Here is a 114440-nt window from a genome sequence, read left to right as displayed (position 1 = left end):
CTTGCCTTTGCGCAGGTGGACGAAGGATTCCATAGCGGCTCCCGGGTCGGCGGAGACAAAAGTAAAAGTGACGTTACTTTTTCTTTCGCCGCGGCACAAGGTCGCGAGCAGACGCAGAATCGCATTCGACACCGCGTGTCGATGCGATTCTGCGTCTGCTCGCCGTCAGAAGCCGCCGGCCACTCGAACGACCGCTCGGCCCGAGAATGTCCCGGCGCGCAACTGGTCGAGCACGCCGAGCACATCCTTGACGTCCACGTCGGTGGTGATCGCCGCGAGATGACGCGGCCGCATCGAATCGCCCAGACGCGCCCACAGCTCTCGCCGCGGCCCGATGGGTAGCTGCACCGAGTCGATGCCGAGCAGCGCGATCCCGCGCAGGATGAATGGCATCACCGTGGTGTGCAGGGCCGCGCCGCCGGTCAGTCCGCTACAGGCCACCGCGCCACGGTACTTCACCGCGCTGAGCACGTCCGCGAGTGTCGCGCCGCCTACACAGTCCACGCCGGCCGCCCAACGGGCCTTGGCCAGCGGGCGGGGCTTGGCGTCCGGGTCTGGTAGTCGACCGATAACCTCTGCTGCGCCAAGCTGTTTCAGCCGTTCGGCCGCCTGGGTCTTACCCGTCGACGCCACCACCTGGTAGCCGGCGGCCGCAAGCAGATCCACACTGATCGAGCCGACGCCGCCGGACGCGCCGGTCACCACGACCGGCCCCGCGTCGGTCGCGACGCCCCAGTCGATCAGTGCCTGCACGCTCATCGCGGCGGTGAACCCGGCCGTGCCGATGGTGGCGGCGTCGTATGGGCTGAGCGCGCCCAGTGGCACCACCTGGTCGGCGGGCAGCCGGGCGTATTCGGCATAGCCGCCGTGGTGACCGGTGCCGATCTGGTACCCGTGGGCCAGAACCGCATCGCCGGGCTTGAAATCCGGTGATTGCGAGTCGACGACTTCGCCGGTGAGGTCGATCCCGGGGACGACGGGGTAGTCGCGGACCACCCCGCCGCCGGGTGTCAGCGCCAACGCGTCCTTGTAGTTGACGCTGGAGTAGAGCACCCGGATTGTCACGTCGCCGGGTGGCAGATCTTCCCCGCGAAGTGTCTCTACGGCGGCGGTGATCCGGTCGCCGTCCTTGCGGGCGATTAGTGCCTGAAACGTCTCCATGGGCTCGACGCTATCGCCTTGCGCGGCGGCGCATCCGGGCGAGGCCGTCGACTATCAGCTCGAGCCCGAGTGCGAACTCTTCGTCCAATGGCACGGGCAGGTGGTCGGCCACCGTGAGTGTCGCTGGGAATGCCCGCGGGTCGAGCGTGTGAAAGTGGCCCGCTAGCTTCGCATCGTCGAATTCGTGACCGGCGAGCTGCAAAGCGAAGCCCAAGACGTAGCGGGCCACGGTCGCATACGCACGAGCCGCGAGTTGCGGTGTGAATCCGTTGTCGAGCAAGACTGCTAACAATCGCTCGCGCTGCGCTATCGCGTTGGGGCCGATCGGCGGCTGCTCGCTCAGCAAGGGCATCACGTTGGGGTGGCGGCGAAACGCCTCGAACATGGCGCGCGCGAACGACGCGCACGCCTGCCGCCACCCCTGTGCGGCAAGCTCGTCGGCGCTGAACTCCACCTCTCCGAAAACGCGGTCCAGGACCTGGGCGATCACTTCGCTCCGGTTGGCGAAATGGCGATAAAGCGTGGCCGTTCCTGACTCCAGCCGCTGCGCCAGCGTTCTCATCGACAACGCGTCGGCGCCTTGCTCATCGACGATCTGTAGCGCCATGTCGATGATCCGGTCGAGTGGGACCGCCGGACGCCCGCGGGAGCGACGAGTATGTGCGGTGGTCACGGGCCCCAGTATTGCCGGTCTTGACAGCCAGCACAATAACGAGAACACTGTATCCATTATCATCTCCGCGAGGCGCGCCGTCGCCACCGGGTCGGGCAATGAGATTCAGGAAGGACGATGCTCGTGCTCTTACCGCTTGCGACGGAGCCGTTTACGGCCCCGACCGATCGCGAGATGCTCCCTTGGGAGCGGCGCGAATTTGTCCGCACACATCGCACGTGCGTGTTCGGCTACCGGCGCAAACACGACGGCCCGGCCATGTCGGTCGTGTACTACATTCCCACCGACGATGACGAGTTGCTGGTGTCCACAATGGCCGGACGCGGCAAGGCTCGGGTAATCGCCCGGGACGGCAAGGTGAGCTTGTGCGTGCTAGACGAACGTTGGCCATTCGCCTATCTGCAGGTTTACGCCGACGCAGTGATCGAGCACGACCACGACCTCGTCGTGGATGTGATGATGGCGGTCGCCGGGCGGATGTCGGGCCAGCCGCTACCTGACGAAGGCCGCCCGGTTGTCGAGGCGATGGCCGAGAAGGAGGACCGCGTGGTCGTTCGCTGCCGGCCCTACGCGACGTTCGCGCAGCCGCCGCGGCACCTGTACCGCAATGATCAGGAAGAGCAGATCACCCACTGGATTTCAGGTGTTGTCCCATGGGACGCGCCGGACCCGGCCTGAGGCGGCTTGCCCGTAGGCTAAATGTGGCTGCCGCGTAAGCCTTATCAGGGCAATACGATGCGCAGCCGCTCCCAGCCGCGGACCGTCGATGTCGGTGCGAGCCGCGCGGTCTCGTAGTCGATGTCCCATTCAGGCCAGCGGTTGAGCAACTCGTCGAGCGCGACGCGGCCTTCCAGGCGTGCCAGGTTGGCGCCGAGGCAGTAGTGCAGACCCTTGCCGAAAGTGAGGTGCGCGCCCTCGTTGCGGTGGATGTTGAACGTATCCGGGTCGCTGAACCGCCGCGGGTCGCGGTTGGCCGCTCCGAACAACAACAGCATCGCGCTGCCCGCGGGCACGGTGGTGCCGTAGCACTCGAAATCCTTTGCCATCCAGCGGGCGACGTGTGGGCCCGTCGGCTCGAACCGCAGCGTCTCGTCGACGGCGCGGTTCAGCAGTGACCGGTCCTCGAACACATCGCGGCGCTGGTCGGGATGTTCGGCGAACACCTTGGCCAGCCAGCCGATGAGCCGCCCGGTCGTCTCGTTGCCGGCGCCGGCGACGACCTGCGTGTAGCGCAGCACCTCGTCGCGGGTCAGTTTGCGTGTCACGCCGTTTTCGTCTTCGAACTCGACGTTGAGCAGCGCGGTCATCAAATCGTCGGAAGGGTTCTTGGCCCGCCAGTCGATGTAGTCGGCATAGATCCGACCGTCGGCGATCGCGTCGGGGTCGGCCACTTTCATCGGTGCGCCGGGCCGGGTGCGCAGGTTGGCGTCGTTTGCGTCACGCACGCTGATCTGGTCGTCTTCCGGGATGCCGAGCAGCATTCCGATCACCCGCATCGGCATCATCGAGGCTAGCTCGGCGATGATGTCGAAGCCGTCCGAGCCGACGAGCGGATCAAGGCAGCGCACGCAGAACCGGCGGATCTGGTCTTCGATCGCGGCCATCCGGCGCGGGGTGAAGACCCGCGACATCAGCCCGCGCAGCATGGTGTGCATGGGCGGGTCTTCGAACATCATGACGCCCGGCGGCATGTCGAAATCCGATTGGATGAGTTCGAGGATGTCGCCGCGGCTGCTGGAGAACGTCTCCCAGTTCGCCAGCGCCCTCTCGACGTCGGCGTGCCGCGAGAGCGCCCAGAAGTCGTAGCGCTCGTTGTAGTAGATCGGTGCTTCCTCGCGCAGCCGGGCATACACCGGGTAGGGATTGGCGACGATGTCGACGTCGTACGGGTCGTAGTAGACGTCGGTGTCGTTGGCGAGTGTCATTGCGCGTTTTCCTGTGTTGCTGGGCTCATTTCACGCAGTTGCCGGCGTCGACGGGCAGGGTGAGGCCGGTGAGGCGGCGGGATTCGCCGGAGGCCGGTCGACGTCGGCGGTCACGGTCGAAGTTCTTGACCATTTCGGCGGTCTCAGCGAGAACCGCGACGATGTCAGCGTGTTCATGCGTCAACCGGACCGCGTGGCTGCGGCCCTGCCCGCGCGCCGTGCCCGTGATTAACGCGACTGCGCCGACCACGCGATCCGGCATCCATTCCTCCTTGTTTGGGCGATCGCCCAATTACTAGGCTGATTCCATGTCTAGCAGCCCAGTCGGCCGCCGGTCAAGCGTTGGAGCTCGCGATTCGGCGACACGGCGCGCGCTGATTCGAGCGACAGCCGAGATCATGATCGAAGACGGTTACGCAGCCGCGACGTCGCGGCGGGTGGCCGCCAAGGCCGGCGTCCGGCCGGCATTGGTCCATTACTACTTCCCCAGCATGGACGACCTGTTCGTGGCGGTCCTGCGGGCCGGAGCGGAGTCAACCCTGCAGCGTCAGCGACAGGCTTTGAGCGGCGACAAGCCGCTGCACGAGCTGTGGCGGCTCAACAGCACGCAGGGCGCCCAACTGATGCTGGAGTTCATGGCGTTGGCGAACCACCGCAAGGAGATTCGCAGTGAGATCGCCGCGTACGCCGAACGCTACGGAGATATGGAGGCTGCCGCGCTGACGAAGGCCATGCGCGTCCATGGCGTCGACATGACGGAGTTCCCGCCGGCGGTGATGTCGATGATCCTGACGAGCCTTGCGCGCATCATGCTGCTCGAGCAAAGCCTCGGCATCGACCGCGGCCACGAGGCAGTTCAAGAGTTTGTGGGGCGCTACCTTGATCGTTTCGAAGTCTCGTCGACCGGCGGTACGTCTGGTTGAAGCAACCGCTCTTCCAGCGGGGGCAATATCCATGACGCGAAGACGCACCTGTCGCCATCACTCGAGTCGAGAACGAAGAGCCGATCGCCCCGCCACGTTCCGACGCAAGCCTGTCGATTCCACCAGGTGTTTCATCCGCCGGTCATCGCTGCACGGATCACCACCAGGTCATGGTCGTTGATCTTGAACACAGCGAAGCGAAACTTTTAGCCCCATCGCGACTTGTCTTCGATGAAGTCGAGTTGGTCGATCAGCGGCCGGATCGGCGTCTCAGTGCACTCCAGGAAGTCGACCTTGCGTCGCCACGGGTGGAAGTCGGGCCTGATCTCCGTCTGGTACGGCTCATCGTCGGCGACTTGCCCGATGGCGGTGAAGGCCTAAAGCGGCTCACCGTCGGGGTATGCAGTTTTCGGCGAGTAGACGATAATCCAGTCACCTCGGGCCATCTTGCGCAGCATGTGCGACTTGCCGTGGTTGGTCTGGGTAAAGCGACCCCCCACCCCCTGCTCGACATGGTCACGGCTGACCGTATTGATCCAATTCGTCATGCCCGCACGCTAAGCCGGGCGCCCGACACATCCGCGTTCTTGGATGTCGGGCTGTGGATACCGGAACGTACTCGCGGTGGCAACAACCGGCGCGCAGGTCACGCCGTGATATCACATACGCCATCAATTGGAAAGGCATCAACCCCCACAAGAGAGCGACTGAAGAGACCGCTGAGCATACTGAGGTCAGTGTTGACGGCCTCGCAGCCACCCACTCGCGCGAACAGCCTTAAAACCCAACCAAATTCGGGGACTCTAGCGTCTGCTCGGCAGCCCCCTACTTGAGTTCCGACGACGACAGGCCCAACAGACGGCGGGCGACCACCAGCTGCTGGATCTGCTGCGTGCCTTCGAAGATGTCCATGATCTTCGAGTCGCGCGCCCACTTCTCGAACAGCGTCTGCTCCGAATATCCTGTGGTGCCAGTCAATTCGACGGCCTTGAGGGTGATGTCGCTGGCCACCCGACCGGCCTTGGCCTTGCTCATCGACGCTTCTTTGGAGTTGGGAATACTGTTGTCGGCCTGCCACGCCGCGCGCAGCGCCAGCAGATAGCTGGCTTCCCAGTCGGCCTCCATCCGCAAAAACTCCGCGGCGGGGGAGCTTTGCGCGTGCCACGGTTTGTCGTAGGAGATCTCAACCCCGGCGTTGGTCAGGATTTTGCGCAGCTCTTCCAGCGCGGCGCGGGCGATCCCGATGGCCATGGCCGCGACGATCGGGCGGGTGTTGTCAAACGTCTCCATCACGCCGCCGAAACCCTTGCTGGTGTCTATCTCTGGGCTGCCCAGCAGGTTTTCTTTGGGGATGCGCACGTTGTCGAAGCGGATGGTGGCGGTATCGGAGCCCTTGATGCCTAGCTTCTTCTCAAGCCGCTCGACAGTGACGCCCGGATGCTCACGCGGCACGATGAACGGCTTGATCGCCGCGCGACCCTTCGACTTGTCCAGGGTGGCCCACACCACGATGTGGGTGGCCCGCGAACCAGCGGTGACGAAAATCTTCTCGCCATTGATCACGTATTCGTCGCCGTCGAGTGTGGCGGTCGTCGACACCGCGGCCGAGTCCGACCCGAAGCCTGGTTCGGTGATGGCCATCGCCGCCCACACCTTGCCCAAGCGTTGCAGCTGCTCGTCGGTGGCCAGACCGGAGATCGTCGCGTTGCCCAGGCCTTGGTAGGGCATCGACAGCATCATCGCGGCATCGCCCCAGCTGGCTTCGATGGTCTGCAGCACCGCAGCCATGTTGGGGCCGTTGCGGTTTTCTTCGTTGCCCTCACTCTCGCGGAATGCCTCGGCGCCGGTGAGGCCCAACGTATTCGATTCGGCCGCACCCATAAACAGGTTGGCTAGGGTGTCGAGCTCGACCGGATAAGCGTGTTCGTTCAGGTCGTATTTGCGCGCGATCGGCCGCATCATCTCGGCAGCACCCTGGTGTGCTTTGTCGATCACCGCGTGCATCTTGCGGGGAAGTTCCAGATTGATTGCCATGATCGGTCTTTCGAGTAACAGACTTAGATAACGACGACGCCCTCGGCGACGCCGATGGCTCTCAGGTCGCGATACCAGCGCTCGACGGGGTGTTCCTTGGTGTAGCCGTGGCCGCCGAGCAGCTGGACACCGTCCAGGCCGATCTGCATGCCCTTGTCGGCGCCGAGCCGCTTGGCCAGCGCCGCTTCGCGCGCGAATGGCAGACCCTGCTCGGCGCGCGCGGCGCCGCGCCAGGTGATCATCCGCAGCCCATCGAGTTCGATGGCGATGTTGGCGCACATGAACGCCACCGACTGCCGGTGGGCGATGGGCTCTCCGAACGCTTCGCGTTCCTTGACATAGGGGACGACGTAGTCGAGCACGGCGTGCGAGGTGCCGACGGCCAGCGCCGCCCACCCCAGTCGGGACAACGCGATCGCCTCGGCGTAGTCGTCGTCGGAGGCCTCATCCTCGCCCAACCGGGCGCTAAGCGGCACCGAAACGTGATCAAGCTCAACCTGACCCAGCGCCGCTGCGCGAATGCCCATGCTCGGGTCGGCCTTCACGGTCAGGCCGCTGCTCGACGACTCGACGATGAACAGTGTCGGTTTGCCGGCCAGTTGCGCGCCGACGATGAACAGCTCGGCATCCGCGGCTGCGGGGACCAAGGACTTGACTCCGTCGAGCCGGTACCCGCTGGGGGTGCGCACCGCGGTGGTTCTCAGACGAGTCGGGTCGAACAGCGGCTGCGGTTCGGCGATCGCGACGCAGGCCTGCGGGACGTTTTCGCCGGCGAATTCCTTGAGGTAGGTGGCCTGCTGATCGGCGCTGCCCCAATGGGTGAGTGCCGAGGCCACGCCACCAGGGGCCAAGATCGGCAGCGCGAGCCCCATGTCGCCGTAGGCCAGTGCCTCGGCCACCAGGACGTTGGTGACGCTGGAGCGATGCGCGGCGATTCCCTCGAAATCTTCGGGAACGTTGATCGCGGTGACACCCAGCTCGGCGGCCTTGGTGATCAGGTCGGGCGGGTACTGGGCCGCCTCGTCGGCCTCCGGCGCTGCCGGCCGCAAGATCTCTTGGGCGAACTGGTCGACGGTTTCGACGATCATCTTCTGGTCGTCGTCGGGTGTTAAGTCGAAGTAGTCGCGGCCGCTTGCCTTGAGCCGGGTCGGCCCGCCGCGAAGGCCTTGGATCCGCTTGAACTGTCGGGTGGTAGCCCCGGCAACCGAAAAGCTTGTCTTGACCCCGTAGCGCAAGGTGCGGTTGAGCGGATCGCGGAGATGGTATTTGTCCAGGAAGTCCTGGCCCACGATCGGGGTGAGCAATCCCAGCGCGATGTCGATGCCGGTGCGCTTGTGCCTGTGCTCTCCGACGGCGGTTTTGCGACCGGCCCGCTTGGCGCGGCCGTTTGCGGAGATGGTGTTGGTCATGACGGCGGCCTCGGTGGTTGGGGCAGTGCGGATGACCCTATCTTACTCCAGAGTAAGATAGGTGGCTCTGTTAACTACTTCACACCCGCGACAGGCTCGCCCGGATGGGCAGCCGCCGCCGGCCCCAGCCTTCGGCCGGCCCGTCGTAGACGCCGGGCAGCCGGTAGCCGCAGGCTTGGCAGCGGCCATCGTCGGTTAGCGCGTAGTGCCGGATCGCGTACCAGTCCCGAACCACGACCGCGGCCCCGCAACCGGGGCAGCACGTGGTCCCGCCCTCCGTGTCGTGCACGTTGCCGGTGTAGACGAACCGCAGCCCTTCGCCGAGTGCGATTCGGCGGGCCCGGGTCAGGGTGGCCGGCGGGGTCGGCGGTGTGTCGGTCATCTTGTAGTCGGGGTGAAACGCGGTGAAATGCAGCGGTACGTCGACGCCAAGGTTTTCCCGGATCCATTCGCATTCGGCGGTGATCTCGGCGTCGCTGTCGTTGCGACCCGGGATGAGCAGCGTGGTGATTTCGAACCACACGTCGGTTTCGTGGCGCAGGTAGACGAGGGTGTCCAGCACGTCCTGCAGGTGCCCGACGCATACTCGGTGGTAGAAGTCCTCGGTGAACGCCTTGAGGTCGACGTTGGCGGCGTCGATGTGCCGGTAGAACTGCGCGCGCGGCGCCGGGCACATGTAACCCGCCGTCACCGAGATCGCCTTGATCCCCCGTTCATGGCAGGCGTCGGCAACATCGGCGGCGTACTCCCAAAAGATCGTCGGGTCGTTGTAGGTGAAAGCAACGCTGCGACAACCTAATTCGTCAGCGACCCGGGCGATGTCGTCGGGAGTGGCTTGGCTTGCGAGGGTATCGACCTCACGGGATTTGGAGATATCCCAGTTCTGGCAGAATTTGCAGGCCAGGTTGCAGCCTGCGGTGCCGAACGACAGCACCGCCGAACCGGGCAGGAAGTGATTCAGCGGTTTCTTCTCCACCGGGTCGACGCAAAACCCGCTGGAGCGCCCGTAGCTCGTCAGTTTGATCTGGTCGTCGATACGAGCGCGGACGAAACACAGCCCGCGCTGGCCCTCGTGCAGCTTGCAGGCGCGGGGGCATACATCGCACTGAATCCGGCCGTCGTCGAGGCGCTGCCAGTACTTCGTGGCGATCGCGAACTGATCACTCATGGCGTGGCCCCCGTCGACCAGGCTACCCGCGCGACAGTGTCGAAAGCACCTGGTCATGCAGTAGGCCGTTGGTAGCGACCGCGCTACCCTCGTGCGGGCCCGCGGTGCCGTCGACACTGGTGAATGTTCCGCCCGCTTCACGCACCAGAATGTCCAACGGCGCCAGGTCCCACACCGACACCTCCGGCTCGGCGGCAATGTCGACGGCGCCCTCGGCGACCAGGCAGTAGGACCAGAAGTCGCCGTAAGCCCGCACCCGCCACACCGCGTCGGTGAGTTTAAGGAAGCGTTCCCGCAGGCCCAGCCGCGCCCACCCGGACAGGCTGGAAAACGACAGGCTGGCCGCGTCCAGTTGCGCCACCGAGGACACCGCCAGCCGACGCGGGGGCGCGCCGTCGACCGCCGCGAACGCGCCGGCGCCCCGCGCGCCCCACCATCGGCGCCGCAGCGCCGGCGCGCTGATCACCCCGACCGTCGGCACCGCGTCGTCGAGTAACGCGATCAAGCTGGCCCACACCGGCACCCCACGCACGAAATTCTTGGTGCCGTCGATCGGGTCGATGATCCATTGCCGGCCGCTGAACGTGTTTGCGCCGCCGTATTCTTCACCTAAAACTCCGTCGCCGGGCCGCTCGCGCCGCAGCAGTTCCCGCAACGCGGATTCGACGGCACGATCGGCGTCGGTCACCGGTGTGAGATCTGGCTTAGTGTCGACCTGCAAGTCCAGCGCGCCGAACCGGGCCAGTGTCACCGCGTCCGCACGGTCGGCCAGCGCCAGTGCGAACTTCAGATCGTCCATGGCAGCAGTCCTACCATGGCGGCATGTGGGAAATTGGTGTGCTGCTCCTGCTGATCGCAACACTGGCGGTGTTGCTGGCGCCGCGGTTTATCCGGCGCGGCCCGGGCCAGGACGCGGTGCACGGCACGCTGCTGGTCACCGGCGTGAGCCCGCGCCCGGACGCCACCGGCCAGCAGTACGTCACCATCACCGGAGTCATCAACGGACCCACGGTCAGCGAACACACGGTCTATCAGCGCATGGCCGTCAACGTCGACGAATGGCCGACGATGGGTGACCTGCTGCCGGTGGTGTACTCGCAGAAGAATCCTGACAACTGGGCTTTCGCTCCGCCTGAGCAACGCCTGGCCTAGCGCGCCGGCGTGCCGGTCGGCCCACGGTGGTCAGCAGGTGGTGCAGCATCGCGATGAACGTGATCACCCACACCGCCAAGGCGAACCAGCTTTCGATGTCGCTGATGCTTCTCACGATCGGTAGATGATCGGCCTGGCCGAGATAGTGGCCGCCCACACCGTACATGCCCAGTGGGAACACCACGCTCCATAGCCCCGCCTCGTAGCGCAGGGGGATGCGGTGGACGATGTGTTTCCAGATGCCGGCGGCAACCAGCGGCGGAATCAACCAGGTGCCGAAGGCCCAGAAGACGACGGATGTTCCGGCGATCAGGCCCCGGGTGGCAGCGACCATGGGCGCGTTGGCCATCTCCACGATGCGGGCGCCGGCCAGCACGGTGATCGCGGTGGCGCCCATCGACACCCAGTACTGCGGGTTGAGGTCCGCGGGGCGCAGGGGATAGAGCAACATGCGGCCGGTGACCAAGACACCGGTGCCGCCGTACAAGAACACCCCGACCGACCAGGAAAACACGGCTAGCAAAGCAAGTTCCCGGCGTTGCTGTCCGAGCGCGGGTTCCAGCGCAGCGGCGAGCACGGCGATGGATTCGCTTGCGACCACGAAGATAAACCAGGTGCCGTTCGCGTCCTGAAGGACGGGCCGGTGACGGTACCGCAGCACCGCCGTCCACGGCACCAGATACCCCAGCACCAGCCAGCTGATCCAGCCGACGGCCAGCAGTGCCAACGCAACCGCGTGGTGGGCGTCGATGGCCAGCCGGGTGCCGAACACGTCAGTGGCGGCGACGAACGTGAACAGCCCGAATGCTCGGCCCGGATTACCGAGGTCCTCACCAAACTCTCTGCGGTAGGCCATGATTCGTACTGCACTCAGCGCTAGCAGCACGACGTAGGCGAAGCAAGTCAGCCACAACAGCCCCACCGACAGGGTGTAGACGCGGTGGTGGTACATCGCGATCGACACGATGCCGGTGGCCATGACCAGTGCGAAATACCCGGGATTGAGGGTCCGTACCGCTTCACGGACTCCGTTAATCTGCTCCACGGTCGGGCCTTGTCTTAGTAGGGGACACCGATTTTGCGCCACCGTCGCCCGCTGGTACCGGGCTCGTGCGGTCGGTCGGCGACCCGGCTGCGGATGACGATGTAGGGCCGCCACAAATACCACAGCGGGTAGCTCCAGGCGTGCACCAGGCGGCTGAACGGCCAGACGATGAAGATTGCCCAGGCCGCGGCCGCGTGCAGTTGGTATAGGAATGGTGCAGCCGTGATTGCCCGCACGTTGGGATGGAACGTGGCCAGGCTGCGGAACCACACGCCGACGGTGTTGCGGTACTCGTAATGTGACGTGTCCTCTATGCCCAGGGTCAGGAAGATGCCAAGGATCACGATGATGCCGAGCAGGATCAACGCCAGATAGTCCACGGCGCTGGTGGTGCCACGCACCCGGGGAATCATCGTGCGCCGGAAGGTCAGCACCGCGGCGCCGATCAAGATGCCGACGGCGGCGGTTGAGCCGGCGACGGCGGAAAAGTCCTGATACCACGTCTCGGGGATGCCGAGCCAATCGGTGACCGATTTCGGCACCAAAATGCCGAGAATGTGCCCGAAGATCGCGGCGAAGGTGGCGTAGTGGAACAGTGGCGAGCCCCATTTGAGCAGTCGCCGTTCCTGCAGTTGGGTCGAGTGGCTGGTCCAGCCGAACTGGTCGTAACGCCAGCGCCAGATGTGGCCGACCACGAAGACGACGATCGCGGTGTAGGGCAGGATCACCCACCACCAGATGTCCCAAGCGCTTAGCGGGATCATGGCGTTTGCTTGGGTCCGTAACCGGCCAAGTAGTCCGGCGGGGCGAACGGCTCTAAACCCACTTCTTCGCTCGGTGGGCCGGATTCCCAGGCGGCGCGCACTTGTTCGAATTCCCTTCTGCCCAGCCGTGGAAAGGTGGCGATCACTGCGGCGACGACGTCGGCGTAGGGTGATTGCGCGGTGACCAGGGCGCGGCGCAGCAACTCTAGATCAGTGCGGTGCCCCGACAGCAGCCGTTTGCCGCGGGGGCACAGCGTGGCGAAGTCCAGCACCATCGGCAGGTAGTCGGGTAATTCGTCCCCGGATGGGACGAACCCGGCGTCACGGTAGGCGGCCTTAAACGTCACCATTGCCATGCCCCGTTTGCGGGTGTCGCCGTAGCGGTAGTACGTCAGGTACAGGCTGCACCTGCGGCGCATGTCGAACGTTTGCACGTAGTGCTGTGCGACGTCGTTGGGCGGGGTGGCGCGAAGCCAGCTTAGGAACCGCCCGAACGATTCGCGCGTCGGCTTGGGGCTGGTTTCGGCGGCGAACTTGTCCAGTGTGTCCAACCCGTCGAAGAGCGCCGTCGTCGGGTATTGCAGCAGTACCGACGCCAGCTTGATCGCCTGGGTATTCATGCGCGCCGCGCTTTCGGAAACATGCCGGGCACCTTGTCCTTGCCGTTCCAGTTGAGTAGGTTGAAAGCGGTTCTGCGACCCCCTGATTCGGGCGGACCGTAGCCACCCATGCCGGGCCCGCCGTCGGTGTCGAGGCTGCAGAACAGCTGCTCGTGTTGGCCCATGAGCCTACCGGCTTCCTCGTTGTGCGCCGGCGGAATAACGTAGCGGTCTTCGTATTTCGCGATCGCCAACAGCCGGTAGAGATCCTCCAGTTCGTCGCCGCTTGCCCCGACCGAAGCCGGAAGGTTCTCGTCGAGGTCGAGGCCCAGCTGCCCGGCACGCTGGATGGCCCGCACCGCAGCCAGTTTGCGTAACACGCGTCGTATCACGTCGGAGTCGCCCGCGGTGAACAGGTTGGCCAGATACTCCATCGGGATGCGCAGCGCGTCGATGGTGGCGAACACGTTGTCCGGGTTGTCGTCGTAGCCGGCGGCGCCAACCACGTCGGCCACCGGTGACAGCGGTGGGATGTACCACACCATCGGCAGCGTCCGATATTCCGGGTGCAGCGGCAGCGCGACTTTATGCCGCACCGCCAACTCGTAGACCGGAGAGCGTTGCGCCGCCTGAATCCAGTCGTGTGGAATGCCTTGTCGCGCAGCCTCACCCGCCACGTATGGGTCATTCGGGTCGAGGAACACACCCAGCTGGGCCTCATAGAGATCCTGGGTGTCGGGCGTGGCCGCGGCGTCAAGCACCCGGTCAGCGTCATAGAGCACCAGCCCCAGGTAGCGCAGCCGGCCCACGCAGGTCTCCGAACAGATCGTCGGCATGGCCTGCTCGATGCGCGGATAACAGAACGTGCACTTCTCCGCCTTGCCGGTCCGGTGATTGAAATACACCTTTTTATACGGGCAGCCTGACACACAGAAGCGCCAGCCGCGGCAGCGGTCCTGGTCGACGAGCACAATCCCGTCCTCGGCGCGCTTGTACATCGCTCCTGACGGGCACGACGCCACACAGGACGGATTGAGGCAGTGCTCACAGATGCGGGGCAGGTAGAACATGAACACCTGCTCGAACTCCATCTTCACCCGATCCTGGAGGCCGGCCAGGTCCGGGTCGTCGACCGCGAGCTCGGGCGCACCGGCCAGGTCGTCATCAAAGTTGCTGCCCCACTTGACCGTCATGTCGCGGCCGGTGAGCGCCGATATCGAATGCGCACTGGGATTCGGTGTGCCCAGCGGCGCGTCGATCACGGTCTGGTAGTCATAGGTCCACGGATCGCCGTAATCATCGATGGTGGGCAGGTCAGGGTTGTAGAAAATCGACAACAGCCGGCGCAGCCGCCCGCCGGCCTTAAGCTGAAGGCGCCCTTTGCGATCCAGCGTCCAGCCGCCGCGCCAGTGCTCTTGATCTTCGTAGCGTTTCGGATAGCCGATACCCGGCTTGGTTTCCACATTGTTGAAGTAGACGTACTCGGTGCCCGGCCGGTTGGTCCACACCTGCTTGCATGTCACTGTGCACGTGTGGCAGCCGATGCACTTATCGAGGTTCATCACCATCGCCACATGGGCCATCACCCTCACCGGTAGGCCACCTCCTGCGCGCGGCGACGGATGACGGTGATCTCGTCACGCTGATTGCCCGTGGTGCCGTAGTAGTTGAAGCCGAACGACATTTGGGCGTAGCCGCCGATCATGTGGGTCGGTTTGATCACCAGCCGGGTCAGCGAATTGTCGCCGCCGCCATGCCAACCCGACACTTCGGACTTCGGTGTCATGAGGTGGCGGTCCATGGCGTGATACATGAACACCGTGCCCCGGGGCATGCGGTGGGTGACCACGGCCCGGCAGGCCACCACGCCGTTGCGGTTGTAGGCCTCGATCCAGTCGTTGTCTTTGACGCCGATCACGGCCGCATCGGCCGGACTCATCCAGATCACCGGCCCACCGCGAAACAGCCGCAGCATGTGCAGATTGTCTTGATACTCCGAGTGAATCGACCACTTGGAGTGCGGGGTGAGGTAGCGCACGGTGATCTCGGGCCGGCCGTCTTCGCTGAGTCCTTGGTGCCCGAAGTGACGCGCATAGTTCAGCGGCGGGCGATATACCGGCAACCATTCACCGTATTCGGCGATCCAGTCGTGGTCGAGGAAGAAATGCATCCGCCCGGTCAGCGTGTGCCAGGGTTTCTTGCGTTCGACGTTGACCACGAACGGTGAGTAGCGCCGCCCACCCGTCTCGCTGCCCGACCATTCCGGCGAGGTGATCACCGAGCGCGGCTGAATCTGAGTGTCCTCGAAGGTGATGTGTTCACCGGCCCGGCCTGCGGCCAAGTCGGCCAACCGCATCCCGGTGCGCTCTTCCAACGCCTGCCAGCCCTGCATCGCGACCGCGCCGTTGGTGGTGCCCGACAGCGCGAGGGTCGCATCGGCCATGTAAACGTCACGTGCCAGCGATGGCCGGCCATTGGCGACCCCGCCGTGGACGATTCCATTCTTGCGGCCAAGGAACTCGACTGCCCGGGCGGGTTTCCAGCTGATGCTTTTCACCGGGGTGCCCATCGTTTCGACGAGTGGGCCCAGCGCAGCCCATTTGTCGGCGACCGCGGCGTAGTCGCGCTCGACGCTCACCAGCTTCGGCATCGTCTTGCCCGGTATCGGGTCGCACTCCCCATACCGCCAATCGCGCACCACCCCGCGGGGTTGGGCCAGCTCATCGGGTGTGTCGTGCATCAGCGGCGCGGCGATCACGTCGGTGCGCGTGCCCAGATGTTTTGCGGCGAGCCGGGAGAAATCGCGGGCAATGGTGGCGAACGCGTCAAAGTCGGTGCGGGCCTCCCACGGGGGTGGGATGGCCGGGTTGAACGAGTGCACGAACGGATGCATGTCGGTGGTGGAGATGTCGTACTTTTCGTACCAGGTCGCCGCCGGCAGCACGATATCGGAATACGTGCAGGTACTGGTCATCCGAAAGTCGATGGCCACGGCCAAATCGAGCTTGCCGCACGGTGCCTCGTCGCGCCAGCGCACCTCGGCCGGGCGCAGCGCCTCGGGCGTTTCGTTTGCCCGCACCGCGTTATGGGTGCCCAGCAGATGGCGCATGAAATACTCCATGCCCTTACCGGACGAGCCCAGCAAATTGGCCCGCCACACCGTCAGTACACGCGGGAAGTTCACTGGATTGTCGGGATCCTCGCCCGCGAAACCCATTCGGCCAGAGCGTAATTCGTCGATGACATAGTCGGCGACGCTCTTGCCGGCCGCGGCCGCGGCATCGGCCAAATCCAGCGGGTTGCGGTCGAACGTCGGAAACGACGGCGCCCAGCCCAGCCGCGCGGACTGGGCCAGCACGTCGGCCATCGCCTTGCCCCGAAACAATCCGCGACCCAGCGGGCTGGCCAGCTCGTCGGCGCCGAACTGCTCGTAGCGCCACTGGTCGGTGTGCAAGTAGAAAAACGAGGTGCCGGTCATCTGCCGCGTCGGGCGCTGCCAGTCTAGTGCGAACGCCACCTGCTGCCACCCGGTCAGCGGACGCACCTTTTCCTGACCGACATAGTGCGCCCAGCCGCCGCCGTTGACCCCCTGGCAGCCGCACAGCATCGTCAGCGTGAAAAAGCTGCGATAGATCTGGTCGGAATGGAACCAATGATTGGTGCCCGCGCCCATCGCGATCATCGACCTGCCTTTGGAGAGCTCTGCATTGCGGGCGAATTCGCGGGCCACCCGGGCAGCCGCTTCGGCCGGCACCGACGTGATCGCCTGCTGCCAGGCAGGCGTGTACGGTTGCGACGCGTCGTCGTAGCCGGTGGGCCATTCGCCGGGCAAGCCGGGGCGCGCCACTGCGTAGTGGGCCATGAGCAAGTCGAACACCGTCGTCACCAGCTTCTGGCCCAGCCTTAGAACCGGCACGCCGCGGCGGATGGCACCGCCGCCCTCGGTCTCACCGATGTCGAAGCGGGGCAGGTCGATGGCGACCGCCCGCTCGTGCCGGCCATACAGGCTCAGCAGCGGGTCGAGGTCGCCGAGATCCAGATTCCACTTGCCCTTGCCCGCATCGCTGTAATGATCGGCGATGGTCCCGTTGGGCACGACCGGCTGCCCGGTCGCCGAGTCCAATAGCACCGTCTGCTGTACCGCGAGCTCACCGTCGTGACCCAGGTCGGCGGCGGTCAAAAACCGGTCCGGAGCATAGGCATCGCCGCGCTCCCGCAGGGTCACCAGGAAAGGCAGGTCGGTGTAGGTCTTCACATACTGCTGGAAATAGGGCACCTGGCGGTCGCGGAAGAACTCCGACAACACCACGTGCCCCATCGCCATCGCCAGCGCCCCGTCGGTGCCCGGCGCGCAGGCCAGCCAGTCGTCGGCGAACTTGGTGTGGTCGGAATAATCCGGGCTGACCACGACCACCTTCTGGCCGCGGTAGCGGGCCTCGACCATGAAATGCGCATCCGGGGTGCGGGTGATCGGCAGGTTGGTGCCCCAGATGATCAGGTAGGCCGCGTTCCACCAGTCACCCGACTCCGGCACGTCGGTCTGATCGCCGTACACCTGCGGAGAAGCCAGCGGCATATCGGCATACCAGTCGTAAAACGACAGGATCGTCCCGCCGATCATCGACAAAAACCGGGTGCCCGCCGCGTACGACACCTGCGACATCGCCGGGATCGGGGAAAATCCCACCACCCGGTCGGGCCCATACGTCTTGATCGTGTGCACATGCGCGGCCGCGATCAGCTCGCTGACCTCATCCCACGTCGAGCGCAAAAACCCACCCTTGCCGCGTGCGCTCTTATACGCGGTCGTTCGCGCAGGATCGGCGGTGATCTCCGCCCACGCCTCCACCGGGTCGTCCAGCCGCGAGCGGGCTTCCCGCCACATCTGCAGCAGCGGCTGGCGGACATACGGGTAACGCACCCGCGACGGCGAATAGGTGTACCAAGAAAACGACGCACCCCGCGGGCAGCCGCGCGGCTCGTACTCGGGGCTATCCGGCCCGACCGAGGGATAATCCGTCTCCTGGGTCTCCCAGGCGATGATGCCTTCTTTGACGAAGACCTTCCACGAACACGAGCCGGTGCAGTTCACACCGTGGGTGGACCGCACCTCCTTGCCATGCCGCCACCGTTCCCGATAAAACTCCTCCGCACCCCGACCCCCCCGGCGATGCACCTCGCGATGATCCGGCGTAGGTGTGCCCGGCGTAAAGAATTGCGCCTTACGCAGCAGCGACTCGACGGGCTCGCCACCCGGGAGCAGCGGCGCCAGGTAAGCCCGCGGTGCGGGACGCGCGGTCGCGCGCTCGACGCGGTCGCCCCCGGTTGACGATCGGGTGCCGGGTTCTGCCGTGCCAACCACTTCGCTCCTCCTGATCCGTTCGCGCGCTTTCGCGCGCGTGCCCTCCTGCGCCGGTCGGAAAACCACCCGTCTTCGGCGGATCAGGTGATGCCTCCTGAGCAGTCCCGAGCTGAACCCCGGGACGGTTCAGGCGTCGCATGCGCCTCTTCGTCCGTCATACCACTGGTTGCGCCAGATGTGGCGGTCGTTGCCGATTGTTTTTGCCCCGGCTCAAGCGCCACGCTGGACGAGCGCCACGCCGACACCGACCTCGCATGCGCTGATCGTTGTGGTTGGATCCCGCGGCAAAGCTGTCGAGCGATAGGGACAACCGATTGGCACAATGAATTCCGCCGTGTGCCTTGCGATTTTATTGACAGCGGGTGATGACACGCCAGCCGGTGACCTCCGTGACGCAATTGCACCGCTCGCACGAACCGGCCTGTTGATCGAGCGGGCACACCCGGCGCCGTGTGGCGTGCGCCGCGATCACCGACCGCCGGGGGCCAGGGTGTGCGGGGCAGGTCGGGCCGATCGGCAAGACCGGACCTCGGCGAAGTCAGCCGTGTGCTACCCGCAACAGCTCCTCCAGCGTCGACAGCTTTACCCGCGGCCGCCCATGCGGCTCGCCGGCGGATCGCTCGAATCGGTCGATGGCCTGCCAGTGCTCGGCGGTGACGAGTTTCGGCTGACGGGAGGCCAGCCATTCGGCGAGCTTGTCGGCGTGGCTGTCCCCGAAATCAGCCAGCCCCGTCTGCCGGGCAGCGGCCAGGTCGGCCAGCAGGGTGTCGACGGTGTCTTGGGAGTCCTTCTTGTTGGTGCCGATCACGCCGGTTGGGCCGCGCTTGATCCACCCGACGACGTATTCGTTGCGGCTGCCCTCCACCCGGCCATTGACATTGGGGATGGTGCCGCTGCGCTCGTCGAACGGCAGTCCTGGCGTGGGTACACCCCGATAGCCCACGGAGCGCACCACCAACTGGGCGGGCAGCTCCTCACGGGCGCCGGTGTCTTTGGCCACCACTCGCCCGCTCTCGTCGGTGACCAGCTCGTTGCGGCCCAGAACGATTCGCTCCACCTTACCGTCGCCTTTGATTTCGATCGGAGATGTCAAGAACCGCAACACAATTCGACGATGCCCGGGACGCAGTGGGCGTGCAGCGTAGTCGCGTAGCACCTTGAGGTTCTGCTTGGCAGTCTTGCCCACCGCCGCCGCGTCCTCGTCGCTGATGCCTTCCAGCTGCGCCGGGTCAACGACAACGTCGACCCCGTCGAGGTCGCCCAGTTCGCGCAACTCCAGCGTGGTGAACGCCGTCTGCAACGGGCCGCGCCGACCGATGATCATCACTTCCTCCACCCCACATGGGCGCAGGGATTCCAGGGCGTGATCGGCGATATCGGTCAGTGCGAGCACGTCGGGATCCGTCACCAAAATGCGGGCGACATCGAGCGCGACGTTGCCGTTGCCGACCACCACAGCCCGACCGCAGGACAGATCAGGCGACCTGTCCTGGAAATGCGGGTGGGCGTTGTACCAGCCCACGAAATCGACGGCGGCGATACTGCCCGGAAGGTCCTCACCCGGGATGTTCAGCGCACGGTCGGATTGCGCGCCGACCGCATAGATCACCGCGTCATAACGCTCGGCCAGCTCGGCGGCCTGAACGTGCTCGCCAACTATGACATTGCCGAAAAAGCGGAACCGGCGGTCTTCGGCGGTCTTTTCGAACTGCTTGCTGATCGACTTGATCTTCGGGTGGTCGGGGGCGACGCCCGAGCGCACCAGCCCCCACGGCGTCGGCAACATTTCCAGCATGTCGACTGCCACCTCGATGTCGTCCGACGAGTCGGCGGCCTTAAGCAGCGATGCCGCGGCAAAGAATCCAGACGGACCGGAGCCGACGATCGCGACGTGGTAGGGGCGCATACACCCCGATGCTAAACGGCTACCGCCACGGAGGCTCCGCTGGTCGCAGCGTGGGATGCGTCGCCGGTAACGTGAGCAGCTGTGGACCCCGACCGTCAAGCCGACATCGCAGCGCTCGACTCCACACTGACCACCGTGGAGCGGGTGCTCGACGTCGACGGTCTGCGCAGCCGCATCGAGAAGCTCGAGCACGAGGCATCCGATCCCAAATTGTGGGAAGACCAGACCCGTGCGCAGCAGGTGACCAGCGAGTTGTCACACGCCCAGGGGGAACTGCGGCGCGTCGAAGAGCTCCGCCGCCGCCTCGACGACCTGCCGGTGCTCTACGAGCTGGCCGAAGAAGAAGGCGGTGCCGACACGCTCGCCGAAGCCGAGGCCGAGCTCAAGGCGCTGCGTGCCGACATCGAGGCGATGGAAGTGCGGACCCTGCTTTCCGGCGAATACGACGAGCGTGAGGCGCTGGTCACCATCCGCTCAGGCGCGGGCGGCGTCGATGCCGCCGACTGGGCCGAGATGCTGATGCGGATGTACATCCGCTGGGCCGAACAGCACAACTACCCGGTCGAGGTGTTCGACACGTCCTATGCCGAGGAGGCCGGGATCAAAAGCGCTACTTTCGCCATCCACGCGCCCTACGCCTACGGGACGTTGTCGGTGGAGCAGGGCACCCACCGGCTGGTTCGGCTGAGCCCGTTCGACAACCAGCACCGCCGGCAGACATCGTTCGCCGAGGTCGAGGTGCTGCCGGTGGTGGAGACCACCGATCACATCGATATCCCGGAAGGCGATATCCGCGTCGACGTCTACCGCTCCAGCGGTCCGGGCGGGCAGTCGGTGAACACCACCGATTCGGCGGTTCGACTTACCCATCTACCCACCGGTATCGTCGTGACCTGCCAGAACGAGAAGTCGCAGTTGCAGAACAAAATGTCGGCTTTGCGAGTGCTTCAGGCAAAGTTGTTGGAGCGCAAGCGCTTAGAGGAACGCGCTGAGCTTGATGCGCTCAAGGGCGACGGCGGCAGCTCCTGGGGGAACCAGATGCGGTCCTACGTTTTGCACCCGTACCAGATGGTCAAGGATCTGCGCACCGACTACGAGGTCAGCAACCCGGCTGCCGTGCTGGACGGGGACATCGACGGATTCCTGGAGGCCGGAATCCGGTGGCGCAACAGACGAGGCGATGACTGATACCACCATCGTGGCGCTAACCGAAACCTACCTGACGCAACCCTGGCACGCCTTGTGGCGCGGTGACATCCGGGACTGGATGCTCGACAAGGGGCTGCGCGTCATCCTGCTGCTGATCGGCGCCGTGCTCGCGGCCCGGTTCGTCAACTGGGCGGCCCGAAAGGTGACCGACCGTCTCGACGTCGGGTTCGCCGAGAGCGACGCGCTGGTGCGTTCGGAAGCGACCAAGCACCGCCAGGCCGTGGCCGCGGTGATTTCCTGGGTGGCGATCGTGCTGATCGCGGTGGCCGTCGCGGTCCAGATCGCCGATATCTTGCAGCTTTCGGTGCGCGGGCTGGTGGCCCCGGCCACCGTGCTCGGCGCCGCGCTAGGTTTCGGCGCCCAGCAACTGGTCAAGGACTTGCTGGCCGGATTTTTCATCATCGCCGAAAAGCAGTACGGCTTTGGCGATCTCGTCGAGCTCACTATTTTGGGCTCATCGACGGACGCCGCGGGCACGGTCGAGAACGTCACGCTGCGGGTGACGAAACTGCGCTCGCCCGACGGCGAGGTTTTCACGGTGCCCAACGGGCAGATCGTCAAGTCGGTGAACCTGTCGAAGGACTGGGCCCGCGCGGTCGTCGATATTCCGGTACCGACCAGCGCCGACCTCGGTCAGGTCAACGAGGTGCTGCGTCAGGAATGTGAGCACGCCCGCGACGACGCCGTGCTGCGGGAGTTGTTGCTGGATGCGCCAACCGTGATGGGTGTGGAAAGCATTGAGGTCGACACCGTCACGCTGCGGTTGGTCGCCCGCACCTTGCCCGGCAAGCAGTTCCAGGCCGGCCGCGAATTGCGGGTGCTGGTGGTGCGAGCGCTTGCGCGGGCCGGGATCGGCGCCGCCAATGACACACCGGCGACGGTGGGCGCGATCGTGCACCCAGCGACCGCTGAAGGTGCCGAGAACAAAACACAAGGGCACGGTCGGTGAAGTTCACACTGCCGAGGAATTGGAACATCGCGCTGAAGGCGCTGAAAAAGGCTGACGGCGCCGATGAAAGACGTTGGCCGACATACCTATTCGGCGGTCATTTGCGCACCTCCACGGCGGCATTGATCGTTGCCTTCTTGGCGGTATGGTGGGTCCACGACACGTATCGGCCGTCGTCGACTGCACCAACACAAGTGCCGGCCACCCAGGTGGTGCCGCCGGGCTACGTGCCCGACCCGAACTACACGTGGGTGCCGCGCAGCAGATTGCAGCAGCCGCCGTCGACGGTCACGGTAACGGTGACTCAAACACCGACGATGACGCCACCGACTACCACCACGCCGACGACCACGTCGCCGACGGGGTCACCGCCGCCTCCGTTCGGCCCACTGCCGCCGTTCGTGTTGCCGCCGCCGTTCGGCCCGCCGCCCCCGCCGCCGGCACCTCCGCCCCCGCCACCGGCGCCGGGCCCGGTGCCCGCCCCGCCGTCGTGATCCGATGGCCTGCCCGGGCGAAACCCGCCGCTACACTGGCGTGCCGTGATGATCACCCTTGACCACGTCAGCAAGCAGTACAAATCGTCGGCGCGCCCCGCGCTGGACAACATCAACATCAAGATCGACAAGGGTGAGTTCGTCTTCCTTATCGGGCCCACCGGCTCAGGCAAGTCGACGGTCATGCGGCTGCTGCTGGCCGAGGAAAAACCGACGACCGGCGACATCCGGGTCTCGAAGTTTCACGTCAACGCGCTGCCGGGCCGCCACATCCCCAGCCTGCGGCAAGTGATCGGCTGCGTGTTTCAGGACTTTCGGCTGCTCCAGCAGAAGACGGTGTTCGAAAACGTCGCGTTCGCGCTGGAGGTCATCGGCAAGCGCCGGGAGGTCATCAACCGCGTAGTGCCCGACGTGCTTGAGATGGTCGGCTTGTCCGGCAAGGCCAACCGGCTGCCCAGCGAGCTGTCCGGCGGCGAGCAGCAGCGGGTCGCGATCGCGCGCGCCTTCGTGAACCGGCCGCTGGTGTTGCTGGCCGACGAGCCCACCGGCAACCTGGACCCGGAAACTAGCAAGGACATCATGGATTTGCTGGAGCGCATCAACCGGACCGGGACCACCGTGCTGATGGCCACCCACGATCATCACATCGTCGACTCGATGCGCCAGCGAGTCGTCGAGTTGTCGCTGGGCAGGTTGGTGCGAGACGAGCAGCGCGGCGTGTACGGGATGGATCGCTAAGTGCGATTCAGCTTTCTGTTCAACGAGGTTGTCACCGGTCTTCGTCGCAACGTGACCATGACGATCGCGATGATTTTAACCACCGCCATCTCCATCGGCCTGTTCGGCGGCGGGCTGCTCGTCGTCCGGTTGGCCGAGCATTCGCGCGCGATCTACCTGGACCGCGTCGAGACGCAGGTCTTCCTCACCAACGACGTCTCCGCGAACGACCCGACGTGCGACACCCAAGCGTGTAAGGCGTTGCGCGAGAAGATCGAAGCGCGTAACGACGTCAAGTCGGTGCGGTTTCTGAACCGCGATGACGCCTACGACGACGCGATCCGCAAGTTCCCGCAATACAAAGACGTCGCCGGCAAGGAGTCGTTCCCGGCATCGTTTATCGTGAAGCTGGAGAATCCGGAGCAGCACAAGGACTTTGACGCTGCCATGCAAGGCCAACCCGGTGTGCTATCGGTGCTCAATCAGAAGGATCTGATCGACCGTCTGTTTGCCGTGCTGGACGGGTTGAGCAGTGCGGCTTTCGCAGTCGCTCTGGTCCAGGCTATCGGGGCGGTCTTGTTGATTGCCAACATGGTTCAAGTCGCAGCGTACACGCGGCGCACCGAAGTCGGCATCATGCGGCTGGTCGGCGCCAGCCGCTGGTACACCCAGTTGCCGTTTCTGCTGGAGGCCATGGTGGCCGCGACCGTCGGCGTGGTGATCGCGGTGATCGGGTTAATTGTTGTGCGCGCGTGGTTTTTGGACAACGCGCTCAGCCAATTCTATCAAGCCAACCTGATAGCTCGGATCGACTACGCCGACATCCTGTATATCTCGCCGGTCCTGTTCTTGGTGGGTGTGGCGATGGCCGGTCTGACCGCCTACGCCACACTGCGGGTGTATGTGCGGCGGTAGCAGTGGCCAAGAAATCGGCAGCGAAGGCGGGCGACGGGCGGCAGGTCGTCGTCACGAATCGCAAAGCGCGGCATGATTTCTCAATCCTCGAGGTTTTCGAGGCCGGGGTTGCGCTGGTCGGTACCGAGGTGAAAAGCCTGCGTGAAGGACACGCGTCCTTGGTCGATGCGTTCGCCACCGTCGACAATGGCGAAGTGTGGCTGCACAACATGCATATCCCGGAGTATCACCACGGCAGCTGGACCAACCACGATCCGCGGCGCAACCGCAAGTTGTTGTTGCATCGCCGCCAGATCGACCACCTGGTGGGCAAGATCAGGGATGGTAACCTCGCGCTGGTGCCGCTGTCGGTGTACTTCTCCCACGGCAAAGTCAAGGTGGAACTCGCACTGGCGCGCGGCAAGAAAGCGCACGACAAACGACAGGACATGGCGCGCCGCGATGCGCAGCGGGAAGTGGTGCGAGAGTTGGGCCGACACGTCAAGGGCATGAGCTGATCGGGGCCGTGTACGCCCAGCTGTCCGCGGTCAGCTTCGGCGTCAGCGACTTTGCCGGCGGCATCGCCTCACGCCGGGTGGCCGCGCTTCGCGTGGTGCTGGTGTCATACCCGATCACCGGACTGCTGCTGGGTGTGGTGGCCGCGATAGTGGGCGGCCCCATCCACCCGGCCGCGGTGCTGTGGGGTGTGCTGGGCGGACTGAGCCAGGGGTTGGCCGCATGGTGGTTCTACGCGGCGCTGGGATCCGGACCGATCTCGGTGGTGTCTCCGCTGGCGGCCGTGCTGGATGCGGCCATACCGGTTGGGATCGGGGTCGCGCTGGGGGAACGGCCCGGCGAATCCGCCTCGGCGGGTGTCGTCCTGGCGATGTTGGCCATCACCTTGGTCAGCCGGGAGGCCACCGACGAGGACACCCGGCCGCATCGGTTCACCACCAAGGTGGCCTGGCTGACGATCGGCTCGGGGATCGCTTTCGGGCTGAACTTCGTGTTCATCCACCAGGCCCCGGCCGAATCCCGGCTGTGGCCGCTGGTGTTTGCCCGAGTGTCGGCGACCCTACTGGTTCTCGTGGTGGCCGCGCTGACCCGGCACCTGCGGCTGCCATCTGGGACACCGATGCGGCTCGCGGTCGCCGCCGCACTGTTGGACACCTGTGCAAATATCACGATGCTGCTGGCCTTGCACGGCTCGCTGCTTTCCCTGGCCAGTGTGCTGATTTCGCTGTACCCCGCGGTGACCGTGGTGTTGGCCATCGTGGTGCTGCGGGAACGGGTAACCCGCTGGCAGGCAGTGGGCATGGTGTTGGCCATGCTGTCGGTGGCGATGATCGCCGCCAGCTGACGGGACCGTGACCGTTTTCCCCGCAGGCCCGGCGTTCGCCCTGGCGGCAGCGATCGGGTTCGGGGCCAGTGACTTCGTCGGTGGCGTCGCATCCCGGCGGGTGGCCGCCCTGCGGGTGGTATTGACGTCCTACCCGGCCGCCATGGTGCTGCTCGGCGCGCTGGCCGCCATCGTCGGCGGGCCGATCCCCGCCGGGGCATTGCTGTGGGGCGCACTGGGCGGACTCAGCCAGGCCTGCGGCGCGTGGTGGCTGTACGCGGCGCTGGGTGCCGGGCCCATCTCGGTGGTTTCCCCGTTGGCCGCCATGCTGACCGCCGGCGTACCGGTTGTGGTCGGCGTCGCCTTGGGGGATCGGCCGGGTGTGCTGCCCGCGGTGGGTATCGGGTTGGCGCTGGTCGCGGTGGTGCTGCTCGGACGCGACAGCGCCGACCGGAACGGCAGGCCGCGCCGGTTTACCGTGACGGTGGCCTGGCTGACCATCGGGGCAGGGGTCGGGTTCGGGTTGAACTTCGTGCTCATCCATCAGGCGCCGGCCGAATCACGGCTCTGGCCGCTGCTCTTCGCGCGGCTGGCGGCAACCGCACTCGTGGTCACCGTGGCGGCGCTAAGCCGAAGTTGCGGCGGTTTGTCGGTCGGATTTACTGATTGAGCTGGTGTTTTGTTGATTTGTCGGGTCGGTTGTTCTGGCTACGCCACTTGGAGGGGGATGGGGGTCTTGATGAGTTCGAAGGCGCGGCGCTGTTCGGGGGTGGATTCGGCCAGGGTGGGCACGGTGGTGTTGGTGCCGTGGTAGCGAATGTCGTTGCGGGTCAGGGTCGCCAGGTGGGTGAGCAGGCCGCGGAAGCTGCGCAGCGCGGTGCCGTCGGGGGCGTGGCGGGTGGCGGCTTTGGTTTGGGCAGCTTGGGAGCGTTGGGCCGGTGCGACGGGGTTGTCGCGTAGGGGTGGGTGTTCGTCGGTGAAGGTCAGCGGCGCCCAGGCCTGGCGCAGGTGCCAGGTCACATAGCAGGCCAGCATGCAGATCAACACGTGGGCTTTGACCCGTTCGGTGAGCCGGTGGCGGATGGGTCGTAGGTCGAGGTCGTCGGTTTTGATGCTGCGGAAGTCGCGTTCGACGTGGGCCAAGTTCTTGTAGCCGACGACCACGCCTGGGGCGTTGAGGTCGGTGGCGGGCACGCTGGTGCGTAGCACGTAGATGCCATCGAGGGCGGTTTCGGTGTCGATGCCGGCCTGGTTGCGGTGGTAGGTGAGGCTGGTGTCGGTGATGGTGCGCTCAAAGTGCTTGCCCATCTTGTATTTATCGATGATTTTGCCGACGGCTTCCCCGATGCGGCCGGCTCCGGTCAGCCGGCCGGCAGCCACCCGTTCGGCGATGGCGCCCAGGTCGATCTCGGTGGCGGCCAGCAGGGCGGCGCGTTTGCGGGCGCGTTGGGCGGCCAGGGCGGGGTTGCGGCAGGCGATGAGCCGTTCGCCGGGATAGTCGGGGTGGGTGATTTCGGCGAGGTCCTGGGTATCGAACAAGCTCATCTGCAGCGGCCCGTCATCGGCGGCCAGCACGGCGATCTGGGGGGCGCGCAGCGCGGTGAGCCATCCGAAACCAGTTGCGGTGTCTGGGTTGTCATTGAGTTCACGGATTGCGTCGATACGCGCGGAGGTGATCATGCCGCGATCACCGACCAGCACCAACCGATCAAGCCCGAATTGGGTGCGCACCACCTCGACGATGTCGGTGAAGGCGACCGGGTCGGCGGTGTTACCGGCAAACACCCGCACCGCCACCGGGCGGCCGGCTGGATCGGTGAGGATGCCGTATTCGATTTGCGGTAGCCCTTTTTTACCGTCCCTCGAATACCCGCGCAAGGCCAGCTCGCAACACCGTCCGGTCATCCAGGCACTGGTCAGATCAAACAACGCCATCCGCGAGGGATTAGCCTGTGGCCCTAAGTGTTTGGCAGCCAGCTTCTTTTCGATCGTGTCTTGCCGGTCGGCCAGCCAGTCCATCGCAGCGTAGATCTCGTCGGTGGATGCGGTGGCCACATCCAGATCGACCCCCACGGTGGAATCGGCCCACGAGGCCAGCGTGGACAGCTTGGAGGCCGGTTGGATCACCCGGGAGATGATCAGCGCGAACACCAGATCCCTCGACCGGCACGCCGGCCCCAACAACGCCGGAAACCCCAACTGGCGGGCCATCGCAGCTACCGCCGCCACATCCCCATGCGGCAGTGACCGGGTGATCGTGAACTCAGACCCGGCCGGCACCAGCACCTGGCCCTTGAGCGTGCCCTCAACCGCGGCGATCACGTCGGCGGGCAGCTTGGACAGGTTCGCCAGCGTCTCGTGGCGGACTTTCTTGCCGTCTCGATAGGTGCGGCGCACCAGGACCGACTCATAGCGGCGAACGTTGCCCGCCTTGTCCACATACTTGCTCGGTGTTCGGGCTACGTGCATCCGCGCTGGCTTCGCCACCACTCAATGGTAATAGATCAACTCAAGCATATTGTGAATCGACACACGATATTCACTGGCTACATTATCAATCCGCAAACCGACAGAATCTGAGCTCAGCCGTAGATTCCGTCTACCTCACTTGCCGCAACTTCGGGCTAAGCCGCAATCTCCAGGTCCCGTCCGGGACACCACTGCGGCTGGCGCTGATCGCGGCGGTGCTGGACGCCAGCGCCAACGTTGCCATGCTGCTCGCGCTGCACACGGCGTTGCTGTCGTTGGCGAGCGTCGTGATTTCGCTGTATCCCGCGGCCACCGTCGTATTGGCCATCACCCTGCTGGGTGAGCGGGTCAGCCGCCCGCAAGCGGTGGGCCTGGTGCTGGCACTGTTGGCGGTGGCGATGATCGCAGCGGGCTGACGCCCGTTTAGCATCGACCCCGTGACCCGTCCTGTGAGCAAGCTAGCCAAGTCTGACGTCCTGGCGGGTCTGTTCGCTGCGTGGGATGGTATCGACCGGCTGCTCGACGGACTGCCGGAATCAGCATGGGAGACGCCGACATCGCTGCCCGGCTGGGATGTGCGCGCCGTGGTGTCGCACCTAATCGGCACCGAATCGATGCTGATGGGTGTGGCCACTCCCGCCGCCGACCTCGACGTCACCGGCCTGGAACACGTCCGCAACGACATCGGCGCGATGAACGAGTGCTGGGTGCGTCACCTCAGCGGTGAATCCGGGGCCACCCTGCGCCAGCGCTTGCTGGCAGTGACCCACGATCGTCGCAGGCTGCTTGGTGAGATGTCCGAGGACGATTGGAACGCGCCGGCCCAGACACCGGCCGGACCGGACAGCTACGGAAGGTTCATGCGGATCCGGACCTTCGACTGCTGGATGCACGAGCACGACATCCGCGACGCGCTCGGTCGGCCGGCTTCCGACGACGATTTATCTGGTCCGGCGGCACGGCTGGCGCTCGACGAGATGGCGGCGAGCATGGGTTACGTCGTCGGCAAACTCGGCAGGGCGCCCGATGGGTCGCGGGTCGCCATTGAGCTGACCGGTCCGCTGGCCCGCACCATCCGCGTCGCAGTCGACGGGCGCGGTCAGTTGGTTGACGACTTCGGCGGGCTGGAGCCGACGGCGACGATCCGCCTCGACGGCCTGCTGTTCACCAGGCTGGCGGGCGGGCGTACAGACAACACTGAGGGCGTCGAGCTCGACGGTGACCGGCAGCTCGCGGCGCGCATTGTCCAGCACCTGGACTACGTGATCTGACGCGCCAACGCCGCCGCCGGGATGATCCTCGGGTGGCTGGTTGTTGCATAAACCGCGTAACATAGGTTGTCCTGCCGAAGGTCGGCGGGGATGCTCGAAGACACGGGGCTGAACGGTTTCGACTTCGCGCATCGAATCAAGGGAAGCGTGCCGGTGCAGGCAAGAGACCACCGCAAGCGTCGTTGCAACTAAATAAGCGCCGATTCACATCAGCGCGACTACGCTCTCGCTGCCTAAGCGACAGCTAGTCCGTCAGACCGGGACCTCCCTCGACCCGGACTCTGGCGTCAGCTAGAGGGATCCACCGATGGGTTCGGTCGCGGAACCCGTCGGGACACCAGACAGCGACTGGGATCGCCGTCCCGGCTAGTTCGCGAGACCGGGAGATCCGAGTAAGGGCACAGCGAACTGCGCACGGAGAAGCCTTGAGGGTATGCCGTAGGACCCGGGTTCGATTCCCGGCAGCTCCACCACAGGGGCCGCCGCGGTGACGGAGGCTCGTCGTACGAGTCAGTTGTCGCCGTCGGCGCACAACAGCGAGTGCGTCACCTGGGTGCCGTCGAACCGGAATTCATGTACTGCGCGCCGCAGAGGCTCGATGGTGGTATCCGGGTGGACGACGACTCCGCCACCGGACGGGATCCCGATGCCGGTGGCCGCGCCCCCCAGCTGATGAATCGCGCGTGACAGCCGCGCCCACTCGGCTCGCTCGTCGTGCGCATCGATGACCACTGGCACGAGATTGAACACATCGAGCAGCTGGATGGCGCCGGATTCCGTTGTCTCGACGATTCCATAGCGGCCGAGCTGGACCGCGCCGGCTGACACACCCACCAAGACCGCGCCTTGGGCGTATCGGTCCAAGATCACGTCCTTCATGCCGGTCTTCTCGAACGTCTTCCAGCCCAGGCGCACATCGCCGCCCGCGAGCACAATCAACTGGGCACGCTCGAGAAAGGCGCGGTCGAGCGGGCCGAACGACGAATGGATCATGCGACGGTCGGCTATGCCGACCGCCTCCACGGCTGCCTCGAAGATCCCGTAAAACTCGGGACGATCGCCATTGGAGGCGCCGATGTAGGCCGCGGTCAGAGGTGTGTCGTCGGCCAAGCCGGTGATGGCCGCCTCCAGCAGCAGGCGGTCCTGCCGTTCCCAGAACAGCAGCTGACTGTCCGCCAGCAGATAGAGCGGTTGGAGTGCCATCAGCGCGTGCTCAGCGTGCTAATCGTTTGCACTTCGGTGGCCCGGTAGGGTCGGCCGTCGGGCTGGAGCAGGTCTTGAAACCACGGTTTCGGAGTTGTTGTGTACGGATGATCCCAAGAGTCCCATGGGAAGTAGGTCTGCGTCTTCCCGGCGACCAAGCCCCAATTGATCGCACCGACGTTGTGCCGCTTCGCAAGTGGCAGCACCCCGTCAACGGTACTGCCGAAAGTCCGCGCAAGGTACTCGGTGCAGAGGATCGGCCGCCCCAACGGGGACAGTTCGGCTATTCGGGCCTCAAAGGCAACTGGTTCGCCATAGCAGTGGAAGGTGACGACGTCCGAATTCTCCAGTTGTATGTTCACGATTTCACTGCGGCGCTGGCGATCTCCCCACTCACCGGTCCACACGCCACTCGTTAAGGGCTGAGCGGGATCAACTGAACGCGCCCAGCCGAACGCCAACGACAACAGGTCGGCGACCCGCTCCTGCTTGTCCTTCCTCTCGACCTTGCGATACACGCGCGCGGGGTTGTCAGGCTCGTTCCACAAATCCCAGCCCAAAACGCGATCATCCGTGCGGAATTGGCTCAACACTCCGGTGACATACTCAAGCAGGGTGCGGCGGTAGTCGAGGTCATCGAGGCGTTCGGCGCCCGGGCTTTGCACCCAACCGGAGTTGTGGACTCCAGGCTTCGGTGGCCGCTGCCGGCCGGGTTTGGGGAACGGATCCCAACAGGAGTCGAACAAGACGAAGAGTGGTTTAATGCGGTGGCGCGCCGCAATGCTGACAAACTGTGCAAGACGGCGTTGGAAGCCTCGCCGGTCTTGGGCCCAGAGCTGATCGTGCAGGAAGACCCGCACAGCGTTGAGCCCGTGCATCTGGGCCCAGCCGAGTTCGGTGTCGATGCGCCGGGGGTCGAAGGTGTCGGCCTGAAACATCTCGAGCTGGTTGACGGCGTTCGACGTGATGTAGTTGGCGCCGACGAGCCAACCTTGCGCCTGATACCAGCGGTTGACGCGGTCGGGCGGCCAGCGGCTTTGCTCTGCTGCGGCACGCGGGACCCGGGTCAGCGCGGGGCCTGCCGCCAGCAGCAGGGATGCCTGGAGCACCATTCGACGCCTCACGAAGCGACGATAGTTCCTCGGTGGCCGGGGAGGCTGGGAAACGTCGGCCCAACGTCTCGTCGGCCCTCGCATCCTCGCATCCCGGGCCGTCGTTTGACGAACCGATTTCCGCGCGAACCCGACGTGAGCCACGACCGCATCGTGTGATCATCGTCGGGGGCGGTGTCGTTGCGCGGCCTGCTGAGCGCCTGTCGTGGCGATGCCGTTACGGTTTAGCCATCCACCAGACAGAACAACAGACCGACGAAACGACAGGTCACTCGATGTCCGAACAGACCGAGACCACCGCGGCCGGTCCCGCCGGCGCTGGCTCGCGCATCGACCCGGTTCTGGCCAGGAGTTGGCTACTCGTCAACGGGGTGCATGACGACCGGTTTGAGGATGCTGCCCGCTCAAGCGCCGACATCGTCGTGCTTGACATCGAGGATGCGGTCGCACCGAAGGACAAGGCCGCCGCCCGCGACAATGTCGTGCGCTGGCTCGGCGCCGGAAACAGCGACTGGGTTCGCGTCAACGGCTTCGGCACCCCGTGGTGGGCGGACGATCTGGCCATGCTTGCCGGCACCTGTGTCGGCGGGGTGATGCTGGCGATGGTCGAATCGGTCGACCACGTCACCGAGACGGCGAAACGATTGCCCGACGTGCCAATTGTGGCGTTGGTCGAGACGGCCAGGGGCCTGGAACGCATCACCGAGATCGCCGCGGCCAAGGGCACTTTCAGGCTCGCCTTCGGTATCGGCGATTTCCGGCGTGACACCGGGTTTGGAGAAGACACCGCCACCCTGGCTTACGCGCGGTCACGCTTCACGATCGCCGCCAAGGCGGCCAACCTGCCCAGCGCGATCGACGGGCCGACCATCGGGTCGAATCCACTGAAGCTCATCGAAGCCACGGCTGTCTCAGCGGAATTCGGAATGACCGGCAAGATCTGCCTTACGCCGGACCAATGTCCAGTGGTGAATGAGGGGCTATCGCCGTCACAGGATGAAATTGCCTGGGCGAAAGAGTTTCTCGCTGAATTCGAACGCGACGGGGGAGAGATCCGCAACGGATCTGACCTTCCACGGTTCGCGAGGGCCACCAAGATTCTCGATCTGGCTCGTGCCTACGGCATCAAGGTTTCTCACTTCGACGACGAACCGGTGCACATGCCCGCACCATCGGACACCTACCACTACTGACCGCTGCTAGCGCCGACGCTACGTGGCCGGGCGTTTCTCGAGGAACGCGCACAACCCTTCTTGAGCGTCGTCGGCGCGGGCGTTCATCGCCATGACGGCCCTTGTGAGGTCGTAGGCCCGGTGTTCGTCGAGGTCGATCTGGGCGTACAACTTCCTTGCCAAGCCCCACGGTCAGCGGGCTCGAAGCCGGAGAATGCCGGGCCCACCGCGGCGATGACGATCACCCGCACGTGGGGGTCCTCGCCAAGCCGCTGCAGCCTGAGGATCAGCTCCTCCATCAGCTCGAGGCTTAGCGCATTGCGTTTCTGCGGCCGGTTCAGCGTGAGGCGCGCCACCGGCCCGTCGGCGCGCAGCAGGACGGGCACGTTGGCTGCGAGCCTGCCCGTTCAGGCGAGCATACGTCCGCTGCGTCAGTTGCGGATCGTCCGCAAAGGCGCCAGCAGCGCAGCGAGCCCGTATTCGAACACGGCGTCATAGTCGGTCGGGGATTGCAGTGCCCTGACGAGCGTTTGGTCGGGCCAGTCGTCGGCCCACAGTGACGGGTCCTCCTCATCATGTTTGGCCCCGCGGACTGCCGAGAACTGCAGCAGCGCCGACGAAATGACGTGTACCTGCACCGCTCGCAGGACGAGTGCGGCTTCGCTGCCCGTGATACCGAGTTCTGCCAGCTGCATTGCCAGCATCTGCTGAATCGGCAGGAACAACCTCGGCGTGCGGTCTCGTTCATGTGCGATGCGCAGAAGATGCTGTCGCTCGATCAACGCCGTGCGCTGCGAGCGGGCAAGTGACGCAATGCGTTCGACGGCAGTGTCGCCTTGCACGGGCAGATTGGCCATCTGACGGAGCAACCGGTCGACGAGACTGTCGAAGAGTTTGTCTTTGCCGCCGACGTGCCAGTAGATCGAGGTGACCGCGACTTTGAGTTCCTGGGCAAGGCGGCGCATGGTGAACGCCTCAACGCCGTCTTGTTCGATCAGCCGGGCCGCGGTGTTCAGGATCAGCTCGGCGCTGACGGCTTCGTCCTTGGCTGTCAAAGCTTCTCATCCCCGATCATGCGCCGGGCAGCTCGAGACTGCGTTCGAAATGCCGACGTAAGGTCTGGTACCCCGGCGTCGCAAGGCGCACTCGCATCCTGCCTTCGCATACGAGTTTTTGCGTGGTCATCGAAGCGCTCCCACCGCCGTCTGTAACGATGTTACATTGCCACCGTAGCGGTTGGCCAAGGACACCCAAGGGAGTGCTCGTGTTCGACGTCAAGATCACTGGCGGCACGGTCGTGGACGGAACCGGCGCCGAGCGGTTCGACGCCGATGTAGCGGTCAAAGACGGCAAGATCGTCGAGGTTCGTCGCCGCGGGCCGGCCGACTCGCCGCTGGCGGGTGAGGCCGCCGAGACGATCGACGCAACGGGCAAGATCGTCGCACCGGGATTCGTCGACATCCACACCCACTACGACGGACAGGTCAGCTGGGACGACCTACTCGAACCGTCCAGCACCCACGGTGTGACCACCGTGGTCGCCGGTAACTGCGGTGTCGGTTTCGCCCCGGTGCGGCCCGGACGTGAGCAGTGGCTCATCGAGCTGATGGAGGGCGTGGAAGACATTCCGGGAACCGCGCTCTCGGAAGGGATCAGCTGGGGGTGGGAGAGCTACCCGGAGTACCTCGACGCGATCGGCCAACGGCGGCTCGCTGTCGACTTCGGAAGCCAGGTCGCGCACGGGCCCATTCGCGCGTACGCGATGGGCGAGCGTGGCGCCCGCAACGAGCCCGCCACCCCGGACGACATCGTGGTGATGAGCCGGCTGGTGCGGGAGGCGGTGGAGGCCGGCGCACTGGGGTTTTCCTCGTCGCGCACGCTGGCGCACCGGGCCATGGACGGCGAACCCGTCCCGGGAACGTTCGCGGCCGAAGACGAGCTGTTCGCCCTGGGACATGCGATGGCCTCCGGTGGAGGGGCGGTCTTCGAGCTGGCGCCGCAAGGGGCCGCGGGCGAAGACATTGTGGCGCCGAAAAAGGAAATCGACTGGATGCGGCGGCTGGGCGCCGAGATCGACTGCGCGTTAAGTTTCGCGCTGATCCAAGTCGACGCCGACCCCGACCTGTGGCGCGAGCAACTCGACATCTCCGCCGCCGCCCACGAGGAAGGCAGTCGGCTGCATCCGCAGATCGCCGCGCGCCCGTTCGGGATGCTGCTCGGCTTCCCCGGCCACCACGCCTTCACCCATCGTCCGACCTATCGGCGGCTGAAGGCCGAGTGCAGCCGCGAAGAACTCGCCGCCCGGCTCGCCGACCCCGCGGTACGGGCGGCCATCCTGAGCGAGGAGGACCTGCCACCCGACCCGAATGTGCTGTTCGACGGCATGTTCGCCTTCGCCCAGCACGCGGTGGACCGGCTCTATCCCCTCGGTGAGCCACCCGACTACGAACCCACGCCCGACCGCACCGTCGCGGCGATCGCCCGGGAACGCGGCGAGGACCCGCTGGCCACGATGTACGACCTGATGCTGGAATCGGATGCCGGCGCGATGCTGCTGCTGCCGATGTACAACTACGCCGACGGAAACCACGACGCCATCCGTGAGATGCTGACCCATCCTGCTGGTGTCCTCGGGCTGTCCGACGGCGGCGCCCACTGCAGCATGATCTGCGACGCGTCCTATCCCACGTTCCTGCTGACCCATTGGGCGCGCGATCGCCGTCGGGGCCATAAGCTGCCGCTGGAATACGTCATCCGCAAGCAGTCTCACGACACCGCGCAGCTGTTCGGGCTCTCCGATCGCGGTGTCATCGAAGTGGGAAAGAAGGCCGACATCAACGTGATCGACACGGATGCGCTGACGCTGCATGCCCCGCGAATGGTCTTCGACCTGCCGGCCGGTGGTCACCGGCTCGTCCAAGGCGCCTCCGGCTACACTGCCACGATCGTCAGTGGCGTCGTGACCCGCCGCGACGGCGTCGACACCGGCGCGCGCCCCGGTCGGTTGGTGCGCGGAACACGTTGAGCACCGGTTTGCACATCACTGGGAGAGCGCGCGGTCGCGCGGCTCACCGACGCTAGCGGCGTTAACCTGGCGCCATGGCCAAGAGCCGAATCCGGGTAGCGCGGGTCTACGACGAGCCGGTCCCCGAGGACGGCCAACGCATCTTGGTCGACCGGGTGTGGCCGCGAGGGTTCCGCAAAGACGACCCGCGGGTGGGCATCTGGCTCAAGGATGTCGCGCCATCGGACGAGCTGCGCCGCTGGTACAGCCACCAGCCGCAGCGTTTCGACGAGTTCGCTTCGCGCTACGAGAAAGAACTGCGGGGCAGCGAGGCGCTCGCGGAATTGCGCAAGCTGACCAATCGCGGGACCGTGACGTTGGTAACCGCAACCCGGGACGTGGAGGGCAGTCAGGCGGCGGTGCTGGCGAAGCTGCTTCGACGCCGTTGACCAGCGTCGGCTTCGGTAGGCTCGCCGGTTGACATGACCGAAACCGAACCGATCCTGCCGCGGGAATTGACCGATGTTCCCGACGAGGTTCGAAACGTACCGCCACCACCGTTGCCGCACGTGCCGGAACCGTATGCACTGCGCCTGGCCGACCCCGACGCCGATGCGGAGATGATCGCCGAGTGGATGAACCGGCCACATTTGGTCGAGGCGTGGGAATACCCGTGGCCGGCCCGCAAATGGCATCGCTACCTCAGCGCCCAGCTTGCGGGCAGCTACTCGCGGCCAATCATCGGCAGTCTGGCTGGACAAGACGCCGCCTATCTCGAATTGTACCGGGCTGCAAAGGATTCCGTAGCTACCCGGTACGAGGCCGACCCGTACGACCTCGGTTTGCACATCGCCATCGCCGATCTGACGATCGTGAACAAGGGTATCGTCCGATACCTGTTGCCGCACTTCATGGCCAGCGCGCTTAGCCTCGAACCCAGGTGTCGTCGGATGGTGTTCGACCCTGATCATCGCAACACGATGGCCCGCCGGGCCTGTGAACGCGGTGGGTGTGTGTTTCTCGGAGAGCACGACATGTCCAATCGCCGCATGGCGCTGTATGTTTTGCCGCGCACCCCTGGTGACGTGCCCAGGCTGCGCGAGCACTAGCCGGTCGGCTTTCTACGGGTTGCTCACGACGAGCAGCGCCGCGCCAGCCTGGCGCCCCGCCGCGGCTGCTGTTCGCCGCGGAACCTCACAGTCCCGGCGCAGGCAGAATTGAAATCATGGTGGCCCATCCGCGTGCCGGCCAGCCGGCCCAACCCGAGGACCTCGTCGACTTGCCGCACCTGGTGACGGCTTACTACACCGTTGAACCGGACCCCGACGACGTTGCTCAACAGGTGGTGTTCGGGACCTCAGGACACCGCGGTTCAGCGCTGGAGGGCGCATTCAACGAGGCTCACATCTTGGCCATCACCCAGGCCATCGTCGAATACCGCGCCGCGCAGGGCACGACCGGGCCGTTGTTTATCGGCCGCGACACGCATGCCCTGTCCGAGCCGGCATGGGTGTCGGCGCTGGAAGTGCTCGCCGCCAACGACGTGGTCGCCATGATCGACTCGGCAGACCGGTACACGCCGACACCGGCGATCAGCCACGCCATCCTCAGCTACAACCGCGGCCGCGCCGACGGGCTGGCCGACGGCATCGTCGTGACACCGTCGCACAACCCTCCGGCCGACGGGGGGTTCAAGTACAACCCGCCCACCGGTGGGCCGGCCGATAGCGATGCGACCAATACAATTGCCAAGCGCGCCAACGAGATTCTGCGCGATGGCCTGGCTGACGTAAAACGGATGACGTTGACGCGCGCGCTGCGCACCGCGTGGCGGCATGACTACCTCGACGCCTATGTCGACGACTTGCCGAACGTGGTCGATATCCGTGCGATCCGCGATGCCGGGGTGCGGATCGGCGCCGACCCGCTCGGCGGAGCCAGTGTGGACTACTGGGCTGTGATCGCCGAGCGGCACAATCTGGATCTGACCGTGGTTAATCCGCTGGTGGATGCGACATTTCGGTTCATGACGTTAGACACCGATGGCAAGATCCGGATGGATTGCAGCTCGGCCGACGCGATGGCCTCCCTGATCGCCAACCGGGACTTGTACCAGGTGGCCATCGGCAACGACGCCGACGCCGACCGACACGGCATCGTCACGCCCGACGCGGGGCTGGTGAACCCGAATCACTATCTGGCCGTTGCCATTGACTACCTCTACAGCCGTCGGCCTTCCTGGTCGGCCGGCCTCGCGGTCGGCAAGACCGTGGTCAGCTCGTCGATCATCGACCGCGTTGTCGCCGGCATGGGCCGCATGCTGGTCGAGGTGCCGGTGGGGTTCAAATGGTTCGTCGCACCGTTGCTTGCGGGTGCCATCGGTTTCGGCGGCGAGGAGTCGGCGGGCGCGTCGTTCTTGCGCCGCGACGGCTCGGTGTGGACCACCGACAAGGACGGCATCGTCATGGCGTTGCTGGCCGCCGAGATGTTGGCCGTCACCGGGTCGACGCCGTCGCAGCGGTACCGCGAGTTGGCCGCCGAATACGGTGAGCCGAGCTATGCCCGCGTCGACGCGCCCGCCGACCGTGAGCAGAAGGCCCGGCTCGCCAGGCTCTCGGCCGAACAGGTCAGTGCCACCGAGCTGGCCGGCGAGCCGATCACCGCGAAGCTGACCGCCGCCCCGGGCAACGGGGCACCGCTGGGCGGGCTGAAGGTGACGACGGCCAACGCCTGGTTTGCCGCACGACCCTCGGGCACCGAGGACGTCTACAAGATCTACGCCGAGTCCTTCCGGGGACCCGAGCATCTGGCCGAGGTCCAACGGGCGGCGCAGGAGGTGGTCGATAAAGTCATTGGCTGACACTCGTGATCAGCGGCTTTGAACGCCAGTTGGCAGTGGTGTAGCTTCGATGGGCACGACTGCACTGGGGCTATGGCGCAGCTGGTAGCGCACCACACTGGCAGTGTGGGGGTCACGGGTTCGAGTCCCGTTAGCTCCACGATTCCACGGGACGCGACCGGTACGCGTGTCAAGGTTCGCTCGGGGTACTCGCCGCCCAATGTTGCCTGCCTGTACGGCGTGGCTTTGCGGGCAACATGGTCGGGTGCGGCATGATGCGGCTCATGCCGCAGATGACCCGCCGTACCGCAGGCGCGACGCCTCCATGCGGTGGCCAAGGGCCAGCCACCCGAACTGTTGCATTCATGCCGCACATGTTGAGCCACTGGCATATTGGGCACAGGCCACCATGCTCACCCCATAATGAGCGCTAGATGACCACAATCAAGGTATTGCTCGCTGCAGCGCTGGGCGCCCTCGCGGCGAGCATGACCCTAGTGGCCAGCACTCCTGCCCACGCCGGGCCTCCGGACTGGTGTACGTCGATAACGGCCCCCGACAACCAACTCACCCCGTGTTACCGCAGCTATACGCTGGGTGAGTCGTGGGCAAGGCAGGCTTTCCTCCACGAAACCACGTCGGTGGGCAAGCGGCCCCAGGATGTCATTGGAACGGCACCGCAGGCCGCCGACTTCTGTCGGGCTGGGTTGCTGCAAGTCCCTTCCGGGCTGCGCCCCGATCAGCGCGCGTTTCTGATGGGCTGCGCTGAGGTGCTCGGCGGGCTCGCAGAATCTCACGGGATCAAATGGTGAAGGCCGAGACCCCACCCGGTCGACTTGAGCTAAAGTGAAAAGAATTGCGGCGCAGCAACTCCGCGTCATGTCGCTGGAGTAACGCACGAACCGTTTGTTGCCGCAAGTGATCCGATTGATCATGATGTGATTGGTTCCGGCGTTGAACGGTTTTCGCCATAACGACACGGTCACGACATGGTTTCGGACTGCGAAAACTTATTGCGCCGCCGCCTACTAATAGCCAGATACTTTACTTCTGCCACAAGAGTTAACTTCTGCCACACTATTCGGCCGAAATCGGCGGAACCGTACTGACGGAACTCGAAGTGGTTAGAGGAAAGGACATCTGCCATGCGCCGACCCACCGCCATCCTCTCAACCGCACGAACCGCGCTGCTGTCAGGTGTCATTTCCACCGTGACACTGGTCGCCGGCAGTAATCCGCGCGTCCATTGCTGACGAAGCAATTCCGCAACGTTGCCGCCCTGCTGCTTTCGACTGTTCTTCTGTATATGGGATCGGGGGAGGCCTGGGCGGACGAGTCGATCGTCATAGACTTCGTGCGGCACGGGCAGTCCGTAGCCAATGCGGACGGCTTGATCGACACAGGGGTGCCCGGAACTCGGCTCACTCAGCTTGGCCAGCAACAGGCCCGCGCCGTCGCCAACGTACTCGCGCGGCAAGGCCCTTTTGCCGGCATCTTTGCATCGGAGTTGATCAGGACGCAGGAGACCGCCGCGCCGTTGACTCAACTCTTGCGGATGAACGCGCAAATATTGCCTGGTCTCAACGAAATCAATGCGGGCATTTACAACCGCTTACCGGAATTCAGCCTCGCGGGGCTTCTGTACATAGTCGGCCCAGTCGCGTGGGCGCTCGGCCTACCCTTCGTGCCGATGCTGGCCCCAGGCTCCACCGACGTTAACGGGGTGGTGTTCAAAAAGCGCTTTACCAACGCACTTCAAACCATATATAGCAATGCCCTGGCTCATCCGGTACGGGCCGCGGACGGCAAGATCACCACCGTAGCATTCTCGAGCGAACTCGATACCGAAGTCGGGACGCTGATGAACGTCAAAAACCCCGATCCACTGCTCATCCTCATCGACCCACTGCCCAACACCGGCATTATCGTGATCGAAGGAAATCCCCGCGAGGACTGGACGCTTATCAGTTGGAACGGGAAACCTGTGGCGCCGACGCCAGCGGGCGCGAGGATAAGTCCCGAGACGACGCGCTTATGCCAAATACTTCTGCCGACCGAGACCGGATCATGTGCGGCCAAACCGACTTCCACGCCAGGTGGTCCGCGCCCACCGACGGGAAAGCGTGTCAGCGATCGGCTGCCTGCGGCGCCGCACGGATGAGAAGCGACATGCGGCCCACCAACCTCGCCTAGTACATCACGTACTCGTGTACGCAACGACACCTGCCGGCTCGATACGCGATTGAGTGGCCCACGATCTGGCTCGTCAAGGAGCGGCGCAGCATGATTTGGACCCGGATCTGGTTGATTCGATTAAGCGTGTCCGCACCTTGCAGAGGCCAATCGGCAGGCGAATAGCGATCCCGTTCTCTTAACGGTCATCGGCTATCACCAATCCAATCAACTCCGATTGAGCTCAAATAGATTTGCGTGCAGACGGATCCTCGCTGAGCTGCCGGGAACAGCTCGGTGGGATCCGAGGTGAACTTAAGATCCACATACTGGGTGACGGTGGTATCGCTCTGCGGAACGCTTGGGGTATGACCTTCTGGAATTGTTGCTGCATAGTCACTTAAGTGAAGTATGACGGCTTCGCGGTCGCAGCTGAGTTCGCCTATCTTCTCACCGACGTCCACTTCGACACCTAGCTTTGTGGGCCCGATGCGATGAGCGGCGTGGGTCTCGGATTCGTTGGGTTTCAACGTTATTGCAGGAAACCCCCACACTCCGGCCAGCGGACCTTCCTCGTCCTCGGGGCGTTTGACAAGAAGTAATTCGTCCCTGTCGTTCTTGATTACCAAAGCAACAGAATGTCTATGCGGCTTCATTGCTCGGATTTTATTGCAGAATCGCAAGTGCGATCACTAGTGAGGGAGATTGGTCCGATGAAGGTGGCGATCCTCGACGACTACCAAAACGTCGCGCTGAGCATGGCCGACTGGTCGGACGTTGCGTCCAGGGCCGAGATCACCGTCTTCGGTGACCATCTCGCCGATACAGACGCCCTCGTCGAACGGTTGGCGCCGTTCGACGTGGTATGCGTCATGCGGGAACGAACGCCGTTGCCCCGCGCAGTCATCGAGCGGTTGCCGCGGCTGAAGATGATCGCCTCGACTGGGCCGTTCAATGCCTCCATTGACGTGGTGGCCGCCGCGGAGCGCGGCATACACGTCAGCACCACTGGCGGCTACATTGAGTCCACGGTCGAACTGACCTGGGCGCTGATCCTGGCCGCCGCTCGGCGGATCGTCGACGAAACACTTTCGGTGCGCGCGGGCGGATGGCAGACCTCGGTTGGCCGCCAGCTCGGCGGCGCGGTGCTCGGCGTGCTCGGATTGGGCAGGGTCGGCACGCGGGTGGCGCGGGTCGGTGCGGCCTTCGGGATGGAGGTCATCGCGTGGAGCACCAACCTGACGCCGAAAGCCGCCGAACAGGCCGGGGTGGCGTACGTGTCCAGGGATGAGCTGTTTAGCCGGAGCGATGTGCTCACCGTCCACGTGGTGCTCAGCGAACGCACCCGCGGTCTGGTGGGCGCCGCAGAGCTGGCATCGATGAAGCCGACCGCGATGCTAGTCAACACGTCGCGGGGGCCGATCGTCGACGAGCAGGCCTTGATCGCCGCGTTGCGGTCGGGCACCATCGCCGCCGCGGGACTCGACGTGTTCGACATCGAGCCGCTGCCGCCCGGGCATCCGCTGCGTTCGCTGGACAACGTCGTCGCCACGCCGCACATCGGCTACGTCGCCGACCGGGTCTATCGCACCTTCTACGGGGAGGCCGCCACCCACATCGCGCGCTGGCTCGCCGAACACACCGAATCGAGCGGCTGAGAGATTTTCCGTCCGCGACCGGCGCGCTTCCAGCCTGCCGAACACCACCATCACGATCGCGGCAAGCGCCCAGCCGAGCAGGATGTCGATGACGTAGTGCTCGGCCGAGTACACCAGGGCAAACGCCATGGTCAGCACGTAGCCGAGCAGCACTGCCCGCCAGGGCAGGCGCACCCGGCGCCACAGAAACATCGCTACCATGGCCGACAGCCCGGCGTGCAGCGACGGAATCGCGGCCACCAGGTTGACACTGGCCTGTCCCGAGTCGATCAGGACCCCGGCCGACTGCAGATGCAGCGTGCCCCAGCCGCGGGTGGAGATGCGCTCCACGAAATTGTGGGCACCGGGCTGGCTGAACTGCATGGCGCCCAATAGCCCGCCGTCGGGAACACCTGCCGGGTGACGGAACATGCAGGCCGGGTACGACGGTCCGTCGGCGACCTCGTTGGGGGTGCAGCGCGCCGCGGCCCACGGAGGTGCTGCCGGCACGACGACATAGATCAGCAGCGCGGCGAACGACAAGGACAGAAATCGCCACGCATACGCTTTCCAGATCTGTCGGTCACGCAGCCACAAGAAGCCGGCGACCGCGTACGGCACGATGAAAAACGACATGTAGACCGTGCTGATGATCACCTCCCACCACGGTGGTTGCGGCATCTTGAGGTGTTCTTGCAGCCAGACGGTGGGCATCACCCCGAAGAACAACCAGCGATCGACCGCGGGCTGAAGCCGCCAGAGCGTGGGCGCCCCGACCAATGTCGCGGCGCCCCGGCTCAGGTCGTATAGCAGCAGCACAAGAGCGAACGGCAGCCAGTCCCGAACCACCATCAGCACCTTGCGGCGGCGGCCGATGCTGGCAGCCATTAATCCGGTGGCGATGTAGAGCAGCAGCAGTTCGCGATTGAACGCCAACCCGGCGGTCAGGGTGCGGTAGCACACCACGAGCGCCCAGACCGCGACGGCGGTACGCCGCAGAAAAGTAAGCGTACGATCTGCCGGTGCCGCACTGCGACGGCGGTCATCCGGTTGGACCCGGCGCAGGTCAGTCCCGGGGTATCGGGCGGCCGTCGGGCGCGGTTGGCGCGCAAATAGCGGGCGTCGTCGATCGGTCGTTAATGACACCAGTCGGACTCCAACCGCCGCCTCGGTAACAACGCCTCGGTTACAAACAGAGACACCGTACACATCTTCTCTGTGACCACCGGGTGAATTGATGCACGACATGCCTCAGCGGCGCTATTAGTACCCGGAGCACCTGGTTCCCAACTAGGCGCACTTCATTGGCGCCAACGCCGCGTTCGGCTAGCCCCGCATCGCTGCAGTTACCCGGTCAGCGCTGGGCGGACGATGTCGGCTTGACGCGATTACCTCCAGCCCCGTGAGCCGCCGCGCCGGCGCGCGTGCTCAGCAGTCGGGCGTGCCATTGTCATTTCACTTCGCGTTCTCCGGGGGTCGCCACCAACCCCGCGGGGAGCGAAGATTCTCGACGGCACCGGACGGTCCTCGGTCAGGGGTTTCCAGTGCCTCGAATTACGTTGATACACACGGCGATTGCAGCCACCAACACAACGACGACGACCGCCGCAAAGACCGATCGGCCGCCTTGGATGAAGGTGTCTTTGATCACCTCGTCGAGTTGGTGGGTGTTTGTGCCGAACCGAACACGGTCTTACCCGTGTGCTTGGCGGCGCAGCGGAAAAGCGTGTTGATGCCGCCGAGCGGATCGGTCACCCCGATCAGCAGAATGCTGCCCCACGCGGCGACGACGGTCAGGCTGCACACCCACACGCCCGGACGCCAGCGTCGGCGCGCCGCCGGTGTGCGACACGATCGACTGCTCGCCGACACCGGCCGCGGCGGGGTGATCTGCTCTGCGGTGATCGACGCGCCGGATAAACCGAGGTGGTTGACATAGGCCGCGGCGGTGGTGGCGGTGCCGCCGGTCTGCGCCACCGGCGCGTTGAGTGTGATATACAGATGCTTGCCCAGGATCGATGCGGTGATCAGCGCCATGACCGCGACAACCGACTCGATGATCATTCCCCCGTAGCCGACCAGCCGCATCCCCGCACGGCGCCTCCGTTGATGACGCTAAAACATTTGGCTGCCGGCGATTTTCGCACCGGCAGGACCGGGAAATGTCACCGCGACCTGGCCAGCGGGTGACGAATCAGTTGTGCCGCTGGTAAATTGCGCGCACCGTCTCGATGGTGTCGGCCTGCGCCGGGGGCTTGTCGTCGCGATACCGCAGCACCCGCGCGAAGCGCAGAGCCAGCCCGCCGGGATAGCGCGGCGAGGCCTGGATGCCGTCGAACGCGACCTCGACGACCTGCTGCGGTCGCAGCGTCACGACGTCACCATCGGTGCGGCCGACGGCCAGCTGCAAAAAACGCTGGGTCTGCCACTCGAGCATGGCGTCGGTCATGCCCTTGAACGTCTTGCCCAGCATCACGTACCCACCGGTGGCGGGGTCACGTGCGCCGAGATGGATGTTGGAGAGCTTGCCGCGGCGCCGTCCCGAACCCCACTCGACCGCCAGCACGACCAAGTCGAGGGTGTGCACCGGTTTGACCTTCAACCAGGTCGCCCCGCGGCGACCCGCTTCGTAGGGCGCACCCGGTGACTTGGCCATCACCCCTTCATGACCGGCGGCCAGCGTCGCGTCCAGGAAGTCAGCCGCGGCGGACGGATCCGACGTGACCAGCCGATCGACCCGGTGCCGCGCCGGCACGATCTCATCGAGGGCGGCGACGCGCTCGCTGGTCGGGGCGTCGAGCAGGTCCACCCCGTCGCAGCGCAACAGGTCGAAGAAGAACACCGACAGGGGCTGTGCGGCGCGGGCCGCCGCGACGTCGACCGAGCGGCCGAACCGGGATGCCGTCACCTGGAACGGCTGGGGCCGGTTGTCGGCGCGCAATGCGATCGCCTCGCCGTCGGCGATGAGCTCGCTGACCGGTAATGCCAGTGCCGCCTCGACCACTTCGGGCAGCCGCGCGGTGACGTCATCGAGGCTTCGGGTGTAGACGACGACGTCGTCGTCGGCCCGATGAATCTGCACCCGTGCGCCGTCTAGTTTCGTCTCGAAAAGTGCTGTACCACCCAGTCTTTCGAGTGCTTCGGTAGTGCCGGCTGCGGTCTGGGCGAGCATCGGGCCGACCGGCCGGCCCACCCGCAGGGTGAACGCTGCCAGCGCAGCGGGTCCACCGGTCAGGCCGGATGCGGCGACAGCGGGCAGTTCCCCGCCCAGCATCGCCGCACGGCGCACCGTGGGCGCGGGGATGCCGGTGGCGGTGGCAACGGCGTCGGCCATGATCCCGGCGAGCGCTCCCTGACGGAGCTCCCCGCTGAGCAGCCGCCGCAGAAACGTCTGCTCGATCGCGGTGGCGGCGCCAAACAGCCGGCCGAGGAGATCTGCGCGCCGTGCCTGCGAACCCTGACCGGAGGTAGCGCCGATTTGCGTTAAGGCGGCGTCGACCTCGCTGACGGTCAAGGTTGGCTGCGTAGCGGGCGGCGGCACCGAGCGCAAAGCGGCCCAGCCGACACCGATTTGGCGTTGCGGCAGCTCGCCGGAGAGCCAGCAGACGATGATCGCGACCAGCCCGGGATCGGGGACGGCGCGGTGCAGCAGGTCGACGATGTGCGCGATCTTGGCGCGACGCGCGGTCGCAGCGGCCACGTCCAGCGACGTGGTCGCCACGTCGATCAGCAACACAGCTCAGCTTTACACGGCTGGCGCCAACTGCTAACCGGCGTCGCGATAGCGTGCTTGTGATCCGGGTGACGACGCGGGCCGAAGGCCCGAGGAGGAGCCGGGCCAACCAAGGGGAGACACGGGCGATCGGACCCGACCAGACCAGGAGGTTTGCATGGAGATCAACGGCAAGAAGGTGGTCGTCATCGGCGGCGCTTCGGGCATGGGGCGTGCCAGCGCCGAGCTGCTGGCCGCGCGCGGCGCCAGCGTGGCGATACTCGACCGCGAGGGTTCCGATGGGAAGGACGTCGCCACGGCCCTCGGCGGCCCGTTTCATGCGGTGGACGTCACCGACTTCGCCGGCACCGAGAAGGCCCTGCAGGCTGCGGTCGACGATCTAGGCGGTCTGCATGTGAGCGTGACGACGGCGGGCGGCGGGATCGCCAAGCGCACGCTGACCAAAGACGGCCCGCACGATCTTGAATCCTTCCGCTCGGTGGTGGACCTGAACCTCATCGCGACCTTCAACATCAGCCGGCTGGCGGCGTGGCACATGAGCAAAAACGAGCCCGAGGACGAGGAACGCGGGGTCATCATCAACACCGCGTCGATCGCGGCGTTCGAGGGACAGATCGGCCAGGTCGCCTACACTGCCGCCAAGGCGGGCATCGCGGGGATGTGCCTGACCATGGCACGCGACCTGGGTTCGCTGGGCATCCGGGTGCTGGCAATTGCGCCGAGCCTGTTCGCGACCGGGCTGACCAAGGGCATTCCGGAGGAGTACGCGACCGCGCTGACTAAGGACGCGGCGTTCCCGAGGCGGCTGGGCCGCCCCGAGGAGTTCGCCAAGCTGGTCGCGGCGATCGTGGACAATCCGATGCTCAACGGGCAGTGTCTGCGGCTGGACGCCGGACAGCGGTTCGCACCCAAGTGATGCCGTAGCCAACCGGCGGCGGGGCCACCGAGGCATTTAAGTACACTCATTTGCACCGCCCGTCCCGTCGAGGAGGAGGGCCCTGATGGGTATCGCATTAACCGACGACCATCGCGAACTCGCCGAGGTGGCCCGCGCGTTCTTGACTTCGCAGAAGGCGCGCTGGGCGGCGCGGGCCCTGCTCGATTCGGCCGACGAGCCCCGGCCGCCGTTTTGGCAGGAGCTCGTCGAACTGGGCTGGCTCGGGCTGCACATCGATGAGCAGCACGGTGGATCCGGCTACGGACTGCCCGAGCTGGTGGTGGTTGTCGAGGAGCTCGGCCGGGCGGTGGCGCCAGGACCGTTTGTGCCGACCGTGATCGCCTCGGCGGTGCTCGCGCACGCGGGCACCGCCGAGCAGAAGTCGCGGCTGCTGCCCGGATTGGTCGATGGAACGCTCGCCGCCGGTGTCGGATTCGGCGGCGGGGTCACCCTCGACGGCGGGGCTGCCCACGGGCAGGCCGGCATTGTGCTGGGGGCGGGTCTGGCTGACGTGCTGTTGATCGCCGCCGGTGACGATGTGCTGTTGGTGGACCGTGGCCGCGACGGCGTGTCGGTGGAGGTTCCCAAAAACACCGATCCCACCCGACGCTCCGGGCGTGTCACGTTGACCAACGTCGCGGTCACCGCCGACGACGTGCTGTTGGGAGCCCGCGATTCTGCCCTGGCCCGCGCGCGCGTGTTGGTGGCCGCGGAGGCGGTCGGCGGGGCGGCGGACTGCGTCGACGCCGCCGTCGACTATGCGAAAGTTCGCCGGCAATTCGGCCGCACCATCGCGACCTTCCAGGCGGTCAAGCATCACTGCGCCAACATGTTGGTGGCCGCGGAGTCGGCGACCGCCGCGGTGTGGGATGCGGCACGCGCCGCCGGCGAGGACGAAGAGCAGTTCCGTCTGATCGCGGCGGTGGCTGCGGCACTGGCGTTTCCGGCCTATGCGCGCAACGCCGAACTCAATATTCAGGTGCATGGCGGGATCGGGTTCACCTGGGAGCACGATGCGCATCTGCATCTTCGCCGGGCGCTGGTGCTAAGGGCGATGTTCGGCGGTGATGGGCCCGCGCGAGATGTGTTCGACCGCACGGCCGCCGGCGTCACCCGCGCCAACAGCCTGGACCTGCCGGCCGAGGCCGAAGAACTGCGCGCGCGGATCCGCGCCGATGCCGCCGAAATCTCCGGCCTGGACGAGAAGGCACAGCTGGCCAAGTTGATCGAGACCGGCTATGTCATGCCGCACTGGCCCAAGCCGTGGGGGCGGGCCGCCGACGCGGTGGAGCAGCTGGTGATCGAGCAGGAGTTCGCCGCCGCCGGCATCAAGCGCCCCGACTACTCGATCACCGGATGGGTGATCCTGACGCTGATCCAGCATGGAACCGATTCGCAGATCGAACGATTCGTGCTTCCCGCGTTGCGGCAAGAGGAGGTCTGGTGCCAGCTGTTCTCAGAGCCCGACGCCGGCTCTGATGCCGCCGGCATCAAGACCCGCGGCACCCGGGTCGAGGGAGGCTGGAGGGTCAACGGGCAGAAAGTGTGGACCAGCGGAGCCCAGTACTGCCGCCGCGGCCTGGCCACGGTGCGCACCGACCCGGACGCACCCAAGCATGCGGGTATCACCGCGATGATCATCGACATGAACGCGCCGGGGGTCGAGGTGCGGCCGCTGCGGCAGATCACCGGTGGCTCGGAATTCAACGAGGTGTTCTTCAACGACGTGTTCGTCCCCGACGAAGACGTCGTCGGGGAGCCCAACGCGGGATGGACCGTGGCACGAGCGACCCTGGGCAACGAACGAGTCAGCATTGGGGGCGGCGGGTCGTTCTACGAGGGCATCGCGTCACAGCTGGTGCAGCTGGCGCAGAAACATGCAGATCGCTTGGCGGGTGCGGCGATTCGCGTCGGCGACTTCCTGGCCGAAGATCACGCGCTGCGGCTGCTGAACCTGCGCCGCGCCGCCCGCAGCGTCGAGGGCGCGGGCCCGGGACCGGAAGGCAACATCACCAAGCTCAAGCTCGCCGAGCACATGGTCGAGGGCGCCGCGATCGCGGCGGCGCTGTTGGGGCCGGAGATCGCGCTCGCCGAGGGTGCGGGGGGGCTGATCGCGCGGATGGTGATGGGCGCGCGCGGCATGACGATCGCCGGCGGGACTTCTGAGGTGACGCGCAACCAGATCGCCGAGCGGATTCTTGGGATGCCGCGCGACCCGCTGCTCAAGTAGGGGCGCGACGCGCGGTGCCGGCGTCGCCGGCCGGGGCGAACACCGGGACGAAGACGGCGTCCGCGCCGGTTCCCTGCTGCTCGAACTGAACCTCGACCGGCATACCGCAGACCACCGAATCCGGTTCGCAGTCAACGATATTAGTGGCAAGCCGCAATCCCGGTTGTTCGGCGAGCTCGACAATGGCGATGACGTACGGTGTCGGCACCGCCGGGTTATAAGGATGGAAGTTAACCGTATACGTCAATACTGTGCCGCGGCCGGACACGGGGCGTGCGAGCAGTGGACCGCCGCACCGGGGGCATTGTGCGCTCGGAGGATGAACCCAGCGCGGGCAACTGTCGCAGTGCTCGATGAGCAATCGGCCCTCGGTGTCGCGCGACCATAAGGCGCGGTCGTCAGGAAGCATGCGGGGTGGACGCGACGATTGCGGCTCGGTCGGCACGGCTAATAGAGTACACTCTATTATTCGTCGGTCTTGTGGGCGGAGCTGATGCGGTACTTCGAAAAGGACGCGATCCTGTCCGGTGTCGGCATCTCGCGGATCGGCCGCCGCACCGGCATTCCCGGGCTCGAGCTGACGCTGGAAGCGGTGCGCGCCGCGATCGCCGACGCTGGCCTGGCGGCAAGCGACGTCGATGGCATCGCTACCCTCGGGGATACCCCGCCCGATGAGGTCAGCACCGAGCTAGGCATCGAACCCCGCGACTGCGGAACCGGTTTCGATACCGGTGGTCTGTTGAGTCCGGTGATGTCGGCGTGCCTGGCGGTCGCGGAGAAGCGGGCGCGTCATGTGTTGGTCTACCGGACGGTCCAGATGATCGGCGGCACCGTGCCGACGTCGCCGTCATCGGCCAACGCGCCGCGTCCAGCCCTGGCGCGGATCGTCGAATCACCCGCCGACGGGGATCGGCCAGCTATCGGTCCGATGGACGACGTGGCTGAACTCGTCGCCGCCCATGCCTATTCCGCGGCGAATTGGTTGGCGTTGAATTGCCGACGCCACATGCAGCTGTATGGAACCACCAAGGAGCAGCTGGGTTGGCTAGCGATCAACAGCCGACGCAATGCCGCGTTGAATCCGCTCGCGGTGTACCGAGAACCGTTGACAATGGCCGATTATCTGGCGGCGCGGCCGGTGTCTTCGCCGTTCGGGCTGCTGGACTGTGATGTACCCGTCGACGGCTCGATCGCGGTCGTGGTGTCGGCGGCACCGTATGCGCGCGATTGCCCGCACCGGCCCGTGGCAGTCGAGGCGATCGGTGGGTCCAACGGTGCCGGTGGGTGGTTTCATCGCGAGGACTACCCGAAGATGGCGTCGGTTGATGCTGCGGCCCAGCTATGGTCGCGAACGGATCTGCGGCCCACTGACGTCGGCATCGCTGAGCTGTACGACGGGTTCACCTTCCTGACGCTGGCGTGGCTGGAAGCGCTTGGCCTCTGCGGCGACGGCGAGGCGGGCCCGTTCGTCGAGGGTGCGACGCGGATCGCCCTTGACGGGATACTGCCACTGAACACCTACGGTGGCCAACTATCTGCCGGGCGGATGCACGGCTACTGGGTGTTGCACGAGGCGTGCCTGCAGTTGCGGGGAGACGCCGGCGAGCGCCAGGTGTCGCCGCGCCCGGAAGTAGCCGCGGTAGCAGTGGGCGGCGGCCCGATCGCCGGTTGCATGCTACTGACATGCTGAATTCCTTTGCGGCAGCAGTCAATGACCACTAGCAGCGGGTCGCCGACTAGGTCGGACGGTGTGTGGAAGGCGCCCGTGGGCAGTTCCGGCCTTGAGCAGCGCCCCGATAAACGGGCCGCACAGATCGCCCGACGCATCGAAGCCGACATTGTTCGCCGAGGCTGGCCGATCGGAGAATCGTTGGGCTCCGAACAGGCTCTACGGCAACGCTATCGGGTGAGCCGCTCAGTCCTGCGGGAAGCCGTTCGCCTGGTCGAGCACCATCGGGTTGCCCACATGCGCCGCGGACCCAATGGCGGTCTGTTCGTCGCCGAGCCTGACCCCGCAGCGGCAACCCGGGCTGTCGTGATCTACCTGGAATATCTGGGTATTACGATCGATCATCTGCTCAATGCACGCCTCTTGCTGGAGCCGTTGGCGGCAGCGCTGGCCGCAGAACGCATCGACGAGGCCGGGATCGACCGTCTCCGTGGGGTGTTGATGGCGGAGAAACAGCGTATCCGCGGTTCAGTGATGGCTCGTGACGAATTCCATGTGGCACTTGCCGAGCAATCGAAAAACCCGGTGCTGCGACTGTTCATCGATATCCTTATGCGGCTGACCGTGCGATTCGCTCAAGATTCCCGCCCGGATACGGCGCGTGACACCGTCGAGGCGGTGAACCGTACGCACGACGACCACTCGGCGATCGTCGCCGCGGCTACGGCCGGTGATTCTGCGCGCGCCAGGACGCTTACCGAGCGCCACGTCCAATCGGTGACTGACTGGCTGCAGCGACATCACGGTTCTGCCCGGGCAATACCGTCGCGACGTCGGCGCCGCGAGACCTCCGAGGCACCGCACGTCAAGCTCGCCGAGCTGTTAGCTGCCACCATCCAAGACGATATCGCCACCAGTGGCTGGCGGCTTGGCTCGGTCGTCGGAACCGAAAACCAGTTGCTGAACCGCTACGGGGTGAGCCGATCGGTGTTTCGAGAAGCGGTGCGGCTGTTGGAATATCACGCCGTCGCTCGTATGCGGCGCGGGCCCGGCGGCGGGCTGGTCGTGGCCAGGCCGCGGGCGCAGGCCAGCATCGACACGATCGCGCTGTATTTGCAGTACCGCAAACCGACCCGCGAAGACTTGCGTCTGGTGCGCGATGCGATCGAGATCGACAATGTCGCGAAAGTGGTTGACCGGCGTGAACACCAAGACGTGCAAGCATTTCTCGACGTGCACCGCCACCCTATCGTCGCGACTTCGGATGACCTCCGCAAAGCCGGGATGGCGGAATTCTTGTTCCATACCGGGCTGGCACAGCTCGCGGGAAATCCTGTATTGGAGTTGTTTCTGCGGATACTGGTGGAGCTGTTTCGCCGGCAGTGGGCGAGTCTGGACCCGCGGCCGGTAAGCCGGGCCGATGTCATCGAGGTGGAGCACGCGCACCTGCGGATCATCCGGGCGATCGATGACGGTGACGATAGTCTGGCCCGCTATCGCACCCGCCGCCACCTGGACGCCGCCGCGTCGTGGTGGCTGTAGCGGGGCTGCTCGCCGTCATACCGGGCTGTCGCCTCGGCCCATCAACTCCAAACCCGCCATCGCCTGCTCGGCGCCGGCCCGATCGGTTTTCTCGACCACGAAACCCATGTGGATGATCACCCAGTCGCCCGGGGCGAACGTGTCGTCGGGCAGCATGCCGACATTGACCTTGCGGGTTTCGCCGGCGACGTCAACCAGCGCGAGCTGTCCGTCGTAGCCGTCGAGCATCCGGACGACTCGGCCGGGGATCCCCAAACACATCGCTGTCAAACCTCCCGCGCGGCCGCTTCAGCCAGCATCGCCACCGCCGACTCGACCGCTGCTATGGCCTCCGGCACCGCTGAACGCACAGGCTCGCTCAAGCCCATCCGGTCGGCGAGCTCGGCGACCTCACACCCCACCACGATAGTCCTCGGCGCCACCCCGCCGAGGGCGCGAAGGCTCGCGAACACCGCCGCAGGGTCCATCGCATGCGCGTCGAGCGCCGGCCCGGACGCCAGCCACCCGTGGTCGGCCTCGAAGACGTGCAGACTCCCCGGGCAACCGCGGTTGGGCAGCGCGTCGACCAGGACCAAGGCGTCCCATCCCTCGAGCAGGTCGTAGGCCAGATGCATGCCTGCAATTCCGTAGTCGCTGACGCGCACCGACTCCGAGGTGAGCCGGTCCGGCAGTTGCCGCAACACCTCGGGGCCAAACCCGTCGTCGCCGAGAAAGATGTTGCCGATGCCGGCCACCAGGATGCGGGGCCTGTTCGCAGCCATCGTCACGCCGAACTGCCCGCAGCGAATCGGCGCAACCACGCGAACCAGGCCGACATGCCGTCGCCGGTGCGGGCGCTGACCGGCAGGATGGTCGCCGTCGGGTTGACCTCGCGGACGTGGGCGGTGTAGCTGTCCACGTCGACATCCAGATACGGAACCAAGTCGATCTTGTTGAGCAGCACCACATCCACCGCGCGGAACATCACCGGGTATTTCAACGGCTTGTCGTCACCCTCGGTGACCGAGTACACCATCGCCTTGGCGTGCTCCCCGACATCGAATTCCGCTGGGCATACCAGATTTCCGACGTTTTCGATGATGACCAGATCCAGCTCGGCGAGATCTAGGCCCTGCAAGGCACGGTTGACCATGGGGGCGTCGAGATGGCATTCGCCGCCGAATCCGTTTCCGGTGTTGAGCAGCGATATCTGGGCACCGCGGCCGCTGAGCTTGGCCGCGTCCAAGTCGGTCGCGATGTCACCTTCGATCACTCCGACGGCGATCTCGCCGGCGAACTCGTCGAGGGTGGCTTTCAGTACGGTCGTCTTGCCGGAGCCCGGCGAACTCATCAGGTTCAGCGCCCGGACGCCGTGTTTGTCGAACGCCGCCCGGTTATAACTGGCGCGGAGGTCATTTTCGGCGAAGATCGATTCCAGCACGTCGATGCGCTGCCGGCCGGTGTCGTAGCCGCTGTGGTCGCCGTGATCGTGGGTGTGCGGGTGGTCGCCGTGCTCATGGGTATGCACGGTGCCGTCGTCGTGCCGGTGAAATCTACCCATGGCGTGCACCTTTCATGAAACGTCCAGCGAGGTCACCAAAAACTCGTCACCGCACAATATTTCGACGTCGGCACTCTGGCAGTTCGGGCACAGCAGCGACCACCGTGAGCTGATTGCGGACTGCCGCCCGCAGGATCGGCACTGCACCTCGGCGGCGACGAACTCCATCTCCAGCTCGGCGTCGGGCATGTCTTCGTAGTCGCGGACAAGCGTCCAGCAAAACGACAACGATTCCGGGACCACCTGGCGAAGTGCTCCGATCTTGACGCGGACGACGTCGACGCGACGGCCGCCGGCATACGGTTTGACCACTCCGGCGATCGCCTGGCACAACGACAGCTCATGCATGGTTGGTCACCACGCCCATGAGCACCGTTGTACACCGCTGAGACGGCCCCGGTGGCAAAACACCCGCGCCGGTGTGGGCAGCCGCGAGCGCGGTGAGAGCAGGGCGGAGCCGACCACGGCCATCGCGCTACCCGCCGCCGTGGACACCTCGTTTGACGATGCCGTGACGGATGACCGAAAAGCACTGGCGCACCACGTCTTCGGAGTGCTGAGCGAGATCGATGTGGAGGCCACGTTGAAAGCCGGACTGGGCCAGCACATGGAGGACCACCTGATCCGAGGTCGATGGCCGACGAGCCGGGAGCCCGGCCCGGGCGCACTCGCCGACGCGGTCACCGGCCTCCTGCAGGAAGCTTTGCCGGAGGTGAGTGGGGCCCACAGGGATGGGGCAGGCAACGTTAAACGAGTTGCACGGCCCCGCCGCCAGCGTCTAGTCTCGCGCACGTGCAGCGTCTTGCCGTAGTAGCCAGCACCCGCAGCGGGTTCTGATCCGGACCGACCCCCGCTGTGGGTCGACAGCTACTACCCGTCGGTCATCCCTGCAGACCAGTGAAGACCGCACATGACCCCTTCATCGCTGAGCCGAAAAACCAGCCGACCCACAACGGCGAGCTCGTGGTTCGCCGACCAGTTCGGTGTCCCGATTCCTCGTGGGCTGCGCGAGCAGGCCGATGCCATGTCGTGGGAGAGCTTCGCGGCCACCTACGGTCCCAACTCCGGCCCGCTGCGGTTGGGCGACTGGGCGTGCCTCGACCGGCAGCGGCCCGCCACCCGCCTGGGCCTGCAGTGCTGCAACTTCCGGGCCGTCATCGCCGTCGGCGACCACATCAGCACGTCAACGGCGACCGCGAGCGGGCCGGTGGCGGCGCTGACCGCGATGCTGTACGAGCGCGGTATCCGCGTCGAGACGCTGAGGTTCCACCAGATACCCTCCCGCGAGCACACCGCGACGTTCATCTGCGGCAGCAACGGCATTCGCTCCGAATGGGCGCTGGGCTGGTCGCAAGAGCCCACGGAGTCCGCGCTGCGGGCAGTCATCGCCTGCGCCAACCGGCTGCTGACCTGTGCCGCGCCGACGTAAAGGCACCCTCAGACCGGTGATTTCGGGTGCCGTGGCGTCCCTGCCCGCCCCGGGAACCTACAGCGGCCGCAGCACGATCGGCATGCCGTCGATCGGGATCGGCATGCCACCGTAGTCGTAGCGCGGCCGGTAGCCGGGACGCGGCAATTCGAGCCGATACCGGCGCAGCAGCCGGTGCATGACGGTCTTGACCTCCAACTGCCCGAACACCATGCCGATGCATTTGTGGGCGCCCCCGCCGAACGGCGCAAACGCGTAACGGTGCTTTTTGTGCTCGGCGCGTGGTTCGGCGAAGCGCTCGGGGTCGAACTTCCGCGGCTCGGTCCACAGCTCGGGCAGCCAGTGGTTCATTCCGGGCCAGATCATCACGTTGGTGCCCGCCGGCACGTAGTAGCCCAGCAGATCGGTGTCGCGCACCGTCTGACGCATGTTGAACGGCAGCGGCGTCACCAGCCGCAGCGACTCGTTCATCACCAGGTCCAGCGACTCGAGTTTTTCCAGCGACTCGATGTCCAGCGGACCGTCGCCCAGCCTGGCCGACTCGTCACGGCAGCGCTCTTGCCACTCCGGGTGGGCGGCCAGGTTGTAGGCCATCGTGGTCGTGGTCGACGTCGAGGTGTCGTGGGCGGCCATCATCAAAAAGATCATGTGGTTGACGATGTCCTCGTCGGTGAAACGATTGCCGTCCTCGTCCTCGGTGTGGCACAGCACGGTGAGCATGTCGGTGCCCTGGGCCGTGCGGCGCTCCGTCACCCGCTCGTAGAAGTAGTCCTCGAGCACCTTGCGGGCGCGCAGGCCGCGCCACCATTTGAACGGCGGCACCGGGTAGCGGACGATCGCGCCGCCGGCGCGGGTGGTGATGGTGAAAGCGTTGTTGACCTTGGTGACCAGGTCGTGGTCGGTGCCGGGCTCGTGGCCCATGAACACCATCGACGCGATGTCGAGGGTGAGCTCTTTCATCGCCGGGTGGAACAGGAACCGGGCGTCGTTGGTGGGCCAGTCGGCCACGATCGCGCTTGCCACCCGGTCGATGTGTTCGACGTAGCCGGCCAGCCGGGTGCGGGTGAACGCCTCCTGCATGATCCGACGGTGATACAGGTGTTCGTCGAAGTCGAGCATCATCAGCCCGCGGTTGAAAAATGGGCCGATCACCGGATGCCAGCCCTTTTGCGAGAACTCTTTGTTCTTATTGGTGAACACCACCTGCGTGGCGTCGGGCCCGAGCGCGGTGACCGACGGAAGGATCGGCGAGTCGACGAACAACACCGGACCACGCGTCTGATACAGAAACAACGGATAGTCCGGTCCCCCGCGGAACAACTCAATGATGTGGCCGAGGATCGGCAGCCCGGAATCGCCGAGAACGGGTTTGAGGCCGCTGCCCGCGGGTGGTTCCGCCAGCACCTTGGTCTTCCATTCATGGGCGAGCAGCCGCTTCTCGATCGCCCCCATGCCCGGAATGTTGTTCAGCGTGGGGGTGAATCGGCGCCGCGCCTGATCGAGCAGGTAGTGCGGGGTGCTGATGGTCGCCATCGACGCTCCTTACCGGTTGTGGCAGCCGTCACTGACAACAATCCTTCGGTCAGAGTTGACGGCTGTCAAGTTTTCTTTTGGCCGCGTGTGGTGCATGGTCGAAGCGTGAGCACTCAGCACGACACCGGGGCAGCAGCCGCTGGGAGTCGTGCTGCGCCGGCCCCGCAACGGCGAGGCGATCGGCAACGACAGGCAATCCTGCAGGCGGTGCGTGAACTGCTGGAGGAGAAGCCGTTCACGGAACTGTCGGTGAGCACCATCAGCGACCGCGCCGGTGTGGCCCGGTCAGGGTTCTACTTCTACTTCGACTCCAAATACGCGGTGCTCGCCCAGATCCTGGCCGAGGCCACCCATGAGCTGGAAGAGCTCACGGAATACTTCGCCCCCCGGCGACCGGACGAGTCGCCGGCGGCGTTCGCCAAACGAATGGTCGGCAGCGCCGCTGTGGTGTACGCCCACAACGACCCGGTGATGTCGGCGTGCAATGCCGCGCGCAACACCGACGCCGAGATCCGCAAAATCCTCGATCAGCAGGTCGACACGGTGATCGAGCAGATCATCCGAATCGTCGACGAGGAGATCAAAGCGGGCACCGCGCGTCCGATCAGCGACGACATCCCGGCATTGGTTCGGACTTTGGCCGTCACCACCGCGCTGATGCTCTCCGGTGATACCACGTTTTTGGGTCCCGACGGGGACGTGCAGCGTGGCATTCGGGTGCTGGAGCAGCTGTGGCTCAACGCGTTGTGGGGTGGGCAGGCATAGCGGCGCCGGTATGGTCACCGCCATGGTGCAGACACAGTTTCGCGGGTATTTCGCGGGTAAGAGGTGCTTTCTCACCGGCGCGGCCAGCGGCATCGGCCGCGCTACCGCGTTGCGGCTCGCCGCTTGCGGTGCCGAACTGTATCTGACCGACCGCAACGCCGAGGGTCTGGCCGACACGGTGGCCGACGCCCGCGCGCTGGGTGCCCGGGTGCCCGAGCACCGGGCGCTGGATGTCGCCGACTATCACCAGGTCGCCACGTTCGCCGCCGACATCCTCACCCGCCACCCGGCGATGGATGTGGTGATGAACATTGCCGGTGTATCGGCGTGGGGAACGGTTGACCAGCTCAGCCACGAGCAGTGGAGCAAGATGGTCGCGATCAACCTGATGGGCCCGATTCACGTGATCGAGTCGTTCATTCCGGCGATGATGGCCGCCGGTCGGGGCGGGCATCTGGTCAACGTGTCCTCGGCGGCCGGGCTGGTTGGTCTGCCCTGGCATGCCGCTTACAGCGCAAGCAAATTCGGATTGCGAGGGCTTTCCGAAGTGCTGCGCTTCGATCTGGCCCGCCACCGCATCGGGGTGTCGGTGGTAGTCCCCGGCGCGGTGAACACCCCGTTGGTCAATACTGTCGAGATCGCCGGCGTCGACCGCGACGATCCGAAGGTCAGACGCTGGGTCGACCGCTTCAGCGGTCATGCTGTCTCACCGGAGACGGCTGCCGAGAAGATCCTGGCCGGGGTGGCCAAGAACCGGTTTTTGATCTACACGTCAGCCGACATTCGCGCGTTGTACGCGTTCAAACGGGTGGCGTGGTGGCCCTACAGCGCGGTCATGCGCCGGGTCAACGTGTTCTTTACCCGGGCGCTGCGGCCGTCGGCACCACCGCGCTGATTCACCCCGGCATTTGCAGTTCCAGGCGCACGCCCAGCAGCCGAACCGGCCGGTCCAGCTCGAACAGGTTGAGCAGCCGCAGCGCGGCCTCGACGATGATGTCGGGATCGGTGGACGGTGCCTCGAGCTTGCGGATTTTGGTGCGGGTATAAAACGTCGAGGTGCGCACCGTGACGGCCACACGGGTCACCGACCGCGACTGCGCCACGACGTCGGCCAGGGCGCGCTGCGCCAATTCGCTCACCGCAGCATCCATTTCGGTTCGATCAGTGAGATCGCGCGGGAACGTGACGACGTGGCTGCGGGACCTCGGAACCCACGGCGTGGCGCTGACGTCGGTGTCGCCGCCACCTTTGGCCAGCAACAGCAGCCATAGCCCGGTTCGCGGGCCGAACGTCGATGTAAGTAGTTCGGCGTCCGTGCGGGCAAGCTCGCCGACAGTTGTAATCCCAAGGCCCGCAAGCTTTTTCGCGGTCTGAGGGCCAACACCCCATAGCGCGTCGACTGGGCGGTCGGCTATGACGGCCATCCAGTTGGCGTCGGTGAGCCGGTAGATGCCGGCGGGTTTCGCGAATCCGGTCGCGACCTTGGCCCGCTGTTTGTTGTCGCTGATTCCGACGGAGCAGGAAAGCCCGGTTTCCGCCGCGACGACGGCGCGGATTTGTTCGGCGACGTTGACCGGATCGGCACTAGCGGGCAGCCCGATGTATGCCTCGTCCCAGCCCCATACTTCGACGGGGTAGCCCAGCTCGCGCAACAGGTTCATCACCTGATCAGAAGCGGCGTCATACGCGGCAGGGTCTGAGGGCAGGAAGGTGGCGTCGGGGCAGCGGCGGGCGGCGGTGCGCAGCGGCATGCCCGCGTGCACCCCGAACTTGCGGGCTTCATAGGAGGCGCAGGTGACGACCTTGCGCGGTTCGTCCGGATCACCGCTGCCGCCGACGATCACCGGCAGTCCGGCCAGCTCGGGATGACGGCGCAGCTCGACCGAGGCCAGAAACTGGTCCAGGTCGACATGCAGCACCCACCCGGTGCTCACCGCCCGCATAGCTTGCGTGCCAAGCTTTCCCACGCGTCACCCAAGGTCTGAAGTGTGTGGCCGCGGTGGTTGAGTTGATGCTCGACGTAGTCCGGGTCGAGCAGCGCCAACAACGCGTCGGTTTGGGCGTCCAGATCGCCGGAGGTCGGGGCGGAGGCCAGCAACATGCGCACATGGGCGTGCAGCACCATGGCCGGGGCGGTGTGGCGGCTTCGTGGATCGCGGTTGGTCGCGCAGAGCAGGGTGCGGTGGGTATGGACGAAGGACAGCCTTTCGCGGCCGAACGCCAGCAGGCGCTCCAGCGGGGGCGCGTCGGGGCCGAGCGGCGGCGGCCCGAACAGAAATGCCTGCTGCAGGCGGCGCTCGTCGTCGTCGAGCAGCGCCATCATGAGACCCGCGCGGCTGCCGAAGCGGCGGAACACCGTGCCCTTGCCCACACCGGCGGCGGTGGCGATCTCGCCCATGGTGACCGCCTCGGCACCGCGTTCGCCGATCAGCCGCCGCGCCGCATCCAGCAGCAGCGCACGATTGCGCGCAGCGTCTCCGCGCTCCTGTTGCGCGCAAACCGCCAGCTCACGGGCATGCTCGATAACGCTCACCCCTGCACTGTAGCGCGACCGAAATAAATCGGACCACGGTCCGGTTAGGTCCCGCGAGGATATAGTCCAACAAGCGGAAGGGAAAGCACATGTCGGATCGCAAGCGGGACGTCAAGGTGCTGACGCTGGTGGGAAGTTTGCGCGCCGCGTCGGTGAACCGCCAGATCGCGGAATTGGCGGCGGCCTTCGCCCCGGAGGGTGTCGCCGTCACCGTGTTCGACCGACTTGGTGACTTGCCGTTCTACAACGAGGACATCGACAACGAGATCGACATGCCCGCTTCGGTGACCGCGCTGCGTACCGCTGCTGCCGACGCCGACGCGGCCCTGGTGGTCACGCCCGAATACAACGGCAGCATCCCCGGCGTGCTAAAGAACGCGATCGACTGGCTGTCGCGACCCTTCGGCAACAGTGCGCTCAAAGACAAGCCGCTGGCGGTGATCGGCGGATCGCTGGGCCGCTATGGCGGGGTGTGGGCGCACGACGAGACGCGCAAGTCGTTCGGCATCGCCGGGCCCCGCGTCATCGAAGCGATCAAGCTCTCGGTGCCGTTGCAGTCGCTGCAGGGCAAGCATCCGCGAGACGACGCCGAACTGGTGTCCAATGTGCGCGATGTGGTGGGCAAGCTCGCCGCCGAAGTGAGCTAGCCCGGCGCGGCGCTGCTTGCCAGCGGGCCTGCGCCGCCGCTCGCCGGCTTTGCTGTGGCGCGCTGATGTCGCCGGCGATGTCAGTGCGTGGTGGTAGGACGATGGTGGTGGCGATGACGCGACGGCGGTGACCGAAATGTGATCTACGACACGCCGACGCCGCACTTTCGACTGTGCTTACGACCTGGGAATTTCACAAATGTTGTTCAGAACATCTTGTATCTCTTCTTATCGCGACCCACTAGGTGTAGTGTTTGAAGCGTCGACAGGCCCAAGGCTCACCAGGTCCGTTCGGCTGGCGAAGTTCTGGGAATCCGGGCTGTGTGCGCTGATCCGCGACAGGGCCGGACACCGGAATTTCAGGGTCTGACGGTCTGTCGAGCAGCAGTGCAGAGGTCGTGCCTGAGATGTTGCCAGTCCGTGCCCAGTCGTTCAGCGAAGGAGCCGAATCGCCGATGAGCATCACCGTGTACACCAAGCCCGCATGTGTGCAGTGCAACGCCACACACAAGGCGCTGGACAAGCAGGGCATTGCCTACGAGACGGTCGACATCACGCTGGACCCGGAGGCGCGGGACTACGTGATGGCGCTGGGCTATCTGCAAGCTCCCGTGGTGGTGGCGGGAGACGAACACTGGTCGGGCTACCGTCCCGACCGCATCAAGGCGCTCGCGGGAGCCGCGCTCACCGCGTAAAGGAGATTGCGGTGTCGTCCAGCTTGGTCTATTTCTCCAGCGTGTCGGAGAACACCCACCGCTTCGTGGAGAAGCTGGGTATTCCGGCCACGCGGATACCGCTGCACCGGCGCATCGAGGTGGATCAACCGTATGTCTTGGTGCTGCCGACCTACGGCGGCGGCCGGGCCACCCCGAACATCAACGACGGCGGCTATGTGCCCAAGCAGGTCATCGCATTCTTGAACAACGAACACAACCGGGCGCTGCTGCGCGGCGTGATCGCCGCGGGCAACACCAACTTCGGTGCGGAGTTCTGCTACGCGGGCGAGGTGGTCTCGCGCAAATGCGGCGTTCCGTACCTCTACCGATTCGAACTGATGGGCACCGACGAGGACGTGCAAGCCGTCCGCGCGGGCCTGGCTGACTTCTGGAAGGACGAGACGTGTCGCCAACTGCCACAGCTGCAGAGCCTGTAACGTCCAGCGGGCACGCGCTGCCCGGGGAAACGGACTACCACGCGCTCAACGCGATGCTGAATCTGTATGACGCGGACGGCAAGATCCAGTTCGACAAGGATATTCAGGCGGCGCACCAGTTTTTCCGGCAGCACGTCAACCAGAACACGGTGTTCTTTCATGACCTGGACGAGAAACTCGACTACCTCGTCCAGCAGGAATACTACGAGCCGGAAGTGCTCGAGAAGTACTCGCGAGCGTTCGTTAAGTCGTTGTTCGACCGTGCATACGCCAAGAAGTTCCGGTTCTCGACGTTTCTTGGCGCGTTCAAGTACTACACCTCCTACACGCTGAAAACCTTCGACGGGAAGCGCTATCTGGAGCGTTTCGAGGACCGGGTGTGCATGGTCGCGCTGACCCTGGCCGCCGGTGACACCGCGCTGGCCGAGAAGCTCGTCGATGAGATCATCGACGGCCGGTTCCAGCCGGCCACGCCGACGTTCCTCAACTCGGGCAAGAAGCAGCGCGGCGAGCCGGTGAGCTGCTTTTTGCTCCGCATCGAAGACAACATGGAATCGATCGGGCGCGCCATCAACTCCGCGCTGCAGCTTTCGAAACGGGGTGGGGGAGTCGCGTTGCTGCTGAGCAACATTCGTGAACACGGGGCGCCGATCAAGAACATCGAGAACCAGAGCTCGGGCGTCATCCCGATCATGAAGCTGCTGGAGGACTCGTTTTCCTACGCCAACCAGCTAGGCGCGCGTCAGGGCGCCGGCGCGGTGTACCTGCACGCCCATCACCCCGACATCTACCGCTTCTTGGACACCAAGCGCGAAAATGCCGACGAGAAAATCCGGATCAAGACGCTGAGCCTCGGCGTGGTGATCCCCGACATCACCTTCGAGTTGGCCAAGCGCAATGACGACATGTACCTGTTCTCGCCGTACGACGTGGAGCGGGTCTATGGGTTGCCGTTCGCCGACATCTCGGTCACAGAGAAGTACTACGAGATGCTCGACAATCCGCGGATCCGCAAGACCAAGATCAAGGCGCGGGAGTTCTTCCAGACGCTCGCTGAGCTGCAGTTCGAATCGGGTTATCCGTACATCATGTTCGAGGACACGGTGAATCGGGCGAACCCTATCGAGGGCAAGATCACCCACTCGAATCTGTGCTCGGAGATCCTGCAGGTGTCCACGCCGTCTGAGTTCAATGCTGACTTGTCGTATGCCAAAGTAGGCAAAGACATTTCATGCAATCTCGGGTCGCTGAACATCGCCAAGACCATGGACTCGCCCGATTTCGCGCAGACCATCGAGGTGGCGATCCGGGCGCTGACTGCGGTATCGGATCAGACGCATATCTGGTCGGTGCCGTCGATCGAGAAGGGCAACAACGAGTCTCACGCGATCGGGCTGGGGCAGATGAACCTGCACGGCTACCTGGCCCGCGAACGGATCTTCTACGGGTCCGAAGAGGGCATCGACTTCACCAATATCTATTTCTATACGGTGCTCTACCACGCGCTGCGCGCCTCGAACAAGATCGCCATCGAACGCGGTACGCATTTCAAGGGATTCGAGCGGTCCAAGTATGCGACCGGGGAGTTCTTCGACAAGTACACCGACCAGGTGTGGGAACCCAAGACGCCCAAGGTACGTCAACTCTTCGCCGACGCCGGCATCCGCATCCCCACCCAGGAGGACTGGCGGCGCCTGAAGCAGTCGGTGCAGGCGCACGGCATCTACAACCAGAACTTGCAGGCGGTGCCGCCGACCGGATCGATCTCCTACATCAACCACTCGACGAGCTCGATCCACCCGATCGTGTCGAAGATCGAGATCCGCAAGGAAGGCAAGATCGGCCGGGTTTACTACCCCGCGCCGTATATGACTAACGACAACCTGGAGTACTACCAGGACGCCTACGAGATCGGCTACGAGAAGATCATCGACACCTACGCCGCGGCCACCCAGCACGTGGACCAGGGGCTTTCGCTGACGCTGTTCTTCAAGGACACCGCGACCACCCGTGACGTCAACAAGGCCCAGATCTACGCCTGGCGCAAGGGCATCAAGACGCTCTACTACATCCGGCTGCGGCAGATGGCCCTGGAAGGCACCGAGGTCGAGGGCTGCGTGTCCTGCATGCTGTGAACGGCTTAGCCGCCGCTCGCCGAGCGTGCATTGAGGGCGCGCCACGGGCTAATTTCTCGCCCTGACTGCACGCTCGGCGCACATCAACGGCGCGTAAATGCCGGTCTGCCCAGGTCAGCGACTGCGACACGGTAAAGTGCGTGACGTGGTGAGAATCCCCCGACCCCACCCCGGCACCAAGCCGGGCGTGAAGGTCGACGCGCGCAGCGAACGCTGGCGCGAACACCGCAAGAAAGTGCGCGGCGAGATCGTCGAAGCGGCCTTTCGGGCCATCGACCGGTTAGGGCCCGACGTGAGCGTCCGCGAGATCGCCGCGGAAGCCGGCACCGCCAAGCCCAAAATCTACCGGCACTTCACCGACAAGTCCGATCTCTTCCAGGCGATCGGCGAGCGCCTTCGCGACATGTTGTGGGCGGCGATTTTCCCGTCGATCGACTTCTCCACCAACTCTGCGCGCGAGGTGATCCGGCGCAGCGTCGAAGAGTACGTCAACCTCGTCGACCAGCATCCCAATGTGTTGCGGTTTTTCATCCAGGGCCGCTTCCCGGAACAGTCCGAGGCGACCATACGCACCCTCAACGAAGGCCGCGAGATCACGTTGGCGATGGCCGAGATGTTCAACAACGAGCTGCGGGAAATGCAGCTCGACCGTGCCGCGATCGAGCTTGCTGCGTTTGCCGCGTTCGGGTCGGCGGAGTCGGCGACCGACTGGTGGCTGGGCCCCAGCCCGGACAGCCCGCGCCGGATGCCTCGCGAGGAGTTCGTCACCCATCTGACGACCATCATGATGGGAGTGATCAACGGCACGGCCGAGGTGCTGGGCATTCAGTACGACCCTGACCTGCCGCTGCACAACGCGGTGCCACGCAGCTCCGCGGCCAGCTAACCGGCGACGTTGACATCGCCGCGGCGATCGACAACACTTATCCGATACCCTTGGTACTGGATACTTGTGCCGCGGGGGCGCCGACGTGCCGGCGGCCAGCGAATCCCGAACAGAAAGACCGATGCGCGATGACTGTTGCCGAGCCGATGCCACAGCCCGCCACGCAGGCGCCGCCGGTGCACACCCGCGCGCTCATCATCGGTACCGGGTTCTCCGGCCTCGGTATGGCCATCGCGCTGCAGAAGCAGGGTGTGGACTTCCTCATCCTGGAGAAAGCTGACGATATCGGCGGCACCTGGCGTGACAACAGCTATCCCGGCTGTGCCTGCGACATTCCGTCGCACTTGTACTCGTTCTCCTTCGAACCAAAGCGTGACTGGAAGCACCTGTTCTCCTACCAGGACGAGATCTGGGACTACCTCAAAGGCGTCACCGACAAATACGGGCTGCGCCGCTACATCGTGTTCAACTCTCTCGCCAACCGCGGGTACTGGGACGAGCAGGAGTACCGCTGGCACGTGTTCACCGACGACGGCCGCGAGTACATCGCGCAGTTCCTGATTTCGGGTGCGGGCGCGCTGCACATCCCATCCATTCCCGACATCGACGGACGTGAGGAATTCGTGGCAGCCGGAGGCGCCGCTTTTCATTCCGCGGAGTGGAATCACGACGTGGACCTCACCGGTAAGCGGGTCGCGGTGATCGGCACGGGCGCCAGCGCCATCCAGATCGTGCCGGAGATCATTGACCGGGTCGGGCAATTGCAGCTCTACCAACGCACCCCGCCCTGGGTGGTGCCGCGCACCAACGAGGAACTGCCGGTGTGGTTACGGCGCGCGTTGACAACCGTTCCCGGTCTGGCGTGGGCGCTGCGGATGACCATCTACTGGGGCCAGGAGGCCTTGGCCTACGGCATGACCAAGCGGCCGAACACCCTCAAAATTATTGAGGCGCTTGCCAAGTGGAACATCCGTCGCGCGGTCAAAGACCGCGAGCTGCGCCGCAAGCTGACCCCGAACTACCGAATCGGCTGCAAGCGGATTTTGAACTCGTCGACCTACTATCCGGCCGTGGCCAACCCGAAAACCGAACTGGTCACCGACCATATCGCGCGGATAACGCCCGGCGGGATCGTCACCACCGACGGCACCCACCGCCCGGTCGACGTGATCGTGTTCGCTACCGGCTTTCACGTCACCGATTCCTACACGTACGTCCAGTTCAAAGGGCTCCAGGGCGAGGACCTGGTCGACCGTTGGAATCGAGAAGGTCTGGCGGCCCACCGCGGAATCACCGTCGCCGACGTGCCCAACCTGTTCTTCCTGCTGGGCCCCAACACTGGATTGGGCCACAATTCGGTGGTGTTCATGATCGAGTCGCAGATCCACTACGTCGCCGAGGCGATCGCGACGTGCGACCGGCTCGGCGCGCAGGCGCTGGCTCCCACCCGCGCCGCACAGGACCGGTTCAACGCTGAACTGCAGCGCAAGCTGGGCCACTCGGTATGGAACACCGGCGGGTGCAGCAGCTGGTACCTCGATGAGCACGGCAACAACCGGGTGCTCTGGGGCGGCTACACCTGGCAGTACTGGATGGGCACCCGCTCGCTCAAGCCCGCCGAGTACCAATTCTTCGGGGCGGGCCAGGCCGTATCGGCCGACCGCGGGCGCTGACGGCACGCCCAAGACACGCCCAGACACAAGGTGTTGTGCTGCGGCGAGTTGTCACCCACCAGGGGTAGTGTTTGACGTTAGGGGACAGCGGAAAAACGTCCTGGTGAAATGGGGTGCTGGTGACCGAGAACGTGAAGCTGATCGACCGGATATCGGCGATCAACTGGAACCGGCTGCAAGACGAAAAGGACGCCGAGGTCTGGGATCGGCTGACCGGAAATTTCTGGCTGCCCGAGAAAGTCCCGGTGTCCAACGACATTCCATCCTGGAACACGCTCACTGCCGGCGAGAAGCAGCTGACCATGCGGGTCTTCACCGGGCTGACGCTGCTCGACACCATCCAGGGCACGGTCGGGGCGGTCAGCCTGATTCCGGACGCGCTGACTCCGCATGAGGAAGCCGTCTACACCAACATCGCGTTCATGGAGTCGGTGCACGCGCGCAGCTACAGCAACATCTTCTCGACGCTGTGCTCGACCGCCGAGATCGATGACGCCTTCCGCTGGTCGGAGGAGAATCCCAACCTGCAGCGCAAGGCCGCGATCGTGATGCAGTACTACCGCGGTGACGAGCCGCTCAAGCGCAAAGTCGCCTCAACACTGCTGGAGAGCTTCCTGTTCTACTCGGGGTTCTACCTGCCGATGTACTGGTCGAGCCGGGCCAAGCTGACCAACACCGCCGACATGATTCGGCTGATCATCCGCGACGAGGCGGTGCACGGCTACTACATCGGCTACAAGTACCAGCGCGGGCTGGCGCTGGTCGATGAGGCCAAGCGCCAAGAGCTCAAGGACTACACCTACGAGTTGCTGTTCGACCTCTACGACAACGAAGTGGAGTACACCCAGGATCTCTACGACGAGGTAGGGCTGACCGAGGACGTGAAGAAGTTCCTGCGCTACAACGCCAACAAGGCGTTGATGAACCTCGGTTACGAGGCGCTGTTCCCGCGCGACGAGACCGACGTCAACCCCGCGATCCTTTCGGCGTTGTCGCCCAACGCCGATGAGAACCACGACTTCTTCTCGGGGTCGGGGTCGAGCTACGTGATCGGCAAGGCCGTCGTCACCGAAGATGAAGACTGGGACTTCTAAGCGTAAGCGATCCAGTCGGAAACGTGCCGTTATGGCTGTGAAGGACGTGTGAACTGCGTCAATTACACAGCGGCACAGTGGCGCTGGTGCGGCCGCTGCCGGAACACTGGTGGTATGGCAAGCGAGTCGTTTCTCAATTCGGTGTTGGAGTGGCTACGGGCCGGCTACCCCGACGGCGTTCCCGGCCCTGATCGCGTGCCGCTGTTGACGTTGTTGCGCAGCACCGACCTGACCGACGACCAGGTTCGCGGCCTGATACAGAAAATCACCACGCCCGGATCGGCGGCGCTTGCCGACGGCACCGGCGAGGCCGACGTGGTCGCGGAATTCGTCGCCGACATGACCCACTACGATGCGGGCCCGGAGAACATCAGGCGCGTCGCCGGCACGCTCGCTGCCGCAGGCTGGCCGCTGCAGGGTATCGACCCCCGCCGTCTCACGGCCGACGACGACGTGGCGGGCCGGGCCGCGGCCGGCTGAGCGGGCAAGCCACCGGCCCGGTCGCCACCCGGCCCGCTGGCGGTGGTGAACGATTGCCGGCGGGTCCGTGTCGGTGCCTGTTACCGGCGATGGCGGCGGTTGGCCATCACAGAGGAGCAGCTGCCGTTGGCGGGGTACCGGTTACGACCATGAAACAGCCCGACGATAGCAGCAGTACAGCCGTCAGCGTTGCAGCCAATGCGACAGCTTTCAGCGCGTTCACAATGCTCGTCATCGGCTTGCCTTCCTTGCTAGTAGTTGTGCATGTGCGTAATAGGGATGCTAGCGCCGTCACCTTTGCGGTGACACTGTTTTTGACATTTGTCTGATTGGAAACGCGGTGCGGTTTCGACACTCCAGCGACCCCCCGGAAGGGCCTCATCCTGGGTCTTGGCCGGAGGCCGACGACACCGAATCTTCGTGCGTTCCCGGTTCGGCAAGGCATAGGTTGCTCTCATGCTTGGCGGACGACGAAGACTCGCCGCGGAGTGCGGGCCGACCTTCACCGGCCGCCGACGTGAGCGCCGTTGGTTGACCTGCTCGTGCGCCGGGTTGGGGCGACGTGCTCCGTAGGTTGTGTCGTCGGCAACTGCCGGACCTCGGGCGAGCGCGCGAGGCCCACGACACGGCGCGCAGATTTATGCAGGAGCGGCATATACACGTTACTGTCGACGTCTCGTGGCATCTGGTCTGGATTTTCGCCTTATTAGAGGGAATCACGGTTCCGTTAGTGCCGCTATTTTCTAAGAATGGGTCGAGCATCGCTTCGACCGGCCACGCTGCGAACGCCGCTTCGTGGTCCGCGTCATTTGCCAAAAACGCTACCCTTGTCGGGATCTACGGGATCGCTATAGGCTTCATCGGGACGGTCGTGATTTGTTTAGTCCTGAATTATATTGCTTTTCGCATAATAAAAGTTGACGTCAACAACGCAGCCATTATGCGGATGCTTCAGCCATTCACCGCAGGGGTGTGGGGAGGCTTATTGCTGGCAGTTATTTTTTTAATACAATTTTGCATTGGTTACTTGCTGGTGCTTTCGCGGGCAGAATACCTCGTGATTTGCGGTTTCGTTTCTGTCGCAGGCGCTTTTATCGTCACAGGCGCAACTTATTTGCTGACAATTAAAGCGGTATCCCGTTTAGGCATCCAATTGGTCACGACCACGCAACGACTATTGTTAGTCAAGTTCCCTCTCTTCTCGTTTGCTATTTTGGCAGGACTCTATGAAGGGTTGGCGGCGCTAATTCTGCAGCGATGGGAATTAGTGCACCAATATCAGGTGTTGATTGCACTGGTCACCGGATCTGCGGGTGGCGCATTTGGTAGCTTGATGGTTGTTACGCTAGCTCACTTGGGTGTGGTCAAAAAGCACCTATGGCTGGAGTTTTCCGTAATGGCACAATAAAGCAACCGGTGGGGGCTTTGATCCACCCGACGGGGTGGGCCCGCACGGGGCAAATTACAGCGTTGAGGTGTCGATGACGAAGCGGTAGCGCACATCGCTAGCGAGTACGCGCTCGTAGGCGTCGTTGACGTAGTCGGCATCGATGACCTCGATTTCGGGCCGCACACCGTGCTCGGCGCAGAAGTTCAGCATCTCCTGCGTTTCCTCGATGCCGCCGATGTTCGACCCGGCGATGCTGCGGCGCATCAGCACCAGAGCAAAGGCCGGTACGGGCATCGGGTGCTCGGGGATGCCCAATTCGACCAGGGTGCCATCGACGTCAAGCAGATTCAGGTACGGGCCGAGATCTAGGTTCGCCGAAACCGTGTTCAGGATCAGGTCGAAGCTACCGCGCAGCTTGCGGAAGGTGTCGCGATCCGAGGTCGCGTAGTAGTGGCCGGCGCCCAAGCGCAGCCCGTCCTCCATCTTCTTCAGCGACTGCGACAGCACCGTCACGTCGGCGCCCATCGCCTTGCCCAGCTTGACGCCCATGTGGCCAAGCCCGCCCAAGCCGATCACCGCAATCCGCTTGCCGGGCCGGGCATTCCAGTGTCGCAGCGGCGAGTACAGCGTGATGCCCGCGCACATCAGCGGTGCGGCCGCATCCAGCGGCAGCGCGTCGGGGATGCGCAAGACATAGTTCTCGTCGACGACGATCGCCTGGCTGTATCCGCCGTAGGTCGGCTGGCCGTCTCGGCCGACGCCGTTGTAGGTCGTTGTCATCCCCGCCTTGCAATACTGCTCCACGCCGGCAAGGCAGCTGCTGCACTCGCGGCAGGAGTCCACAAAGCAACCCACGCCGACGCGGTCGCCGACCTTGTACTTGGTGACATCAGAACCGATGGCGCTCACCACGCCGGCGATTTCATGACCCGGGACGACGGGGTAATTCGGTTGGCCCCATTCGGCTTTGGCGGTGTGGATATCTGAGTGGCAGATGCCGCAGAACTTGATGTCGATCACCGCGTCGTGGGGACCCGGGTCGCGGCGAGTGATGGTGGTTTTCGTCAGCGGTTCGCTGGCCGACGTGGCCGCATACGCAGAAACTGTGCTCATGGCAAACCTCGTGGGTGTATTTAAAGCATCCGGATATTGGGGGAACACCACCAGATTAGCATAGGCACTCTATGTATTTGGGTTGGCGCGGCGAGCATGACGGGAGATAGCGTCGTCGTCAGTTGATCGGGGCGTTGACCCAGCGCAAGTCGTCGACGATGCCGCGGGCCGCGACCACGCCCTGCCCGGTCTGCCATACCTCGTTGTTGACCACGAACACCCGGTTGTCCCGGTTGGCGGACAGCTTGCGCCACGCGTTGCTGTCGAACACGGCCGGGGCGCGGTCTTTGGCGGCCGGCGACGTGAACGACACGTAGACGATGTCGGCGTCGGCCGCCGAAAAATCCGGTGTGCCCGCAAGATCGGTATCGCTGGCGCCGATTTCGACATATGGCTTATCGGTGAATCGCTGCGAGGCCGGCCGGTCGACGCCGACTGCGGTGAGCACGCTGGCCGGGAAGTTGTGGGCGCCGAAAACCCGCACCGTGTTGGTGGTCAGCTGGACGATCGACGCTTGGTAGTGGCTGGCATCATGTGCGGCGCCGGCTTGCGCGGCATCAGCGGTGAAATCGTTGACGATCTTATCCGCGGCGCCGGCGCGCGCCGTGGCGGCGCCCACGCGGCGCAGGTTATCTTCCCAGGCGGCCCCGGGCGCGCCAGTGAAGACGGTCGGCGCAATCGCCGCCAGGGCCGGGTACAAATGGGGCGTTAAGGCTATCGAGCCCAGGATCAGATCCGGTTTGGCCGCCGCGATGGCCGGCACGTCGGGAGCGCTGCGGGTGCCCACACCGGGCAACCGGTGTATGACCGTGCCCAGGTAGGAGGGCTGGCCCGACGAGTCGTCCGGTAACGCGGCGGCCACGATCCGAGACTGCAATCCCAGCGCGCACAAGGCGTCGAGCTGGTCACCGGAGAGCACCACGATACGTTGCGGTTCGGCGCGGACCTCGGCCGCAGCGGGGCTCACGCCGGCGGCGTTGGGTGCCGAGCGGGTCGGCGGACCCGGGTCCACCGGCGCCGGTTGCGGCGCGCACGATTCATCGGGACGACGCTGATTCCCCAGGACGCCGGCACCGGCGATGGTGGTGGTGCTGGTGATCACCGATCGGGTCGGCGACGGGCGCTGGCCGCCGAGCGGCGCGGGTTTGCAACCGGAGCACAGCGTCACGAAAATCGCTGTTGCCACCGCGGCCGGCAGAACGCCGGGTCGCACACGGCTGAACAGCACATGCACGACGGTAACATCCGGCCGCCGTGTGCCGGCCCGGTTGCGCGCGCTGTTACGACGTTATGTAGGACTAAGCTCTTTACCGAACGGATCGGACGCTAGGATTCCACAGAAGATCCAGAGGCATCTGCCTCTGAGGATGTTTGGAGGAGCTCGTGACAGCCGAAGCGCCCCCGCTGGGAGAACTCGAGGCCACTCGCCCGTTCCCGCCCCGCATGGGCCCCAAGGGCAACTTGGTCTACCGGCTAGTGGCGACCACCGATCACAAGATGATCGGGATCATGTATGTCGTCACCTGCTTCGCCTTCTTCTTCGTCGGCGGCATATTGGCGCTGTTGATGCGCGCCGAGCTGGCCGCGCCCGGTCTGCAGTTCCTGTCGAACGAACAGTACAACCAGCTGTTCACCATGCACGGCACGATCATGCTGCTGTTCTACGCGACCCCGATCGTGTTCGGGTTCGCCAACCTGGTACTGCCTCTTCAGATCGGTGCACCCGACGTCGCCTTCCCGCGGCTCAACGCCTTCTCCTACTGGCTGTTCCTGTTCGGCTCCTTAATCGCGATCGCCGGATTCATCACCCCCGGCGGCGCCGCCGACTTCGGTTGGACCGCCTACACGCCGTTGACCGACGCCATCCACTCGCCCGGGGCCGGCCCCGATCTGTGGATTATGGGCCTGATCGTCGCCGGTCTGGGCACCATCTTGGGCGCGGTCAACATGATCACCACCGTCGTGTGCATGCGCGCCCCGGGCATGACGATGTTCCGCATGCCGATCTTCACCTGGAATACCTTGGTGACGTCGATTTTGGTGCTGTTGGCATTCCCGCTGCTGACCGCGGCGTTGTTCGGGCTGGCCGCCGACCGGCACCTGGGCGCCCACATCTACGACCCGGCCAATGGCGGAGTTTTGTTGTGGCAGCACCTGTTCTGGTTCTTCGGCCACCCCGAGGTCTATATCGTCGCGCTGCCGTTCTTCGGCATCGTCACCGAGATTTTCCCGGTGTTCTCCCGCAAACCGATCTTCGGCTACACCACGCTGGTCTACGCGACGTTGGCCATTGCTGCGCTCTCGGTGGCGGTGTGGGCGCACCACATGTTCGCGACCGGCGCGGTGCTGCTGCCGTTTTTCTCGTTCATGACCTATCTGATCGCGGTGCCCACCGGGATCAAGTTCTTCAACTGGATCGGCACCATGTGGAAGGGACAGTTGACGTTTGAGACCCCGATGCTGTTTGCGATCGGCTTTGCGGTCACCTTCTTGCTGGGGGGTCTGACCGGTGTGCTGCTGGCCAGCCCGCCGCTGGACTTCCACGTCACAGACACCTATTTCGTCGTCGCCCACTTCCACTACGTGCTGTTCGGCACGATCGTGTTCTCCACGTTCGCCGGGGTGTACTTCTGGTTTCCGAAGATGACCGGACGTCTGCTCGACGAGCGGCTGGGCAAGCTGCATTTCTGGTTGACGCTGATCGGGTTTCATACCACGTTTTTGGTGCAGCACTGGCTCGGCGATCAGGGCATGCCGCGCCGCTACGCCGACTATCTGCCCAGCGATGGTTTCCAGCCGCTCAACGTCGTGTCCACGATCGGGGCGTTCATCCTGGGTGTGTCGATGCTTCCGTTCGTGTGGAACGTGTTCCGCAGCTGGCGCTATGGCGAACCAGTCACCGTCGACGACCCGTGGGGCTACGGCAACTCGCTGGAGTGGGCCACCACCTGCCCGCCGCCACGGCACAACTTCTACGAGCTGCCCCGGATCCGCTCGGAGCGCCCGGCCTTCGAGCTGCACTACCCGCACATGGTGGAGCGACTGCGTGCCGAAGCCCACATTGGCCGCGGTCATGGCCCGAAAACCGGTGATGTCACCAGAGCCGACGACGTGAGCGTTCGCACGTAATGCGTTGCAGCGGCGGCAATCTGGAGTGAACACACCGCCTAAGGTGTCGGTGCTGATCACCGTCACCGGTGTCGATAAGCCGGGTGTGACCTCCGCACTGTTCGAAGTGCTTTCCGGGCACAAGGTCGAGCTGCTCAACGTCGAACAGGTGGTGATCCGCGGCCGGTTGACGCTCGGCGTGCTGGTGTCTGCAGCGCTGGAAGAGGCCGAGGGCCACGCCCTGCGGGCAGAGCTCGAGGCGGCCATTCACGCCAAGGGTCTGGACGTCACCATCGAGCGCAGCGAGGGGCTGCCGGTCATCCGGGAACCGTCGACGCACACCATCGTCGTGCTCGGCCGACCGATCACCGCCGATGCGTTCGGTGCGGTGGCCCGCGCGGTGGCCGCACTCGGTGTCAACATCGACGTGATCCGGGGCGTCTCGGACTATCCGGTCACCGGCCTGGAGCTGCGTGTCTCGGTGCCACCGGGCGCCGGGGGCCAGCTGCAAGCCGCCCTGACACGGGTCGCCTCCGACCAGGGCATCGACATCGCGGTCGAGGACTACAGCCTGGAGCGCCGGGCAAAAAGACTCATCGTGTTCGACGTCGACTCGACCCTGATCCAGGGTGAGGTCATCGAGATGCTCGCCGCCCGGGCCGGCACCAAGGAGGCGGTCGCGGCGATCACCGAACGAGCGATGCGCGGCGAGCTTGACTTCGCCGCGTCGCTGCAACAGCGGGTCGCCGCGCTGACGGGCTTGCCCGCAGCAGTGCTCGACGAAGTCGCCGGCGAGTTGCAGCTGACGCCCGGCGCGCGGACGACGTTGCGCACGCTGCGCCGGCTGGGTTTTCACATCGGCGTGGTGTCAGGCGGGTTCAGGCAGATCATCGAGCCGCTTGCCCACGAGTTGATGCTCGACTTTGTGGCCGCCAATGAGCTGGAGGTCCTCGACGGCAAACTCACCGGCCGACTCGTCGGTCCGATCATTGATCGGGCCGGAAAAGCCAAGGCGCTACGCGACTTCGCGCACCAAGCGGGGGTGCCGCTGGAGCAGACGGTCGCGGTCGGCGACGGCGCCAACGACATCGACATGCTGGCCGCTGCGGGGCTGGGTGTGGCGTTTAATGCCAAACCAGCGTTGCGCGAGATCGCCGACGCGTCGCTGACCTATCCGTACCTGGACACCGTGCTGTTCATCCTCGGCGTCACGCGCGGAGAGATCGAGGCCGCCGACGCGGTCGACGGTGTGCTGCGACGCGTCGAGATCCCACCGGAATAAGCCGGGCGACCCGCCACCCGGTCGACCGTCGCGGTACGGCACCATTGTCGAGTGCCCGAAACCGCAAGCGACGCAGTCGACCCTGATCTGCTGATCGACTTCAGAAACGTTTCGCTGCGCCGTGATGGGCGAGTTCTGGTGGGTCCGGTGGACTGGACGGTCGAACTTGACGAGCGCTGGGTCATCGTCGGGCCCAACGGGGCCGGCAAGACCTCGCTGCTGCGGATCGCCGCCGCGGCCGAGCACCCGTCGTCGGGGGTGGCCTACGTGCTCGGCGAGCGGCTGGGGCGCGTCGACATGACCGAGCTGCGCTCCCGGGTGGGCTTGAGTTCGTCGGTGTTGGCGCAACGGGTGCCGGGCGACGAAGTGGTGCGCGACCTGGTGATGTCGGCCAGCTATGCGGTGCTGGGCCGGTGGCGTGAGCGTTATGACGACGTCGACTACACCCGGGCGATCGACATGCTGGAGAGCCTGGGCGCTGAGCACCTGGCCGACCGCACGTACGACACGCTCTCCGAGGGTGAGCGTAAACGAGTGCTGATCGCCCGCGCGCTGATGACCGATCCGGAACTGCTGCTGCTTGACGAGCCGGCGGCCGGACTGGACTTGGGGGGCCGAGAAGAACTGATGGCGCGGCTGACGGACCTGGCCGCCGACCCCGACGCGCCGGCCTTGGTGCTGGTGACCCACCACGTCGAGGAGATTCCGCTTGGCTTTAGCCACTGCATGCTGCTGGCGGAAGGCCAAGTCGTGGCCTCGGGCTTGTTGCCCGATGTGCTCACCGCCGAGAATCTGTCCGCGGCGTTCGGCCAGTCGATTGCGGTGGACGTCATCGACGGCCGCTACTTCGCCCGGCGAACCCGTGTCCGTGCCGCCCACCGGAGGCGCTCATGACCTCGTCGACTGGCGAGCCGTTTGTGCCGTTGACACCGCGCCCGGCCGCGACCGTGATGCTGGTTCGCGACACCGCCGATGGCCTTGCCGTGTTTTTGATGCGCCGCCATTCGGCGATGGAGTTCGCCGCCGGGGTGATGGTGTTTCCCGGCGGCGGCGTCGACGACCGCGACCGCAACGCCGACATCGCCTGGACGGGACCTCCGCCGAGTTGGTGGGCCCAGCGGTTTGGCATCCAGGCCGACTTGGCCGAGGCGCTGGTATGCGCCGCCGCCCGGGAGACGTTCGAAGAATCCGGGGTGCTGTTCGCGGGTCCCGCCGACGACCCGCACGGCATCGTCAGCGACGCCGCGCTGTATCGCGAATCGCGCCGCGCGCTGGCCGACCGGACGCTGTCGTTCGCCGACTTTCTGCGGCGGGAAAACCTGGTGTTGCGTGCCGATCTGCTGCGGCCGTGGGCTAACTGGGTGACCCCGGAAGCCGAGCGCACCCGCCGCTACGACACCTACTTCTTCGTCGCAGCGCTGCCCGAGGGTCAGCGCGCCGACGGGGAGAACACCGAATCCGATCAAGCCGGGTGGACCACGCCCGAGGCCGCTATCGAGGACTTCGCGGCCGGGCGCAGCTTCCTGCTGCCACCGACGTGGACCCAGCTCGACGCGCTGGCCGGTCACACCGTTGCCGAAGTCCTGGCGGTTGAACGCCGGATCGTCACGGTGCAAGCGGACCTGGCGAGGAAAGGCGACAACTGGGAAATCGAGTTCTTCGACTCCGACCGCTACAACCAGGCGCGGGGCCGACGGTGGCGGTAAAAGAGTTCGTCAGCATCTACCTCGGCGCCGACCAGCCGGGTGTGGCCACGCTGGTGTTGTCGCGGCCGCCCACCAACGCGGCGACCCGCCAGATGTACCGGGAGATCGCAGCGGCCGCCGCCGAACTGAGCCGCCGCGACGACGTCGCCGCCGTCATCCTGTTCGGCGGCCATGAGATCTTCTCCGCCGGCGACGACATGCCCGCGCTGCGGGCGTTGACCGCGGAGGAGGCAGAGACCTGGGCCCGGGTGCGTCACCAAGCTGTCGAGGCGGTGGCCGCCATCCCCAAGCCCACCGTGGCCGCTATCACCGGTTACGCGCTTGGCGCGGGGCTGACCCTGGCGCTGGCGGCCGACTGGCGGGTCAGCGGCGACAACGCCAAGTTCGGCGCCACCGAAATCCTGACCGGCCTTATTCCCGACGGCGCCGCGATCACGTGGCTGACCCGCACGCTGGGCCCCAGCCGAGCCAAAGACCTGGTGTACAGCGGGCGTTTCTTCGGCGCCGAAGAGGCGCTGAGGCTGGGCCTGATCGACGACATGGTGGCCCCCGACGAGGTGTACGACGCCGCCGCGACATGGGCCGGCCGCTTCGTGGAAGGCCCGGCACATGCCCTGGCCGCCGCGAAGGCCGGCATCGGCGACGTGTTCGACGCGAGCCGCGAGGAACGGCTGGCCGCCCAGAGGCGCCGCTACCTCGAGGTGTTCGCCCGTTCCGCCGGCCGAGACGGTGGCTAGGCTGACGTCTCATGACGAGGAGTTCAAAGGTCGCCGGTGAGCCATCGCCGCAGCCGCACGCCACGGCCGAGCAGGTGGAGGCGGCCCGCCACGACAGCAAGCTCGCCCAAGTGCTCTACCACGACTGGGAGGCGGAGAACTACGACGAGAAGTGGTCGATTTCCTACGACCAGCGCTGCGTCGACTACGCGCGTCACTGCTTCGACGCCGTAGTCCCCGACGAGGAGATCTATGCGCTGCCTTACGACCGGGCCCTTGAATTAGGCTGCGGCACAGGATTTTTCTTGCTTAACCTGATTCAGTCCGGGGTTGCGCGGCGCGGTTCGGTCACCGACCTGTCACCGGGTATGGTCAAGGTCGCCACCCGCAACGGGCGGTCACTGGGACTCGACATCGATGGTCGGGTCGCCGACGCTGAGGGCATTCCCTACGACGACGACACATTCGACTTGGTGGTCGGGCACGCTGTGCTGCACCACATTCCAGAGGTTGAGCTGTCGCTGCGCGAAACCATCCGCGTGCTGCGCCCGGGCGGGCGGTTCGTGTTCGCCGGCGAGCCGACCACCGTCGGCGACCGCTACGCGCGCACCCTTTCCACGCTGACCTGGCGGATCACCACCAATGTCACCAAGTTGCCGGGTCTGGGAAGCTGGCGGCGCCCGCAAGCCGAGCTCGATGAATCGTCACGCGCCGCGGCATTGGAAGCGCTCGTCGACCTGCACACCTTCACGCCGGGCAGGCTCGAGCGAATGGCCGCCAACGCCGGCGCAGTCGACGTGCGAAGCGCCACCGAAGAGTTCAGCGCGGCCATGCTGGGCTGGCCGTTGCGCACGATCGAGGCCGCGGTTCCGCCGGGGCGATTGGGCTGGGGCTGGGCCAAGTTCGCGTTCACCGGTTGGAAGACGCTGAGTTGGGTTGACGCCAACCTATGGCGGCGCGTGGTGCCGAAGGCCTGGTTCTACAACGTCATGCTCACCGGGGTAAAGCCGTCCTGAACGGCGGCTTCACGTTCAGCCGCGACGACGTCAGCTACCTGCGGTCGGAATCGGGCGCCGCGGCCCTGCGTGTGGTCGCCGGATTCGCGTTGACAGACGCCACCCGTGTCGCCGACGTCGCCGCGGTGCGGGCGCGCTTTGGTGAGCGCGCGCCAGCGCTGGTGGAGACGACGCTGCTGCGCCGGCGAGCCGCCGCCAAGCTGGCCGGGCTCGGCGACGTGTCGCACTGGCTGTTCACCGACGAGGCGCTGCAGCAAGCCAGCGCGGGCCCGGTGGCGCGACACCGGGCCGGCCGGCTGGCTGGTCGCGTGGTCCACGATGTGACGTGCTCGATCGGCACTGAGCTGGCCGCGCTGCGCGCGGTTGCCGGCCGGGTGGTGGGCAGTGACATCGACCCGGTGCGGCTGGAGATGGCTCAGCACAATCTGGCGGACACCGTCGACCTGTGCCGCGCCGACGCCCTGCACCCGGTGACCCGTGACACGGCAGTGGTGGCCGACCCGGGCCGGCGGCTCTGTGGCCGTCGGCGTTTGGACCCGCGCGACTACCAGCCCTCACTAGACCAGCTGCTTAACGTCTACCGTGGTCGGGATCTGGTCGTAAAGTGCGCTCCCGGAATCGATTTCGACAGCCTCAGGTTCGACGGCGAGGTTGAGGTGACGTCGTATGGCGGCCGTGTGCGCGAAGCGTGCCTGTGGTCGGCTGGGCTGGCCTGCCCAGGGGTACGCCGCCGGGCCAGCATGCTTGACCGCGGTGAACAGATCACCGACGCCGAACCGGACGACTGCCCGGTGCGGCCCGCGGGGCGATGGATCGTCGACCCCGACGGTGCCGTGGTGCGCGCGGGTCTGGTCCGCCACTACGGTGTGCGGCACGGGCTGTGGCAGCTTGACCCCGACATCGCCTACCTGTCCGGCGACCAGCTGCCGGCGGGGCAGCGCGGCTTCGAGGTTGTTGAGCAGCTGGCGTTCAGCGAGACACGGCTGCGGCAGGCGCTGACGGCCCTGGACTGTGGCCCGTTGGAGATCCTGGTACGCGGTGTCGGCGTGGATCCCGATGCGCTGCGGCGTCGGCTGCGGTTACGTGGTAGTTCGCCGTTGTCGGTGGTGGTGACCCGCATCGGCTCGGGGTCGGCGGGGGCTGCGACGGCGTTCGTGTGCCGTGCCTCGCGGTAGGCGGTCCAGTAGGCTGGGCAGCCAGTTGCATTTCTGGCGTTGTTGATGCCGTTCTATCTGCGGGGATAATTCGACGGATGCGTAATGTGAGCGCGGCCGTAGTGGTGGCCGCCGCCGCGCTGGCCACCGGGTGGGCCGGCACGGCTGGCGCGGTATCTCCCTGCGCCAGCCTGGGCGGAACCGTGGATGGTCAGATGTGCCAGGTGCAGGCCTCGAGCGCCACCTACACGGTGAACATGAGCTTTCCGGTCGATTACCCCGACGAACAGGCGATCACCGATTTCCTCACCCAGAACCGCGACGGGTTCGTCAATGTGGCGCAGACGTCGGCGTCACGCGACGTGCCTTACCAAATGGACGTCACCTCCGAGCAGTACCAGTCCGGTCAACCGCCGCGCACTCGCAGCGTGGTGCTCAAGGTGTTCGAGGACCTCGGCGGGCCGCGTCCGTCGACGTTCTACAAAGCGTTCAACTACGACCTCCCGAGACGCCAGGCGGTGACCTTCGACACCCTGTTTGCGCCCGGGACCAAGCCGCTGGATGCCATTTACCCGATCGTCCAGCGCGATTTGGGCCGCCAAACCGGGCTCGGCGGTGCGGTATTGCCCGGCACGGGTCGCGACGCATCGCACTACCAGAACTTCGCGATCACCGATGACGAGGTGATCTTCTACTTTGCGCCGGGGGAACTGCTGCCGCCCGTTGCCGGCGCCAGCCAAGTCCGGGTGGCGCGTAAGGATATCCCGCCGCTGACAGTCTAGGGTGCGGGATTGTTTCGGGTTATTTCGGCGCGAAGCTGTAGACCTGGCCGGCGCTGGTCGCGGCAACCACGCGCCGATCGTGGCCGACCGACACGCCCACCGGATATCCGGTGGCGTGCGGCAGCGGATAGCTGTTGATTGTGTGGCCGTTGGCCGAATCGAAGACCAGCAACGACAGGCCTGCCGCACCCGGGCCGGGCGCCCCGCTGGCCACCGTGTAGCCGACGCCGTCGCCGGCCAGGCTCGACGACGACAGCGGGTTGATGTCGTCGCGGCGCCACAGGGGCTGGGCGTGGTCGCCGGCGTCCCTGAAGGCGGCCAACCGGGTATCGGGCCCGCCGCCGGAGACGATCAGCCCACCGGGCGATACCGCCGGCGGTGTCTGGGCCAGAAAGTGCAGTGGTACAGACCATTTCGGCTTACCGTCAGCGGCGTTGAGCGCCCACAGGTGCTCGTCGCGGCCGTTGACGTACACGGTCGACCCGTCGGCCGACAACACCGGGCTGGCCAGCACACCGGCACCGACCGCGTCGCTGGCCCATTCGCGGGTCAGCAGCGGATTCTGCCCCCGGTGATATTTCAACGCCACCAGTCCCGCGGCGTTGGCGCCCGGCTGCCACACGCCGATCACCACCATCCCGCTGGACGCCGCGAAGGCCGGTGCCCCCGCGACCGGACAGCCCGGCCGGGCTGGGGCGCAGTCGGACAGTCCGCGCACCGAATCGGTCGGATCCACGCCGTCGACCAGATCCAGCGGGCTGCCCGCCACGGTGCCGCGGTGTGCGTCGAACACGACGACCTGACCCAGATGGGTGACGACGAGAAGTCGACCCTCGTCGAGAATTCTTGGCGTCGAAGGCATCCCGATCACCGGTGCCCGCCAGCGGGTCCATTGCGTTGGCGGGAACGACAGGATCGCTCCGGGCTGTCCGACGTAAACATTGTCGAAGCCGTCAAATAGCGGGCCGGCAAAGCCACCGCCCTGAACCAGCCGGACGCACCAACGTTGTCGGCCGTTGTCGTTGTTCTCCCATTCCATCAGCGAACAGCCGCTTGGGGTTTGCGCATTTAGTACCAGCCAGCCACGGCTGCTGAGCGCCGGTCCCGCCGCCAGGGTGCCCTTGACCGAGCGGGTCCAGCGCAGTGCCAAGTCGGTGGCCCCGGCGGTCGACGTGTAGCTGCTGTTCGACGCGTCGCCGTAGGGCGCTGGCCAGCCCTGGGCCGGCGCCGCGTTCACCCACGAGTCGGTATTGCCGCACCCGGCCAACGTGATCGCCGCTAGCGCTGCCGCGGCCGCCTTGTTGCGCCGAGTGTGCGGGTTATGGCGAAAAATGTCGCTATTTGCCTCCATAGCCCGCACACTCGGCGTACGGCGGCGGGGGAGTCGCCCGAACACGGTGCCGAGAGTAGCGTGCGCCACTTCGCAGGTGCCCGGCTCCTCCTCGGGACACTGTGTGTCCCGCATCGTCGTCGGGCTGCGTCTGATTGCCCGGCTCCTCCTCGGGACACTGTGTGTCCCGCATCGTCGTCGGGCTGCGTCTGATTGCCCGGCTCCTCCTCGGGACACTGTGTGTCCCGCATCGTCGTCGGGCTAGGCTTTCCGGCCATGACGAGCATGTGGGGCGCACCGCTGCATCGCCGTTGGCGCGGATCGAGGTTGCGCGACCCCCGCCAGGCCAAATTCCTGACGCTGGCATCGCTGAAGTGGGTGCTGGCCAATCGGGCCTACACCCCGTGGTATCTGGTGCGGTACTGGCGGTTGCTGAAGTTCAAGCTGGCCAACCCGCACATCATCACCCGCGGCATGGTCTTCCTCGGTAAGGATGTGGAGATTCACTGCACGCCTGAACTGGCGCAACTGGAGATCGGGCGCTGGGTCCACATCGGCGACAAGAACACGATCCGCGCGCACGAGGGCTCGCTGCGATTCGGCGACAAGGTGGTGCTCGGCCGCGACAACGTTATCAACACCTACCTCGACATCGAGCTCGGCGACTCGGTTCTGATGTCCGATTGGTGCTACATCTGTGATTTCGACCACCGGATGGACGACATCAACACGCCGATCAAAGACCAGGGCATCGTCAAAACACCGGTGCGGATCGGGCCGGACACCTGGATCGCAACCAAGGTGACCGTGCTGCGGGGGACCACCATCGGCCGGGGCTGTGTGCTGGGATCGCATGCCGTGGTGAAGGGCAACATCCCGGACTACTCGATCGCCGTCGGGGCGCCTGCCAAGGTGGTCAAAAACCGGCGATTGGCCTGGGAGGCGTCGGCCGCTCAGCGTGCCGAGCTCGCTGCGGCATTGGCCGATATCGAGCGCAAGAAGGCCGCGCGTTAGCGGTCCGGCAGTGCGTGTTCGACGATGGGCAACCGCGGAAGGGGTTGGCGTTCACGGCGTTTGGCGGCCAGGTACACCTGCGTGGTTTGCTGGGCGACGGTGTGCCAATCGAAATCCGAAGTAAGTCGCTGCCGAGCGGCCCGGGCGCGCCGCTGCGCGGCGTCGGGATCGTCGAGCACGGCCCGCACCGCGGCGGCCAGTCTCGCGACGTCGCGCGGTGGGCAGGACAACCCGGTCTGTCCGTCGATCACCGCCTCACCCAGGCCGCCGATGTTGGAGGTGACCAGCGGTGTGCCGGCCGCTGCCGCCTCCAGCGCCGCGAGCCCGAACGGTTCATAGTGGCTGGGCAGCACGGCGGCGTCGGCGCGGTGCAGCGCCGCCAGTAGCTCGTCGTGGTCGAGGTGCCCGACGAAGTTGACCGCCTTGAGCACCCGGTGTTTACGGGCCTGCTCGACTAGCCAATCCTGCTGGGTGCCATCGCCGGCGATGGTCAACGTGGTGCCGGCGTGGCTGCGCCGGATTCGCGGCAATGCTGCGATGAGGTCGTGTACACCTTTCTCGTATTCCAGCCTGCCCACATACAGCAGCTCCGGCGGCCCGGTGCGCGGACGACGTGCCGCGAACGGCCAGCGGTCGGCGTCAATCCCGTTGCGGATCACCGTTATTTCGGCGAGCCCAGGACCGAAGAGCTCGGTGATCTCCTCGCGCATTGACGCCGAACAGGTGATCAGCGAATCGGATTCGCGCACCAGCCAGGATTCGATCGCGTGCACCTGACGGCTGAGCGCACCGGACACCCATCCGGAGTGCCGGCCGGCCTCCGTCGCGTGGATAGTGGAAACCATTGGCACGTCATAGAATTCGGACAGCGCGATAGCCGGGTGGGCGACCAGCCAGTCGTGCGCGTGCACGACGTCGGGGCGCCAGGCCCGGGTGGTGCCCGGCTTCTTCAACGAAAGCCCGGCACGGATCATGGCGTGTCCCATCGCCAGTGTCCAGGCCATCATGTCGGCACCGAAGGTGAATTCGTGCGGATCCTGCGCCGCCGCGACAACGCGCACGCCCTCGCTGATCTCGTCGGACGATGGGTGCGTGGTCGGGTCGGTACCGGTGGGACGGCGGGACAGCACGACGACGTCATGGCCCGCAGCGGCCAGCGCGGTCGACAAGTGGTGGACGTGCTTGCCCAGCCCGCCGACCACCACCGGCGGGTATTCCCAGGACACCATCAGGACTTTCACTCGGCTGCCCGCTCTCTGCGGGAACGGGCGCAAGATGTTGGGTGCGCCCGCTCGCGACGGCAAATGGACGTCATCGTGGCAGCCTTCGTGCATCCAGCGCGCCGAACAGCCCGTCGGCGCGGTTCCAGCCGTCGGCCAGCCGCTGGGCGGTCTCGCGCCGCCCCGACGCCAACGCGCCGGCGATCTCGCGGGTCGCGTGCGCATGCAGGTGGGCCCGGTAGCGCGCATAGTCGGCGGCAGAGTCCTTGCTCACCATGAACGGCCAGTCGCTGGACACCGTGAGCAGTGTCTCCCGCAGGATCTGGTCGGCGATGTGATCGCGCGGCGTCGGGCCGTCCAACGACGCCGTCTGGGCCAATGCCTTATCCACCGTCGTCAGTGCGGTGTCGACCACTTCGGCGTTGAGCTGCACCAGATCGGCCACCTTCTCACCGGCCCAGACTTGCCAGTCTTTGCCCGAACCCCACGAGCTGGGCGGTAATTTGACCGCCGAGCCGACCAACCCGTCGGCGATCGCGTCAGAGAGTGTGCCGACCCGCACCCCTGCTGCGGGCAATGCGCGCAGCACTCGCTGCAGCCATGTCGGTCCCTCATACCACCAGTGGCCGAACAGTTCGGTGTCGAAAGCCGCGACGACGTGCGCCGGGCGGCCGATCCGCTCGGTTTCGCTGAACAGTCGGCGGCAGACAACGTCGACGAAGTCGGCGACGTGGGTATCGACAGTGCGGTCGGCGCGCTCGGGATCGTAGGGCGCCTTGGCGTCCGACGGGACGTTGCGGCCGGTCACCCGGGCGGGCTTGAGCCCGGTGAGGTGGTCGTAGGTGTGAAAGTCGCGATAGGCGGCGTGGCCGGGGTAACCAGACTTCGGCGACCACACCCGGTAGCTGACCCGCAGGTCGCGGCCGAACGCGACCACGCTGGTATCGCCGACCGGGCGGCCCAGGGCGGTATCGCCGTGCAGTGACGGGCCGTCGACCATGAAGTGGCTTACCCCGGCGGCGGCATAGTCGTGTTCCATCCCTGGGGCGTATGCGCATTCGGGCGCCCAGATCCCCGCGGGGGTGTGCGCCAATCGCTGCTGGGCGTCGGCTAATCCTTCCCGCAGCGCGAATTCGCGCAGTCTCGGATGCAGCAGCGGCTGGAAGGGATGTGCGAGCGGGCCGCCGAGCAGTTCGACCGTGCCGGCGTCGATCAGGGCGCGCAGCAGCGGGCTGGCGCCGTGGCGCCACCGGGTGGCGAAGTCGTCGAGGGCCCGATCGGCTTCGGCGCACTCGCGAATCCCTAAGGCGCGTAAGGCTTTCGGTGAACACGCCGTCACCGGTTCTGACTGTGCGCCTGGTCGCAGGCTAGCGGCCTCTGCCGCGCGCAGTCGCCAGTTCGCCAGCCAGTGGTGCATGCCGTCGAGGCAGTACGGATCGTCGAGCTGGGCGGCAACCACCGGCGTTATCCCGAGTGTGACCAGCCGGTGGCGGTCCTCCTCGGCCAGCGCGCGCAATACCCGCAGCACTGGCAGGTAGGCCGCCGCCCATGACTGGTAGAGCCATTCCTCGCCGACCGGCCAGCGGCCGTGGTGGGCCAGCCACGGCAGATGCGTGTGCAGCACCAGGGTGAACAAACCCGGCACCCGGTTGGCGGCGGTCTGGTTCATGGGCGCAACTCCTCAATCCCGGCTACGCCGGCATCATCGTCGCTGACGCGGCTCACGCCCGCACCGCGATCGCGACCAAGTCGAGGCTGTCGTCGATGTCGCGGTCGGTCGCCTCGATGATCTCGAAGTCGGCCGTGGTGACCGCGGCGACATCGGCCAACAGGTCAGCCGGCCAGGGCGCATCGGCCAGCGCCCGGGCAATCTGGGCGTCGATGATCGACCCGCCGTGCCGGACGTCCATTTCCCGCAGCCGCGGCCCATGGAATACGCCGCTGATGTTCACCGCCACGAATCCGTTGTCGACCAGGAGCGTGGTGAGCTCGGCGGCATCGAGTTCGCGGGTGTGAAACGGGTTGAGTGGGCTGTCACGGCCCGGTGAAAAGGTGATCCGGTTGGGGGTAGACACCATCAGCAGTCCCGCCGGGCGCAGCACCCGGGCGCACTCGCGGACAAACCGCGGCTGGTCCCACAGGTGTTCGACCACCTGAAAGCTGACCACCGCGTCCACCGAGTCGTCGGCCAGCGGCAGCTCGGTCAGGTTGGCGTGCAGCGCCTGGACCCGCGGATAGCGGGCACAAACATGGGCCACCGCGGCATGGTCGTAGTCGATGGCGATGACCCGGCGCGCCACGCGGGCGATCAGGTTGGCGCCGTAGCCCTCCCCGCACCCGGCTTCTAGCACGTCGCGGCCAGCACACCGGTGGACCAGCTGCTGGTAGACGACCTCATGGCGGCGGAACCAGTAGTTCTCCTGCTCCAGGCCCGGTACGGTGCGTTCACCGGTCAGCGCCAACGTGGCCGGCGGCGCCGCGCTGACACAGCGAGGATTCTCGATGGCGTTCATTGCAAGGCAGGCTATCCTGAAGCGCCCCGTCGGCCCACCTTGACAAGACGCTGGGCACCGCGCCGTGGGAGGGGAGGAGCCGAACATTCGGCTTAGCACGACCCGCTATGGTGTGAGAGCGAAACCGTACACAAGCTACCAGCCAGTAACACGCGGGTGTGGCCGCGCACCAACGTAACCAAGGTCTTGCCGCCCACGGCTGCAGGACTCCGTCAAGGAGGACGAACCACAGTTATGACGAACATCGTGGTCCTGATCAAGCAGGTCCCAGACACTTGGTCGGAGCGCAGGCTCCGCGACGACGACTTCACCCTGGACCGCGAGTCGGCCGACGCCGTGCTGGACGAAATCAACGAGCGCGCCGTCGAGGAGGCGTTGCTGATCCGGGAGAAAGAAGCCGCCGACGGCATCGAAGGCTCGGTGACGGTGCTGACCGCGGGCCCAGAGCGGGCCACCGAAGCCATCCGCAAGGCGCTGTCGATGGGTGCCGACAAGGCGGTGCACCTGCTCGACGAGGGGATGCATGGTTCGGATGTCATCCAGACGGCGTGGGCATTGGCCCGCGCGTTGGGCACCATCGAGGGCACCGAGCTGGTGATCGCCGGTAACGAGTCCACCGATGGAACCGCTGGCGCAGTGCCGGCAATCATCGCCGAATACCTCGGCTTGCCGCAGTTGACCCACTTGCGCAAGGTGTCGGTCGAAGGAGGCAAGATCATCGGCGAGCGCGAAACCGACGAGGGCGTGTTCACCCTCGAGGCCCCGTTGCCGGCGGTGATCAGCGTGAACGAGAAGATCAATGAGCCCCGCTTCCCGTCCTTCAAGGGCATCATGGCCGCGAAGAAGAAGGAAGTGACCAAGCTGACGCTGGCCGAGATCGGCGTGGAATCCGACGAAGTAGGCCTGGCCAACGCCGGCTCGACGGTTCTGGCGTCAAACCCCAAGCCGCCCAAGACCGCCGGCGAGAAGGTCGCCGACGAGGGTGACGGCGGCACCAAGATTGCCGAGTACCTGGTCGCTCAAAAACTGATCTAAGACCCCTTCGACACTGAAAGACACGCGAAATCCATGGCTGAAGTACTGGTGCTCGCCGAGCACGCTGAAGGTGCGCTGAAAAAGGTCACCGCGGAACTGCTCACCGCCGCTCGTCGGCTGGGCGAACCCGCCGCCGTCGTCGTCGGTACGCCCGGCACGGCCGCGCCGCTGATCGACGGGCTGAAGGCCGCCGGCGCTGAGAAGATCTATGTCGCCGAATCCGACGTCGTCGAGCAGTACCTGATCACCCCGCAGGTCGACGTGCTGGCCAATCTGGCTGAATCGTCTGCTCCGGCAGCGGTGCTGCTGGCGGCCAGCGCCGACGGCAAGGAGATCGCCGGTCGGCTGGCCGCGCGGATCGGCTCGGGTCTGCTGGTCGACGTGGTCGATGTCCAACCCGGCGTCAAGGCACTGCATTCGATCTTTGGTGGCGCATTCACCGTCGAGGCCCAAGCCAGCGGCGACACCCCGGTGATCACCGTGCGAGCCGGGGCGATCGAAGCCGAACCGGCCCAAGGCGCTGGCGAACAGGTCACCGTGGAAGTGCCCGCGCCCGCGGAGAACGCGGCGAAAGTCACCGCCCGCCAACCTGCCGTCGCCGGCGATCGTCCGGAGCTCACCGAGGCTGCCATCGTGGTGTCCGGCGGGCGTGGCGTGGGTAGCGCGGAGAACTTCCGCGTGGTCGAGGAGCTGGCCGACTCGCTCGGGGCGGCGGTCGGCGCGTCCCGCGCCGCGGTCGATTCCGGCTACTACCCTGGCCAGTTTCAAGTGGGCCAGACCGGAAAGACGGTGTCGCCGCAGCTCTACATCGCGTTGGGGATTTCCGGGGCGATTCAGCACCGCGCCGGGATGCAGACCTCCAAGACGATCGTCGCGGTCAACAAGGACGAGGAAGCGCCGATCTTCGAAATCGCCGACTACGGGGTGGTCGGCGACCTGTTCAAGGTGGCCCCGCAGCTGACCGAGGCGATCAAGGCCCGCAAGGGGTAGCTGCCCTTCGTGTGACTAGCCGCTCAAGCCCCCATTTCGTGCCGAAATGAGGGGCTTTTGCGCCTGCTCGGCCCCCTCACACCGGCCGGTATCCTGGGCGAGTCATGGTGTATCTCGATCACGCCGCCACCACCCCGATGTATCCCGCCGCCGTCGAGGCAATGACGGCTGTGCTGGCCACCGTCGGCAATGCTTCGTCGCTGCACACTGCCGGCCGCACGGCACGCCGGCGGATGGAGGAATCGCGCGAGCTGATCGCCGGCAAGCTGGGCGCTCGACCGTCGGAGGTGATCTTCACCGCGGGCGGCACCGAAAGCGACAACCTGGCCGTCAAGGGCATTTACTGGGCTCGCCGCGACGCGCAGCCCCGCCATCGTCGCATCGTCACCACCGCGGTCGAACATCACGCCGTGCTGGACTCGGTGGCCTGGCTCGCCGAACACGAAGGTGCCGAAGTGACTTGGCTGCCGGTTGCCGCCGACGGATCGGTGTCGCCGGCCGCCCTGCGCGACGCTCTCGACGGCTACGACGACGTGGCCCTGGTGTCGGTGATGTGGGCCAACAACGAGGTCGGCACGATCATGCCGATCGCCGAACTGGCTGCCATCGCAGCCGAATTCGACGTGCCCATGCACAGCGATGCCATTCAGGCGGTGGGTCAGCTGCAGGTCGACTTCGCCGCCAGCGGGCTGTCAGCGATGAGTGTGGCCGCACATAAGTTCGGCGGTCCGCCCGGGGTAGGGGCGTTGGTGTTGCGCCGCGACGTCAGCTGCGTACCCCTGTCGCACGGCGGCGGCCAAGAACGTGACATCCGCTCCGGCACACCGGATGTCGCTGGCGCTGTCGCGATGGCGACGGCGGCACAGATCGCGGTCGACGAGCTGGAGGCCAACAGCGCACGGCTTCGCGTGCTGCGAGACCGGCTCATCGACGGCGTCCTCGCCGGGGTCGACGGCGCCCGGCTCAACGGCCCGAGGGAAGCCAGGCTACCTGGTAACGCGCACTTCACGTTTGACGGCTGCGAGGGCGATGCACTGCTGATGTTGTTGGACGCCAACGGAATCGAATGCTCGACTGGCTCCGCATGTACCGCAGGTGTGGCGCAGCCGTCACATGTGCTGCTCGCGATGGGCGCCGACGCGGCCAGTGCACGCGGCTCGCTGCGACTGTCCTTGGGACACACCAGCGTCGACGCCGACGTGGACGCGGCGTTGCGAGTGCTGCCGGGCGCGGTGTCCCGCGCGCGGCAGGCCGCCCTGGCAGCGGCGGGGGTGTCGCGGTGAGAGTCCTCGCCGCGATGAGCGGTGGCGTCGACTCATCGGTGGCCGCTGCCCGGATGGTCGACGCCGGTCACGACGTGGTCGGCGTGCACCTGGCGCTTTCGCAAGCACCCGGCACGCTGCGCACCGGCGCACGCGGCTGTTGCTCCAAGGAAGACGCCGGCGATGCCCGCCGGGTCGCCGACGTGCTCGGAATCCCGTTCTACGTATGGGATTTCGCGGAGAAGTTCAGAGAAGACGTGATCGACGATTTCGTGTCCTCCTACGCCCGCGGGGAAACGCCGAATCCCTGTGTGCGGTGCAACCAGCGGATCAAGTTTTCCGCGCTGTCAGCGCGTGCGCTCGCCTTGGGATTTGACGCCGTGGCCACCGGTCACTACGCGCGGCTGTGCGGAGGGAAGCTGCGCCGCGCGGTCGACCGGGACAAGGACCAGTCCTACGTATTGGCGGTGCTCACCGCCGATCAGCTGCGGCACGCCGCGTTCCCGGTCGGTGACACGCCCAAACCGCAGATCCGCGCCGAGGCTGCCCGCCGTGGCCTGGCGGTCGCGGAAAAGCCGGACAGTCACGACATCTGCTTCATCCCGTCCGGGAACACGCGCACGTTCCTCGGCGAGCGTATCGGTGTGCGCCGCGGAACCGTCGTCGATGCGCAGGGCACCGTGCTGGCCGAGCACGACGGTGTGCACGGCTTCACGATCGGGCAGCGCAAAGGGCTGGGCATCGCCGGTCCCGGCCCCGACGGTCGAGCCCGCTACGTGACCGCGATCGACGCCGACACCGCCACTGTGCGGGTGGGTGGTGCCGGCGACCTCGACGTATGGACGCTGACCGGGCGCGACCCGGTGTTCACCGCCGGCACACCGCCGTCGGAGCCCGTCGAGTGCGTGGTTCAGATTCGTGCGCACGGCGACACTGTTCCTGCCACAGCAGAATTAGACGACGGCACGCTTGTGGTTCGGCTGCATACCCCGCTGCGGGCCGCTGCCCGCGGACAGACGCTGGTCCTGTACCGGCCAGATCCCGATGGTGACGAGGTGATCGGCAGCGCGACGATCGCCGCCACCTCGTAAGCCCTCGCCGAGCGTGAAGCCATTGCGAAACTCTGGCCAGTTTCTCGCAACAGGTTCACATTCGATGCTAACCAGGCACTTTCGCCGTGATGTTAGTCATCACGATGTCGGGCACCGATTCGGGGAAACCGCAATAGGTCACTTCCAGCAAAACCATCGATTTGACCCGGTAGTCACGGCCGCACTCGCCGGGCCTGGTGCGCAGCGAGTCTTCGTCGGCGCTGTGCTCGCCCACCAAAAGCCGGCCCGCCGACGTGGCCGCGCAATCGTCCACGCTGGCCACCAGCGTGTCGAAGCTGCGGCGCGCGGCGCCGGCGTCGCGGTACCCGGCGGCGCCTTCGGAGATCAGCGCGCCTTTCGGCGGGGCCTGAAACGTCGTCTTGTGGAACTGCTCGACATCAGGTCCAAATGCGGCGGTGTCGGCGTAAACGAACCGGCACGGCGCGGGCACTGTCGCGGCCAGCGAGTCCAGGTCCACCAGCTGCTTGCCGTCCATCGACGGGATGATCGTCAGGTCGTTGCCGGCGCCGGTAATCGCGCGCATCCGCGACTGGTCCAACAGAATGGCGTCGACGTCGACGCCGGACGGACCACCCAGGGGTCCGGATGCCGGGACGGCTGCGCCCTCCACCACACGGGTGCATGCTGCGGCCAGCAACGCCACAGCGCACACCAGCAGCGGCCGCGACATAGTCCAGTCCTTCCCTGCTGCGAGCGTAGTCGCAGGGCGCCAGTACGGTTGGGCGATGAGCGTTTTCGCAACGGCCACCGGCAACGGCTCCTGGCCGGGCGGCTCAGCGCGTGAAGCCGCCGAGGTCGTCGTCGGTGAGCTGGCCGACGCGATGGCCCACATTGTCGAGCTGCCTGCGCGCGGCGTGGGCGCCGACATGATCGGGCGTGCGGGCGCGCTGCTGATCGACGTGGCGATCGACACGGTGCCGCGCGGCTACCGGATCGCCGCCCGGCCCGGCGCGGTGATGCGCAGGGCGGCCAGCCTGCTCGACGAGGATATCGATGCGCTGGAAGAAGCGTGGGAGAACGCCGGCCTGCGGGGCAGCGGTCGCCCAGTCAAGGTGCAGGCGCCGGGACCGGTGACCTTGGCGGCCGAATTGGAGCTTGCCAACGGACACCGGGCGATCACCGACCACGGCGCCGTGCGCGACCTGGCCGCGTCCCTGGCCGAGGGTGTGGCCGCCCATCGGGCGGCGGTATCCCGGCGGCTCGATACACCGGTCCTGGTGCAGTTCGACGAGCCGTCGCTACCGGCCGCCCTGGCCGGGCAGCTGACCGGCGTGACCGCGTTGACCCCGGTGGACCCGATCGATGAGGCACTGGCTACCGCAGCGCTCGACACCTGTGTCGCAGCGGCCGGCGCTGAGGTGCTGCTGCATAGCTGCGCGTCGTCATTGCCGTGGAACCTCTTGCACACCAGCAATTTTCACGCAGTATCCGTCGACGCCAGGACTGCGCGGCAAACCGCGGACCTCGACGGTATCGCGGAATTCGTCGAATCGGGGCGCACCGTGATGCTCGGCGTCGTGCCTGCCAGCGCCCCGGCCCAGCGACCGTCGGTAGAAGAAATCGCCGCCGCCACCGTCGCGATCACCGACCTGCTCGGTTTCGCCCGCTCGCAGGTGCGCGATCGCGTCGGGATCACCCCGGCGTGCGGCCTGGCCGGCGCGACGCCGGAATGGGCCCGCACCGCGATCGGGCTGGCCCGGCGGGCCGCGGAGGCGTTTGCCGAAGACCCCGACGCGATCTAGCCGAAGCCGAGGCGCAACCAAAAGGTCGCGTATCGTCGCCAGGGGTGCTCGACTTCTCAAGTCAGCCAAGCTATTCCGGTCACCAGGCAGGCTGCGACCAAACACTTGCAGCTGCTTGAGGTGGCCGGCCTGGTCAGCAGCAGCCGGCGTGGACGCGAACGCATCTGGACCGTGCGCACCGAACCGCTGGCGGAAGCCAGTGACTATCTGACCACGTTGTCGCGTCGCTGGGACACCGCGATCGACCGGCTGCGGGCATACGTCGAGCAGTGACGACCGCCCTCGTCGGAGCCCTCGGATAACCTGCGACTGTGAGCTCGGCAGAGGTTGACCAGGTCGCACCGGAGGTTCGGCGGCAGTGGCAGGAACTCGCCGACGAGGTCCGCGAACACCAGTTCCGCTATTACGTGCGCGACGCGCCGATCATCTCCGACGCGGAGTTCGACGAGCTCTTCGCCCGGCTGGTCGCGCTCGAGGAGCAATACCCCGAGCTGCGCAAACCCGACTCACCCACCCAGCTGGTGGGCGGTGCAGGGTTCGCCACCGACTTTATGCCGGCCGAACACCTCGAGCGCATGCTGTCCCTGGACAACGCGTTCAATCAGGAGGAACTCGCCGCCTGGGCCGCCCGGATCCGGGCCGAGGTCGGCGACGAGGCGCACTATCTCTGCGAACTCAAGATCGACGGAGTGGCGCTGTCGCTGGTGTATCGCGACGGCCGCCTGACGAGGGCGGCCACCCGGGGGGATGGCCGTACGGGTGAGGATGTGACGCTCAACGCCCGCACGATCGACGACGTGCCCGAGCGACTCAGGGCCAGTGACGAATTCCCGATACCGGCAGTACTCGAGGTGCGCGGGGAAGTCTTCTTCCGGCTAGCCGACTTCGAGGCGCTCAACGCCGCTTTGGTTGCCGACGGAAAATCGCCGTTCGCCAACCCGCGCAACAGCGCCGCCGGATCGCTGCGGCAAAAAGACCCTGCGGTGACCGCGCGGCGCAGACTGCGGATGATCTGCCACGGGGTAGGACACACCGAAGGCTTTAGCCCGCAAACCTTGCACGAGGCGTACCTGGCGCTGGCGGCCTGGGGTCTACCGGTCTCGGAGCACACCACGCTCGTCGACGACATGGCCGGCGTGCAGGAGCAAATCGATTACTGGGGCGAGCACCGCCACGACATCGACCATGAAATCGACGGGGTCGTCGTCAAAGTTGACGAAGTCGCGCTGCAGCGCAGGCTGGGCTCGACGTCGCGGGCCCCGCGTTGGGCCATCGCCTACAAGTACCCGCCCGAAGAGGCGCAGACCAAACTGCTGGACATCCGGGTCAATGTCGGCCGTACCGGGCGAGTTACACCGTTCGCCTTCATGGAGCCGGTAAAGGTCGCCGGCTCCACGGTCGGGCTGGCCACCCTGCACAACGCGTCGGAGGTCAAGCGAAAGGGTGTGCTCATCGGGGACACGGTGGTGATCCGCAAGGCCGGTGATGTGATCCCTGAGGTGCTGGGACCCGTCGTCGACCTACGCGACGGCACCGAACGCGAATTCGTCATGCCGACAACATGTCCCGAGTGCGGCACCCCGTTGGCGCCGGAAAAAGAAGGCGACGCGGACATTCGCTGCCCCAACGCGCGTTCATGCCCGGCGCAGTTGCGGGAGCGGGTTTTCCACGTTGCGAGCCGCGGTGCGCTGGACATCGAGGGGCTGGGCTACGAGGCGGGCATCGCGCTGCTGCAGGCCAAGGTCATCGATGACGAGGGTGATCTGTTCACCCTCACCGAGGATGACCTGTTGCGCACCGAGCTTTTCCGAACCAAATCCGGTGGGCTCTCGGCCAACGGCAAGCGGCTGCTGGCCAACCTGCGGGAGGCGAAATCCCGTCCGCTGTGGCGGGTGCTGGTGGCGCTGTCGATCCGCCACGTGGGGCCGACGGCGGCGCGGGCGCTGGCCACCGAGTTCGGCAGCCTGGATGCGATCATGGCGGCGTCCACCGAACAGTTGGCCGCGGTCGAGGGTGTCGGGCCGACGATCGCCGAAGCGGTCAAAGAGTGGTTCAGCGTCGACTGGCACCGCGCCATCATCGAGAAGTGGCGGGCCGCGGGAGTGCGGATGGCCGACGAGCGCGACACCAGCGTGCCGCGGACCCTGGAGGGCCTGACGGTTGTCGTGACCGGGTCGCTGACCGGGTTCTCGCGCGACGACGCCAAGGAGGCCATCGTGGCCCGAGGCGGTAAGGCAGCCGGTTCGGTGTCGAAGAAGACCGACTACGTCGTGGCCGGGGATTCGCCCGGGTCGAAATACGACAAGGCCGTCGAGTTAGGTGTGCCCATCCTCGACGAAGAGGGGTTTCGGAAGCTGCTGGAACAGGGGCCGGCCGGTATTCCGGATGCGAAATAACCGCCCCTGGTGTGGTTCACCACGACACGGGCAGTTCGACGAGTCCTCCGGCCAGCACGTCGCTGCGCACGGTCAATGTCGCCGGATCGACCGCCAGATGCATGGACGGAAAACGCGGAAGAAGTTGGGCGAACACAGTTTTCAGCTCGATGCGGGCCAGCGGTGCCCCGATGCAATAACGTGCGCCGTATCCGAAGGTCAGGTGGGGTGCCTGGGTGCGGGCGATGTCGAGCCGCTCCGGGGGACTGAACACCGTCGGGTCGTGATTGGCCGATCCGATGTCAAGCACCACCAGGTCCCCGGCGTGGATCGCCACGCCGTCGATGTCGAAATCTGTGCGGGCATACCGCGGTATGCCGCCGATGCCGCCGCCGAAGGCGGCTGCCCGCAAGAGCTCTTCGACCGCGGCCGGAATCAGGCCCGGGTTGTCGGCGAGCGCCCGCCACTGATCGGCATTCGTCAACAGCAGCAGTGCCCCGAGACCGATCGCCACCACCGTTGTCTCGTGCCCGGCGAACAGCAACGCCATTGACAGCAAGGCCGCTTCGGCGTCGGAGACGCCCGGGGTAAGGCACAGCCGGGAGATGACATCGTCGCCGGGCAGCCCGCGCTTGTGCTCGACCAGCTTCAGGCTATAGCCGAACAGCTCGGCCAGGCCGCGCTGAGAACGCGCATGATCACATACGTTCGCGGTGTCCTGGGTCCAGCCGCGGAACTGGTCACGATCGCAGTAGGGCACGCCCAGCAGCTCGCAAATCACCAGGATCGGCAGCGGCACAGCCAGTTTCGCGTGCAGGTCTGCTGGCGGCCCTTCCCGTGCGAGGTTGTCGAGCAACTCGCCGGTCAGCTCCTCGACTCTGGGGGCCAGCGTCCGCAGATGCCGAGGCGAAAAGTGTGGCTGCAGCAGGGAGCGCATCCGCGCATGGTCGGTTTCTTCGGTGTCGAAGTTGCCGAGCGGTCCGCCGAACAACGCCGACTCCCCGATGCGTGCGGCAGCATCCGGGTTGCGATGCGCGCGGCCCAACCGGTCGTCGTCGAGCAACCCGCGCACCTCGGCATAGCCGGTGACCAGCCATGCCTCGTCGCCCGCCGGTGTGCGGACCCGGTGAATCGGGCTCTGAGACTGCAGTGCGCGTAATTGAGTTGGCAGTTCGAGGGGATCCGTCTGCGGAAAGGGCAGCTGGGCCGGTGTCGACACCGCAACCTCCCGGTCAAGCAGTCTTGTATAAGTACACATATACAAGGTTAGTTGTAGGCTCGTCATTGAACAAGAGGAGGTCATCGGTGACAGTTGCCCAGGCCGAGTCGACTCGCCGGCTACCCCGCGCGCAACGGCGCGAGCAGATCCTCGACGCCGCCACTCGCGCGTTCGCCCGCGGCGGCTTTGTAAAAACCGGGTTGGATGCCATTGCCGCGGAAGCCGGTGTCACGCCGGTGATCCTGTATCGCCACTTCGCCTCGAAGGCCGACCTGTACCGCGAGGTGCTCGAGAGCGGTTACGCGCGGCTGCGCGAGGCCACCGGCCCCGACGACTTCGACGACGGCAGCATCCCCGCGCTCGTGCGCGCGGCCGCGGCAGATCCGGACGCGTTTCGGCTGCTGTTTCGTCATGCCGCCCGCGAACCCGAATTCCGTGACGTCATCGAAGCCTTCCACGAGACTTCGACCGAGATCACCCGCCGCCACCTGGCGCGCATCGATGACGAGCGCTGGCGCAGCTGGGCGGCACACCTGTTGCCGACCCTCACCACAGAGGCCGTCATCGCCTGGCTTGACGCCGGCCAGCCAGACCCCGAGCAGGCGCCGGAGCGCATCCGCCGCATCGTCGATGCCGTGATCGCGGCCGCGGGGCAATGACCGAACGACTGGTCGCGCTCAGCGCAGCATCGTCGTGACGATGCCGGCCAGATAGCCCAACCGCGCCACCTCGGACGGGCGGAATTCCGGTCCGCCGGGCCGGCCCAGCATTACCGCGGTGTGCGGATCGCGCAGCGGTGCCGCCACCAGGGTGGTGTCCAGATCCCGCCACTGCTGCGGCACCCACTCAGCGGTGCCGTCCAATACTTCGGCATGCTCGATGGGCAGCCAGGGCGCCGAGTCCAGCTTCGTTTCCGGTGCACCCGGACTGCCGACCACCACGTCGACCCCGGTGCCGCTGCGGCGCATCACCGTGCACCAGCCCACCCGCAGCACCCGGGGAGCCTCATCGACGAGAACCTTTAGCCGGGAATCGTTGTCGCCGGCCGCGGCGATGTGGTCGAGCAGCTCAAGCTCGCGGTGCGCCTCCAGCAGCCCGGTATGCGGCCGTAGGCTATCCACCCGGATGCCCTTGAGCGCTTCGGCGGCGGTGATCAAGGTGTCCGGCATCGCCCCCGGCGGCAGTTCGACCACCAGGTCGTCGATCGCATACCCGGACGCGCGTTCCACCACGTCGAGCGACAAGATATCGGCCCCGACGGAGCCGAGCGCCACGGCCAGCGAGCCGAGGCTGCCCGGTCGGTCCAGCAACTGGACCCGCAGCAGATATGACGGCACGCGCATCACTGTGACACAGCCATCGGCCGACGGCATTTCGACCGTGCGGGCTGTGGTTGCGTGACGGCGCCGGGAGCCGCGAGGTTAGGCTTTGCGGTCGTGTCCCAGATCTCCCGTGACGAGGTTGCGCACCTGGCCCGGCTGGCCCGGCTGGCGTTGACCGACGACGAGTTGGACAGCTTCGCCGGCCAACTCGACGCCATTCTGACCCACGTCAGCGTGATCCGAGCGGTCGACGTCACCGGGGTCGAAGCGACCGGCAACCCGCTCAAAGACGTCAACGTGACCCGACCGGACGAGATTACGCCGGGCCTGACCCAGCAGGAAGCGCTGGCCCAGGCGCCCGAAGCCATCGACGGCCAATTCGCCGTTCCGAAGATCCTCGGTGAGCCGCAATGACCGACATCGTCCGGCTGGACGCGGCCACGCTGGCCGCCAAACTTGCCGCCAAGGAGTTGTCGTCCACCGAACTTACCCAGGCCTGCCTGGACCAGATCCAGGCAACCGACGAACGGTACAACGCCTTTTTGCACGTGGCCGCCGATCGGGCCTTGGCCGCGGCCGGTGCCGTCGACAAGTTGTTGGCCGCCGGCGAGCCGCTGCCGTCCCCGCTGGCCGGTGTGCCGCTGGCGCTCAAGGACGTGTTCACCACCGTCGACATGCCCACCACGTGCGGATCCAAGATCCTCGAGGGCTGGCGATCCCCGTATGACGCCACCCTGACCGCTCGGCTGCGCGCGGCCGGCATCCCGATCCTGGGCAAGACCAACATGGACGAGTTCGCCATGGGCAGCTCGACCGAGAACTCCGCCTACGGTCCCACCCGCAACCCGTGGAACGTCGAGCGCGTGCCGGGCGGCTCGGGCGGCGGCACGGCGGCGGCGCTGGCCGCGTTCCAGTCGCCGCTGGGCATCGGCACCGACACCGGCGGCTCCATCCGCCAGCCCGCCGCGCTGACCGCCACCGTGGGCGTCAAACCCACCTACGGCACGGTGTCGCGCTACGGGCTGGTGGCCTGCGCGTCGTCGCTGGATCAGGGCGGTCCGTGCGCGCGCACCGTACTGGATACCGCGCTGCTGCACCAGGTGATCGCCGGGCATGACCCGCGTGACTCCACGTCCATCGACGCCCCGGTGCCCGACGTGGTCGGCGCGGCGAAGGCCGGCGCGGACGGCGGTCTGCGCGGGGTGCGCATCGGGGTGGTCCGCCAGCTGCGCAGCGGTGAGGGCTATCAGCCCGGTGTGCTGACGTCGTTTCACGCCGCCGTCGAGCGGTTGACCGCGCTCGGCGCCCAGGTGAGCGAAGTCGACTGCCCGCATTTCGATTACGCGCTGGCCGCCTACTATCTGATCCTGCCGTCGGAGGTGTCGAGCAATCTGGCGCGGTTCGACGCGATGCGCTACGGACTGCGGGTCGGCGACGACGGCACGCACAGCGCCGAAGAGGTGATGGCGTTGACCCGTGCCGCCGGTTTCGGGCCAGAAGTCAAGCGGCGCATCATGATCGGCACCTATGCGCTGTCGGCCGGATACTACGACGCCTACTACAACCAGGCGCAAAAAGTGCGCACCCTGATCGCGCGCGACCTCGACGCGGCGTACCGCAGTGTCGACGTGCTGGTATCGCCGACGACGCCAACCACGGCGTTCCGGCTGGGGGAGAAGGTCAACGATCCGCTGGCGATGTATCTGTTCGACTTGTGCACGCTGCCGCTGAACCTGGCCGGCCACTGCGGGATGTCGGTGCCCTCGGGCTTGTCACCGGACGACGGGCTGCCGGTGGGCTTGCAGATCATGGCTCCGGCACTCGCCGACGACCGGCTCTACCGGGTGGGGGCGGCGTTCGAGGCCGCGCGCGGCCCGCTGCCCAGCGCGATTTAGCGGCGAGCAGACGCAGAGTCGCACAAAAATTGCCCGGCGCGTGCGATTTTGCGTCTGCTCGCCACTGACACGATCTACCCGGCAAGATGAGGGCATGCGGATCGGGATTCTCACCGGGGGTGGCGACTGTCCGGGGCTCAACGCGGTCATCCGGGCGGTGGTGCGCACCTGCGACGCTCGCTACGGCTCCGCGGTCGTCGGCTTCCAGGACGGTTGGCGCGGGCTTCTGGAGAACCGGCGTATCCAATTGCACAACGACGACCGCAACGACCGGTTGCTGACCAAGGGCGGCACGATGCTGGGCACCGCCCGTGTGCACCCCGACAAGCTGCGCGCCGGGCTGAACCAGATCATGCAGACGCTCGACGACAACGGCATTGACGTGTTGATCCCGATCGGCGGCGAAGGGACTCTGACCGCCGCGCACTGGCTCTCTGAGGAGAACGTGCCCGTGGTCGGGGTACCGAAAACGATCGACAACGACATCGATTGCACGGACGTGACTTTCGGCCACGACACCGCGTTGACGGTGGCCACCGAGGCCATCGACCGACTGCACAGCACCGCCGAGTCCCACCAGCGGGTGATGCTGGTGGAGGTGATGGGCCGGCACGCCGGCTGGATCGCGCTCAACGCCGGGCTGGCTTCAGGCGCGCACATGACGCTGATCCCCGAACAGCCCTTCGATGTCGAAGAGGTCTGCCGGCTGGTCAAAAGCCGATTCCAGCGCGGGGACTCGCACTTCATCTGTGTGGTCGCCGAAGGCGCCAAACCGGTTCCCGGGTCGATGACGTTACGCGAAGGCGGCATCGACGAGTTCGGGCATGAACGCTTCACCGGCGTGGCCGCGCAGCTGGCCACCGAGGTGGAGAAACGCATCAACAAAGACGTGCGGGTGACGGTGCTCGGCCATGTTCAGCGTGGTGGCACACCGACGGCTTTCGACCGGGTGCTGGCCACCAGGTTCGGGGTGAATGCAGCTGACGCCGCCCACACCGGCGAGTACGGGATGATGGTCTCGCTGCGCGGCCAAGACATCGGCAGGGTGCCGCTGGCCGACGCGGTGCGCCAGCTCAAGTTGGTGCCCCAGAGCCGCTACGACGACGCCGCCGCCTTCTTCGGCTGACGCGTCGGCCGGACAATCCCGCGAATGCGTCCGCGTAGCTGCCCGACGACCGGGCTCTCGCCGCGGACCTCGGGGGCGAAGACCTCGCCGCCCGGCACGGTGACCGAAAGGATCTTGTTCGACCACCCATGCCGCGCGGAAGACGCAACGACGCTGAAGTGGTTGTGCTGGCGATCAACCACATCGAACCGGGCGGGCGTCGACACCCTCACTTCGGCTTTCCCCCGAATGCACTTCACGGTTGATATGTCCACGGTTCATGCCCGCACAACCGCTGCGTGGCTCGGCGGCCGGCGGCAACGTTGCGGCGCGGGTGGCGATTGTCGCGGGGATCATTGTGTCCGGGGTGGCCATCGTCGTTTGCGTCTGGTGTTTGAGCACCAACGGGACCACGCCAGGTTTCAGGCCGCGGCCGCTGCACGCCAGCCGGGCGGCAGATGATAGCGCCCGATTTAGCGCCGTGTTGCCGCTCTGACGCCGCCAAAGCCTGCCCACGCCGAGTTCTTCAGGTTCATTTCAGCTTCGCTGGCTAACGTCGCGGAGCGACATGGACGTACAGCCGATGCTGCCGATGCACCCAAGCCAGCCAGAGCCACGGTTGGTGCGTTGGCCGCATCGGCTCTGATCGCGCGGTGTGAACGGTGAATGTCGACAACCGCTGAGGCGCTTCAGCGGCGGACGTCGTGCGCGCTGGATGTGCTCAACTTCTCCTTGGGTGGCGTTCGCGAGGGGCTCGGCCCGTACCTGTCGATATACCTGCTGCTGGCTCACCACTGGGATCAGGCTTCGATCGGGTTCGTCTTGATGGTGTTCACCGGCGTGGGAATCCTTGCGCAGACTCCCATCGGCGCCTTGGTCGATCGCACGTCGGCAAAGCGGGCGCTGATGGTTGCCGCCGCTATCGCGATAAGCCTCGCGTCGTTGGCGATGCCGCTGGTTCCGGGTATCTACCGGATCTCGGTTCTGCAAGCGGTGGTCGGGATCGCCTGCGCCATTTTCACCCCGGCGTTGGCGGCGATCACGTTAGGCGTCGTCGGGGTGCGGCTTTTCGCGAAGCGGATCGGGCGCAACGAGTCCTTCAACCATGCCGGCAACGCCGCGGCCGCCGCGGTTGCCGGCGGGCTGGCCTATCTCTTCGGCCCCCCGGTGGTGTTCTGGCTGCTCGCCGGGGTTGCCGCGATCAGCGTCATCGCAACGCTGCGGATCCCGGCCGACGCGATCGACCACGCGGTGGCGCGTGGCATGCGCAGCGCTGCAGGCGAACAGCAGCGCCAGCCATCCCGATTGGCGGCCCTGCTGCACAACCGCCGGTTGGCGACCTTCGCCGTCGCGATCGTGCTGTTCCACTTCGCCAATGCGGCGATGCTGCCGCTGGTCGGCCAGGAGCTGGCCCTGAACAACAAACACGTCGGGACGACGCTGATGGCGGCGTGCATCGTCGCGGCGCAGGCCGTCATGGTCCCGGTGGCGTTCCTCACCGGTGCTCGCGCCGACCGCTGGGGACGAAAGCCGATCTTTGTGGTCGCCTTCGCCGTGTTGACCTTGCGGGGTTTTCTGTTCGCTCTTTCCGGCGACTCCCACTGGCTGGTCGGCGTACAGCTGCTGGACGGTGTCGGAGCCGGCATCTTCGGGGCGCTGTTTCCCCTGGTCGTCTCCGACGTCACGCAGGGGACCGGTCGATACAACGTCAGCCTCGCGGCGGTAATCACCGCGTGGGGCATCGGCGCATCGCTGTCGAACCTGGTTGCGGGCATGATCGTGGTGGCCTACGGTTACCAGGCCGCGTTTGTCTCACTGGGCACGATCGCCGCGGCCGGCTTCGCGCTGTACCTGTTGGCCATGCCGGAAACCCGTCCCGCAGCCGAGCCGCTCGGCGTTGAGGTCGGCGCCGCTCCCGATGGCCACCGCACGGGCGATCGAATTTCCCGCAACCTGCAGACCTCAGTCGAAAAGTCCGACAACACATGCCATCTCGGTCCCGCGTAGCAGATCGTTGGCGGCGTTGGACCCCCGGCTCGCCGTAGGCGGTGCAGCCGGGCTTGCGCAAACGATAGTGTCCGATATATCTTTCTCTATCGTAGTTAGTTGGATGACACCCTCCGAAAGCGAGTGACGACCATGAATGAGCCGCAAGCGCCGGGGCCTCGGCGCGGACGAGCGAAGAAAGACAAATCAGACGACCTGGTCACCGACCCGTTGGCCGACCAAGACCTCAGCGACCGCGGTGACGACGCCCCTGTCGAGCTGGAGGCTGTTGCCGAACACCGGCCCGCGCGGCAAGACACTCCGTCGATCCCAGCGCCGCATCCTGAAGACCTCGACGTGTACGAGGGCGATCATCTGGTCGAGTGGGACTACGACGAGGAATCCGAACCCGAACTGGAATACGACGAGGAACTCGAATTCGAACCCGACGACGGGGAGGCCGATCTCGCCGGCCGCCACCTCGGCCCCGGCCGCGAACCCAGGCTGGCCACCAGCCCCAGACATGGCCCCGGCCACCATGACAGACCACCCCACGAACACGGTCCCGGCCCGAAGAAGGGCCCCGGCAAGAAAGCTGTCGGCAAGAAGGCGCCCGCCAAGAAGGCGCCCGGCCCGAGGAAACACCCCGGCCACCCCCGCCACCCGAGCACGGGCCCGGGCACCCGCCGCCCCCGCCACCCGAGCACGGGCCCGGGCACCCGCCGCCCCCGCCACCCGAGCACGGACCGCAGCACGGCCGGGGCGGACCGGGGCCCGAACCGGATTTTGGCCTCGGGCCCGGCACTGGTTTGGGTTTCGGGCCCGGCCCCGACTTCGATTTCGACTTCGCCTTGGGCCCGGGCGCCCGCGGCCGAGGGCGTGGACCCGGTCGGCGCGGCCGCCGCGTCCGCCCCGGTGATGTCCGCGCGGCGATTTTGCACCTGCTTGCCGAGCGCCCCATGCACGGCTACGAAATGATTCAAGAAATCGCCGAACGCACCCGGGATGCCTGGCGGCCCAGCCCCGGCTCGGTGTATCCGACGCTGCAGCTGCTGGATGACGAGGGATTGATCGTCAGCTCGGAAAGCGAAGGAAGCACAAAACTTTTCGAGCTAACCGACAAAGGTCGCGCCGCAGCTGAGAAAATCAAGACGGCCCCCTGGAAGCAGTTCGCCGAGGGTGTCGACTCGAACCAGGTCAACCTGCGAGCGGAGTTGGCTCAATTGTTCGGTGCAGTCGCCCAATCGGCATATGCGACCACTGCTGAAATACAGCAGCGGGTGGTGGCGATCCTCAAAAACGCCCGTCGCGAGATCTACCGGTTGCTCGCCGAAGCCGAGTAACACTGGGCCTTCGGCACGGCTCGGGGCATGCCGGCCAGCACGACGTCGTGTCTTCACTACGATCGAAGCCATGACGGTTGCCGCAAAGGTCGCTGGCGTCGAGCTGCTCGACTACGACGAGGTCGTCGCACGCTACGAGCCGGTACTCGGGTTGGAGGTGCACGTCGAGCTATCCACCGCCACCAAGATGTTCTGCGGCTGTCCCACCGCATTCGGCGCCGAACCCAACACCCAGGTATGCCCGGTGTGTCTGGGGCTGCCCGGCTCGCTGCCCGTGCTCAACCAGGCTGCGGTGGAGTCGGCGATCCGGATCGGGCTGGCCCTCAACTGTGAGATCGCGCCGTGGTGCCGCTTCGCGCGGAAGAACTACTTCTATCCGGACATGCCGAAGAACTACCAGATCTCCCAGTACGACGAACCAATCGCGGTCAACGGGTACCTGGATGTGCCGCTGCCGGACGGCACCAGTTGGCGGGTCGGCATCGAACGCGCGCACATGGAAGAAGACACCGGCAAACTAACCCACCTCGGTAGCGACACCGGTCGCATCGAAGGGGCGACTACGTCGCTGATCGACTACAACCGCTCGGGCGTGCCACTGATCGAAATCGTCACCAAGCCCATTGAAGGGACCGGCGCCAAAGCACCCCAGATTGCCCGCGCCTATGTGACCGCGCTGCGAGACCTGTTGCGCGCCCTGGGCGTCTCCGACGTCCGCATGGACCAGGGTTCGATGCGCTGCGACGCCAACGTGTCGTTAAAGCCGATCGGCACAACAGAATTCGGTATCCGCACCGAGACCAAGAACGTCAACTCGCTCAAGAGCGTCGAAGTCGCGGTCCGTTACGAAATGCAGCGACAGGGCGCTGTCCTGGCATCTGGTGACCGGGTGATCCAAGAAACCCGGCACTTCCACGAAGCGGGCTACACCAGCCCCGGCCGCACCAAAGAGACCGCCCAGGACTACCGGTATTTCCCGGAGCCAGACCTGGAGCCGATCGCTCCCAGCACCGAGCTGGTCGACCGGCTGCGCCAAACTATCCCGGAGCTACCGTGGTTGCGCCGCAAGAGGATTCAGCAGGAGTGGGGGCTTTCCGACGAGGTAATGCGCGATCTGGTCAACGCCGGTGCCGTCGACCTGGTCATCGCGACGGTCGAGCACGGCGCGCCCAGCGACGCGGCCCGCGCCTGGTGGGGGAACTTCCTGGTGCAGAAGGCCAACGAGGCCCGCGTCGAGCTCGACGAATTGCCCATCAGCCCCAAACAGGTCGCCGCCGTTATCGCACTGGTCGAGCAGGGCAAGCTGTCGAACAAGCTGGCCCGCCAGGTCGTTGAAGGCGTGCTGGCGGGCGAAGGCGAGCCCGAACAGGTGATGAACGCCCGCGGCCTTGCGGTGGTGCGCGACGACGCGCTGATCCAGGCCGCGGTTGACGAAGCGCTGGCCGCCAACCCCGACATCGTTGAGAAAATCCGGGGTGGCAAAGTGCAGGCGGCCGGCGCCATCGTTGGCGCGGTCATGAAGGCCACCAAGGGCCAGGCCGACGCGGCGCGGGTGCGCGAACTCGTCCTTTCGGCTTGCGGGCAGAACTAGCCCGCGGCCGAACGGATCACCCGCTCGGACATCCAGGGGCCGGTTCGTTTCCGCGCTGGTTGCCGCGGAGACCCCGCCCGTCGCTGACGGAGGCCATGCTGGCCGGGTTATGCGACAGCGAGCAATACCCGTGCCCGTGACGCGATCACCACGGCGGCGGTGCGGCACCCCTGCCGAAGCCCCAGGTGGACTGGCCCAGTCTTGGCTTGTGACGATTCTCGGGCAGGTGGCGCCGAAACTGTGCTGCGAGAATAGGTTCCGGATCAGCTCCGCCGCTGAGAGCCAGACACGGGGCACTGAATTGGCAGGTCTGACAGTGAGGGGCGAACGTCGGATAGATCGCGGGATTGCCGCTCATGTCGAGGGCCTCGGAACCGATCAGGGCGCCTACCGCGCCGATCTCGGCGCGGCTGCGGCGGATCCGGGTTCGCCGCAGCGGACCCACCGTGCACTGCTGAATGCGGGCCGAGTCGTCGGCGCGTGATGCGCGCGCGGACAACCGTCGGTGCTGCGGGATCGTTCGACCGCCCCCGCTGCCCTCGCTTTGACGCACCCGACTTGCCGGACTGCCGGTAGCCGAGGGCCGATCAGGTGGACCGGTGAGGCGTATCTCGTTGTGGATCGTGCCCGATATCTCCATCCCGAGATACTCCTGCTCCCATGCCCAGCATTGTGCGACAGCAGCCTCGTCGCGGATCAACATCTCCAGGTCCTGCCATGCGTTGCCGATCCGGTGGCCAACCACCCAGTATTCGTCGGCGCCGTCGACGGCCAGCAGATCGATTCGGCAGGTGTAGATCACCGCCGCCCCGTCCGCGGTCTGCAATCCTCGTTCCGGGTCGCGCGGATCGGGCACCAACCCTTGGACCTCGGGCCCGACCTTCACCGGAGCGAAGTCGTCGACCATGCTCGCCCATGCGTCGTAGGTGTCGAGCAGCGTGATCGCCGTCGGCAGCAAATCGGTCGCATCAGCGTCGTCGAGGGAACGCTCGGCGGCCTTGCGCACCAGCGATTGCTTCAGTTCGGATGGCCAGTCCCAGGTGCCCGGGTAGTAGTAGACCGCCAGCGCGTCTTTGACGGCGGCCGGTAACGCGGAATCGGCGGTGCCGACCGGCTCGAGATCGCGGCGGTGCGGCGAGGCGAAATCCCATTCTCGTCGGCACCGTTTGAACCGAGCCCGGTCGTCTGCTGTGATGCGGTAATCCACGCTGTCCCGTCGGTCAATGGAAGTGTGGCCACGGCTCGTCGAGCGGCCAGCGGCACCGATCGGTGCGTGAGGCCATCGACTCCAGCTCGGCGAGTAGATCGTCGAAGAATGCCCTCAACCGCTTCGGATCATCAAAAGGCCACGCCACCGACAACGCCATCCACGCGTCGGGTTCGGGTTCCCCCGACACCCTTACGCCGACGCCTTCGCCGCCGGCGGGCACAATCCGACAGTGGTAATCCCCGGCACGTCGTTCGAGATACACGACGTCATCACGACCGGGGCGCGCCGCCTCGATCGAGGCGAACAGCTCGTCACGGTCCATGGTGCCTCACGGTGCGCCCCGCCGCTTCAGGATAGCTCGGTTACGCCGCGAAACAGGCGGCAAATCTACCGGCCAGCTAACTGCAATTAATTCGCAGGTGCCGACTTGCAAATAATTCGCATGACGGTTATCGCACAAAATGACGGAATACACACCTAGGCGGCTCGCAGCCGCCGTTATCTCCTGTTCAAGCCTACCTTCTGCGTCGACGCAACGCGGCGAATTCGAGGAAGTAGATGCTGATTTTCCGTGACCGCAAGAGGCCGTTGACAACATATCGCGGCGCGAGTAAACCAGCAAATAGCGCCGCGTAAGTGGGCCGACGGTCGACTCCGGCGGCGTCAGGGGCCACAGCTCATCCCAGCCCCGGAAAGCTGCAGCATGCCAACGGAAGCAGCAGTCAAAGCGGAAGACACCCTCATCCATGTGCTCTGGATCAACGCGGGTTTGAGTTGTGACGGCGATTCGGTGGCGTTGACTGCCGCCACCCAACCGAGCGTGGAGGAGATCGCTCTCGGCGCGCTCCCCGGGCTGCCTAAGATCGCCGTGCATTGGCCGCTTATCGACTTCGAATGCGGCCCCAGCGGCGGAGCGGACGATTTTCTCGAGTGGTTCTTCAAAGCTGATCGCGGTGAACTCGAACCATTTGTGCTCGTCGTGGAGGGTTCCATCCCCAACGAGCAAATCAAAACCGAAGGCTATTGGTGCGGTTTCGGCAACAATCCCGCGACGGGTCAGCCGATGACCACCAGCGAGTGGCTGGACCGCCTTGCGCCCAAGGCAACTGCGATCGTGGCAGCCGGAACCTGCGCCACCTACGGCGGCATCCACGCGATGGCGGGCAATCCGACCGGCGCCATGGGCGTTCCGGACTACCTTGGCTGGGACTGGAAGAGCAAAGCGGGCATTCCGATCGTCTGCGTGCCAGGCTGCCCGATCCATCCGGACAACCTGGCCGAGACGTTGACCTACCTGCTCTACATGGCCACCGGGCAAGCACCGATGATCCCGCTAGATGACGCGCTGCGACCGCAGTGGCTCTTCGGCAACACCGTGCACGAGGGGTGCGACCGGGCCGGCTACTACGAGCAGGGCGACTTCGCCACGGAGTACGGGTCGCCGAAATGCATTGTGAAGCTGGGCTGTTGGGGCCCGGTCGTGAAGTGCAACGTGCCCAAGCGTGGTTGGATCAATGGTATCGGCGGCTGCCCCAACGTCGGAGGCATCTGCATCGGTTGCACCATGCCCGGTTTCCCGGACAAGTTCATGCCGTTCATGGACGAGCCGCCGGGCGGCAAAGTGTCAACTACCGCGTCGGGCTTGTACGGCTCGCTGATCCGCAACTTGCGCGGTATCACCAACCGCACCGTCGACAAAGAGCCGCGTTGGCGGCGCAAGGGTACCGAACTCCTGACGGGTGCGCGCCGCACCTGGTGACGCGGCGCAGCACTCACACGAAGAAAAGAGTGAACTTCGATGACAAGGATTATTCCCGAGCCGACCCAGGCCAAGCGTGAACCCGGCCAACTGGTCGAGATGGCGTGGGACCCCATCACCCGGATCGTCGGCAGTCTCGGTATTTACACCAAGATCGACTTCGACAACAAAGAAGTGGTCGAGTGTCATTCCACCTCGTCGATTTTCCGTGGCTACTCGCTTTTCATGAGGGGCAAGGATCCCCGCGATGCACACTTCATCACCAGCCGCATCTGCGGAATCTGCGGCGACAACCACTGCACGTGCTCGTGTTACACGCAGAACATGGCTTACGGTGTCAAGCCGCCGCACCTGGCCGAGTGGCTGATTAACCTCGGCGAGGCCGCGGAATACATGTTCGACCACAACATCTTCCAGGAGAACCTGGTTGGTGTGGACTTCTGCGAAAAGATGGTCTCCGAGACCAACCCCGGCGTGCTGGCTCAAGCGGAAAACACCCCCGCGCCCCACGCTGATATGCACGGGTACAAGACCATCGCCGACATCATGCGGGCGCTCAACCCGTTCAGCGGCGAGTTTTACCGCGAGGCACTGCAAACCAGCCGGTACACACGGGAAATGTTCTGCCTCATGGAGGGCAGGCACGTGCACCCGTCCACGCTGTACCCGGGCGGCATCGGCACCACTGCGACCGTGCAGTTGATGACCGACTACATGAGCCGGCTGATGCGCTACGTCGAGTTCATGAAGAAGGTCGTGCCCATGCACGACGACCTGTTCGACTTCTTCTACGAGGCGATGCCCGGTTATGAGAAGGTCGGTTTGCGACGCACCCTGCTGGGCTGCTGGGGTTCGTTCCAGGATCCCGAACACTGCAACTTCGACTACCGGGATATGGAGTCCTGGGGCCGGAAGATGTTCGTCACACCCGGAGTAGTGGTCGACGGCAAGCTGGTCACCACTTCGCTGGTCGACATCAACCTGGGCATCCGGATTCTTTTGGGCAGTTCGTATTACGACGACTGGACCGATCAGGAGATGTTCGTCGAGACCGACCCGCTGGGTAATCCGGTGGACCGTCGGCACCCGTGGAACCAGCACACCCTGCCACACCCACAGAAGCGGGACATGGACGGTGGCAAGTACAGCTGGGTAATGTCGCCCCGCTGGTTCCACAACGGTGACTACCTGGCACTCGATACCGGCGGCGGGCCGCTGGCGCGGCTATGGGCGACCGCGCTGGGCGGCCTGGTCGACATCGGTTACGTCAAATCCACCGGGCATTCCGTGCAGATCAACCTGCCCAAGACCGCGCTCAAGGGCCCGGTCGAATTCGAGTGGAAGATTCCCCGGCATGGGTCTAACACCATCGAGCGCGATCGGGCGCGGACCTACTTCCAGGCCTATGCGGCCGCGTGTGCGCTGCACTTCGCCGAGAAGGCGCTCGCCGAGATCCGGGCCGGTCGCACCAAGACCTGGGAAAAGTTCGAGGTGCCCAAAGAAGGCATCGGCTGCGGTTTCACCGAGGCAGTGCGTGGAGTGCTCAGCCACCACATGGTGATCCGCGACGGCAAGATCGCCAACTACCACCCGTATCCGCCGACGCCGTGGAACGCCAACCCGCGCGACTTCTACGGCACGCCGGGGCCTTACGAGGACGCGGTGCAAGGTCAGCCGATCTTCGAGGAGAACGACCGCGAGCATTTCAAGGGCATCGACATCATGCGCACGGTACGCAGTTTCGACCCGTGTCTGCCGTGCGGAGTGCACATGTACCTGGGCAAGGGCAAGACGCTGGAGCGACTGCACTCGCCGACACAAGCAGCTACCGGGGAGTGATGGATGGCAGATCGCCCCGAGGAGTTCGAGGGGGACGCGCAATGGCGCACGGCGGGCGATCGGATCCAGACGCTGCTGGACGCCACGTCGGCGGCCGGGTCCGTTGCGCGTGAGCGCGCCGAGCAGCTGGTCCGCGAGGTAGTCGAGCTCTACGGCGCGGGTCTTAGACGGATCGTGGAGATGATCGGCGATCCGGGACTCATCGCGCGGCTGGCCGGCGACGACCTGGTGGCCAGCCTGCTGCTGGTGCACGGGCTGCACCCGCACGACGTCGAGCGCAGGGTCGCAGACGCATTGGACCGCGTCCGGCCCTACCTGGGTTCCCACGGCGGCGACGTGCATCTGCTCGACATCGTTGATGACACCGTTCGCTTGCGGTTTTCCGGTAGCTGCAAGAGCTGCCCGTCGTCGGCGGTGACGTTGGAATTGGCCGTCGAGGATGCCGTGCGTGCCGCAGCGCCGGAGATTTCGTCGATCGAAGTCGTTGCGGCCGAAGCTGATTCGGGGCGGGTAATCCCGGCCGCATCACTGCTGGCGAAGGTGCATTCGACCGGCGCTGCGTGGCACCAGGTGCCCGAGATAGCCGACTTGGTGCCCGGCGAAGTGGGCGGGTTCCTCGTCGCGGGCCTATCCATACTTGTCTGCCGGGTCGGTGAGCAGTTGTACGCCTACCGCGACAACTGTCCGGTATGCGACGGGTCGCTGGCCGGTGCGGCGTTACGGGCTTCGGACAACGCCGGTGGACCGGTCTTGCGTTGCCCGCGATGTCGCAGTGATTTCGACATCGTGCACGCCGGCGCCGGGCTGGGCGATCCCGCGGCACATCTGGACCCCTTCCCGCTGCTGGTTCGCGACGGGGTGCTGTCGGTGGCGGTGCCCACCGAGCCGATGGGAGCACCGGCATGACCGCGCCGGCGTCGGTGCACAGCGACGCGAATGAGAAGGAGCGGCGCGCATGACGAGCGCCTACGATGTGCTGTCCCGGATCACCGGCCGGCGTGCGCCCGCGCCCGTCGGCCAGCGATGCGACATGTGCTCGGAAGCGATCGCGGATTCGCACCAGCACGTCGTGAATATCCCTGCCCGCCAATTGATGTGCGTGTGCCGAGCCTGCTACCTGCTGTTCACTGACCAGCATGCCGACTTGAAGTACCGCGCGGTCCCGGACCGTTACCTGGCATTCCCCGATTTCCGGCTGGACCGGCGCGCCTGGGAGGGGCTGCAGATTCCGGTCGGAGTGACGTTTTTCTTCCGTAACTCGACGCTGGGTCGCATTGTCGCGTTCTATCCCGGGCCCGCCGGCGCCACCGAGTCCGAACTCGACTTGGACGCCTGGACCGCCATTAGCGCCACCGAACCCCGCGTGGGCCTGCTCGCCGACGACGTGGAAGCGCTGCTGGTGCGCATATCCGACGCGGGAGACCCGATCTGTTACCTGGTGCCCATCGACGCCTGCTACGAATTCGTCGGGACCCTGCGGAAATTGTGGCGCGGTTTCGACGGGGGCCAGGACGCCCGCGATTTCATCGATGACTTCTTCGCCACGCTCGCCGCGCGCAGTGCGGAGCGACGACCATGACCACGGCCGACCTCGACTTTGACGTCATCGACGTGGTCCCCGAAGCCTACGCCGTCACGCCCACGCTGACCGCGCGGGTGGCGATTTCGGTGCCCGACGACCAACCGGTGCACGCCATCGCCCTGCGCTGCCAGGTTCGCATCGATCCGTTGCGGCGCAGTTATTCCGACGAGGAGGCTGCCGGGCTGGCCGATTTGTTCGGGCCGCGCCAACGATGGGCGAGCACCCAGCGAAGCTTTGTCTGGCAGCACTGCGCGGCAATGGTGCCGGGATTCACCGGCGCCACCGAATTAGCCCTCGGGCTGCCGTGCACCTACGACTTCGAGGTCGCCGCGGCCAAGTACTTCCATGCATTGCGCGATGGCGTAGTGCCGCTGCAATTTCTTTTCAGCGGAACGGTATTCATGGCGGGCGAGCGTGGCTTTTCGGTCCAGCAAGTGCCGTGGGACTGCGAGGACCGATACGACATGCCGGTCGCCGTGTGGCGGGATCTCATCCAGCAGCACTACCCGAACAGCGGATGGGTCAGGCTTTCTCACGACACGGTGACGGCGCTGGCTGCGTATAAGTACGCGCGCGGCTTCCTGGATCTCGACGATGCGGTCACCGCGCTGCTGGCCGCCGCCCGCGAGGAGGTCCCATGAGCGCAAACTGGGACCGCGCCCGCAGCGTCGCCGATGCCGTGCTGTATGAGGGCTACCTGCTGTATCCGTACCGCGCGACGTCCCGCAAGAACCAATCACGTTGGCAGTTCGGAGTTCTCGGTCCCCCCGGCGCCGCTGCAGCAGGGATCGGCGAGGACGCGGATATGTCGGCGCAGTTTCTCGTTGACGCTGCGGATGCCGTCAAACTGGTGGTGCGATTCTTGCAACTGCAGCATCGCGGTGCCGAGCGCGACATGGGGTGCGGGCGCTATCAACCCGTTGACAAACTGACGACGGCGGCGGGTTCGTGGATTTCGTGGGACGAAGCGGTGGAATGCGAGTTGTGCTTCGGTCCTTTCGAATTCGCTGAGCAGCCGGGGTTGTGGACTGTTCCCGTGACCGCTCCGGCGGGAACCGACATCGAAGCGGTCGCCGGTGGTCGACTGGTGCGCACGAGGCGGGAGATTCGTGGGTTGCTCTCCGTCGGAGTCGAAGGTGATGGTGCACTGGACCGTGTCACCGTTACCCTCCAGAACACCGGTGCACCGGCGACGGATAAAGACGACGCGATCGCCAGATCGTTGATTGGCAGCCACATGATTGCGGAAGTTATTGGAGGAGAGTTTATTTCGTTGCTTGAGCCGCCAGAGTACGCCGCAGCTGCCGCAGGACGTTGCGAGCAGCACCGATGCTTTCCGGTGCTGGCCGGCGCAGCTGGTGATCGCGATCTGCTGCTGATCTCGCCGATCATTCTCTACGACCATCCCGAAATCGCCGAGCAGAGCCAGACTGCGCTGTACGACGCCACCGAGATCGACGAGATACTCACCCTGCGGGTGATGACCATGACCGAGGAGGAGAAGGCGCAGGCGCGCGCCACCGATCCACTGGCCGCCCGGATCATCGAACGCTGCGACGCGATGTCGCCCGAAGAGATGCAGGGCCTGCACGGCGTGCTGCGCCAGCCCCATCAGAGCGCAGATGCCACCGTTGCGCGGCTCATCCCCGAAATACCCGAGGGAGTGGACTGGTGGGATCCGCTGGCGGACAACGCGGTGCGCCCGGAGACCGACGCCATCCTGGTGAATGGCATCCCGTTGGCCAGAGGCAGCAGGGTGCGGCTGCATCCAGCGCGCCGCGCCGATGCGCAAGACCTTTTCGTCGCGGGCAAGACCGCTCGTGTCACGTCGGTGCACGAAGACGTCGACGGCAACAAGCATCTCGGCGTCGTCGTCGACGATGATCCGGCAGCGGACCTGCACGACTGGTACGGCCGATACCTGTATTTCTCTCCCGACGAGGTTGAGCCGCTTGAAGCACAGCCCTCCGAATGAAAGGAAATCGACATGGAGATCGTGGGTTGGGTGTTTGTCGGCATCCTGGGGCTCATAGCCGTTGCCGCGCTGGCGATGGGCATCATGTCTCTTCCCGATGCCCGCCGCTACCTCAAGATCCGGCACATGTAGCACGGGACACGCGGCGGATTACGCCGCGTGGCGGTCGACAT

The 114440-nt window shown here is 65.7% G+C and carries 107 protein-coding genes, 1 tRNA gene, 1 other RNA gene and 9 pseudogenes (2 of these 118 running past the window's edge); 72 read left to right on the top strand and 46 right to left on the bottom strand.

The features are described 5' to 3' along the window. From MHEC_RS17700 to MHEC_RS17690, 3 genes are all read right to left on the bottom strand, one after another. Window positions 1-33, bottom strand: the 5' end (the start) of a protein-coding gene (locus tag MHEC_RS17700) for a homogentisate 1,2-dioxygenase (protein WP_048893233.1). It extends 1059 nt beyond the left edge of the window; the window shows 33 of its 1092 coding nt (coding positions 1-33); it begins with the start codon at window positions 31-33; its stop codon lies beyond the left edge, outside the window. 132 nt (window positions 34-165) lie between these two features. After that, a complete protein-coding gene (locus tag MHEC_RS17695; RefSeq protein ID WP_048893234.1) occupies window positions 166-1161 on the bottom strand; it encodes an acrylyl-CoA reductase family protein in 996 nt (331 codons plus the stop codon). A gap of 10 nt (window positions 1162-1171) precedes the next feature. Beyond that, window positions 1172-1768: a TetR/AcrR family transcriptional regulator C-terminal domain-containing protein gene (locus MHEC_RS17690; RefSeq protein ID WP_235434976.1), complete on the bottom strand. Its 597-nt coding sequence runs from the start codon at window positions 1766-1768 to the stop codon at window positions 1172-1174. A gap of 189 nt (window positions 1769-1957) precedes the next feature. Here MHEC_RS17690 and MHEC_RS17685 point away from each other — a divergent pair, with 189 nt between their 5' ends. After that, window positions 1958-2512: a pyridoxamine 5'-phosphate oxidase family protein gene (locus MHEC_RS17685; protein ID WP_048893253.1), complete on the top strand. Its 555-nt coding sequence runs from the start codon at window positions 1958-1960 to the stop codon at window positions 2510-2512. Between the two features lie 44 nt (window positions 2513-2556). Here MHEC_RS17685 and MHEC_RS17680 read toward each other — a convergent pair whose 3' ends face one another. Further along, the gene (locus MHEC_RS17680) at window positions 2557-3759 is read right to left on the bottom strand and encodes a cytochrome P450 (protein ID WP_048893235.1); all 1203 of its coding nucleotides are present in this window, start codon (window positions 3757-3759) and stop codon (window positions 2557-2559) included. A 112-nt stretch (window positions 3760-3871) separates the two neighbouring features. Continuing rightward, window positions 3872-4021, bottom strand: a pseudogene (locus tag MHEC_RS25235) (SDR family mycofactocin-dependent oxidoreductase); the annotation flags it as partial. Window positions 4022-4157: 136 nt separating this feature from the next. On the opposite strand from MHEC_RS25235, the gene MHEC_RS17670 reads away from it, so the two are divergent. After that, complete coding sequence (locus MHEC_RS17670; RefSeq protein WP_048893237.1) at window positions 4158-4682, top strand: TetR/AcrR family transcriptional regulator; 525 nt, start codon at window positions 4158-4160, stop codon at window positions 4680-4682. A 131-nt stretch (window positions 4683-4813) separates the two neighbouring features. Here MHEC_RS17670 and MHEC_RS17665 read toward each other — a convergent pair. The 5 genes and pseudogenes from MHEC_RS17665 to hisN all read right to left on the bottom strand — a co-directional run bounded on the left by MHEC_RS17665 (window position 4814) and on the right by hisN (window position 10092). Then, window positions 4814-5230: pseudogene (locus tag MHEC_RS17665) on the bottom strand (EVE domain-containing protein). Between the two features lie 277 nt (window positions 5231-5507). Then, window positions 5508-6716 carry an acyl-CoA dehydrogenase family protein gene (locus MHEC_RS17660; protein ID WP_048893238.1) on the bottom strand — a complete coding sequence of 403 codons (1209 nt, stop codon included), beginning with the start codon at window positions 6714-6716 and terminating at the stop codon, window positions 5508-5510. A 23-nt stretch (window positions 6717-6739) separates the two neighbouring features. Continuing rightward, on the bottom strand, window positions 6740-8125 hold the full coding sequence (locus tag MHEC_RS17655) for an acyl-CoA dehydrogenase family protein (RefSeq protein ID WP_048893239.1): 1386 nt from the start codon (window positions 8123-8125) through the stop codon (window positions 6740-6742). 79 nt (window positions 8126-8204) lie between these two features. Then, window positions 8205-9293: an AmmeMemoRadiSam system radical SAM enzyme gene (amrS, locus tag MHEC_RS17650; RefSeq protein ID WP_048893240.1), complete on the bottom strand. Its 1089-nt coding sequence runs from the start codon at window positions 9291-9293 to the stop codon at window positions 8205-8207. A gap of 22 nt (window positions 9294-9315) precedes the next feature. Beyond that, window positions 9316-10092, bottom strand: a complete 777-nt coding sequence (gene hisN / locus MHEC_RS17645) for a histidinol-phosphatase (RefSeq protein ID WP_048893241.1) — start codon at window positions 10090-10092, stop codon at window positions 9316-9318. Window positions 10093-10115: 23 nt separating this feature from the next. On the opposite strand from hisN, the gene MHEC_RS17640 reads away from it, so the two are divergent. After that, window positions 10116-10445, top strand: coding sequence for a hypothetical protein (locus tag MHEC_RS17640; protein ID WP_048893242.1), 330 nt, complete (start codon window positions 10116-10118; stop codon window positions 10443-10445). Here MHEC_RS17640 and MHEC_RS17635 read toward each other — a convergent pair. The 6 genes from MHEC_RS17635 to MHEC_RS17610 form a co-directional block, all read right to left on the bottom strand. Further along, on the bottom strand, window positions 10339-11490 hold the full coding sequence (locus MHEC_RS17635) for a tellurite resistance/C4-dicarboxylate transporter family protein (protein WP_048893243.1): 1152 nt from the start codon (window positions 11488-11490) through the stop codon (window positions 10339-10341). The two genes, MHEC_RS17640 and MHEC_RS17635, sit on opposite strands and share 107 nt — an antisense overlap. Window positions 11491-11504: 14 nt before the next feature. Next, window positions 11505-12254, bottom strand: coding sequence for a respiratory nitrate reductase subunit gamma (gene narI, locus MHEC_RS17630; protein WP_048893244.1), 750 nt, complete (start codon window positions 12252-12254; stop codon window positions 11505-11507). Then, a complete protein-coding gene (gene narJ / locus MHEC_RS17625) occupies window positions 12251-12874 on the bottom strand; it encodes a nitrate reductase molybdenum cofactor assembly chaperone (protein ID WP_048893245.1) in 624 nt (207 codons plus the stop codon). The genes narI and narJ overlap by 4 nt, the downstream gene beginning before the upstream one ends. Next, entirely contained in the window at window positions 12871-14445 is a 1575-nt protein-coding gene (gene narH / locus MHEC_RS17620; protein ID WP_048893246.1) for a nitrate reductase subunit beta, read from the bottom strand. Before narH ends, narJ begins: the two co-directional genes overlap by 4 nt. Next, complete coding sequence (locus MHEC_RS17615; protein ID WP_048893254.1) at window positions 14442-18125, bottom strand: nitrate reductase subunit alpha; 3684 nt, start codon at window positions 18123-18125, stop codon at window positions 14442-14444. Before MHEC_RS17615 ends, narH begins: the two co-directional genes overlap by 4 nt. Window positions 18126-18753: 628 nt before the next feature. Continuing rightward, complete coding sequence (locus MHEC_RS17610; RefSeq protein ID WP_048893247.1) at window positions 18754-20121, bottom strand: FAD-dependent oxidoreductase; 1368 nt, start codon at window positions 20119-20121, stop codon at window positions 18754-18756. Window positions 20122-20202: 81 nt separating this feature from the next. Here MHEC_RS17610 and prfB point away from each other — a divergent pair, with 81 nt between their 5' ends. From prfB to MHEC_RS17570, 8 genes are read left to right on the top strand one after another with little or no spacing between them, the layout of a single operon-like run. Continuing rightward, window positions 20203-21309: a peptide chain release factor 2 gene (gene prfB / locus MHEC_RS17605; protein WP_048893248.1), complete on the top strand. Its 1107-nt coding sequence runs from the start codon at window positions 20203-20205 to the stop codon at window positions 21307-21309. Further along, a complete protein-coding gene (locus MHEC_RS17600; RefSeq protein WP_048893249.1) occupies window positions 21302-22279 on the top strand; it encodes a mechanosensitive ion channel family protein in 978 nt (325 codons plus the stop codon). Before prfB ends, MHEC_RS17600 begins: the two co-directional genes overlap by 8 nt. After that, a complete protein-coding gene (locus MHEC_RS17595) occupies window positions 22276-22773 on the top strand; it encodes a hypothetical protein (protein WP_372507396.1) in 498 nt (165 codons plus the stop codon). The genes MHEC_RS17600 and MHEC_RS17595 overlap by 4 nt, the downstream gene beginning before the upstream one ends. A 48-nt stretch (window positions 22774-22821) precedes the next feature. Then, a complete protein-coding gene (gene ftsE, locus MHEC_RS17590; RefSeq protein WP_048893830.1) occupies window positions 22822-23511 on the top strand; it encodes a cell division ATP-binding protein FtsE in 690 nt (229 codons plus the stop codon). Next, the gene (gene ftsX, locus MHEC_RS17585) at window positions 23512-24405 is read left to right on the top strand and encodes a permease-like cell division protein FtsX (RefSeq protein WP_048893831.1); all 894 of its coding nucleotides are present in this window, start codon (window positions 23512-23514) and stop codon (window positions 24403-24405) included. 2 nt (window positions 24406-24407) lie between these two features. Further along, window positions 24408-24902: an SsrA-binding protein SmpB gene (gene smpB / locus MHEC_RS17580; RefSeq protein ID WP_048893832.1), complete on the top strand. Its 495-nt coding sequence runs from the start codon at window positions 24408-24410 to the stop codon at window positions 24900-24902. Window positions 24903-24922: 20 nt separating this feature from the next. Then, window positions 24923-25744: a DMT family transporter gene (locus MHEC_RS17575; RefSeq protein WP_235435016.1), complete on the top strand. Its 822-nt coding sequence runs from the start codon at window positions 24923-24925 to the stop codon at window positions 25742-25744. A gap of 7 nt (window positions 25745-25751) precedes the next feature. After that, window positions 25752-26393, top strand: a complete 642-nt coding sequence (locus MHEC_RS17570; protein ID WP_200902223.1) for an EamA family transporter — start codon at window positions 25752-25754, stop codon at window positions 26391-26393. Between the two features lie 38 nt (window positions 26394-26431). Here MHEC_RS17570 and MHEC_RS17565 read toward each other — a convergent pair whose 3' ends face one another. Continuing rightward, window positions 26432-28192, bottom strand: coding sequence for an IS1634 family transposase (locus MHEC_RS17565; RefSeq protein WP_201399658.1), 1761 nt, complete (start codon window positions 28190-28192; stop codon window positions 26432-26434). A 152-nt stretch (window positions 28193-28344) separates the two neighbouring features. On the opposite strand from MHEC_RS17565, the pseudogene MHEC_RS17560 reads away from it, so the two are divergent. From MHEC_RS17560 to ssrA, 3 genes and pseudogenes are all read left to right on the top strand, one after another. Next, window positions 28345-28608 (top strand): annotated as a pseudogene (locus MHEC_RS17560) (EamA family transporter); the annotation flags it as partial. Between the two features lie 21 nt (window positions 28609-28629). After that, on the top strand, window positions 28630-29463 hold the full coding sequence (locus tag MHEC_RS17555; protein WP_048890879.1) for a maleylpyruvate isomerase family mycothiol-dependent enzyme: 834 nt from the start codon (window positions 28630-28632) through the stop codon (window positions 29461-29463). Window positions 29464-29567: 104 nt separating this feature from the next. Continuing rightward, window positions 29568-29936, top strand: a transfer-messenger RNA (tmRNA) gene (ssrA, locus tag MHEC_RS17550). A gap of 37 nt (window positions 29937-29973) precedes the next feature. Here ssrA and MHEC_RS17545 read toward each other — a convergent pair. Next, on the bottom strand, window positions 29974-30666 hold the full coding sequence (locus tag MHEC_RS17545) for a Type 1 glutamine amidotransferase-like domain-containing protein (RefSeq protein WP_048890878.1): 693 nt from the start codon (window positions 30664-30666) through the stop codon (window positions 29974-29976). Then, window positions 30666-31778: a glycoside hydrolase 5 family protein gene (locus MHEC_RS17540; protein WP_275999824.1), complete on the bottom strand. Its 1113-nt coding sequence runs from the start codon at window positions 31776-31778 to the stop codon at window positions 30666-30668. Before MHEC_RS17540 ends, MHEC_RS17545 begins: the two co-directional genes overlap by 1 nt. Before the next feature lie 275 nt (window positions 31779-32053). On the opposite strand from MHEC_RS17540, the gene MHEC_RS17535 reads away from it, so the two are divergent. Then, window positions 32054-32971 carry an HpcH/HpaI aldolase/citrate lyase family protein gene (locus MHEC_RS17535; protein ID WP_048890876.1) on the top strand — a complete coding sequence of 306 codons (918 nt, stop codon included), beginning with the start codon at window positions 32054-32056 and terminating at the stop codon, window positions 32969-32971. Between the two features lie 18 nt (window positions 32972-32989). On the opposite strand, the gene MHEC_RS24490 is transcribed toward MHEC_RS17535, so the two are convergent. From MHEC_RS24490 to MHEC_RS17525, 3 genes and pseudogenes are all read right to left on the bottom strand, one after another. Then, window positions 32990-33133 (bottom strand): hypothetical protein, encoded by a 144-nt coding sequence (locus tag MHEC_RS24490; protein WP_235434765.1) that lies wholly within the window; start codon window positions 33131-33133, stop codon window positions 32990-32992. Window positions 33134-33171: 38 nt separating this feature from the next. Then, window positions 33172-33306, bottom strand: a pseudogene (locus MHEC_RS25105) (enoyl-CoA hydratase-related protein); the annotation flags it as partial. Between the two features lie 75 nt (window positions 33307-33381). Continuing rightward, on the bottom strand, window positions 33382-34005 hold the full coding sequence (locus MHEC_RS17525; protein WP_048890875.1) for a TetR/AcrR family transcriptional regulator: 624 nt from the start codon (window positions 34003-34005) through the stop codon (window positions 33382-33384). 209 nt (window positions 34006-34214) lie between these two features. On the opposite strand from MHEC_RS17525, the gene MHEC_RS17520 reads away from it, so the two are divergent. From MHEC_RS17520 to MHEC_RS17490, 7 genes are all read left to right on the top strand, one after another. Further along, window positions 34215-35975: an N-acyl-D-amino-acid deacylase family protein gene (locus MHEC_RS17520; protein ID WP_048890909.1), complete on the top strand. Its 1761-nt coding sequence runs from the start codon at window positions 34215-34217 to the stop codon at window positions 35973-35975. Between the two features lie 74 nt (window positions 35976-36049). Next, window positions 36050-36403, top strand: a complete 354-nt coding sequence (locus MHEC_RS17515) for a DUF488 domain-containing protein (protein ID WP_048890874.1) — start codon at window positions 36050-36052, stop codon at window positions 36401-36403. 33 nt (window positions 36404-36436) lie between these two features. Then, complete coding sequence (locus tag MHEC_RS17510) at window positions 36437-37063, top strand: GNAT family N-acetyltransferase (RefSeq protein WP_048890873.1); 627 nt, start codon at window positions 36437-36439, stop codon at window positions 37061-37063. 116 nt (window positions 37064-37179) lie between these two features. Continuing rightward, the gene (pgm, locus tag MHEC_RS17505; protein ID WP_048890872.1) at window positions 37180-38814 is read left to right on the top strand and encodes a phosphoglucomutase (alpha-D-glucose-1,6-bisphosphate-dependent); all 1635 of its coding nucleotides are present in this window, start codon (window positions 37180-37182) and stop codon (window positions 38812-38814) included. A gap of 66 nt (window positions 38815-38880) precedes the next feature. Next, a tRNA-Ala gene (locus MHEC_RS17500) sits at window positions 38881-38953 on the top strand. 274 nt (window positions 38954-39227) lie between these two features. Continuing rightward, window positions 39228-39605, top strand: a complete 378-nt coding sequence (locus tag MHEC_RS17495; RefSeq protein WP_048890871.1) for a hypothetical protein — start codon at window positions 39228-39230, stop codon at window positions 39603-39605. 434 nt (window positions 39606-40039) lie between these two features. After that, the gene (locus tag MHEC_RS17490; protein WP_372507356.1) at window positions 40040-40954 is read left to right on the top strand and encodes a histidine phosphatase family protein; all 915 of its coding nucleotides are present in this window, start codon (window positions 40040-40042) and stop codon (window positions 40952-40954) included. 217 nt (window positions 40955-41171) lie between these two features. Here the strand turns inward: MHEC_RS17490 and MHEC_RS17485 are convergent, their stop codons facing one another. Further along, window positions 41172-41621: an NUDIX domain-containing protein gene (locus tag MHEC_RS17485; protein WP_142358681.1), complete on the bottom strand. Its 450-nt coding sequence runs from the start codon at window positions 41619-41621 to the stop codon at window positions 41172-41174. A 57-nt stretch (window positions 41622-41678) separates the two neighbouring features. Between MHEC_RS17485 and MHEC_RS17480 the strand changes: the two genes are divergently transcribed. Next, window positions 41679-42623 (top strand): D-2-hydroxyacid dehydrogenase family protein, encoded by a 945-nt coding sequence (locus MHEC_RS17480; protein WP_071700355.1) that lies wholly within the window; start codon window positions 41679-41681, stop codon window positions 42621-42623. Here MHEC_RS17480 and MHEC_RS17475 read toward each other — a convergent pair. From MHEC_RS17475 to MHEC_RS17465, 3 genes and pseudogenes are all read right to left on the bottom strand, one after another. Continuing rightward, window positions 42591-43667 (bottom strand): annotated as a pseudogene (locus MHEC_RS17475) (phosphatase PAP2 family protein); the annotation flags it as partial. The gene MHEC_RS17480 and the pseudogene MHEC_RS17475 overlap by 33 nt on opposite strands. A gap of 289 nt (window positions 43668-43956) precedes the next feature. Further along, window positions 43957-44702: pseudogene (locus tag MHEC_RS17470) on the bottom strand (carbon starvation CstA family protein); the annotation flags it as partial. 94 nt (window positions 44703-44796) lie between these two features. Then, complete coding sequence (locus tag MHEC_RS17465) at window positions 44797-46338, bottom strand: ATP-dependent DNA ligase (RefSeq protein WP_048890868.1); 1542 nt, start codon at window positions 46336-46338, stop codon at window positions 44797-44799. Between the two features lie 154 nt (window positions 46339-46492). Between MHEC_RS17465 and MHEC_RS17460 the strand changes: the two genes are divergently transcribed. Next, window positions 46493-47251 (top strand): SDR family NAD(P)-dependent oxidoreductase, encoded by a 759-nt coding sequence (locus MHEC_RS17460; protein ID WP_048890867.1) that lies wholly within the window; start codon window positions 46493-46495, stop codon window positions 47249-47251. Between the two features lie 85 nt (window positions 47252-47336). Next, window positions 47337-49502 (top strand): acyl-CoA dehydrogenase, encoded by a 2166-nt coding sequence (locus MHEC_RS17455; RefSeq protein WP_048890866.1) that lies wholly within the window; start codon window positions 47337-47339, stop codon window positions 49500-49502. Here MHEC_RS17455 and MHEC_RS17450 read toward each other — a convergent pair. Beyond that, complete coding sequence (locus MHEC_RS17450) at window positions 49495-49911, bottom strand: Zn-ribbon domain-containing OB-fold protein (RefSeq protein ID WP_048890865.1); 417 nt, start codon at window positions 49909-49911, stop codon at window positions 49495-49497. The two genes, MHEC_RS17455 and MHEC_RS17450, sit on opposite strands and share 8 nt — an antisense overlap. An 84-nt stretch (window positions 49912-49995) precedes the next feature. Here MHEC_RS17450 and MHEC_RS17445 point away from each other — a divergent pair, with 84 nt between their 5' ends. Both MHEC_RS17445 and MHEC_RS17440 read left to right on the top strand, forming a co-directional pair. Next, a complete protein-coding gene (locus MHEC_RS17445) occupies window positions 49996-51192 on the top strand; it encodes a thiolase family protein (protein ID WP_048890864.1) in 1197 nt (398 codons plus the stop codon). A gap of 75 nt (window positions 51193-51267) precedes the next feature. Next, on the top strand, window positions 51268-52713 hold the full coding sequence (locus tag MHEC_RS17440; protein WP_048890863.1) for a FadR/GntR family transcriptional regulator: 1446 nt from the start codon (window positions 51268-51270) through the stop codon (window positions 52711-52713). Between the two features lie 15 nt (window positions 52714-52728). Here MHEC_RS17440 and MHEC_RS17435 read toward each other — a convergent pair whose 3' ends face one another. Genes MHEC_RS17435 through MHEC_RS17420 form a run of 4 tightly spaced genes read right to left on the bottom strand, consistent with a single transcriptional unit; the run spans window position 52729 to window position 54601 of the window. Further along, window positions 52729-52974 (bottom strand): HypC/HybG/HupF family hydrogenase formation chaperone, encoded by a 246-nt coding sequence (locus tag MHEC_RS17435; protein ID WP_048890862.1) that lies wholly within the window; start codon window positions 52972-52974, stop codon window positions 52729-52731. Between the two features lie 5 nt (window positions 52975-52979). Beyond that, complete coding sequence (locus MHEC_RS17430) at window positions 52980-53474, bottom strand: hydrogenase maturation protease (RefSeq protein ID WP_048890861.1); 495 nt, start codon at window positions 53472-53474, stop codon at window positions 52980-52982. 2 nt (window positions 53475-53476) lie between these two features. After that, a complete protein-coding gene (gene hypB, locus MHEC_RS17425; RefSeq protein ID WP_048890860.1) occupies window positions 53477-54253 on the bottom strand; it encodes a hydrogenase nickel incorporation protein HypB in 777 nt (258 codons plus the stop codon). Between the two features lie 12 nt (window positions 54254-54265). Continuing rightward, on the bottom strand, window positions 54266-54601 hold the full coding sequence (locus tag MHEC_RS17420; protein WP_048890859.1) for a hydrogenase maturation nickel metallochaperone HypA: 336 nt from the start codon (window positions 54599-54601) through the stop codon (window positions 54266-54268). Between the two features lie 121 nt (window positions 54602-54722). Between MHEC_RS17420 and MHEC_RS25100 the strand changes: the two are divergent. Together MHEC_RS25100 and MHEC_RS17415 are read left to right on the top strand one after the other, a co-directional pair. Beyond that, window positions 54723-54884, top strand: a pseudogene (locus tag MHEC_RS25100) (DUF302 domain-containing protein); the annotation flags it as partial. 279 nt (window positions 54885-55163) lie between these two features. Continuing rightward, entirely contained in the window at window positions 55164-55682 is a 519-nt protein-coding gene (locus tag MHEC_RS17415) for a 2-isopropylmalate synthase (RefSeq protein WP_048890858.1), read from the top strand. 57 nt (window positions 55683-55739) lie between these two features. On the opposite strand, the gene MHEC_RS17410 is transcribed toward MHEC_RS17415, so the two are convergent. Further along, on the bottom strand, window positions 55740-57215 hold the full coding sequence (locus tag MHEC_RS17410; RefSeq protein ID WP_048890857.1) for a cytochrome P450: 1476 nt from the start codon (window positions 57213-57215) through the stop codon (window positions 55740-55742). 105 nt (window positions 57216-57320) lie between these two features. Between MHEC_RS17410 and MHEC_RS17405 the strand changes: the two genes are divergently transcribed. Both MHEC_RS17405 and MHEC_RS17400 read left to right on the top strand, forming a co-directional pair. Then, window positions 57321-57980 (top strand): TetR/AcrR family transcriptional regulator, encoded by a 660-nt coding sequence (locus tag MHEC_RS17405; protein ID WP_048890905.1) that lies wholly within the window; start codon window positions 57321-57323, stop codon window positions 57978-57980. Between the two features lie 22 nt (window positions 57981-58002). Then, window positions 58003-58875, top strand: coding sequence for an SDR family oxidoreductase (locus tag MHEC_RS17400; protein ID WP_048890904.1), 873 nt, complete (start codon window positions 58003-58005; stop codon window positions 58873-58875). Between the two features lies 1 nt (window position 58876). Here MHEC_RS17400 and MHEC_RS17395 read toward each other — a convergent pair whose 3' ends face one another. Together MHEC_RS17395 and MHEC_RS17390 are read right to left on the bottom strand one after the other, a co-directional pair. Continuing rightward, complete coding sequence (locus MHEC_RS17395; protein WP_048890856.1) at window positions 58877-59923, bottom strand: DNA polymerase IV; 1047 nt, start codon at window positions 59921-59923, stop codon at window positions 58877-58879. Then, a complete protein-coding gene (locus MHEC_RS17390) occupies window positions 59911-60513 on the bottom strand; it encodes a TetR/AcrR family transcriptional regulator (protein ID WP_048890855.1) in 603 nt (200 codons plus the stop codon). Before MHEC_RS17390 ends, MHEC_RS17395 begins: the two co-directional genes overlap by 13 nt. A gap of 89 nt (window positions 60514-60602) precedes the next feature. Here MHEC_RS17390 and MHEC_RS17385 point away from each other — a divergent pair, with 89 nt between their 5' ends. From MHEC_RS17385 to MHEC_RS17340, 10 genes are all read left to right on the top strand, one after another. Further along, window positions 60603-61160 carry an NAD(P)H-dependent oxidoreductase gene (locus MHEC_RS17385; protein ID WP_048890854.1) on the top strand — a complete coding sequence of 186 codons (558 nt, stop codon included), beginning with the start codon at window positions 60603-60605 and terminating at the stop codon, window positions 61158-61160. Between the two features lie 455 nt (window positions 61161-61615). Then, window positions 61616-61855 (top strand): redoxin NrdH, encoded by a 240-nt coding sequence (locus tag MHEC_RS17380; protein ID WP_048890903.1) that lies wholly within the window; start codon window positions 61616-61618, stop codon window positions 61853-61855. 11 nt (window positions 61856-61866) lie between these two features. After that, window positions 61867-62313: a class Ib ribonucleoside-diphosphate reductase assembly flavoprotein NrdI gene (gene nrdI / locus MHEC_RS17375; protein ID WP_235434764.1), complete on the top strand. Its 447-nt coding sequence runs from the start codon at window positions 61867-61869 to the stop codon at window positions 62311-62313. Window positions 62314-62330: 17 nt separating this feature from the next. Continuing rightward, window positions 62331-64448 (top strand): class 1b ribonucleoside-diphosphate reductase subunit alpha, encoded by a 2118-nt coding sequence (gene nrdE / locus MHEC_RS17370; protein ID WP_172442181.1) that lies wholly within the window; start codon window positions 62331-62333, stop codon window positions 64446-64448. 145 nt (window positions 64449-64593) lie between these two features. Then, window positions 64594-65334, top strand: coding sequence for a TetR/AcrR family transcriptional regulator (locus MHEC_RS17365; RefSeq protein WP_048890901.1), 741 nt, complete (start codon window positions 64594-64596; stop codon window positions 65332-65334). A gap of 128 nt (window positions 65335-65462) precedes the next feature. Next, window positions 65463-67007, top strand: coding sequence for a flavin-containing monooxygenase (locus MHEC_RS17360; protein WP_048890852.1), 1545 nt, complete (start codon window positions 65463-65465; stop codon window positions 67005-67007). A 119-nt stretch (window positions 67008-67126) separates the two neighbouring features. Beyond that, window positions 67127-68101, top strand: coding sequence for a class 1b ribonucleoside-diphosphate reductase subunit beta (gene nrdF / locus MHEC_RS17355; protein ID WP_099869391.1), 975 nt, complete (start codon window positions 67127-67129; stop codon window positions 68099-68101). A 114-nt stretch (window positions 68102-68215) separates the two neighbouring features. Next, entirely contained in the window at window positions 68216-68581 is a 366-nt protein-coding gene (locus tag MHEC_RS17350; protein ID WP_048890851.1) for a DUF3349 domain-containing protein, read from the top strand. Window positions 68582-68730: 149 nt separating this feature from the next. Beyond that, window positions 68731-68910, top strand: coding sequence for a hypothetical protein (locus MHEC_RS17345; RefSeq protein ID WP_142358680.1), 180 nt, complete (start codon window positions 68731-68733; stop codon window positions 68908-68910). Window positions 68911-69221: 311 nt separating this feature from the next. Further along, the gene (locus MHEC_RS17340) at window positions 69222-69989 is read left to right on the top strand and encodes a hypothetical protein (protein WP_048890849.1); all 768 of its coding nucleotides are present in this window, start codon (window positions 69222-69224) and stop codon (window positions 69987-69989) included. 54 nt (window positions 69990-70043) lie between these two features. Here MHEC_RS17340 and MHEC_RS17335 read toward each other — a convergent pair whose 3' ends face one another. Beyond that, complete coding sequence (locus tag MHEC_RS17335; protein ID WP_048890848.1) at window positions 70044-71084, bottom strand: NAD(P)-dependent alcohol dehydrogenase; 1041 nt, start codon at window positions 71082-71084, stop codon at window positions 70044-70046. A gap of 118 nt (window positions 71085-71202) precedes the next feature. After that, entirely contained in the window at window positions 71203-72312 is a 1110-nt protein-coding gene (locus MHEC_RS17330; RefSeq protein ID WP_048890847.1) for an ABC transporter substrate-binding protein, read from the bottom strand. 155 nt (window positions 72313-72467) lie between these two features. On the opposite strand from MHEC_RS17330, the gene ctaD reads away from it, so the two are divergent. The 8 genes from ctaD to MHEC_RS17290 all read left to right on the top strand — a co-directional run bounded on the left by ctaD (window position 72468) and on the right by MHEC_RS17290 (window position 80848). Next, on the top strand, window positions 72468-74213 hold the full coding sequence (gene ctaD / locus MHEC_RS17325) for an aa3-type cytochrome oxidase subunit I (RefSeq protein ID WP_048890846.1): 1746 nt from the start codon (window positions 72468-72470) through the stop codon (window positions 74211-74213). 25 nt (window positions 74214-74238) lie between these two features. Continuing rightward, window positions 74239-75474, top strand: coding sequence for a phosphoserine phosphatase SerB (gene serB, locus MHEC_RS17320; RefSeq protein ID WP_048890845.1), 1236 nt, complete (start codon window positions 74239-74241; stop codon window positions 75472-75474). Between the two features lie 51 nt (window positions 75475-75525). Next, window positions 75526-76368 (top strand): ABC transporter ATP-binding protein, encoded by an 843-nt coding sequence (locus MHEC_RS17315; RefSeq protein ID WP_048890844.1) that lies wholly within the window; start codon window positions 75526-75528, stop codon window positions 76366-76368. Continuing rightward, complete coding sequence (locus tag MHEC_RS17310; RefSeq protein ID WP_048890843.1) at window positions 76365-77180, top strand: NUDIX hydrolase; 816 nt, start codon at window positions 76365-76367, stop codon at window positions 77178-77180. Before MHEC_RS17315 ends, MHEC_RS17310 begins: the two co-directional genes overlap by 4 nt. Next, entirely contained in the window at window positions 77171-77917 is a 747-nt protein-coding gene (locus tag MHEC_RS17305; RefSeq protein WP_048890842.1) for an enoyl-CoA hydratase, read from the top strand. Before MHEC_RS17310 ends, MHEC_RS17305 begins: the two co-directional genes overlap by 10 nt. Window positions 77918-77928: 11 nt before the next feature. Further along, window positions 77929-78912, top strand: coding sequence for a class I SAM-dependent methyltransferase (locus MHEC_RS17300; RefSeq protein WP_048890841.1), 984 nt, complete (start codon window positions 77929-77931; stop codon window positions 78910-78912). Continuing rightward, entirely contained in the window at window positions 78846-80087 is a 1242-nt protein-coding gene (locus MHEC_RS17295) for a class I SAM-dependent methyltransferase (protein ID WP_048890840.1), read from the top strand. Before MHEC_RS17300 ends, MHEC_RS17295 begins: the two co-directional genes overlap by 67 nt. A gap of 77 nt (window positions 80088-80164) precedes the next feature. Further along, the gene (locus MHEC_RS17290; RefSeq protein WP_048890839.1) at window positions 80165-80848 is read left to right on the top strand and encodes an esterase; all 684 of its coding nucleotides are present in this window, start codon (window positions 80165-80167) and stop codon (window positions 80846-80848) included. 19 nt (window positions 80849-80867) lie between these two features. On the opposite strand, the gene MHEC_RS17285 is transcribed toward MHEC_RS17290, so the two are convergent. Then, complete coding sequence (locus MHEC_RS17285) at window positions 80868-82199, bottom strand: PQQ-binding-like beta-propeller repeat protein (RefSeq protein WP_048890838.1); 1332 nt, start codon at window positions 82197-82199, stop codon at window positions 80868-80870. A 255-nt stretch (window positions 82200-82454) separates the two neighbouring features. On the opposite strand from MHEC_RS17285, the gene MHEC_RS17280 reads away from it, so the two are divergent. After that, the gene (locus MHEC_RS17280; RefSeq protein ID WP_048890837.1) at window positions 82455-83192 is read left to right on the top strand and encodes an acyltransferase; all 738 of its coding nucleotides are present in this window, start codon (window positions 82455-82457) and stop codon (window positions 83190-83192) included. On the opposite strand, the gene MHEC_RS17275 is transcribed toward MHEC_RS17280, so the two are convergent. From MHEC_RS17275 to MHEC_RS17265, 3 genes are all read right to left on the bottom strand, one after another. Further along, on the bottom strand, window positions 83189-84433 hold the full coding sequence (locus MHEC_RS17275) for a glycosyltransferase family 4 protein (RefSeq protein WP_048890899.1): 1245 nt from the start codon (window positions 84431-84433) through the stop codon (window positions 83189-83191). The genes MHEC_RS17280 and MHEC_RS17275 overlap by 4 nt on opposite strands. A gap of 70 nt (window positions 84434-84503) precedes the next feature. Beyond that, entirely contained in the window at window positions 84504-86081 is a 1578-nt protein-coding gene (locus MHEC_RS17270) for a 1,4-alpha-glucan branching protein domain-containing protein (protein ID WP_048890836.1), read from the bottom strand. A gap of 52 nt (window positions 86082-86133) precedes the next feature. After that, on the bottom strand, window positions 86134-86925 hold the full coding sequence (locus tag MHEC_RS17265; protein WP_048890835.1) for a class I SAM-dependent methyltransferase: 792 nt from the start codon (window positions 86923-86925) through the stop codon (window positions 86134-86136). Between the two features lie 234 nt (window positions 86926-87159). Between MHEC_RS17265 and MHEC_RS17260 the strand changes: the two genes are divergently transcribed. The 4 genes from MHEC_RS17260 (at window position 87160) to mnmA (ending at window position 91303) form a co-directional block, all read left to right on the top strand. Continuing rightward, window positions 87160-87960, top strand: coding sequence for an electron transfer flavoprotein subunit beta/FixA family protein (locus MHEC_RS17260; protein WP_048890834.1), 801 nt, complete (start codon window positions 87160-87162; stop codon window positions 87958-87960). 33 nt (window positions 87961-87993) lie between these two features. Beyond that, on the top strand, window positions 87994-88950 hold the full coding sequence (locus MHEC_RS17255; protein WP_048890833.1) for an electron transfer flavoprotein subunit alpha/FixB family protein: 957 nt from the start codon (window positions 87994-87996) through the stop codon (window positions 88948-88950). Window positions 88951-89054: 104 nt separating this feature from the next. Beyond that, a complete protein-coding gene (locus tag MHEC_RS17250; protein WP_048890832.1) occupies window positions 89055-90233 on the top strand; it encodes a cysteine desulfurase family protein in 1179 nt (392 codons plus the stop codon). Next, window positions 90230-91303 (top strand): tRNA 2-thiouridine(34) synthase MnmA, encoded by a 1074-nt coding sequence (gene mnmA, locus MHEC_RS17245; protein WP_048890831.1) that lies wholly within the window; start codon window positions 90230-90232, stop codon window positions 91301-91303. Before MHEC_RS17250 ends, mnmA begins: the two co-directional genes overlap by 4 nt. 67 nt (window positions 91304-91370) lie before the next feature. Here mnmA and MHEC_RS17240 read toward each other — a convergent pair whose 3' ends face one another. Beyond that, entirely contained in the window at window positions 91371-91994 is a 624-nt protein-coding gene (locus tag MHEC_RS17240; protein WP_048890830.1) for a sensor domain-containing protein, read from the bottom strand. Window positions 91995-92049: 55 nt separating this feature from the next. On the opposite strand from MHEC_RS17240, the gene MHEC_RS17235 reads away from it, so the two are divergent. The 3 genes and pseudogenes from MHEC_RS17235 to ligA all read left to right on the top strand — a co-directional run bounded on the left by MHEC_RS17235 (window position 92050) and on the right by ligA (window position 95462). Continuing rightward, window positions 92050-93066, top strand: coding sequence for a uroporphyrinogen decarboxylase/cobalamine-independent methonine synthase family protein (locus MHEC_RS17235; protein ID WP_048890829.1), 1017 nt, complete (start codon window positions 92050-92052; stop codon window positions 93064-93066). 48 nt (window positions 93067-93114) lie between these two features. After that, window positions 93115-93339: pseudogene (locus MHEC_RS17230) on the top strand (ArsR/SmtB family transcription factor); the annotation flags it as partial. Window positions 93340-93377: 38 nt separating this feature from the next. Continuing rightward, window positions 93378-95462: an NAD-dependent DNA ligase LigA gene (ligA, locus tag MHEC_RS17225; RefSeq protein ID WP_048890828.1), complete on the top strand. Its 2085-nt coding sequence runs from the start codon at window positions 93378-93380 to the stop codon at window positions 95460-95462. Window positions 95463-95478: 16 nt separating this feature from the next. Here the strand turns inward: ligA and MHEC_RS17220 are convergent, their stop codons facing one another. Then, window positions 95479-96699 (bottom strand): cytochrome P450, encoded by a 1221-nt coding sequence (locus tag MHEC_RS17220; protein ID WP_082169817.1) that lies wholly within the window; start codon window positions 96697-96699, stop codon window positions 95479-95481. 47 nt (window positions 96700-96746) lie between these two features. Here MHEC_RS17220 and MHEC_RS17215 point away from each other — a divergent pair, with 47 nt between their 5' ends. Next, window positions 96747-97319 (top strand): TetR/AcrR family transcriptional regulator, encoded by a 573-nt coding sequence (locus tag MHEC_RS17215; protein WP_048890827.1) that lies wholly within the window; start codon window positions 96747-96749, stop codon window positions 97317-97319. 18 nt (window positions 97320-97337) lie between these two features. On the opposite strand, the gene MHEC_RS17210 is transcribed toward MHEC_RS17215, so the two are convergent. After that, window positions 97338-97997 carry an ACT domain-containing protein gene (locus tag MHEC_RS17210; protein ID WP_099869389.1) on the bottom strand — a complete coding sequence of 220 codons (660 nt, stop codon included), beginning with the start codon at window positions 97995-97997 and terminating at the stop codon, window positions 97338-97340. 99 nt (window positions 97998-98096) lie between these two features. Between MHEC_RS17210 and gatC the strand changes: the two genes are divergently transcribed. The 3 genes from gatC to MHEC_RS17195 all read left to right on the top strand — a co-directional run bounded on the left by gatC (window position 98097) and on the right by MHEC_RS17195 (window position 101003). Further along, the gene (gene gatC / locus MHEC_RS17205) at window positions 98097-98396 is read left to right on the top strand and encodes an Asp-tRNA(Asn)/Glu-tRNA(Gln) amidotransferase subunit GatC (RefSeq protein WP_048890826.1); all 300 of its coding nucleotides are present in this window, start codon (window positions 98097-98099) and stop codon (window positions 98394-98396) included. After that, window positions 98393-99877, top strand: coding sequence for an Asp-tRNA(Asn)/Glu-tRNA(Gln) amidotransferase subunit GatA (gene gatA / locus MHEC_RS17200; protein WP_048890825.1), 1485 nt, complete (start codon window positions 98393-98395; stop codon window positions 99875-99877). Before gatC ends, gatA begins: the two co-directional genes overlap by 4 nt. Before the next feature lie 94 nt (window positions 99878-99971). Beyond that, window positions 99972-101003 carry an ATP-dependent 6-phosphofructokinase gene (locus tag MHEC_RS17195; protein WP_048890824.1) on the top strand — a complete coding sequence of 344 codons (1032 nt, stop codon included), beginning with the start codon at window positions 99972-99974 and terminating at the stop codon, window positions 101001-101003. On the opposite strand, the gene MHEC_RS17190 is transcribed toward MHEC_RS17195, so the two are convergent. Next, window positions 100973-101209, bottom strand: a complete 237-nt coding sequence (locus tag MHEC_RS17190) for a hypothetical protein (RefSeq protein WP_071700495.1) — start codon at window positions 101207-101209, stop codon at window positions 100973-100975. The two genes, MHEC_RS17195 and MHEC_RS17190, sit on opposite strands and share 31 nt — an antisense overlap. A gap of 439 nt (window positions 101210-101648) precedes the next feature. Between MHEC_RS17190 and MHEC_RS17185 the strand changes: the two genes are divergently transcribed. From MHEC_RS17185 to gatB, 3 genes and pseudogenes are all read left to right on the top strand, one after another. Continuing rightward, entirely contained in the window at window positions 101649-102989 is a 1341-nt protein-coding gene (locus MHEC_RS17185) for an MFS transporter (protein ID WP_235434762.1), read from the top strand. Between the two features lie 626 nt (window positions 102990-103615). After that, window positions 103616-104311: pseudogene (locus tag MHEC_RS17175) on the top strand (PadR family transcriptional regulator); the annotation flags it as partial. Between the two features lie 70 nt (window positions 104312-104381). Further along, entirely contained in the window at window positions 104382-105902 is a 1521-nt protein-coding gene (gene gatB, locus MHEC_RS17170) for an Asp-tRNA(Asn)/Glu-tRNA(Gln) amidotransferase subunit GatB (protein ID WP_048890821.1), read from the top strand. Between the two features lie 145 nt (window positions 105903-106047). Here the strand turns inward: gatB and MHEC_RS17165 are convergent, their stop codons facing one another. Then, window positions 106048-107109 carry a hypothetical protein gene (locus MHEC_RS17165; protein WP_048890820.1) on the bottom strand — a complete coding sequence of 354 codons (1062 nt, stop codon included), beginning with the start codon at window positions 107107-107109 and terminating at the stop codon, window positions 106048-106050. Between the two features lie 13 nt (window positions 107110-107122). Beyond that, window positions 107123-107434 (bottom strand): hypothetical protein, encoded by a 312-nt coding sequence (locus tag MHEC_RS17160; RefSeq protein WP_048890819.1) that lies wholly within the window; start codon window positions 107432-107434, stop codon window positions 107123-107125. A 381-nt stretch (window positions 107435-107815) separates the two neighbouring features. On the opposite strand from MHEC_RS17160, the gene MHEC_RS17155 reads away from it, so the two are divergent. The 8 genes in view from MHEC_RS17155 to hypF are tightly spaced (at most 49 nt apart) and all read left to right on the top strand, a layout consistent with a single transcriptional unit that may run on beyond the window. Then, window positions 107816-108871, top strand: a complete 1056-nt coding sequence (locus MHEC_RS17155) for an NADH-quinone oxidoreductase subunit B family protein (protein ID WP_003922140.1) — start codon at window positions 107816-107818, stop codon at window positions 108869-108871. A 39-nt stretch (window positions 108872-108910) separates the two neighbouring features. Next, entirely contained in the window at window positions 108911-110710 is a 1800-nt protein-coding gene (locus MHEC_RS17150; RefSeq protein WP_048890818.1) for a nickel-dependent hydrogenase large subunit, read from the top strand. Window positions 110711-110713: 3 nt separating this feature from the next. Then, complete coding sequence (locus tag MHEC_RS17145) at window positions 110714-111616, top strand: NifU family protein (RefSeq protein WP_048890817.1); 903 nt, start codon at window positions 110714-110716, stop codon at window positions 111614-111616. Between the two features lie 49 nt (window positions 111617-111665). After that, window positions 111666-112289, top strand: coding sequence for a DUF5947 family protein (locus tag MHEC_RS17140; RefSeq protein WP_048890816.1), 624 nt, complete (start codon window positions 111666-111668; stop codon window positions 112287-112289). Continuing rightward, complete coding sequence (locus tag MHEC_RS17135) at window positions 112286-112933, top strand: DUF6084 family protein (protein ID WP_048890815.1); 648 nt, start codon at window positions 112286-112288, stop codon at window positions 112931-112933. Before MHEC_RS17140 ends, MHEC_RS17135 begins: the two co-directional genes overlap by 4 nt. Beyond that, entirely contained in the window at window positions 112930-114267 is a 1338-nt protein-coding gene (locus tag MHEC_RS17130; RefSeq protein ID WP_048890814.1) for a hypothetical protein, read from the top strand. Before MHEC_RS17135 ends, MHEC_RS17130 begins: the two co-directional genes overlap by 4 nt. Before the next feature lie 12 nt (window positions 114268-114279). After that, window positions 114280-114399, top strand: coding sequence for a DUF6893 family small protein (locus MHEC_RS25095; protein WP_099869093.1), 120 nt, complete (start codon window positions 114280-114282; stop codon window positions 114397-114399). Between the two features lie 39 nt (window positions 114400-114438). After that, a protein-coding gene (hypF, locus tag MHEC_RS17125) for a carbamoyltransferase HypF (protein WP_048890893.1) crosses the window boundary here: on the top strand, window positions 114439-114440 show a 2-nt sliver of it. Its footprint extends 2368 nt past the window's final position; a 2-nt sliver of its 2370-nt coding sequence is all that appears in the window; the start codon is cut by the window's right edge — 2 of its three bases fall inside, at window positions 114439-114440; the stop codon falls past the right edge of the window.

The organism is Mycobacterium heckeshornense (genome assembly GCF_016592155.1).
GTDB lineage: Bacteria > Actinomycetota > Actinomycetes > Mycobacteriales > Mycobacteriaceae > Mycobacterium > Mycobacterium heckeshornense.
The sequence above is the reverse complement of the archived record's forward strand: the minus strand, read 5'-3'. Positions and strand labels throughout refer to the sequence as shown.

Excerpts from the sequence above, each read along its gene's own strand:
- MHEC_RS17395 (WP_048890856.1), bottom strand. The coding sequence starts at position 59,923 with ATGCGGGCGGTGAGCACCGGGTGGGTGCTGCATGTCGACCTGGACCAG.
- narI (WP_048893244.1), bottom strand. The coding sequence starts at position 12,254 with ATGATCCCGCTAAGCGCTTGGGACATCTGGTGGTGGGTGATCCTGCCC.
- MHEC_RS17680 (WP_048893235.1), bottom strand. The coding sequence starts at position 3,759 with ATGACACTCGCCAACGACACCGACGTCTACTACGACCCGTACGACGTC.
- MHEC_RS17460 (WP_048890867.1), top strand. The coding sequence starts at position 46,493 with ATGGAGATCAACGGCAAGAAGGTGGTCGTCATCGGCGGCGCTTCGGGC.
- MHEC_RS17195 (WP_048890824.1), top strand. The coding sequence starts at position 99,972 with ATGCGGATCGGGATTCTCACCGGGGGTGGCGACTGTCCGGGGCTCAAC.
- MHEC_RS17260 (WP_048890834.1), top strand. The coding sequence starts at position 87,160 with ATGACGAACATCGTGGTCCTGATCAAGCAGGTCCCAGACACTTGGTCG.
- MHEC_RS17220 (WP_082169817.1), bottom strand. The coding sequence starts at position 96,699 with ATGTGTACTTATACAAGACTGCTTGACCGGGAGGTTGCGGTGTCGACA.
- MHEC_RS17300 (WP_048890841.1), top strand. The coding sequence starts at position 77,929 with ATGACGAGGAGTTCAAAGGTCGCCGGTGAGCCATCGCCGCAGCCGCAC.
- MHEC_RS17445 (WP_048890864.1), top strand. The coding sequence starts at position 49,996 with ATGCGGTACTTCGAAAAGGACGCGATCCTGTCCGGTGTCGGCATCTCG.
- MHEC_RS17545 (WP_048890878.1), bottom strand. The coding sequence starts at position 30,666 with ATGGCACTCCAACCGCTCTATCTGCTGGCGGACAGTCAGCTGCTGTTC.
- MHEC_RS17130 (WP_048890814.1), top strand. The coding sequence starts at position 112,930 with ATGAGCGCAAACTGGGACCGCGCCCGCAGCGTCGCCGATGCCGTGCTG.
- MHEC_RS17350 (WP_048890851.1), top strand. The coding sequence starts at position 68,216 with ATGGCAAGCGAGTCGTTTCTCAATTCGGTGTTGGAGTGGCTACGGGCC.
- MHEC_RS17420 (WP_048890859.1), bottom strand. The coding sequence starts at position 54,601 with ATGCATGAGCTGTCGTTGTGCCAGGCGATCGCCGGAGTGGTCAAACCG.
- MHEC_RS17450 (WP_048890865.1), bottom strand. The coding sequence starts at position 49,911 with ATGCTTCCTGACGACCGCGCCTTATGGTCGCGCGACACCGAGGGCCGA.
- MHEC_RS17690 (WP_235434976.1), bottom strand. The coding sequence starts at position 1,768 with ATGGCGCTACAGATCGTCGATGAGCAAGGCGCCGACGCGTTGTCGATG.
- MHEC_RS17695 (WP_048893234.1), bottom strand. The coding sequence starts at position 1,161 with ATGGAGACGTTTCAGGCACTAATCGCCCGCAAGGACGGCGACCGGATC.
- MHEC_RS17140 (WP_048890816.1), top strand. The coding sequence starts at position 111,666 with ATGACGAGCGCCTACGATGTGCTGTCCCGGATCACCGGCCGGCGTGCG.
- MHEC_RS17430 (WP_048890861.1), bottom strand. The coding sequence starts at position 53,474 with ATGGCTGCGAACAGGCCCCGCATCCTGGTGGCCGGCATCGGCAACATC.
- MHEC_RS17400 (WP_048890904.1), top strand. The coding sequence starts at position 58,003 with ATGGTGCAGACACAGTTTCGCGGGTATTTCGCGGGTAAGAGGTGCTTT.
- hypB (WP_048890860.1), bottom strand. The coding sequence starts at position 54,253 with ATGGGTAGATTTCACCGGCACGACGACGGCACCGTGCATACCCATGAG.
- gatA (WP_048890825.1), top strand. The coding sequence starts at position 98,393 with ATGACCGACATCGTCCGGCTGGACGCGGCCACGCTGGCCGCCAAACTT.
- MHEC_RS17600 (WP_048893249.1), top strand. The coding sequence starts at position 21,302 with ATGACTGATACCACCATCGTGGCGCTAACCGAAACCTACCTGACGCAA.
- MHEC_RS17670 (WP_048893237.1), top strand. The coding sequence starts at position 4,158 with ATGATCGAAGACGGTTACGCAGCCGCGACGTCGCGGCGGGTGGCCGCC.
- MHEC_RS17565 (WP_201399658.1), bottom strand. The coding sequence starts at position 28,192 with ATGCACGTAGCCCGAACACCGAGCAAGTATGTGGACAAGGCGGGCAAC.
- MHEC_RS17145 (WP_048890817.1), top strand. The coding sequence starts at position 110,714 with ATGGCAGATCGCCCCGAGGAGTTCGAGGGGGACGCGCAATGGCGCACG.
- MHEC_RS17295 (WP_048890840.1), top strand. The coding sequence starts at position 78,846 with ATGGCGGCGCGTGGTGCCGAAGGCCTGGTTCTACAACGTCATGCTCAC.
- ftsE (WP_048893830.1), top strand. The coding sequence starts at position 22,822 with ATGATCACCCTTGACCACGTCAGCAAGCAGTACAAATCGTCGGCGCGC.
- MHEC_RS17660 (WP_048893238.1), bottom strand. The coding sequence starts at position 6,716 with ATGGCAATCAATCTGGAACTTCCCCGCAAGATGCACGCGGTGATCGAC.
- MHEC_RS17155 (WP_003922140.1), top strand. The coding sequence starts at position 107,816 with ATGCCAACGGAAGCAGCAGTCAAAGCGGAAGACACCCTCATCCATGTG.
- MHEC_RS17150 (WP_048890818.1), top strand. The coding sequence starts at position 108,911 with ATGACAAGGATTATTCCCGAGCCGACCCAGGCCAAGCGTGAACCCGGC.
- MHEC_RS17415 (WP_048890858.1), top strand. The coding sequence starts at position 55,164 with ATGACCCCTTCATCGCTGAGCCGAAAAACCAGCCGACCCACAACGGCG.
- MHEC_RS17510 (WP_048890873.1), top strand. The coding sequence starts at position 36,437 with ATGACCGAAACCGAACCGATCCTGCCGCGGGAATTGACCGATGTTCCC.
- MHEC_RS17345 (WP_142358680.1), top strand. The coding sequence starts at position 68,731 with ATGAAACAGCCCGACGATAGCAGCAGTACAGCCGTCAGCGTTGCAGCC.
- MHEC_RS17535 (WP_048890876.1), top strand. The coding sequence starts at position 32,054 with ATGTCCGAACAGACCGAGACCACCGCGGCCGGTCCCGCCGGCGCTGGC.
- MHEC_RS17435 (WP_048890862.1), bottom strand. The coding sequence starts at position 52,974 with ATGTGTTTGGGGATCCCCGGCCGAGTCGTCCGGATGCTCGACGGCTAC.
- MHEC_RS17235 (WP_048890829.1), top strand. The coding sequence starts at position 92,050 with ATGAGCGTTTTCGCAACGGCCACCGGCAACGGCTCCTGGCCGGGCGGC.
- MHEC_RS17285 (WP_048890838.1), bottom strand. The coding sequence starts at position 82,199 with ATGGAGGCAAATAGCGACATTTTTCGCCATAACCCGCACACTCGGCGC.
- MHEC_RS17280 (WP_048890837.1), top strand. The coding sequence starts at position 82,455 with ATGACGAGCATGTGGGGCGCACCGCTGCATCGCCGTTGGCGCGGATCG.
- MHEC_RS17160 (WP_048890819.1), bottom strand. The coding sequence starts at position 107,434 with ATGGACCGTGACGAGCTGTTCGCCTCGATCGAGGCGGCGCGCCCCGGT.
- MHEC_RS17380 (WP_048890903.1), top strand. The coding sequence starts at position 61,616 with ATGAGCATCACCGTGTACACCAAGCCCGCATGTGTGCAGTGCAACGCC.
- pgm (WP_048890872.1), top strand. The coding sequence starts at position 37,180 with ATGGTGGCCCATCCGCGTGCCGGCCAGCCGGCCCAACCCGAGGACCTC.
- MHEC_RS17610 (WP_048893247.1), bottom strand. The coding sequence starts at position 20,121 with ATGCGCCCCTACCACGTCGCGATCGTCGGCTCCGGTCCGTCTGGATTC.
- MHEC_RS17185 (WP_235434762.1), top strand. The coding sequence starts at position 101,649 with ATGTCGACAACCGCTGAGGCGCTTCAGCGGCGGACGTCGTGCGCGCTG.
- MHEC_RS17515 (WP_048890874.1), top strand. The coding sequence starts at position 36,050 with ATGGCCAAGAGCCGAATCCGGGTAGCGCGGGTCTACGACGAGCCGGTC.
- MHEC_RS17455 (WP_048890866.1), top strand. The coding sequence starts at position 47,337 with ATGGGTATCGCATTAACCGACGACCATCGCGAACTCGCCGAGGTGGCC.
- MHEC_RS17310 (WP_048890843.1), top strand. The coding sequence starts at position 76,365 with ATGACCTCGTCGACTGGCGAGCCGTTTGTGCCGTTGACACCGCGCCCG.
- MHEC_RS17640 (WP_048893242.1), top strand. The coding sequence starts at position 10,116 with ATGTGGGAAATTGGTGTGCTGCTCCTGCTGATCGCAACACTGGCGGTG.
- MHEC_RS17290 (WP_048890839.1), top strand. The coding sequence starts at position 80,165 with ATGCGTAATGTGAGCGCGGCCGTAGTGGTGGCCGCCGCCGCGCTGGCC.
- MHEC_RS17540 (WP_275999824.1), bottom strand. The coding sequence starts at position 31,778 with ATGGTGCTCCAGGCATCCCTGCTGCTGGCGGCAGGCCCCGCGCTGACC.
- MHEC_RS17255 (WP_048890833.1), top strand. The coding sequence starts at position 87,994 with ATGGCTGAAGTACTGGTGCTCGCCGAGCACGCTGAAGGTGCGCTGAAA.
- MHEC_RS17485 (WP_142358681.1), bottom strand. The coding sequence starts at position 41,621 with ATGAAGCCGCATAGACATTCTGTTGCTTTGGTAATCAAGAACGACAGG.
- MHEC_RS17495 (WP_048890871.1), top strand. The coding sequence starts at position 39,228 with ATGACCACAATCAAGGTATTGCTCGCTGCAGCGCTGGGCGCCCTCGCG.
- narJ (WP_048893245.1), bottom strand. The coding sequence starts at position 12,874 with ATGAATACCCAGGCGATCAAGCTGGCGTCGGTACTGCTGCAATACCCG.
- MHEC_RS17340 (WP_048890849.1), top strand. The coding sequence starts at position 69,222 with ATGCAGGAGCGGCATATACACGTTACTGTCGACGTCTCGTGGCATCTG.
- gatB (WP_048890821.1), top strand. The coding sequence starts at position 104,382 with ATGACGGTTGCCGCAAAGGTCGCTGGCGTCGAGCTGCTCGACTACGAC.
- MHEC_RS17385 (WP_048890854.1), top strand. The coding sequence starts at position 60,603 with ATGTCGGATCGCAAGCGGGACGTCAAGGTGCTGACGCTGGTGGGAAGT.
- MHEC_RS17240 (WP_048890830.1), bottom strand. The coding sequence starts at position 91,994 with ATGTCGCGGCCGCTGCTGGTGTGCGCTGTGGCGTTGCTGGCCGCAGCA.
- MHEC_RS17135 (WP_048890815.1), top strand. The coding sequence starts at position 112,286 with ATGACCACGGCCGACCTCGACTTTGACGTCATCGACGTGGTCCCCGAA.
- MHEC_RS17270 (WP_048890836.1), bottom strand. The coding sequence starts at position 86,081 with ATGAACCAGACCGCCGCCAACCGGGTGCCGGGTTTGTTCACCCTGGTG.
- MHEC_RS17335 (WP_048890848.1), bottom strand. The coding sequence starts at position 71,084 with ATGAGCACAGTTTCTGCGTATGCGGCCACGTCGGCCAGCGAACCGCTG.
- MHEC_RS17265 (WP_048890835.1), bottom strand. The coding sequence starts at position 86,925 with ATGAACGCCATCGAGAATCCTCGCTGTGTCAGCGCGGCGCCGCCGGCC.
- MHEC_RS25095 (WP_099869093.1), top strand. The coding sequence starts at position 114,280 with ATGGAGATCGTGGGTTGGGTGTTTGTCGGCATCCTGGGGCTCATAGCC.
- amrS (WP_048893240.1), bottom strand. The coding sequence starts at position 9,293 with ATGAGTGATCAGTTCGCGATCGCCACGAAGTACTGGCAGCGCCTCGAC.
- MHEC_RS17480 (WP_071700355.1), top strand. The coding sequence starts at position 41,679 with ATGAAGGTGGCGATCCTCGACGACTACCAAAACGTCGCGCTGAGCATG.
- MHEC_RS17655 (WP_048893239.1), bottom strand. The coding sequence starts at position 8,125 with ATGACCAACACCATCTCCGCAAACGGCCGCGCCAAGCGGGCCGGTCGC.
- MHEC_RS17410 (WP_048890857.1), bottom strand. The coding sequence starts at position 57,215 with ATGGCGACCATCAGCACCCCGCACTACCTGCTCGATCAGGCGCGGCGC.
- MHEC_RS17250 (WP_048890832.1), top strand. The coding sequence starts at position 89,055 with ATGGTGTATCTCGATCACGCCGCCACCACCCCGATGTATCCCGCCGCC.
- hisN (WP_048893241.1), bottom strand. The coding sequence starts at position 10,092 with ATGGACGATCTGAAGTTCGCACTGGCGCTGGCCGACCGTGCGGACGCG.
- MHEC_RS17360 (WP_048890852.1), top strand. The coding sequence starts at position 65,463 with ATGACTGTTGCCGAGCCGATGCCACAGCCCGCCACGCAGGCGCCGCCG.